This window comes from Buchnera aphidicola (Cinara cf. splendens/pseudotsugae 3390) (assembly GCF_900698845.1).
Lineage (GTDB): Bacteria > Pseudomonadota > Gammaproteobacteria > Enterobacterales > Enterobacteriaceae > Buchnera_F > Buchnera_F aphidicola_AM.
The window spans coordinates 115,344-230,686 of sequence record NZ_LR217692.1; the positions used below are offsets into that span (position 1 = coordinate 115,344).

The window sequence follows — 115,343 nt, forward strand, 5'->3', positions numbered from 1 at the left end:
TAAAATTTATATAATGTGGGTGCAGAGAAAATTTTCTACACCCTTAACATAAAATTAGATATATTTTAGTATATTTAATATATATGTAATTAAATTTTGTTAACAAAAATATTTATTTTTTTTTATTTTTTTTCTTTGTCTTTAATTTCTTCAAATTCAGCATCAACTACATTTTCGTTTTTTTGTATGTTGTCGTCTTGATTGGAAGTATTATTTGGAGTTGATTCTTTTTTTAATAACTCTGTTAATTTTAAACTTAGCTGTAAAACTGTCTGTATATTTTTATTTATTTCTTCCTTATTTTCCCCTTTTAGGGATAATTCTAACTCTTGAAGAGATTTTTCAATATTCGATTTTGTTTCGGGATCAATTTTTTCTTGACATTCAGATAGTTGTTTTTTTGTGCTGTGAGAAATTTGGTCACCTTGATTTTTAACTTTTATTAGTTCTTCAAATTGTAAGTCTTTTTCAGAATTTTCTTGTGCATCATTAATCATTTTTTTTATTTCATCTTGATTTAATCCAGATGAAGATTGTATAGTTATTTTTTGTTCTTTTCCTGTTTTTTTATCTTGTGCGGAAACATGTAAAATACCATCTGCATCAATATCAAAAGTTACTTCAATCTGAGGAATTCCTCTAGGAGCTGCTTGAATACCATCTAAGTTAAATTGTCCTAAAGATTTGTTATCCAAAGCACGTTTTCTTTCACCTTGTAATACGTGTATAGTTACTGCAGATTGGTTATCTTCAGCTGTTGAAAAAGTTTGGCTATGTTTAGTTGGTATAGTTGTATTTTTATTGATTAACGGGGTCATAATACCACCCATTGTTTCAATTCCTAATGACAATGGAGTCACATCAAGTAATAATACATCTTTTACTGCTCCGGATAAAACTCCACCTTGAACAGCAGCTCCAATAGCTACAGCTTCATCTGGATTTACATCTTTTCTTGGTTTTTTTCCAAAAAATTCCGCTACTTTTTTTTGTACTAACGGCATACGAGTTTGACCGCCAACTAAAATAATGTCATGAATGTCTGATATTTTTAATTTAGCATCTTTTAATGCAACTTTTAATGGTTTTATAGATCTAATAATTAAATCTTCTACTAATGACTCTAATTTTGCTCTAGTAATTTTAACATTTAAGTGTTTAGGTCCGGTGGAATTTGCTGTAATGTATGGTAAATTTACATCTGTTTGTTTAGCAGAAGATAGCTCTATTTTTGCTTTTTCAGCTGATTCTTTTAATCTCTGCATAGCTAAAGGATCATTACTTAAATCTATTCCATTATCTTTTTGAAATTCTGATACTAAAAAATGAATTAGTCGATTATCAAAATCTTCTCCACCTAAATGTGTATCTCCATTAGTTGATAGCACTTCGAATGTTTTTTCTTTATCAACTTCATCAATTTCAATAATTGATATATCGAAAGTTCCTCCACCTAAATCATATACTGCGATTGTTCTATTACCTTTGCTTTTGTCCAGACCATACGCTAAAGCAGCTGCTGTAGGTTCATTGATTATTCTTCTCACCTCTAATCCAGCTATTTTTCCTGCATCTTTAGTCGCCTGTCTCTGAGCATCATTAAAATATGCTGGCACAGTAATAACTGCTTCAGTAACTTTTCCTCCTAAGTAATCTTCAGCAGTTTTTTTCATTTTTTTTAAAATTTCAGCAGAAATTTGGGGAGGAGCTATTTTTTCTTCTTTTATTTTTATCCATGCATCACCATTTTTTGATTGAACAATATTATATGGCATAATTTTAATATCACGTTGTACTTCTTCATCCTGAAACTTTCTTCCCATTAATCTTTTTATTGCAAATAGTGTATTTTTAGGATTAGTAATCGATTGTCTCTTTGCAGGTTGACCAACTAAAACTTCTTTTTCGTTAGTATATGCAATTACAGATGGAGTAGTACGTTCTCCCTCAGTATTTTCCAATACTTTAGCTTTGTTGTTATCCATAATAGCTACACAAGAATTAGTAGTACCTAAATCTATTCCGATAATATGTCCCATTATAATGATCCTTTAATGTAAATTTTTTTATTTTTCTAAAAATAATTTTATTAATTATAAATTAATAACGTTTTTGTGATTATTAAAAATCTTATAAAATAGATAATATTAATTAAATGGGGTCAGTTTGTTCTTCATCAAGGGTAAAAAAAAAATATAATTATATTTATTGCAATAAACGTGTAAATAATCGTTATAATTACCTGGTTAAGTATTTATTAATTAAATTTAATATTATAAAATTATAACTTTTTTTATTTATAAAATGATACAATTGTTCTATTAACTCCTAAATATTAAATATAGAATGCAAAATAATGTATTTTGTTCTGTATTTATAATAGGTAATTATTATTAATTAAATTTTTTGAGTTTATAAATATTTATGAATATTAGTGATCAACATATAAGTTTTATATATTTCATAGTGTTTGGATTCCTAATGTGTATGTCAATGTTATTATTTGGATATGTATTAGGGGGTAGATCGTATTTTTATAAAATTCCGCATCCATTTGAATCAGGTATTATTTCAGTTGGTAGTGCTCGATTAAGGGTACCTATTAGGTTTTCTTTGCTTGCTATTTTATTTGTTTTATTTGATGCAGAAATATTATATTTATATACTTGGTCGGTTTGTGTACGAGATTTAGGGTGGATTGGTTTATTAAAAATTTGTTTTTTTATTAATACTTTATTTATGGCTTTATTTTATTTAGTAAAAAATAATATATTTGAATGGATAGTTTCAAAATAAAGTATATATGTCTTTACAGATAAACTGAAATTATAAAAATAATATGTTATATAAATATAAACGATTTTTAATATAAAAATATTAATTAAATATAATATTTTTAATAATTATAAAGGATTTCAATATATGAAATATACCTTAACGCGTGTTAATACAACTAATGATATATCTAAAAAATATCCATTAAATACGGTAAATACTGTATTTGATCCAATGATACAACAAGTAAAAAATAATGTTTTTTTTGGAAAAATTTCTAATTTTTTTCATAATGTTGTAAATTGGGGTCGAAAAAATTCTTTATGGCCATATAACTTCGGTTTATCATGTTGTTATGTGGAAATGGTCACCTCATTTACTTCTGTTCACGATGTTTCTCGATTTGGCGCAGAGGTATTACGTACATCACCAAGACAGGCTGATTTTATGGTAATTGCAGGAACGCCGTTTATTAAAATGGCTCCTGTTATACAACGATTGTATGATCAAATGTTAGAACCTAAATGGGTAATTTCTATGGGATCATGTGCAAATTCTGGGGGAATGTATGATGTATATTCTGTAGTACAAGGTGTTGATAAATTTCTTCCGGTAGATATTTACATACCTGGATGTCCTCCTAGACCAGAAGCATATATACATGCATTAACTTTGCTACAAAAATCTATTTCTAAAGAACGTCGTCCTTTGTCCTGGATGATTGGTGATCAAGGTATTTATAAGCCTAAAATGATATCTGAAAAAGAAAAAAAAAATAAAAATAGAATTGCAGTTACTAATGTTAAATGCGAAGATGTTGTATAGTAAATTTTAAAAATTATATGCATTATTAATTATTTATTAAACCAAATATATATGTATGTGATTTTATCAGCATACTATACAAAAATTAAATGTTTTTATAGAGATTAAATTATGTCTGATGTCTATTTTCAAAAAAATTTTTTTTTTGAATGTCAAAAATAAAAAAATCTGTGATGCAAATCCTGTTCTTATTTCGTTAATTAGTATGTTTGGAGATAAAAACTTTTTCATGCAACATACATGTTTTCCATGTCCAGTTGTATGGGTAAATAGTTCAATTTTAATATCGGTTATTAATTTTTTAAAAAAAAATACTATTTGTTCATATAACATGTTATTTGATTTACACGGTATCGATGAACGTTTAAGAAAAAATATTGATAATATACCCAATTCTGATTTTACAGTTTTTTATCATTTTCTATCAATTAATGATAATTGTGATATTGTTTTAAAAGTAGCTGTACTAAAAAAAAAATTGCGATTACCTTCTATTACTTCTATTTTTTTAAATGCAAATTGGTATGAGCGTGAAACATGGGAAATGTTTGGTATAGAATTTTCAGGACACCCTTTTCTTACTCGTATTTTAATGCCTCAGAACTGGGTTGGACATCCACTAAGAAAAGATTATCCATCACATGCAACAGAATTAGATAGTTTTTTTTTCACGAAACAGAAAGAAGATGCAGCAATGGATGCTCTACTTTTTCGTCCTGAGTTATGGGGACTACAACCTAGTAAATCAGATGGTTCAGAATATATGTTTTTGAATTTTGGTCCAAATCATCCTTCATCACATGGTGCTTTTCGCATTATACTTCAATTAAGTGGAGAAAAAATAGTAAATTGTGTTCCGGATATTGGTTATCACCATCGTGGTGCCGAAAAAATTGCTGAAAGACAATCTTGGCATAGCTACATCCCGTATACTGACCGCATAGAATATTTAGGTGGATGTATTAATGAAATGCCATATATCTTAGCTATAGAAAAATTAGCAGGTATTAAAGTTTCAGATCGTGTTCAAGTAATTAGAATTTTATTATCTGAATTATTTAGAATTAATAGCCATTTGTTATTTATTTCTACATTTATTCAAGATGTAGGCAGCATGAGTTCTGTTTTTTTAGCTTTTACTGATCGTCAAAAAATTTATGATATAATTGAATCTATTACAGGCGCTCGCATGCATCCTGCGTGGTTTCGTATTGGAGGAGTAGCTAAAGATCTACCAACTAATTGGCATTGTTTATTAAAAGAATTTTTAGAATGGATGCCGAAGAGATTAGATTTTTATATCGAAGTAGCTTTAAAAAATAGCATTTTGATTTCTCGATCTAGTGGTGTAGCATCGTATGACAAAAAAGAGGCTTTATCATGGGGAATAACAGGTTCTGGATTAAGAGCCACAGGGGTTGATTTTGATGTGAGAAAAAAAAGACCCTATTCAGGTTATCAAAATTTTGATTTTGAAATTCCTGTAGGAAATAAAATTAGTGATGCTTATACACGAGTATTACTTAAAGTGGAAGAAATTCGACAAAGTTTGAAAATACTACATCAATGTTTAACTAACATGCCGCATGGTTCGTATAAATCTGAACATCCGCTTACTACTCCGCCGATTAAAAATAAATCTTTGTTTCATATTGAAAGTATGATCACACATTTTTTGCAAATGTCGTGGGGACCTGTATTACCTATTAATGAAAGCTTTCAGATGATTGAAGCAACTAAAGGAATTAATAGTTACTACATAATTAGTGACGGTAGTTCAACAAGTTATCGAACTCGTATTCGTACTCCTAGCTTTGCTCATTTACAGCAAATTCCATCGGTTATACGTGGACATTTAATATCTGATTTAATTGTTTATCTTGGAAGTATTGATTTTGTTATGTCTGATGTAGATCGTTAAAATATATTTAATGTATGAAAAACAGGACAAAAATGTGTTTTACTTAAGTAAAGTTGAAATTTCTGAGATTTTATTGAAGAAAAAATGTTATATAGATTCACAAGCAGTGTGTATTGAAGCTTTAAAAATTGTTCAGAAATATAGAAAATGGATATGTATAGACGCAATTATAGATATTGCTAAAATTTTATCTATTCCAGTATGTGATGTAGAAGGTGTAGCAACTTTTTATTGCCATATTTTTCGAAAACCGGTAGGTCGTAATATAATCAGATACTGTGATAGTGTAGTTTGTTTTATTAATGGTTATAATAATATTGAAAATCAATTAATAAGCAGTTTAGGTATTCAACCAGGAGAGACTACTAGTAATTATCAATTTACTTTATTACCTACTTGTTGTTTAGGAGCCTGTGATAAAGGCCCTGTTATGTTGATAAATGAAAATTTATATACTAATCTTACTTCTAAAGTAGTATTGGATTTATTGGATAAATATAAATGAAACATATATTAAAAACACCGGAAACTCATCCATTGACATGGCGTTTAAAAGAACCATTTAAAACTATTTATATGGCTGAATATTGTAATACCGGGGGATATAAATCTTTAAAAACATCTTTAAAAAATTTTAGTTTTGAACAAATAACTACATTAGTTAAAAAATCTGGATTACAAGGGAGAGGAGGTGCTGGTTTTCTTACTGGTAACAAGTGGAGTTTAATGCCAAAAAGTTTAATTGGGGAAAATAGATATTTGATTTGTAATGCTGATGAAATGGAACCTGGAACTTATAAAGACAGATTTTTAATAGAATATTTTCCGCATCAATTAATTGAAGGAATTATTATAAGTGCTTTTGCCTTACAGGCTACTTGTGGATATATTTTTTTACGAGGCGATTATTATTTATCAGAGAAAATTTTAAACCAAGCAATTCTAGAAGCATATGAAATGGGATTTTTAGGGAAAAATATCTTAAGTAGCGAATTTACATTTGATTTATTTTTACATACAGGAGCTGGACGTTATATTTGCGGAGAAGAGACTGCTTTAATTAATTCATTAGAAGGTAAAAGAGCTAATCCTAGATATAAGCCACCCTTTCCTTCTGCTCATGGTCTTTGGGGTAAACCTACATGTATAAATAATGTTGAAACATTATCTAATATTCCAGCAATTATTTTACATGGATCGGATTGGTATTCAAATTTATCCCGAGGTACAGATCCCGGTACTAAAATTCTTGGTTTTTCAGGAAGAGTAAAAAAACCTGGTTTGTGGGAGTTACCTCTCGGCATTTCAGCTAGGGAAGTTTTAGAAGAGTATGCAGGAGGTATGCAAGAAAATTTAATGTTGAAAGCATGGCAACCAGGTGGAGCTGGAACTAGTTTGTTATCTTCTCGAGATATTGATATAAATATGGATTTTACTAGTTTACAAAAAATTGGTAGTCGATTAGGAACAGGTATTTCTATGGCAATAGATCATAAAATAAATATCGTATCCTTATTAAAAAATATTGAAACTTTTTTTTCTAGAGAATCATGTGGCTTCTGCACACCATGTAGAGAAGGATTGCCTTGGATAGTTAAAATACTACAAAATTTAGATAAAAAAAAAGGACATGAAGAAGACATTTCTCTTTTAGAGGAATTATGTGGGTATTTAGAACCGGGAAAAACTTTTTGCGCTCATGCTCCTGGAGCAATTTCACCGCTTAAAAGTGCAATGAAGTTGTTTCGTAATGAATTTGAACAAGGTATTAAAAAAAATAAGATTACTACAGAAAAAAAAAATATAAATATTATATCGTTAATTTAATAAAATATAAAATTAACTATATGCTTTTGTATATGTGGTATTTTGTTAATTTTATTTAACTTAAATTATTGTATATAGTATTATAGATAATATTTTAAAGTGAGTGTTCATAATGATTAAAATTTATATTGACGAAAAAGTTTTTTTTGTTAAATCATCGGACAATATGTTACAAACGTGTTTATCAGTAGGTATTAATCTTCCATTTTTTTGTTGGCATCCTGCTTTAGGTAGTATCGGTTCGTGTCGACAATGCGCTATTAAAATATACAATAATGATAATGATCAAACAGGATCTATTGTTATGGCGTGTATGTTAGAAGTTAAGGATGGTATGAGAATATCAATTACTCATCCTGATGTAAAAAAATTTCAAAAAAGTATTACTGAATTTATGATGTTAAATCATCCTCATGATTGTCCAGTTTGCGCAGAAGGAGGTAACTGTCATTTACAAGATATGACTGTATTAAATCAACATCATATTCGACGTTATAGATTTAAAAAACGTATTTTTAAGAATCAGTATTTAGGACCTTTTGTATCTCATTCTATGAACAGATGTATTACATGCTATAGGTGTGTTCGTTATTACAGGGATTATTCTGGTGGTAAGGATTTTGGAGTGTACGGTTCAAATAATAAAATTTATTTTGGTCGTTTTATAGAAGGTATGTTAGAGAGTGAATATTCTGGAAACTTGATTGACGTATGTCCAACAGGCGTTTTTACAGATAAAAGTAATATTTATAATTTTCATCGTAAATGGGATTTACAATACTCTCCGAGTATATGTCATAATTGTAGTATTGGATGCAATACTAGTTTAGGAGAACGTTTAGGTAAATTATGTCGTATTGATAATCGATATAATATACATATTAACAAATATTTTTTGTGTGATTTAGGTAGATTTGGTTGTAATTATGTAAATTTTAATACTGTTACAAAACCTTATAGAATCAAAAATGGTAATACTAAATTTTTAAATTATTCTACTGTAATTCAGTTAATTAATAATATTTTTAAAAAAAAACCAAATCGAATTTTAGGCATTGGTTCTGCAAGAGCTAGTATTGAAAGTAATATGGCTTTATCTAATTTAGTTGGATGTGAAAATTTTTCTAATGGTATGTTACCTGAATTAGATCAATGTGTTAGTTTAATTACGGATATTGTTAAGAAAGGTAACATACATATTCCTTCTATTTCAGAAATTGAAACATATGATACAATTTTAATAATAAGTGAAGATATCACACAAACTGCAGCGTTAGCAGCATTATCGGTAAGACAAGCAATGAAAGGTATATATTCTTCTATTGCAAAAAATTATAAAATTCCTATATGGCATATTAATGCTATAAAAAATATTGCTCAACATCAGAAGAATTCATTGTTTATTATTAACGGCAGTGAAACGAAATTAGACGACATTAGTGATATTTGTTATTACGGTTCTATACAAGAGCAGTTACAATTTAGCACATTGATATTACAGTATATTAATACTGATATAGATTCTATAGATATTAATAATAAAAAAATAAATATACAGGCTAGAAAAATTGCTAAAGCATTATGTAATTCAAAAAAACCATTGATTATTTCAGGTGCTTCATACAATAATGTGGATTTTATTAAATTATCATTTAATATTGCTCAAGCATTGCAAAAAAAGAGTTTATCAGTTGGTTTAGCTTTATTTCCTCCATCAGCTAATAGTATTGGAGTATCTTTAATTCCGAGTATTTCTTTAAAAAAAATATTAAATCAAGTTTATATAGAAAAAATTGATACTTTAATTGTTTTAGAAAATAATTTATATCGATTATATGAATCAAATTATATTGATGATGTTTTAAAACAAATTAACACAGTTATTGTTATTGATCATCAGCGTACCAAGATGGTGAAAAAATCTAGTATTTTTCTTCCATGTACTAATTTTTTTGAAAGTTCGGGAAATATTATTAATTATGAAGCTCGTGTACAACGATTTTTTCGTACACACGATCCTAATTTTTATAATAATAAAATATGTAAACTAGACAGTTGGAGATGGATATATGCTATTCAAAATAATATCTGTTCATTTTCTTTAATTAAGTTGTTTACAATTGATAAAATGATACAATTATGTTCTGAATGGAATACTATTTTTAAAAGATTATCACATTCTTCTTTGCCCTCTTCATTTAGATTACATGGTCAAAAAATTGCGAGATCACCTATACGTTTTAGTGGTCGATCTTCTATTACGGTTGATAAAAATGTACACGAACTAAAATCTCCAGAGGATGTAGACAGTATGTTTTCTTTTTCTATGGAAGGGGTTCAAAAAACAGAAAATAATTTTTCTCATATTCCTTTTGCATGGTCTCCGAATTGGAATTCTAATCAATCGTTATATAAGTCATCTATAGCCCTAAATAGTCAATCTGATTACCCATATAATGGTGTATTATTATTTAAAAAATATAGAAAAAATTTTTTTTTAAATTTTTTTGTTAAAAAATATTCTAAAATAGAACAAGTAAATCCATTACGTTTTAAAATTATTCCATATTATAAATTATTAGGTAGTGAAGAAACAAGTCATAATTATTTTTTAAAAATAATGAAAACAAATTTTATTCATGTTCTTCTTTGTCAAAAAGATGCCGATAGAATACAAGTTAATAATGGTGATATATTACAATTTCAGATCAACGATCTTGTTTTTAAATTTCCTGTACAGTTATCTAAAAAAATTAGCTTATTTCATATAGGTTTACCATTAGGGTATAAAAAATTACCAACTATTTTTTTTAAAAAATTTGCTATAAATTTAATAAAATATAATTAATAAAAGGTTTTGTTAAATTAGACAGGATATTATGAAAAATAAAATTTTTTTTGTTTTTAGCTTTCTTTTGTTTAGTGTTTTTAGTGCTAGTTTCTTGAGTTTAATTGAAAGAAAAATATTGGGTTTATTACAAAACCGATATGGTCCTAATCGAGTTGGTTGGGGAGGATGTATGCAAATATGTGCTGATGGTATTAAATTACTATTTAAAGAAGACTGGATTCCTCCTTTTAGTGATAAAGTATTGTTTGTTGTCGCTCCAGTTATTTCTTTTATGTCTTTGTTATGTGTATTATCTAGTATTCCTATTACTCCGGAGTACATGATTATTAATTTGGATATTGGTTTATTGTTTTTTTTTATGATGTCGTCATTATCGGTATACGGTGTTTTATTAGCTGGATGGTCTAGTAATAATAAATATGCTTTATTAGGAGCTATTAGGTCTGTGGCACAAATGTTGAGTTATGAAATATTTCTAGGTATATCTTCTTTAGGAACAGTTATTCAATGTGGATCGTTTAATTTAGTTGATATTGTATATTCACAAAAAAGAATATGGAATATAATTCCTCAATTTCTTGGCTTTATTATGTTTTTTATAGCCTGTGTTGCTGTTTGTCATAGACATCCTTTTGATCAACCGGAGTCTGAACAAGAACTAGCTGATGGATATCATATTGAATATTCAGGAATGAAATTTGGAATGTTTTTTATTGGCGAATATATTTCTATTATGACTGCATCTGCTTTATTGGTATGTTTATTTTTTGGTGGTTGGTTAGGGCCTTTTTTTTCTCCTATAATTTGGTTTTTATTAAAATTTTTGTTATTTGTTTTTTTATTTATCTTACTAAGAGCATCTTTGCCAAGACCACGATATGATCGTGTTATGATATTTGCGTGGAAAATTTGTTTTCCACTTTCTTTACTTAACTTAATATATACATCTTTTAAAATTTTATTATAATTATAAGGTTGTCATATTTATGAATGTAAAAAATATTTTTTTTAGTTTTTTTAGCCATATTCGCAGTATGTTTTTAGTTTTTAAGAATATTTTTTCATTGCGTGAAACACGATTGTATCCAGAACAACCATTAAATTTATCTTTGCGATATCGTGGTCGTATTGTTTTAACTCGTAATCCAGATGGTTCAGAACGATGTGTTGCATGTAATTTATGTTCTGCCGTTTGTCCTGTTAATTGTATTTCTTTAAAAAAAACAGAAAATATAGATGGTCGATGGTATTCTAAATTTTTTCGAATTAATTTATCACGTTGTATTTTTTGTGGGTTATGTGAAGAAGCGTGTCCTACAACAGCTATTCAATTGATTCCTGATATAGAATTAAGTGATTTTCAACGAAAAAAATTAATTTATGAAAAAAAAGATTTGTTAATTTCAGGTACTGGAAAATCTTCTAAATATAATTTTTATTCTGTCTCAGGTGTTATGAATAATAAAAAATTACAGAATATTGATTCAAAAAAAATATTGAATTGTGTGGATATAACTTCTTTATTACCGTAGGAATTTTTTATGTCTTTAGTATTTTATTTTTTAGGTTTTTTATCTGTTTTTTTTTCTTTTTTAATCATGATTAGTGTTCATCCGATTTATTCATTATTATATTTAATTCTTTTGATATGTGCTATTGCAGGTATTTTCTTCACTTTAGGAGCTAATTTTATAGGAGCTTTGTCAGTAGTGATGTATGCTGGAGCTATAATGGTACTGTTTGTTTTTGTAATAATGATGATAAAAAATCATATTCAAAATATATATATAAAACCAAATTGGTCAATGTATTTTTATGAAATTTTAGATTTTATATGTACTATGATAATTTTTTTTATTTTATGGATTCAAATAATTAATGAAAAAAACAAGATTTTATTTTTTAATACAGTATTTATGAAAAATATAGGCATTTGTTTGTTCAATAAATATTTTGTTCTAGTAGAATTCGTATCTTTATTTTTGTTAGCGTCATTGTTAGTAGTATGTTTTTTCTTAAAATAATAAAATTTTTGATATTTTTATGGTAAGGGAAATATATAAAATTATGTTCTTATTACATCATGGAATAATTATTTCTGTATTAATTTTTGTATTTGGAATTGTATCTTTATTGAAAAACAAGAATTTAATATTTATATTAATTGGTTTAGAATTACTGACTAGTTCTACATCATTAGCAATAATGTTAGTAGGACATTATTGGAACCAAATAGATGGTCAAATTATGTATATATTTATTATTACTGCTGCAGCTGCCGAAGTAAGCATTATATTAGCATTTTATTTAAAAATATACAAAAAATATAATACATTAGATATACTTAAGTTAAGTGAGATCAATAAATGAATTTAATTTATTACGTACTCTTAGTCCCTCTACTTAGTTGTTTGGTTTTAATATTTCTACAAAGATTTTTTTTAAAAAATTATGTTTCAATAATTAGTTTAGTTTCAATTTTTACATCTTTATTACTTTTTGTATGTATAGTACATAGTTATTGTAATTCATTTAATCAATCAAAAATTTTTTTTATTCCTTTAATACGATGGATGACAATAAATCAATATAATATTAATTTAAATTTTTTAATAGATGTATTTTCTTTGTCCATGTTAGCTGTTGTATTGATCATTGGTTTATGTGTGTTTAGTTTTTCCTGTTGGTATATGCAGAATTCTTCCATGTATGTAAAATATTTCATATATATGAATTTATTTATTTTATTTATGTTAGTTTTTTCGCTAACCACTAATTTAGTAACTATGTTTTGTGCTTGGGAATTAGTTAGTGTTTGTTCATATTTATTAATTGGTTTTTATTCTTATCATAAAAAAAATAGATATTTTGCTATTAAATCTTTTTTAATGACTCGTTTTAGTGATATATTTTTTTTGATTTCTATTTTTTTGATTTTCTTAAAGTTTAAAACATTAGATTTTGTAGTATTAAAATACTATATTTATGAAATTATTTTTTTGAATAACCATACGAATTATATATTTTTAATTACATTTTTTTTAACTATTGCAGCAATAGGAAAGTCCGCTCAAGTACCTCTACATACGTGGTTGATAGGAGCTATGGTTGGTCCTACTCCAGCTTCTGCTTTAATTCATGCAGCTACTATGATTATTATGGGTGTTTATTTGATTTTACGTGTATATATTTTATTTATATGTAATTCTTATATAATGGTTTTCTTGTCTTTAATTGGTTGCTTAACTATTATAATATCTGGTATTTCTGCTATTTTTGAAAATAATATCAAACGTATTTTAGCGTATTCTACTATGAGTCAAATTGGTTATATGTTTATAGCTTTGGGATCTAACAATATACATGGAGCTTTTATTCATTTAATTTGTCATGCATTTTTTAAATCTCTTTTATTTTTATCTGTTGGGTCTATTATTAAATGTGTTAATGGTGAACAAAATATTATTAAAATGGGTGGTTTATATAAAAAACTACCTTTAACATATATGACTTTTTTAATAGGAATTTCATCATTGATATCGTTACCATTTATCACTTCTAGCTCTTATAGTAAGAGTAGTATTTTACTACATTTAATATTTTATAAAAATTATTTTTTGTTTTTATGTAGTTTAATAGGAATATTTTTGACTGCCATTTATTCATGTAGAATGGTTTTTTTGATTTTTCATGGCATTGAAAAATCTAAATTTAGATATTTAAGAAAAAATTTTTTGCACAATTTTTCATTGTTGTTATTAAGTATAGGATGCACTTCTTTAACATGGTATATAATCTCGCATGTTTTTAATAAGACATACAATTTGTCATGTATTGAAGGTGTAAATGTTTTTTATATAGAGTTTATATCTGTTATTTGTTCTGGATTAGGTTTATTAGTATCGTATATATTTTGTATACGAAAAAATTTTTACTTTACAAATTATTACTTAAGTAAGATATTTTATCCTTTCTATGTATTAATTATTAATTATTGGTTTTTTGATGTTTTTTACTTCTATATATTTATACAGACGTACTGTAATATTTCGTATTATTTAAACAGAGTAAATTTACTATATATAGAGAATTTGTTTTTAAATCAGATTTTTTTAACAAAAAAAAGAGTATTTAATATTCCTTCTGTGAATATTATTTACCATGTTAGATGGTATATTTTTTGTTTAACTATAGTTCTATCTATGATTTTTATAATTAACAATAATTATATATAATTTAAATATTTTTTATTTCTTATGCATTTATTGTATTAATTATAGTAAGGATAATATCATTTTATGATACTTTTGATTTTTTTATTAGCACCACTTTTAGGTGCTGCGCTCACTTTGGCAACAAGTTTTATAGATAATCGAATTCCTCGTTATATAGCTATTTCTTCTACAGTTATTTGTTTATTAACGTCTTTATTTTGTTATTATAATTATAGTGTATTTCAAGGGAATTCTTCTACGAATACATTTATGGTTATATTTTATAAGTCTTGGTTTCAACAATATGGAATTTCCATTTATTTAGGTTTAGATAAATTATCATTACTGATGGTTTTTTTAACTTCTTTGATGGGTGTATGTTCTATATATTGTGAATGGAATACTTCTGAAAAAACAGGAGTATATTATTTTTTCTTATTATTAATTTTGTTAGGAATGTTCGGTGTTTTTTTGTCTGTAGATATGTTTTTATTTTTTGTGTTTTGGGAAATTATGTTAATTCCTATGTATTTTTTGATTATTTCTAGAAATGATTCGTTAACTGAACATCATGATGTTATTCGGGTTGCTCGAAAATTTTTTATATATTCACAAATTTCTGGTATGTGTTTGTTGTGGTTTATTTTAAATATAGTTTGCATGTATCATAGTAATTATGGTATTTGGACATTTAATTATTTTATTTTAAAGAAATTGCATATGTCTTTTTACACTGAATTTTTTTTAATATGTAGTTTGCTGTTATCTTTAATAATAAAAATGCCACTGTTTCCTTTTCATAGCTGGTTACCGGATACTCAGGAATTTATTTCTACTTCAGGATCTGTAGATTTAGTGGGAATTTTATTGAAACCAGCTATATATGGATTATTACGATTTTATTTAGTTTTTTTTCCACATACATCTCGTATTTTTTCCTTTTTTTGCATAGTTGCTGGTTTATTTTCTATGTTTTACGGTGCTGTGATGGCTTTTTCTCAAACGAATATAAAGCGGTTGCTAGCATACTCTTCTATTTCTAGCATGGGGGTTATTTTTGCAGCTTTAAATAGTCAGACTGTTTTTTTACAGAATGGTATTGTTTTGTATTTGTTTTCTTATATTATTTCTATGGCTGCATTGTTAATTATTACTGGAAAAATATTTGTTCATATTAAGACTCAAAATATTTTAAATATGCAAAGAATATGTTCTTGTATGAATTTCATACCTGTATTTTTTTTATTTTTTTCTTTTTCTTTATTAAATATACCTCTTACAGGAAATTTTAGTGGTGAATTTTTGATGTTATTTAGTATTTTTACATTTAATCCTTTTTTAGGTTGTTTGTTTATTTTTGGTTTGTTTTTTTCATCTATTTATTCGTTAAGGATGATGCAGTATGTATGTTATGGTTCTAAAAAGTTCTTTGTATTACCAAATGAATTAAATATTTTTGATTTTATCATATTAATATTGTATACGTTTTTGATACTCTTCACAGGTTTATTTCCTACACTTTTTCTAAAATTTATATATTTTATTTCATAGTATAGTGATTTTGATGATGTGCATTATATTAATAAATAGGTAACAAAATTATGATTAGATTACTTGATACCATTATTCCGATAATACCAATTTTATTGTTAATTTTTTCTACTATGGTAGTATTTTACGTTTCTTGTTATAGCAAAAGTATATATTCAGGATGTATAATTTCTGCAATCAGTATTTTTTGTGGTATGTTGATCGTTTTATATTCAAGAATATTTATGATAGAATATGTTTCTGAATTAATTAAAATTGATAAATATTCGTATTTTTTTATTTTTATGATATTGTTATCAAGTTTATATACCTGTATTTTTGTATATCCTTGGCTATTAAATAAAAATTTTTATAAAATAGAATTTTATTTATTTATTTTATTATCCTCTTTAGGAGGGATTTTAGTATCTATTTCATGTCATTTTGCTACTTTGTTTGTAGGAATAGAATTATTATTTTTTCCTATGTTGGGTATCTTGATGTTTTTTTCAAAACACAAAAATCATTTTTTCTCTATTTTAACATACTTAGTATTGTCAATTTTTTCTTCTGCAATATTATTATTAGGGTGTTCTTTTGTATACCTAGTTTCAGGTAGGTTATGTTTTTCTTTTTTTAAATATATATTTATATATTATCCTTCTATTATGTATAGTAGTATGATGTTGTATGGAATTAGTATGATTATGTTATCTATTTTTTTTAAATTGTCTTTATTTCCTTTACATACTTGGTCTCCTGATATATATCAATATACTAATTCATGTTCTTTACTGTATTTTTCTACTGTCACTAAAATTTCTATCTTGTCCTGTTTATTACGTCTATTCTATTATATTCCTTATATAGTAAAAATACAGTCACTATACTTAGCTTTATATTATATGGCTATTTTTTCTATTCTTCTAGGAAATATAGCATCTGTTTTTCAAAAAAAAGAGCAGAGATTAATTGGATATTTATCTATTTCTAATTTTGGTTTAATGTTAATGTTAATGTTAACGTATCCTTATCCTGAATATACATATATGATAAAACATATCTGTATATATATTTTTGGTTATTTATTAGGATTGATTGGTTTTTTTAGTGTTAAAAGTATTATAGATTTTAATATTATTGGCAATGATATTGATAATGTTCAAAATATTTCTTTAATAGGATTATCATTACACAATCCCCTTTTAGGAAGCGTGATGACAATAATTTTTTTGTCTTTATCTGGGTTTCCTTTAACCCTAGGATTTTGGGGAAAATTTTTTGTTTTAAAACATTTATTGTATAAACGTTTTTTTATGACAACTATTTTAATAATGTTAAGTAGTATAATGGGGATATATAGTTATTTAAACATAATTCATAGTTTATATTGTAAACCTATTTTTGTATCTAAAAAAGTTTTTTTGGTTCACATAAATATGACTATAATGCAGAAATTTTTAATCGTATTGATTGGAATCACTCTAATGGTTTTTGGATTGTTTCCACAGATATTTTTTAAAATATTTTAATATTATATATAGAAAAAATATTCTGTAATTTTTTATTAAAAATTTTTTAAATAACTTGAAAAACATGAAATATTTTCATGTAGATAAATTTTTATTATAAAAAAAATACTTATATAGCATTAATTTATTGTATTAATAAAGTTGAGGTATGAATTTTTTTTCTGAAATAATATAATGTTGGAATTTTTCCAACATTTTATTATTATCAATAGTATAATTTACTTTATATTTTTAAAAAATAATGTTGATATCAATAATTAGATATTTTATATAAAATATTAAAAAATTACTTTTTAATAAATAAACATTTCTGAAATTGATTCTTCTTTATTAATTCGTTGAATAGCTTCTGCTAGTATCGCAGATACTGTTATTATTTTTGTTTTTTTTAAATTTTTAATTTTTTTAGATACTGGAATAGTATCACATACTATAATTTTATCTATACATGAATTTATTATATTTTGAGTAGCTAAGCCCGAAAAAATAGGATGCGTAGCATATGCATAAATATTACGAGCACCATTTTTTTTAAGCGCTTGCGCAGCTTTACATAGAGTAATACCTGTATCTATTATGTCATCAATTAAGATGCAATCTCTATTTTTTATTTGTCCAATGATATTCATTACTTGAGAAACATTTACGTTCGGTCGACGTTTGTCAATAATTGCCATGTCAGAATCATTCAATAATTTAGCAATAGTACGTGTTCTAATAATTCCACCAATATCTGGCGACACAAATACTGGATTTAAAAAATTAATTTTTGATAATTCTTTTAATAACAACATACTGCTTAAAATATTATCTATTGGAACATCAAAAAATCCTTGAATTTGTTCAGCATGTAAATCAATCGTAAGAATGCGATCTACTCCGACATTTGATAAAAAATCAGCAATTACTTTAGCTGTGATGGGTACCCTAGATGATCGAATTCTTCTGTCTTGTCGAGCATATCCAAAGTATGGAATTACAGCAGTTATACGTCCAGCAGATGCACGTCTTAATGCATCTATCATGATAATTAATTCCATTACGTTGTCATTTGTAGGCGAACACGTTGACTGTATTAAAAAAACATCAGATCCTCTGATGTTTTCGTGAATTTGTATACTTATTTCTCCATCACTAAACTTACTTACAGTAGCTTCTCCTATTGTAGTATTTAAATTTTTAGCAATTTTTTTCGCTAAATGTGGAACTGAATTTCCAGAAAATAATTTGATTTTTTCCATGCGATCCTCTAACATTTTTTATAATGAATTTTTTATTAATACGCGTAGTACATATATATATTCTATATTACAGAATATTTTAAATATTAATTTAAAAATAAATCATTCTGTTAAATGAATTGTTCTTACAATATATCTTTAGTCATATTATAATATAACATATGCATATGTTTTATATTATTTCTATATTTTTATTATGGTGTATAAAATAGGTTTATTGTTATGAAAAAATCAATAATTTTAAAATTACAAAATGTAATAAAAAGATATTCTGAATTAGAATCTTTATTATCTTCTGATTATTCAGTATTTGATAAAAAAAAATTTTCTGTTTTATCAAAAGAACGAGCAGAATTATTTGAATTACGTGAATCATTTTTGTCATGGTTAAATATAAAATCAGATATAAAGAGCAATAAAGCATTATTACAAGATTCTGTTATTGGTAAATTAGCAGAAGAAGAGTTATGTATTTTATTAAAAAAAAAAAAGGAAATTGAAAAAAAAATAAAAAAATTATTAATTCCTACTGATCCATTTGATCAAAATAGTTGTTTTATTGAAATTAGAGCTGCTACAGGAGGATTAGAAGCTGCTATTTTTTCTGGAGAATTATGTAAAATGTATATGAGATATGCTGATTTAAAAGCTTGGAGAGTAAGCATTATTAATATGCATGCAGGAGAACAAGGTGGTTACAAAGTAATTGTTTTAAAAGTTACAGGAATTGGTGTTTGTAAATGTTTAAAGTTTGAATCTGGGGGTCATAGAGTTCAGAGAGTTCCACAAACAGAATCACAAGGTCGTATACATACTTCAACATGTACAGTGGCAATTATGCCCGAAGTTCCTAAATCAAAAGAAATTATATTAAATATTGCTGATTTAAAAATTGATACATTTCGTTCTTCAGGAGCAGGAGGGCAACATGTTAACACAACAGATTCTGCTGTTCGTATTACACATATTCCAACTGGTAATGTAGTTGAATGTCAAGATGAACGTTCTCAGCATAAAAATAAAGAAAAGGCTTTGTCAGTTTTATCTGCTAAAATTTATTCTGAAATTAATGCAAAAGAAGCATTAGAAAATTCATTAATGAGAAAAAATTTATTAGGTACAGGTTCTAGGTCGGATCGAAACAGAACATATAATTTTCCTCAAAATCGAGTAACTGATCATCGTATTAATTTAACATTATATCGTTTGAGTGAAATTTTATTAGGTAAATTAGATTTATTAATAGAACCTTTATTGCAAGAATATCAAGCAGATTTATTATTAATGATGGAATAGAATTAAGTTGGTATATATTATAATGAATATTAAAACGTGGTTGTGTATTTCTAAAAAAAAATTAATTAATAGTTTAACGCCTCAATTAGATTCAGAAATATTAATATGTTACGTATTAAAATATTCAAAAAAAAAACTATTTTTAAATTATAACACAATTATTAATTGTAATGATTTATTAATATTAAACCATTTACTGTATAGAAGAATATTAGGAGAACCCATTGCATATATTATTAATAAAAAAGAATTTTGGTCATTATCTTTATTTGTTTCTCCTTCTGTATTAATTCCTAGACCTGATACAGAATTGTTGATTGAATTAGTTATGTCGCATGTTTATCTAAGAAACGAATTTATTTTAGATTTAGGAACAGGTAGTGGATCTATTGCCTTAGCCCTAGCTTATGAATATCCTTTGTGTAAAATTATAGGTATTGATAATAGTTTAAGCGCCTTATCTATAGCGAAGTATAATGCGCGAAAATTAAACATTAATAACGTTTTTTTTATGTACAGTGACTGGTTTTCACATGTTCCTCTTAGAAAGTTTTATATAATTGTTTGTAATCCTCCTTATTTATCTAGAAAAGATTTTTATAAAACTACACAAGATTTGGTATTTGAACCATATAACTCTTTAGTTTCTGGAACATGTGGAATAGAATGTATACAGCATATTATAACCAATGCATATAGACATCTTACTTCTATAGGTTGGTTGTACATAGAACATTGTTATAAACAAACCAATGTAGTCAGAAAAATTTTTAAAAATAATTTTTTTATAAAAATATCTTCTGTGAAAGATTATTCTAATCGTAAAAGAGTTACTTTCGGTTGTTTACTCAAAAAGTAGTAATTTTTATAAAAATTTTATGTGTTTATTTTAATTTTAAAAACAATTATCTAGGATAGATATATGATAGATTTATATAATATTGATTTTTCTCAAATATCTTTATGTGAGATTATGATAAAAATTATGGCAGATATTCGTGATGATTTTTCTGAAGAAAAAACTATGAATATTTGTAAAGAAAAAATTCAAGAAGCTTTATTATTTATTCCTAACAAACTGACAGAAAAAAAAAAGATAGAAAAATTACTATTCTTATTTTATAAAATTTGGAAATTTGGTAGTTCTGTTGCAGTATATAAATTATCTGACATGATATGGTTAGATAAAGTAATATTATCTAATCAAGGTAGTTCTTTTTCTTTAGGAATAATATTGATATATATTGCTAGTCATTTGAATATACTGATTACTCCTATAATTTTTCCAACACAGTTAATTTTAAAATTTAAAAATCCAGAAAAAAAATTTTTTTATATTGATCCAATTAATGGAGATATAATAAATAAACATACTTTAAAAATATGGTTAAAAGGTAATATTAGTCCTTCTGCAGAATTAACAAATAATTATTTACAAGATTCTCAACCATTAACAGTAACTCAAAAAATTTTAGATATTTTAAAAGTTGCTTTACTAGAAGAAAAAAGTATTGAATTAGCTCTAAATGTAAGTAATATCTTGTTAAGATTGAAACCTAAGGACCCATATGAAATTCGAGATAGAGGATTAATTTTTTCTCAACTAAATTGTTATCATATAGCTATTTCAGATTTATTATATTTTATTGAAAAGTGTCCTGAGGACCCGATTAGTGATATAATAAAAATGCAAATTCATTCTATTGAGCAAAAAAAAATTACTTTCCATTAAATATAATTTTATTATATCATTAAAATATATTGTGTATTGTGTTTTTTTAAAGAAAGATATATTAAAGAAAGAGATATAGTATGAAAAAAAAATTAATTTTAGTGTTAAATTGCGGTAGTTCTTCTGTCAAATTTTCAGTCATTGATCCGATTTTAGAAATAAATTATCTAGATGGAATGGTAGATATTTTAAATTCTAAAATATCTTTAATAATTAAAAATTTAATTAAAAATACGACATTATTTAAAGAATTCGAAAAAATGGATTCATATGAAAAGTTAATTAAATTAATTTTTACTACATTATTATGTAAATATAAAAATTATTTAGATGATGTAGTAGGCATTGGACATCGAGTAGTACATGGAGGACCTTTTTTAAAAAAATCTATGATTATCAATTCTGATATTTTATTAAAAATTAAACAATCATCTATTTTTGCTCCTCTACACAATCCTTTTCACGTAGCTGCTATTAAAATAGCTCTAAAGATTATGCCAATATTACAATATAATAATGTAGTAGTATTCGATACTGCTTTTCATCAAACTATACCTAAGAAAGCATTTTTATACGCTATTCCTTATAAATTTTATAAGAATTATTCTATTCGTCGGTATGGTGCGCATGGAATTAATCATTTTTATGTTTTAAAGAAGAGTTCTTTGATATTAAAGAAACCTATAAATTGTTTAAATATTATTAGTTGTCATTTAGGAAGTGGATCCTCGATTACAGCTATAGTAAATGGTCAATCAGTAGACACTTCCATGGGTTTGACTCCTCTAGAAGGACTGGTTATGGGAACGCGCTGCGGAGATATTGATCCATATGTAATTTTTTATATGGTCAATGAATTAAATATTCCTGTTAAAGAAGTACAACAAATACTGACTAAAGAATCCGGAGTTTTAGGAATTAGCTCTATGACTAGTGATTTTAGAAAATTAGAAGAAAAATATTATACACATAAACAAGCAAAGTTATCTATTAATATTTTTTGTTATCGTATTTCTAAATATATTAGTGGATATTCTTCGTTAATGCAAGGAAGACTAGATGCAATTGTTTTTACTGGAGGTATTGGGGAAAATTCTAGCTTTATTCGTCAAAAAATTATACATAAATTGTCTTTATTGAATTTATTTATTGACGTAAAGAAAAATAAAAAAAATTACAAAAAAAATATATTTATAAATTCTATGAATAGTATACCTATACTTGTTATACCAGCAAATGAGAATCAAATTATTGCTCAAGAAACGTATGATTTAGTTGTATAGATATTGTATATTTATTTTTAACATTATATATAATGTATCAGTTTGAAAAATATATATATTTTATTCTAAATAGTGTGTTTTTTACGTAGATTATCTAGTATACTACTAAATTATTTTTTTAATTTTATTTATTATATTGATTAATATATTTATGAAAAATTATATAGAGAAATTTAAATTATTTCTACAAAAAAAAGCTAGCTCTAAGGTTAGAAAAATTGTTTTTCCTGAAGGTAATGATATAAAAATTATTGAAGCGGCTTCTATATGTAGTCAATTAAATATTTCGAAATGCATTTTGTTAGGAAATTATGACTATATTAATAATTTTGCTACAAAAAATAATTTTTTTTTAAATAAAAATATTAAAATTATTGATCCTGATGAAATTCGAAAAGATTACGTGCTGAATTTATTTCATTTGAGAAAAAATAAAGATATATGCAATGTAGAACAAGCTTCTAATTTATTATGTAATAATATAATATTATCATTAATGATGTTACATAATAGTGACGTAGATGGTGTTGTAGCAGGAATAACACATTCTACGGCTGATATTGTACGACCAACTTTTCAGTTAATACAAAATAATCATAAAAATTCATTTGTATCATCAGTTTTTTTGATGCTTTTTTCAAATAAAGTTTTAGTATATGGAGACTGTGCTATTAATAAATATCCAGATGAAAATGTATTAGCAAAAATAGCAATTCAATCTGCTAATACAGCGAGATCTGTTGGAATATTTCCAAAAATAGCAATGTTATCATATTCTACTGATACTTCAGGTTCAGGAAAATCTGTGGATAGGATTAGACAAGCAATCAGTATAGTAAAGAATATTCAGCCAGATTTATTAATTGACGGACCTATGCAATATGATACTGCTGTTTCGTCTGAAATAGCACAGAAAAAATTTCCTGATTCTTCAGTAGCTGGTCGAGCTACTGTTTTAATATTTCCTGATTTAAATTCTGGAAACATTACATACAAAGCTGTTCAACAATCTTCTGGGATTATATCAATTGGACCAATTTTACAAGGTTTACGAAAACCTGTAAATGATTTATCTCGAGGAGCAACTGTTCAGGATATTGTATATACTACTGCTATGACTGTTATTCAGTCTTTTTGATATTTTCAAAAAAATAAGGGTATATTTTTATACTTAATTCGTAAAATTACTATAATTATTTTTTTTAAGTAGTAATTTTATGATATTAAAGGAGTATAGGATAGTTTTTGTAACCCTACTACTTTTTCTTTTTTTGCAGTTCTAATCAAAATAACTCCCTGGGTATTTCTTTGTAAAGTTGCAATTTCAGACACTCTGGTTCTAACAAGAGTCCCTGCATTTGTGATCATCATGATTTGATTATAATTATCAACTTGTATAGCTCCTATAACAACTCCGTTTTTTGGGGTTACACGAATAGAAATAACACCTTTAGTAGCCCTTGATTTAACAGGAAAATGATTGATTTTAGTTCTTTTTCCATATCCATTTTCCGTTACAATTAGGATATCATCTTTTGTTTTAGGAACTAATAATGACACAACTCGATCGTTTTTAATGATTTTTATACCTTTTATACCTGCAGCAGTACGGCCCATTTTTCTAATTTTTGTTTCAGAAAAGCGAACGACTTTTCCTTTAGAAGTAAATAGTAGTATGTTATTTTTACCATTCGTTAAAGAAACACCGATTAATTCATCATTTTTTCGTAAATTAATTGCTATTATTCCAGAGTTTCTAGGTTTTTTAAACTGATCTAATGATGTTTTTTTTACAAAACCTAGAGCAGTAGCCATAAAAATATTTATTGATGATTTATACTCTGAAATAGGTAAAATTGTTGTTATTCTTTCTTTCTGTGTTAACGGTAGTAAATTAATAATAGGTCTTCCTCGAGCATGTCTACTAGTTTCAGGTAATTGATATACTTTCATCCAGTACAGTAGTCCTCTACTAGAAAAACATAAGATAGTATCATGAGAATTAGCTACTAATAAATTCTCTATATAGTCTTCATCAGTAGTTTTTGCAGCAGATTTTCCTTTTCCTCCTCTTTTTTGAGCGTTGTAGTCTGAAATTGGTTGATACTTTACGTATCCAGAATGTGATAACGTTACTACAACACTTTCTTGTATTATCATATCTTCCATGTTTATTTCAGAGGTTTTTTTTATAATTTTTGTTCTGCGTAAATCAGAAAACTGATTTTTTATTTTTAATAGTTCTTGTTTTATTATTTTTTTTAATTGATTAGAACTAGATAGGATTTTTTTTAATATTGATTTTTTTTTTAATAGACTTTTGTATTTTTGATAAATATTATTTGTTTCTAATGTAGTAAGTTTATTTAGCTTAATATTTAAAATAGCTTGTGTTTGTTTTTTGCTAAAATTAAAAGTTATTGCATTATTGCATATATTACGGTGTACATGTATAGTAGTGTTTTTTTTCCATTTTATTTTTTCTAGATTTTTCCTAGCATTTTTACTATTACGAGCTATTTTTATTACTTCAATAATTTTATCGATATTATTCAAAGCAATGTAAAATCCTTCTAATACATGGATTTTTTTTGTGTATTTATTTAATTTAAACAAGCACTTTCTAGTAATAATTTTTTTTCTATGTCTTATAAACTCTTTCAGTATTTTTTTTAGTCCCATTGTTTTAGGTTGACCAGAAGATAAAGCAACCATATTTATTCCAAAAGATGTTTGTAATGATGTTAATGTGTATAATTGATGTAGCACTACTTTGGCAATAAAATCTTTTTTGATTTCTATTACAATTCTCATTCCATCTTTGTCTGATTCATCACGAATAGCAGAAATTCCAAGAATTTTTTTTTCTTTTACTAATAAAGCAATTTTTTCAATTAATTTAGATTTATTAACTTGATATGGTAATTCGTAAATTATTAAAGACTCTTTTTTATTTTTTTCGCTATATTCTATTGAATGTTTTGATCTAATAGATATTTTTCCTTTTCCTGTGCGATAAGCTTCTTGAATACCATTTTTTCCGTGAATAATTCCAGCTGTTGGAAAATCAGGACCGGGAATGTATTTCATTAATTTTTTTAAAGAAATAAATGGATTTTTGAGGTATGCAATGCAACCATTTATTACTTCTTGAAGGTTATGTGGCGGAATGTTAGTGGCCATACCTACAGCAATACCTGAAGATCCGTTAATTAATAAATTAGGAATTTTTGTGGGTAAAATTTCCGGTATTTTTTCTGTTCCGTCATAATTTAAAACGAAATTAACTGTATTTTTTTCTAAATCGTTTAACATCTCATGAGCAATTTTAGACATACGGATTTCTGTGTATCTCATGGCTGCTGCAGAATCTCCATCAATGGATCCAAAATTTCCTTGTCCATCGATTAATGGATATCTTAAAGAAAATTGTTGAGCCATGCGTACAATTGCATCGTATACTGCAGAATCTCCGTGTGGATGATATTTACCTATTACATCACCTACTATTCTTGCTGATTTTTTGTAGGGTGTATTCCATTTATTATGCAATATATTCATGGCAAATAATATTCTTCTGTGTACGGGTTTTAGTCCATCTCTTACATCTGGTAAAGCTCGTCCAATAATTACAGACATAGCATAATCAAGATAAGATTTTTGCAATTCTTCTTCAATATTGACCTTTTTGATTTCTTTTGCAATATTATTCATTTTCTCATCTCTATGATATAATTTATTTTTAATATATTTTAACTAAAATGATGATTTTTTTTTATTAAATGAATACAAAAAATGAAATAAGAATATTATTTTACAAATTGAACGTATTATCAACAATATTATTATTAGTATAAAAATACTGTAATTTAAAAATGGTATTATATAGTATATTTATTGCTATATTTGTTTATTTAACAATAATTTTAATGTAGATATGTATTAATACATATCAATTCTATCAATGTTTTTATAAAAATTGATAGAAATATATTATTTTTATTAGATGAATTATATTTTTTTAAAATTTTTTGATAGATATTTTTTTACTCCTTCTGGAGTTGCTCGCATAGCATCTTTTTCTTTACTCCAATTAGCAGGACATACTTTTCCGTGTTTTTTATAAAATGTGAAAGCATCAATTATTCTGATAATCTCTAAGATATTTCTACCTATTGGTAAGTCATTAATAGATTGATGACGAACAATACCATCTTGATCGATTATAAATGAAGCTCGTAAAGCAACCGTTAATTCTGGGTGTTCAACTCCATAATATTTTTGTATATTTTTAGTAATGTCGGACACCATAGGAAATTTTATTGCTCCAATACCTCCTTTATTAGGTTTTATGTTTCTCCATGCATTATGTACATATACTGAATCTATAGATACTCCTATAATGCGTACATTTCTATTATTAAACTCAGAATATAAATTATTAAATGCTATTAACTCTGAAGGACATACAAATGTAAAATCCATAGGCCAAAAAAATAATACTGTTATTTTTCCAGAACTATATTCATATAAATTAAAATCATTCACGATCTCACCATTAGGTAATACTGCTGATGCAATAAAATTAGGAGCTTTTTTAGATACTAAAATCATTTTTCTTCCCTCTGATATCAAAATATGTATATGATGAAGTTTATACAATAAAATTATGATATACTATATCATAATTTTTATTTTTTCATATTATTTTAAAAAATTATTTTTAAACAAACGGCATATTTTTTATTATTTTATAATATTGGTGTACTTCATGGTTATTTCATCTAATTATTTATGGTCAAATTTTTTTTTTAGAGAAAAAAAAAAAAATATTTTATACATTTATGGAATACTTTACAAAATATACAAAAGAATACAAGAGTTTATCCTCCTAAAAAAGATATTTTTAATGCTTTTTTATTAACACCAATATCAGAAATTAAAGTAGTAATTATAGGTCAAGATCCATATTGTCGATTTGGACAAGCAAATGGTTTGTCTTTTTCAGTCTCTAAATGTACATCGCTCCCTGCTTCATTAAAAAATATATTTATAGAATTACAGCATAATTTTCCACAATTTAAAATTCGTACAAATGGATGTTTAAAATCTTGGTCACGACAAGGTGTATTTTTATTAAATTCTATATTAACTGTTTCGGATAGTTTACCAGGATCTCATAAAGGATTAGGTTGGGAAATATTTACTAATCAAGTTATTAAGTTTATTAGTGATATTCATGTAGGTATAATATTCGTACTATGGGGTTCTTTATCAAGTCAAAAATATCATTTGATAAATAAAGATATACATTTTATACTACGATCGTCGCATCCATCTCCTCTTTCATGTCATCGAGGTTTTTTTGGATGCAAACACTTTTTAAAAATAAATACAATTTTAATGCAACAAAATAAAAAACCAATTAATTGGTTTAGAGATACATAATTTTAAATTATGTTAATATACATTGATATTTATACGTTAAATTATATAACAACCACAGCTTTTTTGATTACATGATTTTTAAATGTATATCCGTTTTTTTTTATTTTTTTGATTTTTATGTTATCAGTATTTGTGTCTGTTTTTTTGTTTTTTTCTAAAATATGTATATTTGGATTGAATGGTATATTAACTTGATTGATTTTTTTTATGTGCCATGTTTTTAGATTTTTTTCTAATATATTGTGTGTTAACCGTATTCCTTCAACTACTGTTTTTGGTATGGAAATAGATTTTTTAGATATTTTTACTAAATTGTCAATTTGGTTGATAATAGATGATATATTTTTTATAAAACCTTTAAACTGATTTTTTTTAATTAATTTTACTTCTTGTATATTTTTTTTTGTCGCATTATCTATGTCAGCGAAGTGTCTTAACTTTACATTTTTTTTTTCTTGTTTTATACAAAAAATTTTTTGTTCAATTTTATATAGCTCGTCTATTTTGTTTGTTTTTTCTTTTTTTTGTGGAGAAATTTTATTTTTAATGGTTTTTTTTTCTTTCATGATTTTTCGATTATATTTATAGTAATTAATATGTTTATTGAAATTATTTAGTAAATGAATTTATGTAAATAATTTTTAGTGTAAATAATTAAAATACATTTTTAACATTTAATAACATATTTTTATATATATAATTTATATTAAATGTTTTATAAATAAAATATGTATATCGTTTTAATATAGTAAAGAAGTACTTTTTAGATTATATCTATCTATTACTATAATGTGTGTATCAGTATTTTATACTAATTGTTCTTATAGTGAAATATTTTAAAATTTATAACAAACAAAATATTCTTATGTTAGTATGGTTTATGTATTTTTTTTTAATAAGAAATATAATTATTGTTTTTATTATATTTATGAATACACGTTTTATATGAAAATAATTATTTTATTAATTTTTTTGTAAATTATTTAATTAGATGTTTATCTGAAATGTTTAAAAATTTTTGGAGCTGGCGGGATTTGAACCCGCGTCCAAAATAACTAATATTATTGTTCTACATGTTTAGTTTATTTAATTTTTTAAAATAAAACTTAATAAACAAAATTTTATTTTTTATCTTAATAAAATACAATCTTATTGTTTTAAGATTAACAATATAAGAATGTCTCTTTTTATATAACCTTTCTAATATATAACTTACCTAATAAAGAGAAGAAAATAGATCAGCGAGAAAGGGCTTTATCTAGTTTTTTAAGCTGCTAAAGCGTAGTTTTTTTGTTTTGCATTTAATAAAATTGGTTTTTTAACGAGGCAAACCAATCCTCGACATGCTGCAACAATTTTTGTATATTCTGTCAAATCCATAACAGCCCCATATATAAATTATATTATAATAGATATATTGGATTTAGACAATATTTATATATACAAATATTATTATTTATTTTTTCTAAAATTGTTCAAAAAGCATTTTTTTATATTGATCTTTATAGTACCATGAGTGTAATTTTTATTAGAAATACAATAATTTTTGTTATTGTATTTATCAAATAAAAAATTTATGAATTATATATTATTTTATTAACTTTATGAGTGATATTAATATGATAGATGCTATTAGAAAAATAAAAAAGCAATTAAAAAAAAATATTATTGTTCTTTATATGAAAGGTTCTCCTGAACATCCTAGTTGTGGTTTTTCTGCTCGAGCTGTTCAAGCTTTATCTTCTTGTACTTCAAATTTTTTTTATGTTGATATTTTAAAAGATACAGATATTCGTTTAGCTTTACCAAAATATTCAAAATGGCCAACCTTTCCTCAATTATGGATTAAAGAGCGTTTGATAGGTGGATGTGACATCATGTTAGAATTATTAAATAACGGAGAACTATTAAATTTAATTCAAAATTGTCAAAATAATACTCAATTGGATAAATCACAGTCTTAGATTTAGGATTATATAAATTATGCATTAAACATCTCATCTTGTTTTTTTCGATGAGATGTATTTGGAGGCCAACCTCCAAGTCTTTTCCATCGATTTACTAATTCGCAAAATAAGTGTGCTGTTTGTATGGTATCGTATAGAGCAGAATGTGCTTGAGTTGTATCAAAAGGAATACCAGCCATTTGACAAGCTTTCGCTAACACTGTTTGTCCAAAAATTAAACCGCTAAGTGCCGCTGTATCAAATGTAGTAAATGGATGAAAAGGATTTTTGATAACTCCTATTCTTTTGGCTGCTGCCATTAAAAAGTTATGGTCAAAGTTAGCATTATGAGCAACTAGTATTCCTTTCTTACAACAATTCAAGCTTATTTTCTTTTTTACTAGTTTAAAAATACTCGCTAATGCGCTTTTTTCACTAACAGCCCCTCTAAGAGGATTAAAAGGATCTATTTTATTAAAGGCAACTGATTCTGCTTGTATAATTGATCCTTTAAAAGGTTTAATGTGAAAATGTAAGGTATCATCTATTTGTAGCCATCCCAGTGTATTCATTTTTAAAGTTACAATTGCAATTTCTAACAAAGCATCTGTTTTTGCATGAAATCCTGCACTTTCTATATCTATAACAACGGGATAGAATCCTCTAAATCGATTTTTTATCATAAATCGTAAATTTTGTTTTATAGACATATGTATCTCAGTTTCATTATTTAGTATAATTTTAATTTATCTTTATGTATTTAATGATATAAAATTATAATCATCTTGTTCAAATAACTCAATATATTTAAATAAAAATAACGATTGTTTTTTTTATTATACTTTTTTTAAAAAATCATTTTTAATGAACATATTTTTTTAAAACATTATTTTTGTTAATGGTTAATAATATGTATGATAATGTGATTGTTTAAAAAATAAAATTTCTTTGTATTAGGATATATTATTAAATGTATTATTAAATATATTCAATAAATATACTGATTTTTAAAATAAAGAGAAATCTTTATTTTAAAAATATATAAAAATTTATTTTTAGAATATTTTTTTAAAAATACTTTTGAAGATATATACTTTTTTTATAATTTATAAAAAAATATTGTATATATGTAGTGTGATCGTTTAATAACATTTGTGTATAGTTTTTTATAAAAAAAATAATATATAATATGCAAACATATAAAGTTTAACTACCTAATATATAAGTACAAAATATATATATTATAGGTATATAAGATATAAGCATAGGATGGTTTCATTAGTAATTTTGTAAAATATGTATCATAATTTAATTATATTTAATTTAAAAGAAGGTATTTTGAAAACGATAAAAATGATTGTCGGTCTTGGAAATCCGCTAAATCAATATTATAATACACGACATAATGTAGGTTATTGGTTCATTAATATGTTATCTGATTTTCATAAAATTTCATTTAAATTCAAAAAAAGTTTTTTAGGATATATTGCGAATGTTACAGTAAATAATCATGTAATTTATTTATTGCGACCACATGTATTTATGAATGTTTCAGGTATTTCGGTTTATTCTGTTTCATCTTTTTATAAAATTGATTTATCCGATATTTTAATAGTACGAGATGAATTAGATTTATTTCCTGGAATAGTAAAAATAAAGTTTGGAAAAGGTCATAATGGTCATAATGGTGTTAAAAGTATTATCAATCATTTTCCCATGAAAAATGATTTTATGCAATTATGTATTGGAATTGGTCGTCCGATAAAAAAAAAGAATGTATCAACATTTGTGTTAAAAGCACCTGAAAAATTAGAAGGTAATACAATTAAAAAAGCAATTTTGGAATTTATTTTATTAACTAAAGATAATATATATAAAAAAAATTTTTTGAAAAATAAAAAAATTATTATCAATCAATAATGTTTTGTTGTGATTGTTGATTATTTTTTCTGTAAATTTGATGTTAAACTGAATAGGTATAAATTATTGTGGTATATAAATGTGGTATTGTAGGATTGCCTAATGTAGGAAAATCTGCTTTATTTAATACGATAACAAGATTAAATATTCCATCAAAAAATTTCCCTTTTTGTACTATTGAACCTAATATAGGGATAGTTTCTATTCCCGATAATAGGTTGAAAAAAATAGCTGTTTGTGTGTCAACTAAAAATATTATACATAGCTGTATTACTTTAATTGATATTGCTGGATTAGTAAAAGGTGCTTCTAAAGGAGAAGGTTTAGGAAATAAATTTTTAAAAAAAATTAGAGAATGCGATGCCATCTTGCATATTGTTCGTTGTTTTATAAACAATAAAATAACTCATATATACAATAATGTAAATCCACTACGTGATATTAATATTATTAATACGGAGTTATTGTTATCTGATCTTGATTTATGTGAAAAAATTTTTAAAAAAAAATCTATTCAAAAAAATGTGAATGATGTATATCATTCTATTTTTCTTAACTTAATAAAACGATGTATATCTCAATTACAATCTGGTTTTTTTTTGAAAGACTTAGTTTTTTTAGAAGAAGAATTAAAAATCTTACAACAATATCAATTTTTAACGTTAAAACCTATGATTTATATTTTTAATATGACAAAAGATATGTGTTGTAATATTGATATTAATGAATTATATAAAGATAAAAATGTTAATTTATCTACTGTCATTCCTGTGGTACTAGGTCATAAATATAGTATAAATAATAATCATTATGATGTTTTATCTATTCAAAAAAATCATTTGTTTTTTTTTGATGTAGATTTTAATAAGTTTATTAGGCATTTATGTAACTCTTTATTTTTAAAAACTTTTTTTACTGCTGGACCAAAAGAAGTGAAATCATGGATATTTAAAGCAGAAAAAACCGCTATTCAAGCTGCTAAGATAATTCATACTGATTTTTCTAAAGGTTTTATTAGAGCTCAAGTCATTTCATATGTTGATTTTGTTAGGTATTGTAATTTAATTAAAATTAAGCAATTAGGTAAAATGCGTAGTGAAGGAAAAAAATATATAGTTCAAGATGGAGATATTATAAATTTTTTATTCAATATATAAATTATATAATTTAGTTAGTAATAAATATTAATTTTGAATCAATTGTAATTTAGAGAGGGATTCTAGTTTTCCTCTCTAAATTATAAGATTTATTAAATTTTTGTTAGTAAAAAATTTTTTAATTTCAAAAAATCTGGTTTCATGTGATGTGAAAAATTTTTTAAATTTACTCGAGATTTTAAAGAATAGGGTAATTTTAATTTAATGTTTAATATTGATTCAACTGTATCTTGAAATTTAGACGGATGAGCAGTTCCTAAAAATAATCCAAAATCTGTTTTTTTCATATTTTTGACTAGTACTTTGTATGCTATAGCTGCATGAGGTTCAGATATATATCCTATTTTATATAGTTCTTGAAGAGTTTTGATGTTTTTTTTATCAGATATACTCTCAGATTTTAGAGTATGTAAATTCCAATTTTTTCTTCTAAATAATTCTTCTACTCTTGGCCAGTTATTAGGTTCACTGATATCCATAGCATTAGAAATTGTGGAGATAGTATTATTAGGTTTCCATACACCATTATTTAAAAAACGAGGTACTGTATCATTTGCGTTAGTAGCAGCAATAAAGGATTTTATAGGTAATCCTAATGATTTCGCGATTAATCCAGCGGTTAAATTACCAAAATTACCGCACGGTACAGATATTACAACATCATTATGATGTTTAGACGGTATTAATGCAAAAGCTTCAAAATAATAACAAATTTGAGCTAGTAATCTACTAATATTAATAGAATTAGCGGAATTTAAACCAATCTTTTCTTTTAATTTTTTGTCGTTAAATGATTGCTTTACTAAATATTGACAATCATCAAAACTTCCGTCAATTGCGATAGTGTGTATGTTTTTTCCTAACGTACAAAATAGTTTTTCTTGTAGTACACTAATTCTTCCTTTAGGGTACAGTATTACAACACGAATATTATTCATACAATAAAAAGCATGTGCAACTGCAGCTCCCGTATCACCTGAGGTTGCAGTTAGTATAGTCATACTAGAATTTTTATTTTTCCAATATGATAACATATTTGCCATAAACCTTGCTCCAAAATCTTTAAACGCTAAAGTTGGTCCATGAAACAATTCTAGGCAAGAAATATTTTTGGTAACCGGCACAATAATTGGTGGAGTAAAAGAAAAAGCAGATTTAATTTGTTTTTTTAAATCAGGCAATGATATTTCATCAGATATAAAGTGAGATAGTATATGCGTACTACGCGTAATAAAATCCATTTTTATTAACTTCTTTAAATCTTGAGAATTAAATTTTGGCAAATATTTTGGAAAAAATAATCCTTGTTTCTTTCCTAAACCAGATTGAATAGCATTTAAAAAATTTACCTCTTCTGTATGATCTTTCAAATTATATAGTTTCATTGTTGCAATCTCATTTTTCTTGCACCTAATTGATCAATTTTACAAATATAAACAAATCCCTTATTATTAGTGAGAAAGTTTTTTTCTAACCATTTTTTTACTTTATTTGCAATAGAAATATTTAAACATATTGAAAATAATGTAGGTCCAGAACCTGAAATGTTACATGTTAATGCTCCTAATTTCATTATGGATCTTTTTATATGTAAAAATTTTGGTATTAATGGAATTCTATAAGGTTCTGCTAAAGTATCTTTCATAAAACGAATAGCTAGTTCGGATTGTTTTGTGTGTAATGCGTGTATAAATGTAGATAAATTTCGACTATTTTGTATACATATATCTTTTTTATAATGTAAAGGAAGAATATTTCTGGCGACTGAAGTAGATAATGTTATACCAGGCCATGCAATTATCCATAGCCAATTTTTAAAAATAGGGAGTTTTTGTGTAACATAATTTTTATCGCCTGTGATTAATTGTAATCCTCCTAAATAACATGGAGCAACGTTATCATAGTGAATACCCCCAGAAATATCTCCTTCTAAAGAACCCATTAATTTAATTAATTCTGTTTTTGTGAGTTGTGTTTTATAAAACTGGTTAAACGCAAGAACACTAGCTACTATAGAAGAAGCGCTAGAACCTAGTCCAGATCCTATAGGCATATTTTTTTCTAATTTAATTGATATTGGTATTTTTTTATTGGTATAGTTATTAAACCAACGCCATGCTTTCCAAGTAATATTTTTTTTTATGTCCGTAGGTAAATTATCGGAAAAAGATCCGTGACACTTTAATTGAAATGTATCTGATGATTGTATTGATATACAATCTCCTAATAAAGTTCCATCTATGGGTGTAATAGCTGCTCCTAAAATATCAAAACCAACACCAACATTACCAATGGAAGCGGGAGCATAAATTTTTATCATTATCGTAAACTCGTAATGTTATAATATAACACGTAATAAATCAGAAAAAATACCTGATGCTGTTACTTTATTTCCAGCTCCGTAACCGCGTAGTATTAAAGGAATGGGTTTATAATATTTTGTATAAAAAACAAATATATTTTCTCCATTTTTAACGTAGTACAATGGATTTTTATTGTCTACAGATTTAATTTTTATACTGCATGATCCGTTTTTTTTTATTGTACCTATAAAACGCAATACTTTTTTTTTACTTTTTGCTTTATTAACTTTTTGAATAAATATATTATTTAATTGTTTTATTTGTGAAAAAAATTCTTTTTTATTTTTTAGTTTATTAAAAGAATCAGGTAATATTTTTTCTATAGTAATATTAGATAATTCTAATTGATACCCAAATTCTCTTGCTATAATTAATAATTTTCTAGCTACATCTATTCCAGAAAGATCGTCTTGAGGATTTGGTTCTGTAAATCCTAATTTTTGTGCTTTTTTGATAGCATCTGATAAGGTACTATTACCATCTAATTTTCCAAATATGTATGACATGGAACCTGATAAAATACCTTGAAATTTAATTAATTGATCTCCAGATTGTACTAAGTTTTTTAAATTATTAAGTATAGGTAATCCAGCACCTACATGTGTTTCATAAAAAAATTTTTTATTATATGTATGAGCTGTTTTACGAATTGATTTGTAATCAGAAAAGAGTGATGAATTGGATTTTTTATTAGCTGTAATTATATGAAATCCTTTTTTCATAATTATATTATATTTTTCAGCAATATCTTGACTAGCAGTACAATCTATTAAAATTGGATGTAAATATCCATTTTTTTTTGCCAAATTTAAAATTTTTTCCAAGAAAAATAATTTTTTAGATTTTTCAAATTTTTTTTTCCATTTATTTAAATTAATTTTTGTTTTATTTTTTATATAGGTAGTAGAATTTGCAATTACATTAACATTTAATTGAATAAAATTTTTTTTTAATTTTTTTTCTTGCATTAAAATAATATCTAGTAATTTTAATCCAACTCCACCTATACCAATCAAAAAAATATTTACGGGAATAGTTTTATAAAGAATTAAATCATGAATTTTTTTTGTGATATTAATGATATTTTTATCATATAAAACGATAGACAACGAAATATTAGAAGTATTATGTGATATTTCTAGTATTTTATTTTTAAAACTATTAATTACTAAACATATTTTTTTTAAAATATTAATATTATGTTTTTTTACGTTATAGCCAATAATAGAAATGATACTAAGTTTTTTGACGCATAAAATTGTTGTAGGTAATTTATTTTTTGTTTTTATACCAAGTATTTTTTTTAATTTTATTTTTATATTTAGTAATGGATGATCTTGTATATAAAAACTAATTGTATTATTTGATAATGATTGGTTTAATAAATATGTAATAATATTTTTTTTAGACAGATATTCGAATATTTTTTTTAAAAATTTTTCCTTATTTAATTCTTTTATATTGATTATTTTAACTAAAACTATTTTTTTTAAATATGTAATTCCTTTAATTACATCAATATTTTTATTATTTTCTGTGGTTAATAGAGTACCTGGAAAATTAGGTTTATTGGTATTTTTAATAATGCATGGAATGTTATGAGTTTGTAATGGTTTTACTGAAGCCGGATGAATGATTTTAGCGCCAAAATAAGATAATTCTAATGCTTCTTGATATGTGATTTCTGATATAAATTTAGCTGTAGATATAATATTAGGATCGCTTGTATATATTCCGTTTACATCTGTCCAAATTTCACAAGTATGAGAATTAGTACATATAGATAATATAGTAGCGGAATAATCAGATCCATTTCTTCCTAAGATTACTAATTCTTGGAATTTATTACCAGCAATAAAACCTGGCATAAGAATAATTTTTTTTTTAGTTATATTTAAGTTTTTGAAATTTTTTTTAGATTCACGTATGTCAGCAATAGCGCTAAGATAATTAGATGTAGCTAGTATTAGTTTTACAGGATTAATTATTAAAACTTGATATTCATATGAAATTAGTAATTCTTTCATTATTTTTACGGATAATATTTCGCCCATACTTATTATTTGAGCGTAAATTTTATCTGGACATTTTTTAAGTAGTTTTATTGAGGATAATAATTTTTTTAGTTTTTGGTACTGTATCTCTATTTTTTTTTGAATGTTATTTTTAGGATATTTTTTATTAATTATATATATATTTTTTGTCAAGTTTAAAAAAAATCTTTTTAAAGTAATTAATTCTTTAATAGGAATATTATTATCACGAATACATTTTTTAATGATTTTTTCTAGATGATTAGTTATAGTAGCCGGTGCGGATAATACCACTGATATTTGATTGATTTTTGTTTGATTAATAATAATTGAAGATACTTGTATGAATTTTTTTGCATTTGCAAGAGATGTACCTCCAAATTTTAACGTTTTCATAAATATAATCTCGTGTAAAAATCATTATTTAAGTTTGATTTATTTAAAATAGTGTTTTACTATATGTATAAATTTTAATTGTAATAAATATTGTTATATTGATAGTAGTATTTTGATTGTATTATTATGAATGATATGAAAAATTTAGAATATAAATATTTTTATTACTTTTATATATATACTGTTAATAGTCACATAAAATTTATTATGAGGTAATTAATAAATTGTATCATATTTTTTGTTTTTTTGCTTTTTAAAAATTAATTTATTAAAAATATTACAAACGAAAGAATCTTTATATTAAATATTTTTTTGATTATGTTAAAATATGAGAATTTTTCTATTTTAGAATTTTTTATTTTTAAATTAAAATATGTAATACTAATTGATTAATTGATAGAATTTTTTAATGAAGATTAATATATATATTATGTTTTCGTGAATTTTATTGAATAGTTTTTTTTATATAATACGTGATACACATTAATATTTTTTTTTAAAGAAAATGTTTTTTTTGTTCCATAGAAATAAAGTTTTTTTTAATTCGATTTTGTTTTCTATTCTAGAGCGAAGCGAAATAAGTTCTAGAGCTTGAAAAAAAATATTATTTTTCTTGGTTTCTTTGGTTTCATGGTTTTTTTTTTTTTCTATTTCTGTTTGTAAATTCCATATTTTTTCAATATTTATAAGGATATTTTTTGGAATTCCCAATAACAATGAATATTTTTTTAAAATATAATGAACAGAAACAGAATATGCTTTTAAATATTTTATGTTTTTTTTAATTAATAATATTTGTATTTTTTCCCTTAATGGGTACCAAAGTAGTGATGCAAATAAAAAAGAAGGACAGCGTATAGAGTGGTGTGAAGAATAAGAATCTACTTTTTTTAAACATGCAATAATGATATTTTGTAAAAATTTTGTGTTTTTTTTACTAAATTTATTTAATAAAAAAGGTAGTAATGGATAAATTAAAGAATATTTTTTTAATCGCATGTATGTTAAATAACCATAACCTAAACAAAATAATTTGATAGATTCATTAAACAAGCGAGCTCGAGGAATGTGTTTTAATAGTGCTGATAATTTAACTATTGGTGCTTCAGTTTCTCTATCAATATGCATGTGTAATTGTACAGAAAAACGAATTACTCTCAACATTCTTACTGGATCTTCTCTATAACGAGTTTCAGCATCACCTATAAGTCTGATTATTTTCATTTTTATATCTTTAATTCCACCAACGTAATCTCGAATACTAAAATCTTGAATATTATAATACAATGCATTAATAGTCAAATCTCTTCTATATACATCTTCTTCAATTTTTCCAAAAGTATTATCAACTAATAACATTCCGCTAGTAGATTTTTTCATATTAGGATATGGTTTTTTTTTATCAGTATTGTTGTTTTTCGTTCTGAATGTTGATACTTCAATAATTTCACTTTTAAATATTAAATGCGCAATAATAAAGCGACGTCCTATTAATCGACAGTTTTTGAATAGTTTTCTAATTTCGTTAGGTTTTGCGTTAGTAGCAATATCAAAATCTTTAGGCTTTTTGCCTAACAATAAATCTCGGACTCCACCGCCCACTAAATACGCTTCGTATCCTGATTTACTTAATCTATACAATACTTTTATAGAATTTTTACTAATTTTTCTTTGAGATATATTGTTATTCTTTTTTATAATTAGCTTCATATTTTAATATCGACGTTATTTTACGTTTATATATAGTTTTTTTTAAATTGATAGTATTAATGATACATTAAAAAAATTTTGTTTTTTATATTTTATATATTTAAATAAGATATACATAAAATATATTTTTATGAACTATAAAATTTTTTAATATCATCTTTATGTATAAAAATATATATAGTTAATCTTATTCAATACATACTTAATAAAAATATTTTTATAAAGTTAATATTAATAATATATTAACATAGAGTATATTTATACACATAATGTTTAATTTGTGATTTATAAAATTTTTAGATTTTAAAATTCATTATTAACAAGATTTGCTAATTGCGTTATATTTTTGCGCATAGGTATCAGGATTTTACTCATGAATGTATAAATAATCATTCTTTTGTATATAACTATATTGACATTTTATATATATTTAATGTAATTATATTACTTTAATAATCGCAGTAATTTTATATATAAGATATTTTTATAAATTACATACTTTATTAATATTTATTTTTATTGATATATAATAAATATTATTTTTGTATATTTCACAGAATATATTTTTGTCTGTAAAAATTTAATGGAATAAAGTATTTTATATAGAGTATAATAATTTTTGTGAATAATATTTTTATAAATTGACGTATACGAAATATATTCAATATGTAATCGCTTTTTATTTATCAACAAAAACTAAATAGTGTGATTGGGAAAAATAAATGAATTTTGCATTGGGGGTGGAATATGATGGGAGTATGTATTTTGGTTGGCAAAAACAAAAATCAGTATCGACTATACAGGGATGTATAGAACAAGCTTTATCTAAAATAGCTAATTGTAAAATAAATGTATTTTGTGCTGGTAGAACGGATAAAGGAGTGCATGCTATGATGCAAATTGCTCATTTTAGTACTTCTGTTATTCGAAGTACTTCTGTTTGGTTAAAGGGTGTAAATGCATTATTACCGCATAATATTACTGTGTTGTGGTTGCAAGAGATTAAGCTTGATTTTCATTCTAGGTTTTCAGCATTATCACGATCATATCGTTATATAATTTTAAATCGTAATACGCGATCAAGTTTTTTAACTAAATATTATTTTTGTGTAAAAAATTCTTTAGATGTTAAAAATATGCAGATTAGTTCTAGGTGTTTGTTAGGTTTACATGATTTTACCGCCTTTAAGAGTAGTGGTTGCCAATCTTTTTCTCCATATAAAAATATAACTTCTTTAGTAATATATCGGGTGCATGATTTTATAATTATTGATATTACTGCTAATTCTTTTTTATATCATATGGTTAGAAATATTGTTGGATCTTTAATTAAAGTAGGTTTATCAAAGCGTAACATTTTTTGGATCAAAAGGATTTTAACTAATAAAAATATAAATAAAATTTATTCTACTGTTTCTTCTTCTGGATTATATTTTTTGTCTGCTACATATCCAGATCATTATTTAATACCCAATAATCTTTATATGTATAAATATGAAGGTTTATTTCAACACCTTTTAAATAAGCGTTATTAATAATGTAATATTTTTATTAATTACAGTGTTTTAATATTTAAATATTACATTTTATTGTTATTAACAGTACTTAAATTGTATATACTATTTTGACAAAGTTAATTGATTAAAAAAATTTATATTTGTAAAAAACTTTTTATTGTTTATATCCATATATTTTATATATATGATATTATGGAAAACATTAAATTTTATTGTTTATTTTTCATGAAAATTTTTATTAATATTTTTTTTATTTTATCAATAATAATATACATGTAAATTTATAAATATTATTTTTATGCGTATTAATACATAATTTTTTTTGTTTAAATTGATTTTCTTGAATTTATAAAACACTGATAGTACATTGTGTTTGATTATAAATTAAACAATTTTGTTTATATAAATAGTGAATAAATATATTTATTTATGTTTATCAAATTTTAACATAATAAAATATGTTACATAATAATATTCATATACTATATTTTTAATTTTATAATATTTTATGAACTAATATTTTTATTAAATATTTATTAAACTGTATAAGATTTTTTACTTGTAGTTTTAGAGAAAATGAGATTTATGTATGTTAGGTAAAATAATTAATAATTTTTTTTTAAGTCGCAATGAACGTGTTTTAAAAAGTTTAAATGAACTTGTAGTTAAAATTAATATTCTAGAAAAAGATTTACTACAACTGAAAGATTATGATTTAAGAAAAAAAACAGATGAATTTAAATTACGATTAAAATATGGAGATACTCTTGATTCTTTACTTCCAGAAGCTTTTTCCGTAATTCGCGAAGCTAGTAAACGAGTTTTTGGAATGCGTCATTTTGATGTACAGATTTTGGGAGGAATTATTTTACATAGAAAAAGTATTGCTGAAATGCGTACAGGTGAAGGAAAAACATTAACTGCTACTTTACCGGCGTATTTAAATGCTTTATTAGGTCTTGGTGTTCATATTGTTACAATGAATGATTATCTTGCGAATAGAGATGCAAATAAAAATCGTGTTTTGTTTGAATTCTTAGGGTTAAGTGTTGGAATTAATGTTTCTGGTATGTCACAAGAAGATAAAAAAATAGCGTATTTAGCAGATATTACGTATGGTACTAATCATGAATATGGTTTTGACTATTTACGAGATAATATGGTTTTTTGTAATAAACAAAAAGTACAAAGAAAACTGTATTTTGCTTTAGTTGATGAAGTTGATTCCATTCTAATTGATGAAGCTCGTACACCTCTTGTAATTTCTGGCCCTATAGAAAACAGTGATTATTTATATAAAAAAATAAATTCTTTAGTTCCTTTTTTAATTCCTAAAAATAAAAAAAATTACAATGAAATTTGCAAAATAGGTGATTTTTATATAGATTATAAGCAACGTCAAATTCATTTAACTGAAACGGGATTGATTAAAATTGAGAAGTTATTAGTGAAACATAATCTTTTGCCTGAATCAGAATCATTATATTTATCTAAAAATATTTTTTTTATCCATCACATTCTTTTAGCTTTAAAAGCACATTATATTTTTTTAAAAAATGTAGATTACCTTGTACAAAACAATAAGATAATTATTGTAGACGAACATACAGGAAGAATTATGTCCGGGAGAAGATGGTCTGATGGGCTACACCAAGCAGTAGAAGCAAAAGAAAAAGTAGTGATACATCATGATAATCAAACTTTAGCATCCATTACATTACAGAATTATTTTCGATTATATTCTAAATTATCAGGTATGACGGGTACTGCTGCAACAGAAGCGTGTGAATTTAATTCGATTTATAGCCTGGACACTGTCGTTATTCCTACTAATAAACCTATGATTCGTAATGATATGTCTGATTTAATATACCTGTCTGAATCTGATAAAATTAACGCAATTATATCGGACATACAGAATTGCGTAAAACGTAAACAACCCGTATTAGTAGGTACTGTTTCCATCGAAAAATCTGAAAAAATTTCTAAAATATTAAAAAAAATTAATATTCAACATAATGTTTTAAATGCTAAAATGCATTCTAAAGAAGCAGTAATCATATCTCGTGCTGGAGAACCACAAGCTGTTACTATTGCAACTAACATGGCTGGTCGAGGTACTGATATTGTTTTAGGAGGAATGCAATGTGAAATAAGAAAAAAAAACCATATTGTAAATAAAAATAATGTATTGCAGGAATCTTGGAAGAAAAAAAATAATTTAGTTCTTAAATCTGGAGGTTTACATATTATTGGAACTGAAAGGCATGATTCGAGAAGGATAGACAATCAATTAAGAGGACGATCTGGTAGACAGGGAGATCCAGGTTCATCAAGATTTTATTTATCACTAGACGACAATTTGATTCGTTTATTTGCTTCTGACAATATTATTAGTTTTATTAAAACTATTGGCATGAAAAAAGGACAATCTATTGAACATCCTTGGTTAAATTCTGCAATTGAAAGAGCTCAGAAAAAAGTAGAAAATCAAAATTTTGATACAAGAAAACAATTATTAGAGTATGATAACGTTATTAATGAACAACGTGAAGTTATATATCAAGAAAGAAATAAATTAATTAATACGTCAAATATTCACGATCATATTTTGAATATCTTAAAAGATAGAATCAAATTTTGTATTAAACAATATATTTCTGGAAATACGGTTAATCAAGATAGTTTTATAGCCTTAGAAAAGGAGTTAAAAAATAATTTTTATTTTATTAAATCAATTAATAAATTTTTAGAACACGATACTACATTATATGATAATGTAGATAGATTAATTGATTTAATTGTAACTACAATACAGTTTAGTTATAGTAAAAATACTTCTTTAGTATCTAAAAAATGTTCTAACATGATTGAAAAATCAGTAATGCTACAAATACTAGATATTTTTTGGGTAGAACATTTAAACTCGGTAGATTTTTTGAGACAAAGTATTCATTTACGAGGGTATGCACAACAAGATCCTCAACAAGAATATAAAAGAGAATCATTTTTTATGTTTCAGTCAATGTTAGAATCAATAAAAAATAATGTAATAAAAAGTTTAGTGAATATTTTTTATGTAGATTTTGAACAAAAAAAAAATATATATATGCATGTGATTGGTTGTAAAGATTATAATGAATTTCATTTATTAATTATGAAATCTATTAAAATAACCTGATTATATGAAAATTTATACGTTATAATTATTTTATTTATACTATACATGTGTGCACTTTTTTTGTATTATTATTATTTTCAGTAATTTTTTTGATAATATATGTATAAAAGTATTTAATGTATTTAAACAAACATATAATTTATAAATAAAAATAAAAATTTTTATTTTTTAAATTTAGATGTTTTTGTTTTTTAAAATATTTTATATTTATGTATTTTATGCTGATAATTGTGTATATTTTGAATATGCATATTTATATAAATACATAAACTATAACATAATTATGTATAATAAATCTTTTTAATATACAAACATATTTTTACATAAATAAAAACTCTTATTTAAATAAAATATATTGTATGATAAATGAAATTTGTATTATTTTAAATATAAATGTTATTGAATATATACTATATTATATTTTATATTATAACAAATTAAATAGACAAAAAATTATTAAAATTATTTCAAATGATTAAATTATTATTATGTAGTTATTTTAAAGGTTTGTAAAAGTATGTCAAAAAATATTCTTAAAGATATCGATCCTATTGAAACATCTGAATGGATAGATTCTATTGAATCTGTATGCAAAAGATATGGTATAACACGAGTTCATTTTTTAATAAATAAAATTTTGAATTCACAAATGTTACAAAATACTAATATTCATAAAAATATTTTTTCTGATTTCATAAATACTATTCATGTTAATCAAGAACCAAAATATCCTGGAAATATTAAAATAGAAAAAAAAATTTGTTCAGTAGTGCGATGGAATGCAATTATGATGGTTTTGCGAGCTTCTAAGAAAAATTTAGATTTAGGGGGACATATTTCTTCTTTCCAATCATCTGCCATGATTTATGAAGTTTGTTTTAATCATTTTTTTCGTGCTTATAATGATTATGATAGTGGTGATTTAATTTATTTTCAAGGACATATATCTCCGGGTATTTATTCGCGGGCATTTTTGGAAAATAGGATAACAGAAGAACAATTAGATAATTTTAGACAAGAAACTAATGGAAAAGGATTGTCTTCGTATCCACATCCTAAACTAATGCCTGATTTTTGGCAATTTCCTACAGTTTCAATGGGTTTAAGTGCTGTTTCATCTATTTATCAAGCAAAATTTTTAAAATATTTATATAATAGAAATTTAAAAGATACTTCCAAACAAACCGTGTATGTTTTTTTGGGAGATGGTGAAATGGATGAGCCTGAATCTAAAGGAGCTATTACGATTGCTGCTCGAGAAAAATTAGATAATTTAATATTTGTTATTAATTGTAATTTACAAAGATTAGATGGACCTGTTTACGGCAATGGAAAAATTATCAATGAACTAAGTAATTTTTTTGTAGGTGCTGGATGGCATGTTATTAAAGTACTTTGGGGAAGCGGATGGGACAATTTATTAAAACAAGATGTATCAGGATGTTTAAAACAATTAATGAATGAAACGATAGATGGTGATTATCAAACTTTTAGATCTAAAAATGGCGCTTATATTCGAAAATATTTTTTTGGTAAATACGCAGAAACAAAAAAACTAGTTGATAATATGACCGATGATGATATTTGGAGATTAACATTAGGTGGTCATGATTTCAAAAAATTATATTCTGCTTTTCATGCAGCTAAATTAATAAAAGATAAACCGGTAGTTATATTAATTCATACAATTAAAGGTTATGGTTTAGGGAGTATTGCTGAAGGAAAAAATATTGCGCACCAAGTTAAAAGCTTAAATATTCAAGATATTCAACATCTGAAAAAACAATTAAAAATCAAAATAGATTCACAAGATCTACAAAAATTGCCATACGTGAAATTTTCTTCAGGTTCTGTAGAATATCGATATTTGCATGCTCAAAGAAAAAAATTACATGGCTATGTTCCTTTTCGATTAAAGAATTTTTCTAGAGATCTAATAATACCTTCATTAGAAGAGTTTCGTTACTTATTAAATAAACAAGATAGACCTATATCTACTACTGTTGCTTTTGTACGCATTCTAAATACACTTTTAAAAAATGCTTATATAAAAAATAGAATTGTACCTATTATAGCTGATGAAGCGCGTACTTTTGGTATGGAAGGTTTGTTTCGTCAGATTGGTATTTATAATTGTCAAGGACAAAAATATACACCCGCAGATAAAGATCAAATTTTTTATTACAGAGAAGATACTAATGGTCAAATTTTGCAAGAAGGTATTAATGAATTAGGAGCGGGTTCTTCATGGCTAGCTGCAGCAACTTCATATAGTACTAATAATTTTCCTATGATACCATTTTATATTTATTACTCTATGTTTGGTTTTCAAAGAATCGGAGATTTTTTGTGGTCATGTGGAGATCAACAAGCAAGAGGATTTTTAATTGGCGCAACATCTGGAAAAAGCACATTAAATGGAGAAGGCTTACAACATGCAGATGGACATAGTCATGTTTTATCTTCAACTATACCTAATTGTATTTCTTATGATCCTACTTATAGTTATGAATTAGCTGTTATTGTACAATCTGGTTTAGAGCGTATGTATGGAGAAAAACAAGAGAATATTTTTTATTATATTACCACTATAAATGAAAATTATGTTATGCCTAACATGTCTTATGATATGATAGAAGGGATTTGTAAAGGTATTTATAAACTGAAGACATATTCTGGAAATGCGGGTCATATACAATTACTAGGTTCTGGGGCTATTTTACGATGTGTTGAAAAAGCTGCTAAATTTTTATTATCTGAATATCAAATTGGTTCTGATATTTACAGTGTAACATCTTTTACAGAGTTAGCACGTGATGGTCAAGATTGTGTAAGATGGAATATGTTACATCCTTTAAAGAAAAAAAAAATACCATATATTACTTCAATAATGAATGAAGAACCTGTTGTCGCAGCTACTGATTATATGAAAATTTTTGCAGAACAGATTCGAGCGTATGTACCTTCAAAAATCTTTCACGTGTTAGGATCAGATGGATACGGTAGATCTGATAGTCGAAAAAATTTACGTGATTTTTTTGAAATTAGTACATCTTATATTATAAGTGCAGCTTTAGATGCATTAATTCAACAAGGAAAAATGGATACAGTAATATTAGTTGATGCTTTAAAGAAATTAAATATTATTTCCGATAAACCAAATCCTAGGCTCACATAAGAGGTGATATAGTGGACATAGAAGTATGTATGCCAGATATTGGAATGAAATGTGCAGAAGTAATTGAAATTTTAGTACAAGTAGGGGATAAGGTTATTAAAGAAGACGGACTAGTTTCTGTTGAAAGTCATAAATCTGTTTTAGAAATACCTTCCCCTGTTTCTGGAATTATTAAAAAAATTTATATTAAAATAGGAGATACGGTATCTGTAAATAAATTAATGATGACCATCGTAGAAAGTTGTTATAAAAATAATTTGATTAAAAATAATGAAATTAATAACAATTGTGTTGTTAATTCTAATGATCAATTAAATACTAATAACAGCATTAATTCTGATAATAATTATCAGGATAAGGAAATTTATGCATCTCCGATAGTGCGTCGTATGGCTAGGAAATTAAGTATCAACTTATTAGATGTTGAAGGAAGCGGAAGAAAAGAGCGCGTAACTAAAGAGGATATAGAAAAATACAATATTGCTCATAATGATATCAGTGTATATAATACTAAAGATGTTTTAGTAAAACAAGATAACTTAAACAATAAAAATGATGATCCAGAATATCAGTTATTAACCGGAATTCAGAAAATTTCTGGAAGTAGGTTATTAAATAATTGGAAAAATATTCCGCATGTTACTCAATTTGATGAAACAGATATCACTGAGTTAGAGGATTTTAGGAAATTATATAACTCTCGTAATTTAGCAAATAAAAATTTTCAAAAAATTTCACTGCTATCGTTTATAGTAAAATCTATTGTGCATGTTTTATTAAAATATCCTAGATTTAATAGTATCTTAGATGTTAATAAAAATAGTATTATTTTAAACAAAAATATTAATATCGGTATAGCTGTAGATACGCAAGATGGCTTGTTAGTCCCTGTTCTAAAAAATTTAAAATATAAAAATATTAGTGAAATATCATACGAGATATTTAATCTAGCTCATAAAGCAAAAAATAATCAGTTGAGCGTTTTGGAAATGCAAGGTGGTGGTTTTACTATTTCCAGTTTAGGAGGAATTGGAGGAACTGGCTTTACTCCTATTATTAACGCACCTGAATCTTGTATTCTCGGCATATCTAAAGCAACAATAAAACCTATTTGGATTAATAATAAATTTAGTCCTCGTTTGATGCTTCCTTTTTCTTTGTCATACGACCATCGTGTAATTGATGGAGCTGATGGAGCACGTTTTACAAATTTTTTAGGTCTTTTATTGTCTGACATTAGAAATTTATTAGTATAGTTATTAATACATGTGTAGTAGATTTTTGGTTATTAGTTGTATTAATTTAAATTAATATAAAATAATATTTATTAGTATTAATAAAAAGAGTATTTTATGAAAAATCATATTAATGTTAATGTAGCAGTCATTGGTGGTGGACCAGCAGGATATTCTGCTGCTTTTAGATGTTCTGATTTAGGTTTATCTACTATAATTATAGAAAAATATGGAGTTTTAGGTGGAACATGTTTAAATGTTGGTTGTATACCATCTAAATCATTGTTATATCTAGCTAATTTAATAAGAGAAATTCAAGAATTTTCTAAATATAATATAAATATTGGTAATTGTGACAACTTAAATATTTCTCAGATTATGGATTGGAAAAGTAATATTATAACTAAGTTAAATAACGGTTTATATAATTTAGCTAAATATAGAAAAGTTAAGATATTAAAAGGACTAGCTACTTTTTTAAATAAAAATACATTACAGGTAGTAAATAATGATATTGTTTATGATGTTCAGTTTAAACATGCTATTATTGCTTCTGGATCTACCCCAAAAACATTATCTAACATATCTGATGTAGACAGCCGTATCTGGTATTCTACTCAAGCATTAAGTTGTGTATCTATTCCTAAAAAATTACTAATTGTTGGAGCTGGTATTATTGGCTTAGAAATGGCGACTATATATAGTGCTTTAGGATCGCATGTAGATATTATAGACAGTTCTGAAAAATTTTTTCCATCTATCGATAAAGATATGAGTGATTTGTTTATTCAATATACTAAAAAATATTTTAGTATATATTTAAATACTTCAATTGATAATTTAGTATATACTCCTCAAGGAATTACAATAAAAACTAAATCATCTAGTGATTTTTTATGTAATAATTTATACGATAATATATTAATTTCTGTTGGTAGAATTGCTAATATTCATGATTTAAATGTGTCTGCTGCAGATATTCAGTTAAATTCTTCAGGCTTCATCCAAGTAGATAATCAAATGCGAACTAATGTATCAAATATTTTTGCTGTCGGCGATGTAATTGGTGCGCCGATGTTAGCGCATAAAGGAATACATGAAGCACATATAGCCGCAGAAGTAATTTATGGAAAAAAACATTTTTTTGAACCTAGAACTATCCCTTGTGTTGCATATTGTAATCCAGAAATTGCATGGACAGGTATTATGGAAGAACAAGCAAAATTAAAAGGTATTAAATGTCGAGCAGTTACTGTTCCTTGGAAATTTTCTGGAAAAGCAATCAGTTCTAATTGTGCAGATTGTGGTGTTACAAGATTAATTGTTGATACAGATAATAATAGAGTTATTGGAGGTATAATTATTGGTAAACATGCTGGAGAATTATTATCAGAGATTAATTTATCTATTGAAATGGGGTGTGATATAGAAGATTTAGCTCTTACGATTCACTCCCATCCCACCTTATCAGAATCAGTGAACATATCAGCACAACTGTTTCTTGGTACAGCGACAGATATGATGAATACAATATAGGTACTTATATACTGTTACATCAGAAAATTTATATAATTATGTATATTGATAGTTAAAAAATTTATATCTGTAAAATGGATGAAATGCTAATTTATTTCAAAAAAAATATCTTAATATTTTTATATAAATATTTTTTGTAAATATTACTGTATTAGTTGCTTTTTATAGTATCATTAACTTAACATTTAGATTAATATAAAATATTATTATGATTATATATAAAATATATTTTTTGTTGATCGAAGAATATTTTATGTATTTTAAATATAATTAACGAATCTTTATATATAATTGAAATGTTTTACAGAGCAGGTTATTCCCTGCTCTAAATAAAAATATAGTATATATATGTAACAAAAATGATAGAATTATTAAATATATAAACTGTATGTTTTTTATATTATTTATATTTTATTTATATTTGTATATAGTGTTATTTTATATATGATTATTTATATACTAAATGATAATCCACATCCACATGTTGTTTGAGCATTAGGATTACTAATGATAAATTTTGATCCTTCTAAATTTTCTATATAATCTATTTTTCCTCCGATTAAGTATTGAAAACTAATAGGGTCAATAATAATTGTTATACCGGATTTTTTTATATGAATATCATCTTTATTCATGATGTTATCTAATTTAAATCCATACTGAAAACCACTACAACCACCTCCTGTTATATATACACGTAATTTTAATTGTAAATTTTTTTTTATAAGTAAAAGTTTTTTTATCCTATTAATTGCTGTTATTGTAATCTTAAATGAATATATTGATGATTTCATATAAACTCTTTCTTTTAACAGTGTGATTATTTTTATTAGTTTAAAGAAAAATTTGATTTGTATTAAAATTAACAATATAGATATATAAAAATATTTTTATAAATTGCTTATATGTATGGTATTTTAATGGAGTTTTTACATGTAAATTTATTAAATTAGTATAAAATGATTAATATATATATATTGTATATATATAATAAAGTAATAATTGTTAATTACTATTTTTTCTTAAAAAAGCTGGAATATCTAAAAAATTTTTTTCATATTTTTGTGTGTTTTTAAAAGTATTATTAGTAGGTTTTTTAACATTATTTAAATTATTTACTACCCTATTTCTTCTTAATGATTGATTCCTATAGTCCACTAATAATTCTTTAGACGATTGATTTCTCATAAAAGAAATCTCAGGTCTTTTTTCCATACCAATTCCCGTTGCTACTACTGTTACTCTTAAAGAATGATCCATTTGTGGATCTAGTGAAGTGCCAATTACTACAGTTGCATTGTCAGATGAAAACGCTCGAATGGTGTTTCCTACAGTTTCAAATTCGTCTAGTCTTAAATCAAAACCAGCAGTGATATTTACTAAAACTCCTCTAGCTCCTGAAAGATCAATATCTTCTAATAAAGGGCTAGAGATAGCAATTTCAGAAGCTTCTTCTGCTCTATTTTCTCCTGAAGCTGATCCTGTACCCATCATAGCATAACCCATTTCTGACATTACCGTTCTTACATCTGCAAAATCAACGTTCATTAGTCCTGGTCGAGTAATCAGTTCTGCAATTCCTTGAACCGCCCCTTTAAGCACATCATTTGCAGCTCCAAACGCATCAAGTAACGATATTCCACGCGTTAAAACTTTTAATAATTTATCATTAGGTATAGTTATGAGGGAATCGACGTATTTAGATAATTCATTTAATCCTTGTTCAGCAAAATTCATTCTTTTTTTTCCCTCAAAACTAAAGGGTTTAGTTACTACAGCTACTGTTAGTATTCCGAGTTCTTTTGCTACTTCTGCTACTACAGGAGCAGCTCCCGTGCCAGTTCCTCCTCCCATTCCTGCTGCTATAAAAACCATATCTGCACCATCCAGTGCTGATTTTAATGTTTCTTTATCTTCTTCGGCAGAATTTTTTCCTACATCAGGATTTGCTCCAGCTCCTAAACCTTTTGTAATATTATTTCCTATCTGTATAGTTTGTCCTACAGCTATTTTTCTTAATGCTTGAGCGTCTGTGTTAATAGCAAAAAATTCTACACCTTCTATTTTTTCACGAACCATATGTTCAACAGCATTACTTCCACCTCCACCAACACCAATAACTTTAATAACTGCATCATTACTTAATTCAGAAGGTTCAAACATAAAATATACTCCATAACATTAGAATAATTAAAATTATTATACTTTTTGGATTGTAATTAATGTATTAACAAGTATTTTATTTGAGTAAATAAATATTTAAAAAATCCGCTATTTTTGTTTTTTAGTGAAATTGATTGTTGATAATTTTTTCCATATTGCAATAATCCAACAATGGTAGCATACTCAGGGTGTGCAAGATATTCAGGTATATCTGGAATATTACAAGGTTTTTTTATAATAATATTAGTTTGAAATACTTTATTTGCACATTTTAATAAATTTTTTATTTTAGAAGATCCTCCTGTCAACACTATATTAGAAATTTTAGGATATTTATTAGGATTAACATTACGACAATGAGTAAATGAGTATAAAATTTCTTTGTTTACTAGTTGTAATAATTCTGTATATCTTGGTTCAATGACTTCTACTAAAGATTGATAATGACAATTGATTACTTTTTCTCCTTTTTTGGTAATAATGTCTAAATTTTTACATGTTATTGAGATATCTTCTACAGCATATCCGTATTTTTTTTTTATAAATTCTGCATCGGAATAAGATAAAGAGAAAGCATATGCAATATCGCGTGTTACAGTGTTTCCTGCGTACGGTATAACTGCATTATGATGTAATGATCCATTTATATAGATACTAACATTCATTGTTTCTCCTCCTATGTCTACTAAACATACTCCTAAATCTTTTTCTTCTTCTGTTAGTACAGAAAGACTAGATGCTAAGCCAACAAATATGTTTTTTTTTACATGTATTCCACATTTTTGAATAGCTTTTATGATATTTTTATGAATATTTATATTTCCGGTAATTAAGTGAACATTAGCTTGTACTCGCATACCTGAAAGTCCTATAGGATTTTTTATACCAGATTGATTATCAACTAAGAATTCTTGAGGGATGATATGTAAAATTTTATGATTATATTTTATTTTGACAGATTTAGCTGTTTTGATAACTGTATCTACTTCTTGTTGCGTTACTTCGCTATTTTTAATAGGAGTAATTCCAATTTCATTTTGACAGCTAATTTCATTATGCGATATTGAGAGATATACAGAATGGATTTTACAATGAGCCATTTTTTCTGCAGTTTGAATGGACGTATTAATACAGTGTATTAATAGTTCTAAATTGTTAATTTTTCCTTTTTCTACGCCTTGAACTTTTTGTTTGCTAAAACCTATTATATTAATCATCCCACACTGAAGAATTTCCCCTATTAGTACAGTGATTTTTGTTGCTCCTATTTCTAGACCGGTAATAATATTTTTTTTTATTGAATAGTTCATATTTTTAATTAAATTAGATGATTGGTTTAATTTTTTATAAATTTAGTACAATATGTATATATTTCATATAAATATATAATAATAAATATTATATCAATATTTATACGTAAAAAACATTTTATAATTATTTTTAATAATAGTGTTTATAGTAATGTTTTAATATGATTTTTTTTATAAAATATCTGTAAAAAATCAAATGTATAAGTTTTTTAGTAACAATATATATTGTAATATAAATGTCACAACAATGATATTATTATACTTTTATTGAAGTTCAATAAATCATATATTTTATGAATATTAAATAATTTTTATGAATTTTAAAGATGATAATATTATTACTGATATGTAAATATTTTAATTTTTTAATAAATCAAATGTTGTCGATTTTATTTTTCATCAAAATATACAATATATTTTTTTTTAACATAAAATTTATATATATTTAATTTTTGTAATTAAAGAAAAACATACTACTTTTATTTTAAATATCACTACATACTGGTACTTTCTGGTATAGAAAGAGTAAAAATCTCATTTTCTAGAGATAATAAATAATGTGGTTTATTTTGATATGTAGATAAATATTTTGTATGTTATTTTTACAATGTAAAATATAATTTGAAATACTTTTAATATATTAATAATTAATTTTTAATTTTTTATAAATTTTTCTATATTTTATTATTTATATATTTATACTGCTATTTTTTGATATAATATTTATATATTTAATGATTTTTTTTACCTTTTTTTCTTGTTCTGATACTAATATTATATCATATTTATTAGTTTGAGAAAAAACAAATTGTATAGCCTGCTTTATATTATAAAATATAAAAAATTTATTTTTTTTATTACATTCATTTAATATATCGTGTAGAATTAATTTTTCTTGTTTATCTTGAGGATGAGTATTTATAAACACAATAAAATCAGAAAATTTTTCTATAATATTTCCTATAATTTTTCTGGTGCTAATGTTTGTTATCTCTTCATATCCTAAAATACACCAAATTTTTTTACAGTTATAATACGTCAAAGAATATAAAGCGCGATATAATATTTGTGGTAAATGAACGTTATTTATTACGAATAAAGGACTTTGATTGATTTGAATTTTTTCCATTTTTCTGCGTACAGGTTGTAAAAATTTACTACTTTGAATAAGTACATTTATTGAATATTTTAATAATAACATAGATGTCATAGCTAATAAAATGTTGGTAATATTAAAATTACCTAATAACAGGCTATATAATTTTCCTGAACCCCAAGATGAGTTAAAGAAAATTTTTGTACGTGAAGTACTGTAAATAATATTTATTACATTGATCCAAAATTTTGTGTGAAAAACATTATTTTTTTTAAATATAGTAACAGAAATAACGTTTTTATTTTTAAATTTGTGTATCCAATTACTTGTAATATTTTCATCTCCATTTAAGATAATGTTTTTAATTGCATTTTTTTTTAAAAAAGAAAATTTTATTTTTTCTTGTTGAAACATGTTTTTTTGGCCATCTATTAGATTAATAGTTAGATTTGTACATATTATTGATTCAAATTTTAAATTAGACATTTGTTTTTGCATTAAAACGTGATAAGACATTTCTATTATTGTAATATCTATTTTTTTTTTTACTAAATTGTATAGTTTTTTTTGAACAGAGTTTTTATAATTAATATTATCATCATTAGATTGTGTACATGTATTAACAGTATTTTCTAAATTTTTTATTATACCGACTTTTTTGTTAATAAGTTTTTCCCACTGTGCAATTAAATTAGCTACAGTAGTTTTTCCGTATGTTCCTATTACTCCGATTAATTTTATTTTTTTTTGGGGTTTATTAAAAAATCTTTCATATATTTGGTGAATATAGTAACTTAGTTTTTTAAAATAAATAATTAATGTATTAAATTGTGTAGATATACATAATCCGTGCTTGTTTTTTTCTGTTTCATATAAAATAACGTTAGCTTTATTTTTTAAAGCTTTTAAAATGTGATTTTTTTTTGTATTTTTTTTTTTATGTAACAAAATAAATAAATCACCACTTTTGATTTTAGAGCTGTATTGAGTAATATTACAAATTTTTTTTTGAGGAATATTATTAATCCATGGATTCAGTAATATTTGAATATTATTTATTTTTTTTATCATAATTTAAATATTATTTAATCGCTGTGAATAGAATTTATATATATTTCTATTTCAATATATGTGTTTAATATTTTATTTAGCATAATGTATAATGTACGTATATTGTTATATATTTCTTTTATTATATATATAAAAATATAATTATATATTTTTACAGACATATTAATAATAAAATATTTTTTTTATGGTGGTAAATCATTTTTTTTAAATTATTTGTATTTTATACAAACATATAAAAAATAAAATGATATAGTAATTTTTCTTGAAATAAATGAAATGTAGATTTTTTAAATATATTTATTTTTTATATATATAATCTTTATATAAGATACTGTATATATAGCTTTTTAATTTTATTAAAGTTATAACATTTCTGCAATTCTTAATAGCGCGCTACGTGCGCGTGGATTTTTTTTGATTTCATTAATATTAGGTTTTATTTTCTTGATAATTTTCATCTTTTTAAATGTACGTTGTTTAATTTGCTTCTCAGTTATAGGCAAACCTTTAGGGATTATTTGGCATTTACTATGTTTTTTAAAAAAATTTTTTACAATTCTACTTTCAATAGAATGAAAGCTAATAATGGCTATTCTTGCTCGAGTTTTTAAAATTTTTATTAAAATTTTTAATGTTTTTTTTAATGATTCTATTTCTTGATTAATATAAATACGTATCGCTTGAAAAGTTCGAGTAGCAGGATGTTTGAACGTATTTTTTTTGGGAATAACTCTTTTAATAATTTCTACTAAATCTAATGTTTGTAATATAGGTTTTTTTTTGTTTCTTTCTACAATGCAGTGAGAAATTTTTTTTGCATATCGTTCTTCTCCTAAATTTTTTAAAACATTTTCTATTTTTTTTTGGTTAGTTTTTTGCAACCATTGCCATGCAGGTATTCCGGTTGTATTATTCATACGCATATCTAAAGGTCCATTTTTCATAAATGAAAAACCTCTATTTGCTGTATCTATTTGTGTTGACGAAACACCTAAATCTAATAAGATTCCATCAATCTGTACATTATCAAGATAATATAAATCTTTTATTACTTTAAAAAAATTTCCTTTTTTAATAAAAAATCTGTTATCTTTTATTTTCTTTCCAAGAAGTACAGATTGTGGATCTTGATCTATTGCATATAATTTTCCTTTTTGTCCTATTTTTTTTAATATTTCTAATGAATGTCCACCTGAACCGAATGTTCCATCAACGTATATTCCGTTAGGTTTAATATTTAAAGCATTAATTGATTCTTTTAGTAATACTGGTACATGTGACATAATTTTTATAATTAATATTAAATTTATACATTCTCTAAGCATTATGTTTTAAAAATAAAATTTTTAAAATATTTAATAGAAAATGTATAAATGGTTAAAATGAATGATTATTATTAAATAATATAGTTTATTTGGTATTTTTTTAATTAAATATAGTTAATGACAATTAATACTGATTACCCCGGATCTAGATAATTCAATAATTTTAAAAGATTTTTTTATGATTTTTAAAAATGAATCAACAATATGGTTAGTACCTGATATTTGAATAATATATTTTTTTGAAGAACAATCAATTATAATTCCTTGATAAATGTCAAGTAATTGATTAACTTCATGAAGTTTTTTAAACTCATGTATTTTGATTCTTATTAATAAAATTTCTCTTTCTATATAACTTTTATTAGTAATTTCGATAACTTGATGTACATCAATTAATTTTTGTAGTTGTTTTTCAATTTGTTCGATTGTTTTTTTATTTCCAAAAGTTTGAATAGTTAATCGAGAAATCTTATTATTCTCTGTTGGAGCTACTGTAAGGCTGTCTATATTATATCCGCGTTGTGAAAATAGACCGATTACGCGAGATAGCGCTCCTGACTCATTTTCTAGTAAAATTGATAAAATACGACGCATAATTTAAAATTATCCTATTTTTGTAATAACATATCATTCATCCCACCATTTTTAATTTGCATAGGGTAAATATGTTCATCCGGTTCTATGTAGACATCTACAAATACTAATGATCCTAACTGAACTTTTTGTATAGCTATTTTTAATTTTTCAACAATTTCTGTAGGTTTTTTAATTTTTAATCCCACGTGTCCATACGACTTAGCTAGTTTTGTAAAATTTGGTAAAGATTGCATATACGAGTGAGAATGTCTTCCTTCGTATATTATATCTTGCCACTGTTTTACCATTCCCAACGATTGATTATTCAAATTAATTACTAGTATAGCAAGGCCATACTGTTTCGCTGTAGACAATTCTTGTATATTCATTTGTATACTACCATCTCCAGTAATACAAACTACAAGTTTTTTAGGAAATGCTATTTTTACCCCTAAAGCTGCCGGCAAACCAAATCCCATTGTTCCTAATCCTCCGGAATTAATCCAACGACGGGGTTTATCGAATATATAGTTTAATGCAGTAAACATTTGATGTTGTCCAACATCAGATGCTACATACGCATTTCCTTTTGTTAACTTATATAAAATTTTTATAAAATTTTGTGATTTAATGGTGGTATTAAATTTTTTATGATTGTTAATTTTTATTTTTTTCCATGAGTTAATTGTTTTCCACCACGCATGTAAGTAGTTTGTAGGTCTATTAAATGGATTTTTTTTAATAATATCTAACATGGTTAATAATATTTTTTTTGCATCTCCAATGATAGGAATATTTGCGGTAATAGTTTTTGAAATAGAAGTTGGATCAATATCAATGTGTATTATTTTTGCATTAGGGCAATATTTTTCTACATTATTTGTTGTTCTATCATCGAATCTAACTCCGATAGCTAATATCATATCAGAATGATGCATTGCCATGTTAGCTTGATAAGTTCCATGCATACCTAACATAGATAAACATTGAGGATTATTTCCAGGAAAAGCTCCTAAAGCCATAAGAGATAGTGTAACTGGAATATTTAAGAGAGTAGCTAATGAATATAATTCAGAATGACTATTAGAACTAATTATACCTCCTCCAACATAAATAATAGGTTTTTTAGATATTAAAATTTCATTTAATGCTTGTTTTATGTGTTTTTTTTTATTATTTTTTTTAAAGTGATAAGATTTAATTTTAACATTTTTAGGCCAAATATAATTTTTTTTTGTTTTTTGGTCTAAAATATTTTTAGGTAAATCAATCACAATAGGACCAGGTCTCCCTGTAGATGCTAGTAAATATGATCTTTTAAAAATTAATGGAATATCTTCAGATTTTTTTACTAAAAAACTATGTTTAACAATAGGTCTAGAAATACCAATCATATCACATTCTTGGAATGCATCAAATCCAATTAAATCAGAAGATACCTGTCCTGAAATAATGATTAATGGGATAGAATCCATATATGCTGTTGCAATTCCTGTGATTGCATTGGTTGCTCCAGGTCCAGATGTCACTAAAACTACTCCAATTTTCCCTGTACATCTAGCATAGCCGTCGGCCATATGTACAGCTCCTTGTTCATGTCGTACCAGTATATGTCGTATTTTTTTTTGACCTAAAGTATATAATGCATCGTATATATCTAATACTGCTCCTCCAGGATATCCAAATATTGTGTCTATTTTTAAATCTATTAATGATTTTACAACCATTTCAGCGCCTGATAACAATATCATTGATTACAAGTCCTTTTTAAAACTATTTTGATCATAAAAAAATATATAGTTATATGTATAACCATTGTTGTATAGTACATTTTATGTTTAGTAACTATTGTATATAACTAAACATGCAATAATATCCGCCTTTTTTTAGGCGGATATTTTTTAATAATAAAAGATTATTATTTAATAATATTCAATTAATTTTTAGTGCTACGCAGTAAGGTATTTAATTCTGTTTTTTTCAAGGTATTTTTATCAACTTTTTTAACTATTACTGCACAGTATAAATTTACATTATAGTGATTTTTAGAAGGTAAAGTACCCGAGACTACTACTGATCCCGATGGAACTCTTCCATAGAATATTTTTCCTGTTTCTCGTTCGTAGATTTTTGTACTTTGACCAATATATACGCCCATAGAAATTACTGAATTTTTTTCTATAATAACTCCCTCAACAATTTCAGATCGTGCTCCAATAAAACAATTATCTTCTATAATGGTAGGATTGTTTTGTAAAGGTTCTAATACACCACCGATACCTACTCCTCCAGATATATGTACATTATTACCAATTTGTGCACATGAACCTACGGTAGACCAAGTATCAATCATAGTATTTTTACCAATGTAGGCTCCAATATTAATAAAGCTAGGCATAAGCACTACATTTTTATCAATAAAAGCACCGAATCTTACTATTGAGTTCGGAATTATTCGTACAGAATCTTGAATAAATTGTAATTCATCATAATTTCTGTATTTTAGTGGTATTTTATCATAAAAAACATTGTTTGACGTTTTTATAATTTTGTTGCTTTTAGAGTAAAGGTATAATAATACACATTTTTTTATCCATTGATGTGTAATCCATTTTCCATGAATTTTTTCTGCAATTCTAATTATTCCGGAGTTTAACTGTGATATGGTTTGATAGATATACTTTTTTTCATGTTTAGTGATTTTGTAGTTACGCTCTTTTTTTTTTTTTTGAAAGATTTCTTCAATATAATGTTGTATTTTTGTCATCTGAATTATTGACCTGTTAGATTCACACAATTATTTTGCACTGTTTTTATATAGTAAATTTTAATATTATTTAAAATAATTGGATAATTTAATTTCTTTAAAGATAAAAATATTATTTTTTTTAAGTGTTAAGTAAATATTATGTATTTATAAAAATTTTAGGAATTTTTTCATTTTTTTGGTGTGTGATTATCTCACATCCAGTTTTAGTTACTAAAATTGTATGTTCATACTGTGCAGATAAACCGCCATCATTTGTTTTTATTGTCCAACCATCAGCCATACATTTTACATGTGGTAATTTTTCATTCACCATAGGTTCTATCGTAAATATCATCCCGGTTCGCATAATTATATAATCGTTATGACTGTAAAAATGTAAAATATGTGGAAATTCATGAAAATTTTTTCCTATTCCATGTCCACAATATTCTCTAACTACTGAAAAATTTTTTTTTTCTACATATTTTTGGATGATTTTTCCAATAGTATTTATTTTTACTCCATTTTTTATGCATTTTAAAGATAAATAAAGACTTTTTTTAGTAATTTGACATAAATATTTATTTTTTTTGCTAACAGATCCCACGAAAAACATTTTTGATGCATCAGTGTAGTAGTCATTTTTGATGACTGATACGTCTATATTAACAATGTCACCATTTTTTAATAATAATTTTTTGTCTGAAATTCCATGACAAACAACATCATTAATAGATATACATATGGATTTAGGGAAATTTTTGTACCCTAAACAAGCAGGTATAGCATGTTTAACTTGTGTTATATAATGATGACAAATTCTATTGATGTCTTCTGTAGAGACATCTGGCACTATATACGGCTTAATTATTTCTAATACATTTGCTGTGATTTTTCCAGATATTCGCATTTGTTGAATGTCGTATTTATTTTTTAAAGTATTTTTCATTTTTACGGGTTTGTTTTTTGGTTTATTTTATAAATCTTTATATAAAAAACAATAATTTATTTATATAAAAATATTTTTTTAAATAAATATTATGTATTTTTTTGGAAACACAAAAACGATATCAATAATTTTGTTATATTATGATATAATATATATATTACATATATCTTTATCTATAAGATATTTTCAAGATATTATTTGAAATTTATTCTTAAATTTATTAAATATATAATGATTTTTTTAAAATAAATATGAAATGTTTTGATAAAAATTAATTTATTTTGATATTAACTTGTATATTATTATATTAGCATATTTTTTTTTATTTTAAAAATTACAGGAGAATTGTTATGGATGTTCCTTTAATGAAGAATATGATTAAAGCCGGAGTTCATTTTGGACATCAAACACGATATTGGAATCCAAAAATGAAACCTTTTATTTTTGGTACTAAGAATAAAGTGCACATTATTAACTTGGAGAAAACATTACCGTTATTACAATCAGCTACTACAGCTCTTCAAAAAATTATTCAACGTAATGGTAAAATATTATTTGTAGGAACGAAAAAAGCAGCTAGCGTAGCGATTAAATTAATTGCATTATCATGTCATCAATTTTATGTAAATCATCGTTGGTTAGGAGGTATGCTAACAAATTGGAAAACAGTTAGACAATCTATAAATAAGTTAAAAGATTTAGAAAAGCAGTCAATTGATGGTACATTTGAAAAATTAACAAAGAAAGAAGTCCTATTAAGAAAACGTTCTTTAGAAAAGTTAGAAAAAAGTTTAGGTGGTATTAAAAATATGGGGGGTTTACCAGATGCAATTTTTGTTATCGATACTATGCATGAACATATAGCTATTCAAGAAGCTAATAATTTAGGAATATTAGTATTTGCTATAGTGGATACTAATTCTAGTCCAGAAGGTATTAATTATATTATACCTGGAAATGATGATGCAATTAGAGCCATTAATTTATATTTAAGTATACTATCTAAAGCATTATCAAAATGTTATAAAACAAAACAAGAATCTTTTCTTTTAAAAAAGAGATTAAAAGAATTATAACTTTAAAAATAGAATATAAATGATATTAATATCAGGTAATTAATATAATGGATATTTCAATACTACAGATAAAACAATTACGAGCACAAACCGGTTCTGGATTTATGGAATGTAAAAAAGCTTTACAGAAATCTAATGGAAATATTGAGAATGCTATTGACTACTTAAGAACACTAGGAGTATGTATTGCAGATAGAAATATTTCACACCAGACTAATTGCGGTCGTATATTTTTATATCAAGATAAAAATTTAGGGGCGTTATTGGAATTAAATTCAGAAACTGATTTTGTAGCTAATAATGATGAATTTAAAATGTTTGGACAAAAAATAGTAGATTATGTTGGCACAAATAAATTATTTAATTTACAGGATATACGTGATTTTTTTAATTCACAAAATATTGCTTTAATCGCTAAAGTACGAGAAAATATTGTTATTCGTAGAATTAAATATTTAGAAGGTAGTATTATGCACTCCTACCTTCATTTAGGAAAAATTGGAGTAGTAGTAAAAGGAAAAATTTTATCGGATATGAATGATTATAAATATCAATGTTTTAAACATGTTGCAATGCATATTGCTTCTTCTCGTCCATTATTTTTATTTGAAAAAGATATTCCTCAAGATGTTTTGGATCGAGAAACTCAAGTTCAACAAAATATTGCTAATAAAACTGGTAAAAATTCTTATGTAATACAATCTATTGTGAAAGGACGTTTAAAAAAGTTTATTAATAATATTACATTAATTTATCAAAAATTTATTATGGATCCTAAAATAACAGTTGGTGATTTTTTAAATAAAAATTCTATTTCTATACAAGACTTTATATGTTTTAAAGTAGGAGAATCTTTATAGTTCTATCATATAAATTAGTATGATTTTATTAAATATATTTAAATGTAATAAAAGAATTATATTCATTAATTTTCAAAATAAATATATTAAATAGGTTTTGATCTAAAATTATGAAAAAAAAAAATAAGTATAGTCGAATTTTATTAAAAATTAGTGGAGAATTTTTAAAAAGCGATTCTACACATAACGTAAATATTAATTTTATTCACAGTTTAACACAACAAGTACAGGTATTAATGCAATCTAATGTTCAAGTTGCTTTGGTTATCGGTGGAGGAAATTTATTTAGAGGATCTGAATTAGCAAAAATAGGTATACGAAGAACTGTATCAGACCAAATTGGCATGCTATCTACAGTTATGAATAGTTTATTAATTTACGAATTTTTTAAGAAAAGTAATATCAAGGTAAAACTTTTTTCATCTACATCTCTAGAAGGTCTATGTGATCGATACAGATTAGATACGGTTAATCATGCTCTCCAAAATGGGTATGCTACTATATTTTGTTTTGGACTTGGCATACCTTTTTTTACTACTGATTCGGCAGCATGTGTTTATGGGATTGATATAAAAGCAGATATTTTTTTAAAAGGAACAAAGGTTAATGGAATTTATTCATCTGATCCATTAATACATCCAAAAGCAAAGTTATATAACAAGTTAAGGTATCAAGAAGTTTTAAAAAAACAATTAAAAGTTATGGATTACGCATCATTAGTTTTAGCTTATGAACATAAATTACCTATTTTGGTTTTCAATATGTATAATCCAAAAATTTTACATGATATTTTTATGAGTACGAATCATATTGGAACTTTAATTTCTGAATAAATTACATTTTTGAGTTATATAATTATCAAGAGAAAAATTATGTTAACTACATTAAAAGAACATGTTTATATCCAAATGGATAAATGCTTTTTATTACTTAAAAAAGATTTAAACAAAGTTCGAACAAATCGTGTTTCTAGCACAATACTAGATAATATCTATATAGAATATTATGGTACTTCTACAGCTTTATCTAAATTATCTCACATAATTATAGAAAATAACAATACATTAAAAATAACTTTATTTGATATTTCAATAAAGAATATTGTAGAAAAAGCTATTCTTAATTCTAATCTAGGACTGAATCCTATTTCCACTGACTCTTGTATACGTGTTCCAATACCGAGTTTAACAGAATCTAGAAGAAAAGATTTAATCAAAGTAATTAAACACGATGCAGAAAATGCGCGAATATCTATTCGAAATGTTAGAAGAGAAGCGAACAGCCGAATAAAAATTTTATTAAAAAACAAAGAAATTAATAAAGATATAGAACAAGATATTAAACAAAATATTCAGAAAAATACTGATTTATTCATAAAAAAAATAAATGATATCGTTGAATCTAAAAAAAAAGAATTATTATTGATCTAATTATTTAAAATGTTATTTTTATAGAATTACTTATATATATTTATATATGTAAAATATATAAATATAATTGTATCATTTAAGTTTATTTTTATTTTTATTTTACAATATAATTGTGATATATAAAATATTCTTATAAATTAATGACTATATTTTTTAAAATATGCATATATTATAACAAATTTTTATTAAGTATAATAAATGCATGATTTACAATCATCAAACTCAATAAAGCTTATATAGGAATATGATGCAAATATGTTATATAAAAAGTTTTTTTTTATATGTTGTATGGTATTTTCTTTTTCTGTTTCGGCTTCTAAAGTACAGCATATAAAACGTGTTTCTATATGCGGTATTAAAAATATATCGAAAAATAGTATATTACGAACATTACAATCTAATTTTTTAAAAAAAAGAACTTTAATGGATGTTTCTAATGTAGTTTTATGTTTAAGAAATACTAATCGTTTTATTAAAGTAAATGCTACTAAATTTAATGATACTTTAATTTTATTAGCTCAAGAGTTTCCTGAAATAAATAAAATTAGTTATTTTGGTATTAATCATATTAAAACTAAAAACATAAATATTCTGTTAAAAAAATTTAATCTTATAGAAAAAGGATTTTTTTGTAGGGTTAATTGTAATAATTTTTTTTCTATTTTGAAAAAAAAATATGAATATCAGGGATATTTAAATGCTAAATTTAGATTAATTGTAATTCGCAACACTAATAATACAGTACAGCTAAAAATTATAGTTGACGAAGGAATTCCATCAATTATATCCAGAATTGATATGAACGATGAAGGAAATTTTTTTAAAAAAAAAATGTTTACAGATATTTCTATTTCCAAAACTAATCTTTTATGGAATTTTTTTTCTATTCATCAATATAATAGTATTAAGTTTAAAAATTTATTACGTGAGTTACATTTTTTTTATATACGTCATGGATACTTAGATTTTAAAATAAAATCAGTACAGAAGTATTGTTCTACAGACAAAAAAAATATTGTGATTAAAATTAATGTTTATACAGGATCACAGTATTATATTAAACATGTTTTATTACGCGAGTGTGATAAATTGTATAATTATTCTATTATAGATCAAGTTCAAAAAAAAATATCACATTCTCTTTATTCCGAGTCTACACTTAACCAGGCAAAAATGTATTTTAAACATATTTACTTGCCATTAGGTATATCAAATACTCGTCTTTTTTTTCATTCTGAAATCAACAAAAATAATCATTCGGTACGTTTGTATATTGGGGTAGATGTACTAAAACCATGCATTGTTAATAACGTGTATTTTTCTAGAAATTCTAATATAAGTAGTAAGTTTATAAACTGCTATACGCATCATAGTAAACACGATTTTTTTAACGAAAATTATATTATAAAATCTTGTAAAAATTTATTTCAAACCGGATTATTTAATAGGATTCAAGTGTATGCTGAAAAACATATAAATAATAGTGGTAAAATTGACATTTTTTATAGTTTTAAAGTATCTGCAAATACTAGAACATTTAATATATCCACTAACTATGGAAAAGATAGAGGTTTATTATTGCAATTACTGTTGTTAGATAAAAATTTAATTGGTACTGGAAGTGAATTGTATGTTAAAATTTTAAAAAATTTTGCTGATACTGATGTTAAAATTCATTTATTAAAGCCAGTAGGATTTTTAAAGAATTTTTTTTTAAAATCTGATATGTTTTATAATTTTGTTCATAAACGTTATTTTTTTGCGCATAAATATATTGATAGATTATTTGGTTTTAGTTCTTCATTATATACTTCAAATTTAAAACATAAAAAATTTTCTGTATCATTTGAATATGAAAAGATAAAAATCATATGCAAAACTCCATATATTACATTATATCAGTATTTTTCATCATTATCGGAAAAATTACGTTTAAAACCTAAAATCAGTGATTTTTTTGTTAATGATTTTTTTATTAAATATATTTTTGATTTTAATAACATTAAAGGAAAAGATTTTTTAAAAAAAGGATGTCATGCAAAATTTATAGGAAAATTTACACTGCCTTTTTCTGATAATTTTTATCATAAATTATTTTTCAATGTCAATCAATATGTTCCTTTAAAAAATATATATGATTCAATATTGCATAATTTTTTAGAATTTGGAACTGGTTTTACGTCGGGTAAATATGTTTTTCCTTTTTATGAAAATTATAAATTTTATAATAAAAAAACAAAAAGTGGATTTCAAGATAATTCGATTGGTCCTACGGCTGTATATTATGAACATCAAAATGATTTAGTTGATAGTCAAAAATATCAAAATTCATTAAATTTATTTCCCTCTACAAAACATATAGGTGGTAATATATTAGTTCATGCTAATACAGAGTTGTTGTTTCCGAATATTCACGTAATAAAAAAAATATTCAATATGTTTCAAGCAGGTCTATTTTTAGATGCTGTTAATATTTGGGATACCTCCGAAAACAATACTATTCCTTTATATTTAATAAGTAATGCAAATAATATTAAAAATTCTGATTCTGCACATATATCTGTAGGTGCTTTTATACGTTGGATATCTTGTTTTGGTCCTCTTACATTTTATGCTTCAGCTCCTTTACATCCATATAATACTTCTAATAATTGTTTAGATGAGTATGGTATGAATTTTTCTTAATGTTCGTGTAATGCTTATATTAATATTTATTTGAAATATAATAAGTATTATTTATAATATAAATAAGAGATGCGTTATGACAGATATAAAAAGCATTAAATATGTATTTAATTTAAATGATATTTTGCGAATTTTACCTCATCGATTTCCTTTTTTATTGATAGATCAAATATTAGAGTTTAAAAAAAAATTATATATTTGTGCATTGAAAAATATTACTGCAAATGATTTTTTTTTTTTGGTCATTTTCCTAAAAAATATATTTTTCCTGGTGTTCTAATAGTAGAATCAATTGCTCAATCCAGTGGATTTTTGCTCACGTACTCTAAAAAAAATACTACTATTAATAGTAAAATATGCGGGTTAACTGGAATATATGATACAAGTTTTATTAATCCAGTATACCCTGGTGATCAAATGATAATAAAATCTTATTTTAAAAAAAAGTTAAGTGGTATTTATGTATTTAGTGGTATTGTTATGGTCAAAAAAAATATTGTATGTAAATCCACTATATCTTTAGCTTTTTTATAAAATACTATATATAAAATTATTTTTTAAGTTAAAATTTTATATATATAGTTATAAAAAGTATAAAAAACTAGTTGTTTATCAAAATACTGCGTGTTGCTAGTAAATATTTTACTGAGTCTACATAAATGTAATTATTTTTAATATTAGATTTGTATGATATATTGGTTTTATATATAAAAAAAATATTTTATACATATGCCGTGTATTTAAAGTAATTACAGCAGTACAATATTTTTTTATCGGAGTATATTTTAATTAACTAATATAAGTAATTTTAGGTTATATATGTATTTAAAAAATTTCGTGCATCTTCGAGCACACAGTGATTATTCTATGATCGATGGTATAGTGAAACCAGAAAAGTTAGTACAACAAGCTAAATTGATGAATATGACATCTTTAGGTATTACCGATGTAAATAATTTACACGGTGTTATTAAGTTTTATTCCTCTGCACATAGAGAAGGTATCAAACCAATTATTGGTATTGATATAATGGTTCAATCAAATATTCTCAAAAATACTACATGTCGATTAACTGTATTAGCTGCTAATAATCATGGCTATAAAAATATAATTGAGTTGTTATCAGAATCATATAAATTAGGATATAACGATACTTCTGGATTAGTAATTTGTATGAAGCGTTTATTAAAGTTTAAAAAAGGTGTTTTAATTTTATCTGGAGGTATACAAGGAGATATTGCTAAATGCATATTTAAAAATGATATAAATTTATTGAATCACTGTATTATATTCTATAAAAAACATTTTCCGAATAAATATTATTTAGAAATTTCTAGAATTGGCTTACCTCGAGAAGAAGAATACATTGCATATATAAAACATATCTCTCATACATATTCTTTACCGATTATTGCTACTAACGAGGTATTATTTTTAAAAAAAAATGATTTTTATGTTCATCAAATTAAAGTAGCAATTTATAAAAAAAAAACTATTACTGATTTAAAATTTGTATACAAATATACTAAGAATCAGTTTTTAAAAAGTCAATATGATATAACTGAAATTTTCCATGACATTCCAGAATCAATAATTAATAGTATTGAGCTTGCGAAACGTTGTAATGTCATTATTCCGTCTGGTTCTTATTTTTTGCCTGTTTTTCCCACTCAGTCTATGGATCCTTACTGTTTTTTTGTACAAAAATCACGTATCGGTCTAGAATCACGTTTAATAAATTTATTTCCCGATATACACGACAGAAATATAAAAAAAAAAATATATTTTTCTAGATTAAAACATGAATTGTTAGTTATAAAAAAAATGGGTTTTGTTAGTTATTTTTTGATTGTTATGGATTTTATTCAATGGGCAAAAAATCATAACATACCAGTTGGTCCGGGTAGAGGCTCTGGTGCAGGATCTTTAGTGTCATTTTCTCTTAATATTACAGAAATAGATCCGTTACAATTTGATTTATTGTTTGAACGATTTTTAAATCCTGATCGTGTTTCTTTACCAGATTTTGACATTGATTTTTGCATGGAAAAAAGAGATTTAGTGATTGATCATGTAATAAAAAAATATGGTCGTAATTCTGTTTCACAAATTATCACTTTTGGTACTATGGCTGCTAAAGCAGTTATTCGGGATGTCGGTAGAGTTCTTGGTTATCCTTATGGCTTAATGAATAAAATTTCTAAGTTGGTACCTTTAGATCCTAAAATGACTTTAAAAAAAGCATTTTCTATACAAAAAGAATTAGTGGATTTATATAATCATAATCACGATATTAAAATATTGATTGATATAGCGAAAAAATTGGAAGGAGTTATTCGTAATATAGGTAAACATGCAGGGGGTATTGTTATTTCTCCAACTAAAATTTCTGATTTTGTACCTATATTATGTGATTTTCAAGGAAAGAATCAAGTAACACAATTTGATAAAAATGATATTGAATTTGTAGGTTTAGTAAAATTTGATTTTTTAGGTTTAAAAACTTTAACTATGATTGATATGATCGTTAACATGATAAATAAAAAACATGCACGTCAACAAAAAAAAATTTTTTTTATTAATAAAATTAATTTAAAAGATAAAAAAAGTTTTTTTTTATTAAAAAAAGCTGATACTATTTCTGTTTTTCAGTTAGAATCTTTGGGAATGAGAAATCTAATTAAACGTTTACAACCAGATTCTTTTGAAGACATTATTGCTCTAGTAGCTCTTTATAGGCCTGGACCACTACAATCAGGAATGGTAGATAATTTTATAAATCGTAAAAATGGTACAGAAAAAATCTCGTATCCTGATCATAGATGGCAGCATAAGTGTTTAAAACCTATTTTAAAATCAACATATGGAATTATTTTATATCAAGAACAAGTTATGCAAATTGCTCAAGTTTTGTCAAATTTTACTCCAAGTGAAGCAGATATTTTAAGACGAGCTATGGCAAAAAAAAATCCTAAAGAAATGATGCAACAAAGACAATTATTTCAATTAGGCGCTTCAAAAAATTCTATAAGTTTAAATTTATCGACCAAAATTTTTGATTTATTAGAGAAATTTTCTGCGTATGGTTTTAATAAATCACATTCTGCTACATATGCTTTATTAGCATATCAAACATTATGGTTAAAAGCTAATTATTCTGCCGAATTTATGGCATCTTCTATGACATTAGATATGATGAACACTACAAAGATAGTTAATCTAGTTCATGATGCGCGTCGTATGAACTTAAATATTATTTCTCCTAATATAAATTTTAGCAACTATTTTTTTTCTGTAAATAAATTTGGAAAAATAGTGTATGGTTTAGGAGCAATTAAAGGTTTAGGAAAATCTTCTATTGATATAATTTTAAAAGAAAGAAATAAACCTGTTGGTGTTTTTTCTGATTTTTTAGATTTATGTGTTCGTCTGCTTTTAAAAAAAATAACTCGTCATATTTTTGAAATATTAGTAATGTCTGGAGCATGTGATTGTTTTAATAAATGTCGTGTTCAATTATTTAGCAATATTGGAAAAATGATACAAATTGCTAAAAAAAAAATTTTATCAATGCAAACCAAACAGGATGATTTATTTCACTTTAAAGATTGTTTTTCCGAGAAAATATTTATTGAAAAAAACAGTAATTTACATACATCTTTTATACATACTGATGAAATAATTTCAAAGGTTTTAAAGTGGGAGCGTGAAATACTAGGTCTATATCTCACTAGTCATCCAATTAAAAATTTTTTAAAAGAAATACACTATTATACTAAAAATATAACCCTACATGATTGTTCTTTACTGAACAAGGCTAACCATGTTGTCCTTATAGGGATGATTTGGTCTATAAAAATAGCGTTTACTAAAAAAAAAAATAAATTTTATATTATTACTTTAGATGATTCATATAGTCGTTTGGATGTAATTTATTTTAATAATGTTAATAATATTATGGATCAATTTTTTTGTAAAAAAAATATCATTGTAGTGGTGACTGGAAAAGTATCACATGATTCTTTTACTAATCGATCACGCTTTTTAGTAAAAACAATTTGTAATATTGAACAATATAGAGAAAAAAAGCTGTATAAAATTAAAATAATTATAAATAATAACATTACTAAATGTAAAGATATTTTAGATAATCTATATAATTATTTATCAAATAATATTCTACCCGGACATGTTACATTGACTTTTATTTTATCAGTACGATTATGTATACAACATAAATTATTTAATCAAATTTATTATATATATCCTGATAATAATTTTTTAAATTATTTAAAGTTATTTACAGATTATATAACTATTAAATTAAATTTTTATAAATAATATATTTATTACATTAAAGTAATAGTTAATTTTAATAATAAATATTATTTTTTTTTAATTTAAATTAATTTATTATTAAAATATTGTTCTATATTTTTAGAAATTGTAAAAATTTATAAAATTTTTTTTATAAAATTAAATAGATGATTAATCGGAATTCTTTTTTTTAAGTTTTTTTTTCTAAAATAAAATTCAATTTCTTGAGCTCTTAATGTATTAGTACTAATAATTATTCCATAAGGAATACCAATTAAATTCATATCAGCAAACATTTTTCCCAAATGTTCTTGTCTATTATCTAATAATACATCAATTTTTTTATGTATTAATTTTTCATAAATATATTTTACTGTATCTTTAATTTTTTTATTTTTGTACATATTGATAGGAATAATAAATATTTGAAAAGGAGTGATACATTTAGGCCAAATAATTCCATTATCATCATGATTTTGTTCTATAACGGCAGATATAATTCGGTTGATTCCAATTCCATAACAACCCATGTGTAATGTTTTTTTTTTTTGTTTTTGATCAAAAAGCGAAAAATTTGTTTTTTTTGTATATTTTTTTCCAAGTTGAAAAATATGACCAATTTCAATACTATTTTTAGTATATACTTTTTCTCCTGGTAAAGGATAATAAGAATTTTTGTTAATATTAGTCATAGTAATAATTTTATTAAATATTATTTTTTTACTCCATAGTAAAGGAGACATCGTCTCGTTGAACCAATCTTTTTTTAAAATAAAATAAGGTATATTTTTTATTGAAGCATCTACTATTATGAATATATTTTTGTTAGTATAAAATTTTTTATCATTAGTTAATTTATATGATAAAATCATTTTTTTAGGTTTAATTAATTTTATTGGATATGCAAGAATTTTTATATTTTCTAGATCTTTTTTCTGAAGGGAATTATATTTACGCATTAATACAACAGCTATAGAATAACGTGATTGAGTAGATTTAGTTTGTATTAAATACATTTTTATTTGATTAGATGATGTGCGATATTTATCAGAATGTATTGCACAATTAGATTTTTTAGAAAAGATAATTTTATCTTCTCCAATATTAGCTATTGCATGAAATTCATGGGATGTCGATCCACCCATTGTTTTTGACTGGGTTTTGACAATTTTAAAATTAAGTTTAAATGCAGTAAATACTTGTATATAAATATTCTTTATGTTTTGATATGTTTCCTTTAAAGATTTTTTATTAATATGAAAAGAATATGCGTCTTTCATGAGAAATTCTATAGATCGAATAACTCCAAATCGAGGTCTAATCTCATCTCTAAATTTTCTTTGTATTTGATAAAAAACAATTGGTAATTGTTTATAAGAATGGATTTCTTGATGAAAAATATGAGTAATAACTTCTTCATGTGTGGGGCTTAATATATATTTTTTTTTTTTTCGATCCATTAAATGTATTAATTCTTCTCCATATAATTTGGTTCGTCCGCTTTGATCCCATAATTTCTTTGGTTGTATAATAGGAGCACAAATTTCCAAATATCCGTGTTTATTCATGATATTGGAGATAACATCTATAATTCTCCTCACTACCCTGTATCCAGTAGGTAACCATGTATATATTCCTGAAGATAACATTCGTATCATTCCAGATCGTAACATTAATTGGTGACTGATAGATTCTGTTTTTGTAGGTTTTTCTTTAATTGTAGCAAGTAAATATTTAGTAGTATACATAATTAATATCCTAAAAAATAAGTAGATGATTAAGTATGATTTATAATCATACATATCAATATTGTATAATATATTATATGCACAAAATAAATTTTTAGTCATTTTCAATAAATTTTAAAAAATGGTAATTACAATATGTAAATCACATTTTTGTATGCACAATACTGCACATTCATAGTTTATATATATAAATTATTTTATTATAAATAATATATAATAAATTTATTAACGTAAATATTTAAAAAAATATATTTCTAAATATATAGTGAATACTATATGTAGATTTTATATTTAAATTTTAATTTTATATTTACAAAACTGTGTATCATAAACATATTTTTTTTCAATAAAATTTAAGTAATTTAGTAATAAGGACATTAAAATGATTTATATAATAAATTTACTATAATAAATTACTTTTACTTAAAAATTGAATATATATTAGATAACATTAATAAAATATATATAAGGTATATATATATGAATTATAACGTAAATGAAGATAAAACTGAATCTGCTACTCCGCATAAAATCAAGCAATTTAAAAAACATGGAGAAATACCATATTTATTTGATCTAAATTCTTTTTTTATATTATCTTTTTTTTTTGTATTTTTGTATATAAATAAAAAATTTATTTTTTTTTTTCTTTTAAAATTATTTATTGTAAATTTAACTTTTGATCATAAAATTGTAAATTATACTAAATTGTGTGATTTGATAGCATTATCTAATTTTAAAAATTTTATTTTTCTTTTTTTAATTTTATTTATAGGAATGTTACTTATATTGATTTTTTCTCCTTTTATTCTTCAAGGAGATTTTATAAGAATGAAATTCTTTAAAATTAAAACGGATTCTTTACATATTATTAATAATCTTAAAAAAAAATTTTTTTTCAGTGTAATGATTGATTTTTTTTGTAGCATGTTAAAAATAATGACAATTATCATATTTTCGATTTTTTTTATATGGACGAATCGATTATCAGTGAATCAGTTTTTTTTTGATTCATTACTCAATGATATTTGTATTAGTTTTAATTGGTTTAATAAATACATTTTATTTATTATGGTAATTATTGGTATTATTGCAATAATAGATACTAGTATAAAATATATTCAATATTGTTATAAACTTAAAATGACTATTCAAGAAGTAAAAGATGAAACTAAAGAATTAGAAGGAAATCCTTTAATTAAACAAAGGGTGTATGCATTAATGCGGTATTCATCAAAGAAATCTTCTATATATTCTGTTATACAATCTAATGTAATTATTTTTAATGCAAAAAATTGTGCAGTAGCAATACATTATAATATGAAAATTATGTCTTCTCCTCAAGTTTTATTTAAAGGATTAGGTGATTTGTCTGTGCAAATTATACAAATAGCGCAGAAAAGTAATATTCCTATATTTATTTCAGATTCTATAGCAAAATATTTATACTATAACTCTCTTATTGGCCATGATATACCTATAATTTTATATCCATCGATTGCAAAAATTTTAGCATGGGCTCATCAGTTAGAACGCTGGAAAAAGTATGGCGGTACGTATCCACCTACTCCTATTATATTTTTTCATTAATAAAAAATTTTGAGAGGAATGCATCCTTGATAAGAAAAATGTTTATTTTATTAGATTTTATTAAAAAAATTAATCATGGAGAATTATATTCTTTATCTGCTCCTATATTAATTTTAGTAATTTTGTTTATGTTAATTTTACCACTACCATCTTTTTTACTAGATTTTTTATTTTCTTTTAATATTGTTATTTCAATTATTATTTTAGTTGTAGCTATGTTTACTACTGAAGTATTGGATTTTTCTTCTTTTCCTACTATATTACTATTTTCAACTTTATTACGATTGTCATTAAATATTGCTTCTACACGTATAATTCTATTAAAAGGACATACTGGTTCATTTTCTGCAGGGCATGTTATTGAATCATTTGGTTGTTTTTTAATTGGTGGAAATTTTTTTATTGGTTTGGTTATTTTTGTTATTTTAGTAATTATAAATTTTTTTGTTATTACTAAAGGTTCTGGAAGAATAGCAGAAGTAGGAGCTAGATTTATTTTAGATGCTATGCCAGGTAAACAAATGGCTATTGATGCTGATTTAAATACTGGCTTTATTTCTAAAAAAGAAGCAAAAATTAGACGTATGAATGTATATAAAGAAGCAGATTTTTACGGATCTATGGATGGAGCCAGTAAATTTATTAGAGGAGATGCTATCGCTGGTATTATAATAATGCTTGTAAATATTATAGGAGGTTTAATTGTAGGAATTTTTCAACATAATATGTTATTTGTACAAGCAGTAAAAATATACAGTATATTAACTGTTGGAGACGGATTAGTAGCTCAAATTCCTTCTTTGATTATATCAATAGCTTCGGGTGTAATTTTAACACGCGTGGGTTCTGAAAAAATTAGTATTGGCAAACAGATAATTAATCAGGTATTTAATAATCCTCAAGTTATATTTTTTAGCGGAATTATTTTTAGTATATTTGGTGTAATACCAGGAATGCCGAATTTTATTTTTTTGTTTTTTTCCGGGAGTTTATTTTTATTATCATGGTACTTATGTAATCAACAATATATAAGTAAAAATTTTTCTGCACAATCATCATCACAAAAAAATAAAAAACTTCATTTATCATGGAATGATATTCAATTTGAACGTTTAATAGTGCTACAGTTAAATTCTCGTTTTTTTCAGCCCTCATATAAGAATATGTATAATGATTTATTACATAAATTGCATGTTTTAAGGAAAAATATAGCCAAAAATTTTGGATTCTTGATTTCTGAAATTGATTGTATTCATGATTGCAAATTAGAAGATGGACAATATAAAATTTTTATAAAAGGAGTGGAAATTGAATCAGGATATGTTTTTTTTGACAAAATATTGGCAGTAAATACCGGAAAGAAAGTAATTAATATACCAGGTATAAAAGTAAAGGAGCCAGTTTTTGATCTGCCTGCATTTTGGGTAGATATAGCTTCTAAGGATCTGATTATAAAGAAAAAATTATTAGTAGTAGAGCCTAATTCTGTGATTGTTACACATCTTAATAAAATTATTAGATATAATTTACATGATTTTTTTGGTTTTCAGGAAACACAACAATTTTTAGATCGTGTTTCGCAAAATTTTCCAAAATTAGTTGATTATGTAGTACCGAAGATAATTTCAATAACTGTTTTACAAAAAATATTACAAAATTTACTATATGATCGAATATCAATTAAAGATATAAGAACGATCTTTGAAACATTAATAAAACATAGTGATACCATAAAAAATGATGTAAACAAGTCAACTAGCATTATTCGTATTTCTTTGCGAAAATTTATTACACAAAAGTTTTTTTGTAAATCTAATACTGTTTGTGCTATTGGTTTGAGCGCTAAAATAGAAAACATTTTGTTAAAGATTATTAGTAGTAAAAATAGTAAATTAGAACCTTTATTTACGGAAAAACTAATTAAAAAAACTAAATTATCAATTATTTTTCAAAAAAAAAATAATTTACCAACAGTATTATTAGTACATCCTAAAATTCGTGTTTTTTTGGCTAAATTATTTATTACAAGTATTCCCGAACTAACAGTTTTATCATTTTTAGAAATTTCTGAAGATCGAAAAATTAAAATTGTTTATACAATTGGTAAAGATACGTTTTAATTGTATTGACAAAATAATTGTATTTCTACATTTTTGATACAGTATTGATTCCTAATAAATATAAACCTTTTTTAATTATTCTAGCAGTTAACATAGATAGTTTTATTCGACTTAATTTGATGTGTATTTCTTGTACGAACAAGATAGAACAATTTTCATAAAATTTTGAAAATTTTCCAGAAAGATCGTATAAATAATTACACATCAAGTGTGGTGTTCCATTTTTTTCTATTTGAGATAGAGTTTCTTCAAATTGTAATATAGTTAATACTAATATTCGTTCATATGATGTGAAAATTTTAATGGGATATAGATGTAGGTTATCGCACGATTTATTTTTTTTAATGACTGATTGAATTCTTGTGTATGCATACTGTATATAAGGAGCAGTATTACCTTCTAAAGATAGCATTTGATTCCAGTTAAAAATATAATCAGATATTCTATTTTTTGATAAATCGAAATATTTTATAGCTCCAATTCCAATATTATAAGCAATTGATTTTATTTCACTATCGTGCATTTGTGGATTTTTTTTTTTAATTACTTTTTTTGCTCTATGAATACCTGTGTTTAATAAATCTAGTAATCGAATTACTTTTCCGTGACGTGTTTTAAAAGGTTTTTTATTTTTGTACAAAATCATTCCAAAAGAATGATGTTCTAAAACTGTACTAATATTTACATATTTTGCTTTTCTAGCTATTTCCCATATTTGTAAAAGATGTTGTGTTTGTCGTTTATCAACGTAATAAATAATTTTATGTGCTTTTAAGATATTACATCTATATTTCAAACAAGCGATATCTGTTGTGGCATACAAGAAAGCACCATTGGATTTTTGTATAACTACTCCCATATTTTGACCTGTACGATTTTTAAATTTTTGTAGAGGAACAATAACAGATCCTTCATAATGAACAGCAATTTTTTTTTTTTTTAAATCAGAAATTATATCAGGTAACATACTATTATAAAAACTTTCTCCTCGAACATCATTGTTAGTAAGAGAAACGTTTAATTTTTTATATACTTCATTATTTTTTTGTATAGTTGATTTTACTAAAATATTCCATATTTTTAAACAATTTTGATCTTTATTTTGTAATTTTACTACATTTTTTTGTGCTTTTTTTTTAAAAACTGGATTATTTTGATATTTTAAGTATGCTTTTTGATAAACTGATTCAATATCATGGTATGATTTATATGATTTTAATTGTAATTGAGTAATTAACATTCCAAATTGTGTACCCCAATCGCCAATATGATTTTGTCTAATTACAGTATGTCCTAAAAATTCCATGACTCGAGCAGTTACATCACCTAAAATAGTTGATCGTAAATGTCCTACATGCATCTCTTTAGCAATATTAGGTGAAGAATAATCAATTACAATAGTTTTTGATTTTTTTTTTGAAATATTGAAGTTTTTTGAATGATACATATTATTTATACATTCATTAAGCCATGTAGATTTTAAAGTAATATTAATAAATCCTGGCGGAAGAACAGAAATTTTTTTGTATATATTTAATTTTCTCATATGATTAGAGATATAAATAGCTAATTTGTATGGAGAAAATGCTGTTATTTTTTTAAATCTAATAATTCCATTGACTTGATAATCAACTTCATTATTTTTTATATTTTTTCGAATAATAGGATCTAAATTATTTGAAATTCCATATTTTTTATATATTTTTTTTATTTTTTTTTTTAAAAATTTTTGAATATTCATACAATCACCAAAATAAATTATAATTATAATACATGAATAAAACGTTTTTGATATTTTTAATATTATACATGATAATAATATTTAATTTTTATTTTTATAAAAATTAAAAACCTCATAAAAAAAAAAGTTTTTCTTTTTTAGGTAATGAACTCATTTTTATAAAAAATTTTTAATGATATATATTGCAATATATGTATATATTATATAATTTTTTACTTATATAAAATATAAATTTTTGCAAATGTCATATTTTATACAAATTAAAAATATATGTTGACTTTTTTAAAAAATAAGATAATATAGATCTTGTAAGAAAAAGCTCTTTAAAAAAATATTTCAGAAAATTTGTGTGGGCACATGAAAATTAAATGTTCAGATACAAATTATTCATTATTAATTTTAATGTAAAAAAAATTAGTTTTGTAATAAAAGTTACACGTAAATGAAGAGTTTGATCATGGCTCAGATTGAACGCTGGCGGCAAGCCTAACACATGCAAGTTGTGCGGCAACGTAAAAATATTTATATTTTTGACGGCGAGCGGCGAACGGGTGAGTAAAATCTGGGGATCTACCTACATGAGGGGGATAACTATTGGAAACGATAGCTAATACCGCATAATGTTAAATAACCAAAGTAGGGGATCTCTTAATAAGAGACCTTGCGCATGTAGATGAACCCAGACGAGATTAGCTTGATGGTAAGGTAATGGCTTACCATGGCTACGATCTCTAGCTGGTCTGAGAGGATGACCAGCCACACTGGAACTGAGACACGGTCCAGACTCCTACGGGAGGCAGCAGTGGGGAATATTGCACAATGGGCGAAAGCCTGATGCAGCTATGCCGCGTGTATGAAGAAGGCCTTCGGGTTGTAAAGTACTTTCGTCAGAGAAGAAAGTAATAACGCTAATATCGTTATTAATTGACGTTATCTGAAAAAGAAGCACCGGCTAACTCCGTGCCAGCAGCCGCGGTAATACGGAGGGTGCGAGCGTTAATCAGAATTACTGGGCGTAAAGAGCTCGTAGGTGGTTATTTAAGTCAGATGTGAAATCCCTGGGCTCAACCTAGGAACTGCATTTGAAACTGAGTAACTAGAGTTTCGTAGAGGGAGGTAGAATTCTAGGTGTAGCGGTGAAATGCGTAGATATCTGGAGGAATACCTGTGGCGAAAGCGACCTCCTGGACGAAAACTGACACTGAGGTGCGAAAGCATGGGGAGCAAACAGGATTAGATACCCTGGTAGTCCATGCTGTAAACGATGTCGACTTGGAGGCTGTATCCATAGAGAAATGGCTTCTGAAGCTAACGCATTAAGTCGACCGCCTGGGGAGTACGGTCGCAAGGCTAAAACTCAAATGAATTGACGGGGGCCCGCACAAGCGGTGGAGCATGTGGTTTAATTCGATGCAACGCGAAAAACCTTACCTGGTCTTGACATCCATAGAATTCTGTAGAAATACGGAAGTGCCTTAGGGAACTATGAGACAGGTGCTGCATGGCTGTCGTCAGCTCGTGTTGTGAAATGTTGGGTTAAGTCCCGCAACGAGCGCAACCCTTATCTTTTGTTACCATCGGTTAGGCCGGGGACTCAAGGGAGACTGCCGGTTATAAACCGGAGGAAGGTGGGGACGACGTCAAGTCATCATGGCCCTTACGACCAGGGCTACACACGTGCTACAATGGTACATACAAAGAGAAGCAACTCTGCAAAGATAAGCAAACCTCATAAAGTGTATCGTAGTCCGGACTGGAGTCTGCAACTCGACTCCACGAAGTCGGAATCGCTAGTAATCGTGTATCAGAATGTCACGGTGAATACGTTCCCGGGCCTTGTACACACCGCCCGTCACACCATGGAAGTGAGTTGCAAAAGAAGCAGGTTTCCTAACCAAATTTTGGAAGGCGCCTACCACTTTGTGGTTCATAACTGGGGTGAAGTCGTAACAAGGTAACCGTAGGGGAACCTGCGGTTGGATCACCTCCTTAAAATATAAAACATTTAATTGAAATGTGCTCACACAAATTTTCTGATTTATTAGTTAGCTATAAACAGGCTTGTAGCTCAGCCGGTTAGAGCACACCCCTGATAAGGGTGAGGTCGGTGGTTCAAGTCCACTCAGGCCTACCATAATAAAAAAAGGGGCTATAGCTCAGCTGGGAGAGCGCCTGCCTTGCACGCAGGAGGTCAGCGGTTCAATCCCGCTTAGCTCCAGTATAAATATAATTTTTTAAATTATGTCTTTTTAAGTTAAAATAAACACAATAATTAATATGAAATTGTTTTCTTTTTAAGAAATTTTTTTTATTGTTCATAACTACTAAAAATTTCATTTATTAATTCCGTATATATTTTTTTTGTAAACTTATAATATTTCAAGTATATTTATAATGAATTCCTTATATAATTCTAGACAAGTTATTCTCGATATAGAAACTACCGGTATGAATAAATCTGGTTGTTTATATCTTAATCATAAAATAATAGAAATTGGAATTATAGAAATTATTGATAGAAAATATACTGGTAAATATTTACATTATTATCTAAATCCCAAACGTATTATTGAAGAAGAAGCATACAAGATTCACGGTATTTCTAATAAATTTTTATCTGATAAACCATACTTTTCTGACGTTTATTTAAATATTATAAATTTCATAAAAAAATCAGAAATTATAGTCCATAATTCTGTTTTTGATATCAGCTTTTTAGATTATGAATTTAGTAAATTAAACCTTAATATTAGTAAGATATGTGAATTTAGCACAATCACAGATACTTTATTTATTGCAAGAAAATTATTTCCTGGAAAAAAAAATAGTTTAGATGCTTTATGTAGTAGATATAACATTAAAAATTCTAGAAGAAATTTTCATGGAGCTTTATTAGATTCTTGGATACTTTTTAAGTTATACCTATATATGACTAGTAAGCAACAAGAAATAAAGTTTCAATCTAGTAATATAAAAAAAACACTGTCACCATTAAATAGTGAATATAATCAAAATAAACCTTTAAAAATTTTATTTGCTTCTGTTTCAGAAAAAAAAAATCATCAAAAATATATAAATATGATTAATAAAAATTATATTTAAGTATATTTTTGATGATTTTTTCTTGACTGTTTAATAAACTAAATATAAAATCTATATTGTAATTTAGTATCTATATTAGGTGCGGTAGTTCAGCTGGTTAGAATATCGGCCTGTCACGCCGGGGGTCGCGGGTTCGAATCCCGTCCGCACCGTAAAATATTTTTTTAATTAAATTTCTATTTCATGTTTATCTTTATAATTTTAATTAAGTAATTATTATTAATAATAAAAAATATGTATTTCTTAGAAATTTTAATTGATATAAAAATGTTTTATATAAATATAATTAGGAAATATATTTATGAACAAAAATGATTTTTTACAAAATAAATCTGAAAAAGAAAAAAAAAGTACATTAGAATTTTATAAAAAATCCCTAGAAAAAAAAAAATTAAAATTATCAACTTTAAAAAAAGATCTTTTAAAAATATCTAATAATTATTCAGAAAAATTTTTACAAATTGAAAAAAGATTACAAAAAAAAGTTAACAATACTTATTATTTTTCTCTTGAAAAAAATATTTTATCTATGTTGCCTGTAATTGATAGTATAGATTCAACGGAAAATGTATTAAATAACTTCAACTATGAAAATTCAGATATTTATATATTTTTAAAAAAAATACAAAAAAATTTTTCATCTTTTTTTTTAAAATATAACATTTCGGTTATTAATTCTATTAATATACCTTTTGATCCTAATTTACATCAAGCTATATCTATTGATTTTTCTAAAAAATATAACAATAATTATATTTCTAATATTATACAAAAAGGATACTTATTAAGAAATAGGTTATTAAGACCAGCTTTAGTTTCAGTTTCTAAAATAAAATAAAATAAAATAATATTTGTGTACATGATTATTTTTTTGATTTATTTTATTTTAAATGAAATATTGTAATTCATTTAAAATAAAGGAATACATATTGAAATCTATACAAAAAAAAAAAACAAAAAAAAAGTTTTTATAAATAAAAAAGTTAAATATAATTTTTACATACAAAAAACGATTATATCAGGTATTGTTTTACAAGGATGGGAAGTTAAGTCTATTCGTGTGGGTCGTGTACAACTTTCTTCTGGATATATAAATATTCATAATAATGAAATATATTTAATTGGAGTACATATTCAACCCTTAAATACTGTTATAAATTCCTGTTCATGTAAGTCAGATCGTATTCGAAAATTATTATTACATAAAAAAGAGATAGAAGTAATAATTAATTATATACAAAAAAAAAGTTATACAGTTGTTCCCATAAAATTATTTTGGCATAAATCTTGGTGTAAAGTTCAAATAGGAATAGCAAAAGGTAAATCAAAGAGAGATAAGAGATTAGAAAAAAAAAATAATTCTTGGAAAATAGAGCAATCAACTATATTTAAAAGAATATCTTTGGACAAAAAAAATAATTGAGGTATTTTTTTAAAAAACAAATTTTTATGAATAAAATTAATATTGATAATTATTGGATGAAAAAAGCATTAAGACAAGCTTATCGAGCAAAGAAAGCAGGAGAAATACCTATTGGATCTGTTTTAGTTAAAGATAACAATCTTGTAAGTTCTTCGCGTAATTCTTGTGTTTCTCTTTATGATGTTAGCGCTCATGCAGAAATTTTAGTAATACGAAGAGGAGGTAATAAATTAAGAAATTATAGATTATACAATACCGTTTTGTATGTAACACACGAACCATGTTTAATGTGTTCTTCAGCTATTGTATCTTCCAGAATACGTAAAGTAGTTTATGGTTCTTATAGCTTTAAAAAATATAACTTTTCTTTTTTTATGGATTTACTATACATACATAATGTAAAACATCATGTGCAAGAAATTAAATCTGGCATTCTATTAAATGAATGCTCAAATTTATTAAAAGATTTTTTCAAAAAAAAAAGATAGTTCTTTTTTTAACTTTCTATTATAACAATAGATTGAGTATATTCTAATGAATCTGTAACACTTAAAAAGATATTTTTAACTTTTAATTTTTTTAGTTTTTTTTTTAAAAATCCGTACATACGAACAACTAATTTTCCATATGAATTATATATAATTTCACAATTTTTAAAAAACATATTTTTATAAATTCCTATATTTAAAGCTTTAGCTATTGCTTCTTTTGCAGAAAATCTTACAGATAAAAATTTTTCTTTATTATAAAATACATTGTAATCTATCAATTCTTTGTGTGATAAAATCTTATTAGGTATTGCAAGACCATAACAAAAAATTAATTTTTTAAAACGTATTACGCTCACTAGATCTATTCCAACACCAATGATTGCCATGATTTCCTCTAATATTAAAATGTTATACCAATAATTTATTTGATTTTTACTTGTGTATTTAAAAAAATATATTCCTTAAATAATTTTTCTAATTTATATCGTGATATACGACAGCACTGTCTTATTTTTTCTCCTTTAGATCCAATAATTATCTTTTTATGACGTATGTTTTTAACGAAAATTATACATTCAATGATGTATCTTTTTTTTTTATCTTGATACAAACGAGATATTGATACTATAAAAGAATATACTAATTCCTGATTTAAAAGATTTATTAATGTTTCTCTAATTATTTCCGCGGTTAAAAATTTTTTAGTACAAATTGTTTTTACATTATCTGAATATTTATGTTTTGATATTGGTAATTTTTTATTAATATAGGTCAATAACTTTTTTAGATACATTTTTTTTTTAGCTGAAATTAAAAAAATTTCATGATTTTTAGTTAACTGACTTATTTTAAAAATAAAGGGTAGTAATGATTTTTTATTTTTAATTTTATCAATTTTATTTATTACCACTATGTATGTTTTATTTTTTTTTTTAATGTATTCTAATAATTTTTTTTCTTGTGCAGTCCATACAAAACTAGTAATCATAAAAATAATAATGTTTGTTTCTTGAATCAAATTATAAGTATTACGTAGTTTTTTTTTATCTAAGTAGTTTTTATGACTAATTTGTATTCCTGGAGAATCAATTAATTCAAATTGTGTTATATTAGAAGTATAAATACCTGTTACATGTAATTGAGTAGTGTTAGGTTTACGTGATGTAATAGAAACATTAGATTTTATAAATTGATTTAATAAAGTAGACTTACCTACATTAGTTCGACCAACTATCAACACTTTACCAAAAAAAGTATCTTTTTTCATAAATATGTCATTCTACCTCCAATCGAATTAATGCATTTTGAGCAGCATCTTGTTCAGCTTTTCTTCGACTAGCTCCAATTCCAATTAGTATCTCTGATAATCCATTTACTTTGCAATAAATAGTAAAAATTTGGTTATGCGCTGCACCACATATCTGGCCTATATTGTATATGGGCAAAGGAAACCGTTTAGATTGCAAAAATTCTTGTAATCGAGTTTTAGGATCTTTTTTTGTTCCTACAGGATTCATTTTCATAAAACGATTTTTGTACCACTGTAATACTATTTTTTCTACAGTATAAATATTACTATCTAAAAATATACTAGCTATTACAGCTTCGATTGCATTTGCTAATATAGATTCTCTCTTAAATCCTCCGCTTTTTTTTTCTCCGTGTCCTAATTTTAAATAATTTCCTAAAGAAAATTCAGATGCAATTTCTGCTAATGTATTACCTCTTACTAAAGTTGCACGCATTCTACTCATACCTCCTTCATTTACTTTAGGAAAATGATGATATAGAGCTTTTGCTATAACAAAACTTAAAATAGAATCTCCTAAAAATTCTAATCTTTCGTTATGTTTTATACTGGCGCTTCTGTGTGTCAAAGCGTGCTGTAATAAAGATACATTAGTAAATGTATAACCAATAAATTGTTGTAATTTGTTCATTACTGTTTCATTCATATAACACCGGTTAAAAATAAAAATAATTGATATATTTTTAATAAAAATTGTTTTATTTAATTTAATATTTATGATGATTTTATTGAATTTTTTTAAAAATCCTATTAAAAAGTATTGTATTCCACCAATTTTTATTAGCGTAATGTACATTACACCACACATATTTTGCTTTTCCTATAATATTTTCTTTTGATATTAAACCCCAAGATCTACTATCTGAACTTTGATCTCTATTATCACCAATTACAAAGTATTTATTTTTAGGAATAATCCATGTCCATTTTTTTTTGTAATTATATGGTTTATATGGTTTATATGAAAAATTTTTTATTCCGTGCGTGATTATTATATCATGTGTATGATTACAAATTTTTTCTTGATACAATTCCCTTTGTAAACATCTATATGTACCTACATTTTTATCATTGTATTGAGAATAAATAAGATTTATTGTTTTATCTGCCTTAGTAAGGAGTTTATCGTGGAAAAAATTTGTATGTTTTATATTTCCATTGTTTACAATATATAATTTTTTTGTAAAAGGATGATATACGATTGTATCTCCCGGCATACCTATAATACGTTTAATATAATTTTTTTGTATATAATTTGGATATTGAAATACTATGACATCATTTCTAATAGGTTTATATTTTTTAAATTTAATTTTGTTATTATACATATTATTTTTAAAACAAGAAAATTTTTGCACAATGATACAATCACCCGTAAATAATGTTGGATACATGGAATTTGATGAAATAGTAAAAGGTTCGTAAAAAAACAACCTAGCGCTAATAATAAAAATTATTAATGGAAATATTTGACATAATTGGCTTAATAATTTATTTTTATGTAAGTTTTTATTTTTTTTTAAAAATATGTTATAAATAATATTTATATAATATGATATCCATAAAATGGACAATATTCCAGTTATAATAATAAATATATATTCATTTAAAAATTTCATATATTTTTCTTCCATATAATTTTTAATCTAATTGTAATATCGAAAAAAATATTTCATGAGGAATTTTAACATTCCCTATGATTTTCATTCTTTTTTTTCCTTTTTTTTGTTTTTGTAACAATTTCTTTTTTCTACTGATATCACCTCCATAACATTTAGATAATACATTTTTTCTAAGTTGAATAATATTAGTTCGTGAAATAACATTATTATTAATAGAAGCTTGAATTGGTACGTTAAACTGATGTCTAGGTATTATTTTTTTTATTTTTTCTATCATTTTTTTTGCAAAAAAAACAGAATTTTTTCTATGACATATAGATGATAATGCATCAATTTTAATAGAATTAATTAAAATATCAATTTTAACTAAATCACTTTTTTTAAAACCAATAGTATTATATTCTAATGAAGCATATCCACTGGATATAGATTTTAACTGATCAAAAAAATTTAAAATAACTTCAGATAATGGAATTTCATATTGAATGGTAGTTTGAGTACTATGATATATTAAATTTTTTTGTACACCTCTTTTTTTAATGCATAAATTAATAATTTCTCCTATGTATTTAACAGGTGTTAAAATGTTACAAAATGCTATTGGTTCTCTAATTTCATAAATACAATTAGAATTTGGAAATTTAACAGGATTATCTAAATAAACTTTTTTTTTATTTTTCAGAATAATTACTTCATATACCACTGTAGGCGCTGTTATAATTATTTTTATATTATATTCTCTCTCTAGACGAGATTGAACAATCTCCATATGCAACATTCCTAAAAAACCACATCTAAAACCAAAACCTAATGCTTGTGAATTTTCTGATTCATAAAATAAAGAAGAATCATTTAATTGGAGTTTTTTTAGAGCATCTTTAAACTGATTATACTGATTATTTTGTACAGGAAACAAACCTGCATATATTTTAGGTTTGATTTTTTTAAAACCTGAAAGTAATTTTTTAGTAGGATTTATTAATGACGTAATTGTTTCTCCTACTAATATAGATCGGATATCTTTAATACCACAAATCATCCAACCGACTTCTCCACATGATAATATTGATTTCAAAATTCTTTTTGGTGTAAATACACCTAATTGATCTACTTGATAAATTTGTTTAGTTCTTAGAATAAGAATTTTATCTTTTATTTTTATAACACCATTTTTTATACGTATCAAAGATACTACACCTAGATATTTATCAAACCAAGAATCAATTACCAATGCCTGTAAGGCATTATCACAACTTCCTTTAGGGGCTGGAATAACAGTTATAATCTTTTCTAACAATTCTGGTATTCCTAAACCTGTTTTTGCAGAACACAAAACAATATTTTTGGTAGAAATTCCAATTATATCTTCTATATCCTTACGCACTTTTTTTGGACAAGAATTAGGTAAATCAATTTTATTTAAAACAGGCAAAATAGATAATTTCATCTTTGAAGCGTTGTAACAATTTGCAACAGTTTGTGCCTGAACACCTTGTGCAGCATCTACTAATAATAAAGCACCTTCACATGCTGACAGTGCTCTTGAAACTTCATATGCAAAATTTACATGTCCTGGTGTATCAATAAAATTTAAACAAAAATTTTTTCCTTCTTTAGAAACATAATTAATTGTTACGCTTTGTGCTTTAATTGTAATACCACGTTCTCGTTCTAAATCCATAGTATCTAAAACTTGTTCTGACATTTCTCGCTTGGATAAACCACCACAAGTTTGTATTAATCGATCAGATAAAGTAGATTTTCCGTGATCTATGTGAGCAATAATAGAAAAATTTCTTATATATTTCATAATATAACCTATGTATTATCTATTATAATGTTAATGTTATCAATTATATATTCAAAATAAATATAATCATTTTAGCAATAATTTTAATCAAATATTTTTAATAAATTTCTTGTATATCATATATAATATAAAAACTATATAAAATATATATATTATATATAATATATAGGAAAATTTTATTTATTTACTGATTTTATTTAAATAGATTAAATTAATAAATTTTAATACAATATTTTTTGTATATAACAACTTTTATCTATATACACATATATTTTTAAATAAAACTAACGTGGTGTTATAATATTAAAATGAAAAAAAAAAAAGTTGTTTTAGCTATGTCGGGAGGGGTAGATTCTTCAGTTTCAGCATGGTTATTATTAAAAAAAGGATATTATGTAGAAGGTATATTTATGAAAAATTGGGAAGAAAATGATTCTAGTAATTATTGTTCTTCTAAGATTGATTTATCTGATGCTAAATCGGTATGTAAAAAATTAGGTGTTAAATTACATACTATTAATTTTTCTTTAGATTATTGGGAAAAAGTATTTCAAAAATTTATTATAGAATATAAAAAAGGTTACACCCCAAATCCCGATATTTTATGTAATAAAATAATAAAATTTGATATTTGCTTAAATTTTGCTCTAGAAAAACTAAAAGCTGATTATTTTGCAACAGGTCATTATGCTGCAATTAAAAAAAAAAAAAATAAATACTACTTATACAGAGCTAAAGATTTGGATAAAGATCAAAGTTATTTTTTATATACTATAAAATCAAATATTTTACCAAAAATTATTTTTCCTCTTGCAAATATAAAAAAAACAAAAATAAGAAAATTAGCAAAAAAAATAAAATTATGTGTATATCAAAAAAAAGATTCTACCGGAATTTGCTTTATTCAACCTAAAAAATTTAGATTATTTTTAAATCAATATATTCCTTATAAAAAAGGAAAAATATTAACAATGTCTGGAGAATTTTTAGGATTACATTACGGTTACGAATATTATACAATTGGTCAAAGAAAAGGATTAAAAATAGGAGGAAAAAAAAATAAAAATACATATCCTTGGTATGTAGTTAAAAAAAATATTAAATTAAATATTATTTTTGTTGTTCAAGGAGCAGGAAATCCTTATTTATTATCATATGGATTTTTAACAAAAAAAAATTATTGGATTAATTACAAATTATATACATTTAAATTACAATGTATGGTACAAATCAGACATCAAGGCTATCCAATAAATTGTGTGATTTATATTGATAAAAAAAATAAAAATACTTGTGTTATATTTACTAAACCCATAGCACGTATTACACCTGGACAATCAGCAGTATTTTATAACCATAATCAGTGTATAGGTGGAGCCATTATACATAAAAGAATAAAATATTTACCTTAAGTAGAATAATAATATTTTAATGAACTATTAAAATTAATTATTTTAAGATTATTAAATATATATTTAATTATATTATTAATGCTTATATATTATAAGAAATAAAAATTTAAAAAATATAATTTAGTTATAAATAATTTTTGTTATTTAAATTATATAAATATTTTTTTTTAATACAAAATTGATTAATTATATAAAATGTAAATATATAATTTTATTTTTTATTAATATCCAAAATATTTCATCATTAACAAAATAATAGGTATATCTAATATATGGCTTTTTTAAAAAATAAGAAAATTTTGATTTTTGGTATAAAAAATCACTTTTCTATTGCTTGGGGAATTGCAATTGCAATGTATAAACAAAAAGCTAAATTAGCTTTTACATATCATGATATAAAATCAAAAAAAAAGATTGAGTATTTAGCAAAAAAAGTTCATTCTAAAATAATTTTAGAATGTGATTTAAATTCAGATAAATCAATAAAGATACTATTTAAAAATTTATATAAAGTATGGAATACTTTCGATGGAGTTGTACATTCTATAGCATATGTACCTCGCATACAGTTAAACAAAAATTATGTTAAAATAATTAATCGAAAGGATTTTTTAGATGCACATGAACTTAATTCTTTTAGTTTAGTAGCAATAGTTAAAGAAGCTGAAATTTTTCTTAATAATAAATCAGTTATTTTAACATTATCATACATTGGTTCTATTAAATATATTCCGTATTATAATATAATGGGTATAGTAAAAGCTTCTTTAGAAGCAAACGTTAGATGCCTATCTGCATCTTTAGGGAGAAAAAATATACGGGTAAATGCAATTTCAGCAGGACCTATAAAAACTACTTCGAGTTATGGAATAAAAAATTTTCATAAAATTTTAGAAAATAACAGAAATAATTCTCCATTACGTGCGAATATAACTACACAAGAAATAGGAAATGTTGCAGCATTTTTGTGCTCCGATTTATCTAGCGGGATTACCGGGCAAATTATATATGTCGATCATGGAAATAATATTATGTAATTTAATGTTATTATATAGAAATATTTCTTATTTTTATTATTAAAATAATATAAATATACATTAGCATTAATTTAATTTCATTCTTTAAATAGTAATAAAATTATTAGGTTATAATATTATGTTTCAAAATAATCCTGTACTTATACAATTAAAAAATCAATTATATAAAAAAAAATTTCAAGTAAAAGGAATTGTAAAAAGTACATCTAAAGGTTTTGGTTTTTTAAGAGTAGATTCTAAAACAACATATTTTATTCCTCCCCAAAATATGAAAAAAGTTATTAATGGAGATAAGATAGTAGGATCAATCGAAACAATAAATAATAGAGAAATTGTTTTTCCTAAAAAATTAATAGAACCATTCTTAAAAAAATTTATAGGATTTGTACATAAACATAAAAATTCAATTTATATACAATCTAGATATCCATATATACAAAATGTAATGTTCTATAAGTATAGCACTACTATTAAAAGATCTTGGAAAAATGGTGATTGGGTTTCTGCAAAATTACAAAAACACAGCCTATGTGATAAAAATAACTGTTTTAGTATTAAAATAATAAAATTTATTTCTGAAAAAAAAAATCCATTATCACCTTGGCATGTTATTTTATCGAAGTATAATTTAGAAAAAAAATCACCTGAAGTAGATTTTTTAAATTTTTTTCCAAAAAATATTCCTGATAATAATCGTGTTGATTTAACAAATTTAGATTTTATTACTATTGATAATAATCATACTCAGGATATTGATGATGCCGTCTATATTGAAGAAACCAACTCAAGTCACTTGATCCTTACAGTAGCTATAGCTGATCCTACTGAGTATATATCAGTAAACACAGAAATAGATAATATAGCAAAAAAACGTGTTTTTACAAATTACTTGCCTGGATTAAATATATCAATGTTACCAAAAGAATTTTCTGAAAATCTTTGTTCTTTACAACCTTTTACCAAAAGACCAGCATTAGCGTGTAAAATACTAATTGATAATGACGGTACAATCATAACAAAAAAAACAAAATTTTTTTTAGCTTGGATTAAATCTCAAGGCAAGTTATCATATGATAATGTATCTGACTGGTTAGAAAAATCAGGAACATGGAAACCAAGTAACAAAAGAATTGAAAAGCAAATATTTTTATTAAATAAAGTATATATTATTCGAAATAAATGGAGAAAAAAACACGCTATTCTATTTAAGAATTATCCTGAATACACGTTTCATTTATCTAAAAAATGGGAAATATTAAATATTTCTGTAGATAAAAAAAGAATAGCTCATAGAATGATTGAGGAATCTATGATTTCTGCAAATATCTGTGCTGCTGATTTTTTAGATAAAGAATTAGGTTTTGGTTTATATCATGCACATTCTGGATTTAATTATTTTAATATTAAAAACGTCGTTAAATTTTTAAAAAAATATAATATATTATATACATCTGAAGAACTAATGACGATATCTGGTTTTTGTAGATTAAAAAGATCTTTAGATATATTATCTGATGAATATGTAAACTATAGAATATGTAAATTTCAATCTTTTGGAGAAATATGTGCATTTCCTAAACCTCATTTTTCTTTGGGGCTATCCTCGTATGCTACCTGGACATCTCCAATAAGAAAATACAGTGATATGATAAATCATCGATTAATTAAATCAGTAATTAAAGGGTGTAAAAACATATCTCCTCCGGATCACTCAGTAATATCACATATTGTTAAACGTAAAAGAAAGACACGCATGGCAGTTAGAAAAATAGAAGAGTGGTTATATACAAATTTTTTTCATTCAATGAATTATGATAAAAAAAATTATTATGCATGTATTATTGATGTTTCTAGAAGAGGAATGAGCGCTCGTTTACTAAAAAATGGAGCTTTTATATTTATTCCTATTACATATATTCATAATATTCATTATGAAGTAATATGTAAACCAGAATCAGGAGTTATATATATAAAAAATAAACTCCATTATAAAATATCAGATAATATTCTTGTACGTTTATTATCTATAAATCATATAACAAAAAAAATTATTGCAACTTTAGTAAAATAAAATGATATATGATATCATCATAATATTTCAAAATAACATAAATTACTCATAAATAAATTATAGTATTAAACTATTTATTAAAAATTAATGAATAATTATCAATATTAAAAGATAATATTATAATTATATAGAGGATTCTTCTATGAACTTTTTAAATACCAATATATATCTTTATTTAAATTTTTTAATTACTTTATTTATCTTAATTACCCCAATTAATGTAATATTAATGTTTTTATCTTCTTTCTATTTAAAAAATACTGAACAAACAAATCAAATAAATATATTAATGCATTTTAGTTTATCTATAATTTTATGTATTACTTTATTTTTAGGATCTGTTATTTTAAAATTTTTTAATACACCTTTAGCTTTTATAGGTATTACTGAAGGTATAATAATGTTATTTACTTCTTGGACATTTCTTAAAACTACTGTTAGTACTGTTTTTAATAAGAATTCAAAATATAACCATTTTATGGATACAAATACACAATTACCTCATCTTACTTTAATTACACCCTTCCTTTTAGGAATAGGTTCTATTAAAATGATTATTGAATGGAGTATACACAATAATAGTATTTATAATTTATTAGGTGGAACTTTTGTTATAATTTTATTTTCTATAATATGTTATTGTATATGTAAAATTAGCTTATATATTTCTAAATTTATAAATAATTCAATTATTTTAACAATAATACGTATTTTTGGTTTTTTTTTATTAACTGTTAGTATAAAATCCATTATCTATGGAATTTATAATATTTTTTATACACCTATAATATAAAAATTATAAAAAATATTCATTTAAATATAATTATTACGTTAAATTATTTTTAATTAATAGATATATAAGATTAAAACAATGAAAATTATTATACGACATTTAGGTTTATGTGATTGGTTATATACAGAAAAAAAAATGCATAAATTCACAACAAATAGAGATAGAAATACTATTGACGAATTATGGTTAGTTGAACATTATCCTGTTTTTACATATGGTATATCAGAAAAAAAATATAATGCTTCTTATATTCATGGAATACCAGTCTTTAAATCTATTAGAGGTGGAAAAATTACATATCATGGACCCGGTCAACTAATAGTGTATCTGTTAATTAATTTGCAAAGAAAAAAAATCAAATTTTATAAATTAGTACAAAAAATTGAAGTGGTAGTAGTTAAATTGCTAAAAGATTTACAAATATCTTCATATATAAATGAAAAATGGCCTGGAGTATATGTAAAAAAAAAAAAATTTGTTCTTTAGGTTTTAGGATTATAAAAGGTTGTTCTTTACATGGTTTATCTTTAAATGTAAATATGAATTTAACTCCATTTAAATATATTGATCCTTGTGGCAATAAACATATGTCAATGACACAAATAAAAAAATTCAATAAAAATATTTCTATAAAAATTATAAAAGATTTATTTATAAAAAATTTTTGTATTTTTTTTGATTATTTTGTAATAAATAATTGATTATTTACTTATATATTTAATAAAAATCAATATATATATAGTTTTATCTACTGATTTTTTTAAAAAACAAAATAAAATCATAGAAGAATAAATATGTTTCAAAAAAAAAAAATTAATGTACGTACAAAAAAAGAAAAAGATACGCATATTATATCTAATATATTGCCTAATAACTCTCAGTCACTGAACTTAAAAAAACCAAAATGGTTAAAAATTAGATTACCATCTAATTTAAAAAAAATTAATAAAATTAAAAATATATTAAAAAATTATAAATTGCATTCTGTATGTGAAGAAGCTAATTGTCCTAATTTATCTGAATGTTTTAATCAAGGAACTGCTACATTTATGATTTTAGGTTCTATATGCACGCGAAAGTGTCCTTTTTGCGCTGTAAATAAAGGAAGACCTTTAGAAATAGACCTCCATGAACCTAAAAAAATATTTAAGGTTGCTAATAAATTAAATTTGAAATATGTTGTACTAACATCAGTGTCTAGAGACGATTTGAAAGATGGTGGAGCTAATCATTTTGCTAAATGTATATATGAACTTAGAAAAAAAAAAAATATAAAAATAGAAATTTTAGTGCCTGATTTTCGTGGAAAAGAAAAAATAGCATTGAATATATTTAATAAATATCCTCCAGATGTATTTAATCATAATATAGAAAATGTTCCAAGATTATATACAGAAATTCGTCCTGGCGCTAATTACGTTAATTCTTTAAATTTATTACATAAATTTAAAGAAATATGTCCAAATGTGCCTACAAAATCTGGAATTATGTTAGGTTTAGGGGAAGAAAAAAAAGAGATAATATCTGTACTTAAAGATTTAAAATCTGTAGGTGTATCTATAGTTACAATTGGTCAATATATGCAACCCAGTAAATATCATTTATCTGTAAAAAAATATATTACGCTCCGTGAATTTAAAGAATTTGAAAAAATTTCTTTATCCTTAGGTTTTCTCAAAGTTTTTTGCGGCCCTTTGGTAAGATCATCATATCATGCTGACAAGCAATATATTTAAATATATAAACAATTTTTATATTCAGTAATAATTTTGAAAATATAATAATATTCCATATATATTTATTATGTTAATAAACATGAAACATGTATTTTTATAAAAATATTAAATATATAAATTATTTTATTAAATTGTATTAAAACACCAAAAAAAATTAATTTATTTTTATTGGTGTTTTAATAAATTTAAAAAATGTTACTATTAAACAGTATATTTATCAAAACAAACTGAATTTAATTTGTTAAATTTTATAACTTTACAGATATAATAAACTTTTTTATAAATAGATACAACTGTATCTATAGATTTTTTAGGTAAAAATGTTTGTAGAACACCATAAGATTTTTTTTTTAGTAATGTTTTTATTTTATGTTTAGCTATTTCATAAATAGTATAATTTTTAGTTGTCCATATAACATCAAAACTATTCAACTTTGCTAGTTTTGCTGCTTTATTAATAGCAAGATCTAGATCACCTATTTCATCTACCAATCCTATTCGTTTAGCATGTACTCCTAACCAAACTCTACCATTAGCAATTTTTTGTATATACTTCTTAGTTTTATTACGTGCATTCGCTACTATATTAATGAATTTTTTATACCCATAAGAAATATCTAGCAATACTCTTTTTCTCTCTTGAAGAGACATATTGGTAAATGAATCAAATGAATTATAACAATCAGTATGTACTCCACTGGAATGTATACCTATTAATGATAATGTTTTTTCTAAAGTCGGTATAATAGAAAAAATACCTATGGATCCAGTAAGTGTAGTAGGATGAGCTATAATATAATCACCAGCTGTAGAAATCCAATAACCGCCAGAGGCAGCCATATCTCCCATAGAAATTACTATTGGTTTTTTATATTTTTTTAACTTAAGTAATTTTTGTCTTATGAGTTCTGAATCTTCTGTATTACCACCAGGACTATTGATTCTCAAAACTATAGCTTTTATTTTATCGTTATATTGAGCGTGTTTAATTTCACTCAAAACATATGGAATATCCATAGCATCTGGTTCTTCAGAACTATCTCCAATTACACCATTTGCTATAATTACTGAAATTTTATTTGAATCTGAAGAAATTTTTTTTCCATAAAGAGGATATTGGTGAATATCAACAACAGGATAATCGTCGTCATTTGTATTTTTATAAAATTTTTTGATTAAATACTCCGTACAACTATTTTTTTCAGCAATATAGTCTATCAAATGATTATGCAAAGCATACTGTGCAAAATTATTTTTATTTTTGTCTAATTTTTTAATAAATTCATCAGTATTAGGACAAATCTCTTGCACAGGTATTTTTCTATTATGCGCTATCACATTTAAAAAATGTTTCCATTTACACTGTACTACGTTTTTATCTATTTTTTTATTTTCTTTGGAAGCGCTGTTTCTTAAAAAAGGTTCTACAGCTGATTTATATTTTCCTATTTTAAAAACATGTATATGTATTCTAAACATTTTTAAAAATTGCTTTAAAAACATTTTAGTATTAGAAATACCATTAAAATAAATAGATCCACCAGGTAATAAAAATATTTTGTCAGCAAAGCTAGCTAAGTAGTATTCACTTTGTGAATAACTACTTCCTATTGCAACAATTGGTTTTTTTGATTTTTTAAATTCGTGTAATTTTTTTCCAAAATATTCTAAAACTACTTGATCACTAGAAAAATTATTTTCTGCTTGTAGCACTATACCTAATATAGAAGGATCTGTTTCTGCCTGTTTAATTTTTTTAGTAATTTCAAAAACCGAGTTATCTGGATTATCAGAATCATGATTATTTGAAAAATAACGAAAAAATCCACGTTTAAATATACTTTTTAATGGTTTTTCTTCAAAAGAATCATATAACCGTATAATTAATACTTTAGGTTTTGTCTTTACAACATCAGTTTTTGGCTGATTTTTAATATCTTGAATAAACCAAATAAATATGCAAATCATTATTAATAACATTAAATTAAGTAGTACTTCTCGTACTATAGTTAATAATTTATATATACATTTAAATATTTTGATTATAAAACTAAATAACATGGTCATATAAATAATGATCCCCTTATAATAAGCTAATTTTTAAAAATAAAATGATATATAAAATTTGCAAAAAATTAATTTAACAAAATTATATATACATTACAGTTATTAATTATTCTAATATAAATATATATATTTTATATATTTTGCATATACATAATATAAATTTAAAAAAATTCAAATAAATGTATTAATACAATTTTATGTATAATAAATATTTTTTAATAACAGTGGTTATCTGTATAAAAAATTATTTTTATTATCTAAAATTTTTAATTTTAAATATAATTATTTTATCCTTACTAATATATATTAGTATATTTTGCAAAATTTTATTTATTTTATTTTAATTAACAGAAAGATTCTATAAAATAGAATTTTTTATTTTTATGCCGTGTTAATTGTAGATAATAATTTTGGTTTACCTTTTTCACTTATAGAAACATACACAAATGTAGCTGTTGTTGCACAATATGATATTCCATAAGAATTAGGATTCATTTTTTTGACCCATATTTCAATTTGAATAGTTATAGAGGTATTACCCATTTTTATACACTGAGCATAACAAGTTACTACATCTCCTACTGATATAGGTTTCAAAAAATTTATATCTTGAGCGCTCACAGTATACACTAGTCCCTTGGAAATTTCTTTTGCTAAAATTCCACCGCCCAGATCCATTTGAGCCATAATCCAGCCTCCAAATATCTTTCCATTGACATTTTTATGAGATGGCATAGCAAGTGTTTTTAACATTATATTATCAGCTTTAGCAATACTGTTATTTTTATATTTTGACATTTGATTCACTAATTGAATTTTAATATTTTTAAATTTTTTATAAAAATTATCTTTAATAATTATGTTAATTTTTAAATGTAAAAACTGTTATAAACAATTAACTTGTTAAATTATTAATATAAAATATATTTATTGTATTTATAAAATTTATTAATTAAATAATTATGATATAGTTTATATAATGTTTTTTTAAAGAAAACATATTTTGATGTATGAGCATACGGTCTAACAGACCATATTTTTATATTTAGAAAAATAATATAATCTAAATAAGTATATAATTATATAAGAAAAATACATATTTATTAATATGTTTAACAAAAAAATATTTATATAAATTGGAAATATATATAATAATTTTAATAACATTGAAATTAACCATCTAAATGTTAACCAAACTAAAATTTTGGGAATCATGAGATTGATGTTAAAAAATATGATTTTTACACCATTATGTAACGCATTAGCTATATCTTTTTTTTCAGACATATAGTAAATAAAAGATATGAAGAACATACTATGTAATAACATTTTCAAAATCGTAAAAAAACTAAATTTAATTTCTATTAATGAATATTGCAGACAAAGGATTAAAGAAAACAAAAAAAAAGATTTAAATATATATTTAATTATATAATAAAAATTTTTTATTAAAAATGATGAAATAAATGGTATTACACCAAATATTAATGTTAATAAAAATAAATTACTAATAACTGTACTAATAATTTTCATAAATATTATATAAAAAATTATTTTTTTTTGACTTGTATTCATATTATGTATTATTTGAAACGAAGATATTTTTTTAAAATAATCCATATTATATAAGCAAGATGCTTCATGTACAGTAACATTAAAAAAAAAGTGTATTAATAATTTTATAAGCGAGGTTATAGTAGAAAATATTAATATTTTCGTTATATTTTTATAAAAAAAATGATGTACATCTATCATTATCATATATATATTAAACAAGATATATCCTCCTGATATTAAATAAATAATATATGTCGATATTATAAATAATATAACTATAAAAATATATTTTATTGAAAATTTTTTTATATAAAAAAATTTGTTTTTTAGGTAAAAATATTTTTTGTCTCAGTCTTAAATCTAATCACTTGTTTTTTCATTTTTATTAACATATTTTCAACATCATAAATATTATCTTCTATAATTTTTACTATGCACGAACCACATACAATACCTTGTATACCAGTTTTTAAAATATCTTTAACTTGCATAGGTTTATTGATTCCAAATCCTTGTATAATAGGACAAGATTGATATTTTTTTAATTTTTTAATAGTTTGTACTAATAATCGATTAGAATATATTTTTTGAATACCAGTTACTCCAGGTCTAGACACGAGATACACGTAACCTTGGCTGTTATCAGCTATTTTTTTAACTAAATCAGCATTAGCGTCTGGAGGGCAAGCAAAAACTGATAGTACTTTATACATATTTGCTATTTTTTTAAATAAATAAGATTCTTCTATTGGTACATCTGCAATTAAAACAGAATCAACACCATATGAACTACAACATGAATAAAAATACTTTAATTTATGATATAAAATAAGATTAGCGTATGTTAATATTCCAATTGGAATTGTAGGATATTTACATCGTATATTTTGAATAGCACCAAAAAACTGCTTTACAGTAACATTATTTTTTAAAGCCCTATCATGCGCTTTTTGTATAATAATTCCATCTGATATTGGATCAGAAAATGGTATTCCTAATTCTAATGCATCAGCACCACTTTTAATTAAGATATTAATAAGCTCCAAAGAAACATCCATGGACGGATCTCCCAAAACTACAAAAGGAATAAAACAGTATTCTTTTTTAGAAGATAACTTTTTAAATAAAATTTTATATCGTGATTTCATGTTTATACTTATTTTGATTTATTGATAATATTATCAATAGTTGTAAGATCTTTGTCTCCTCGACCAGACAAATTCACAATTATTGTTTGTTTTTTTGTAGGATTCATATGCATTAATTTCAAAGCATATGCAATAGCATGTGATGACTCTAAAGCTGGAATTATACCTTCTAGTCTAGATAATTTTAAAAAAGCATTAATTGCTTGTTTATCAGTAATAGTTACGTATTTAACTCTTTGTATATTTTTTAACCATGCGTGTTCTGGTCCTATTGAAGGAAAATCTAAACCAGCTGAAATTGACCACGATTTTCTAATTTGTCCGTCATTATTTTGCATGAGATATGATTTCATACCAAAATAGATTCCTTTCTTACCTAAACTTAAAGCAGCTCCATGTTGATGCGTGTGTAATCCTAATCCAGCAGGTTCAACGCCAATTAATTTAACTGATTTATCTTTTAAGAAAGATGAAAATATTCCAATTGCATTAGATCCTCCGCCTACACAAGCAACAATAAAATCAGGGAGAATACTATTCTCTAACAAAATTTGTTTTTTAGTTTCTTGTCCAATTATTTTTTGATATTCTCGTACAATAGTAGGATAAGGGTGTGGACCTGCTACTGTTCCAATCATGTAATGAGTATCAGAATAACTGTTAGACCAATCTCTTAAAGCTGCATTACAAGCGTCTTTTAGAGTTCCTAATCCAGACGATACGGGAATCACTTCCGCTCCTAATAATTTCATTTTAAGAACATTTTGAGATTGTCTAGACATATCTGTAACCCCCATATATATTCGACACTTTAATTGTAATAAAGAACAAGCTATAGCAGAAGCTACTCCGTGTTGACCTGCTCCTGTTTCTGCAATAACGCATTTTTTTTTCATTTTTTTCGCCAACAAAGCTTGCCCTAATACTTGATTAGTTTTATGAGCTCCTCCATGCAATAAATCTTCTCTTTTTAAATAAATTTTAGTGTTTGTATTATTAGTAATATTTGTACATAATGTTAAAGGAGTAGGTCTACCTGCATAAGAACACAGCAAATCATGTAATTTTTTATTGAATTTTTTATTATTTTGTGTTTCAACAAAAATTTTTTCTAATTCATATAAAGCTGGCATTAAAATTTGTGGAACAAACATTCCTCCAAATTTTCCAAAATAGGGATTAAGTATAGTCATAATATTAACTGTTAATTTTTTTTTTAGGTAAATTCTTATTTTTTGAACATAATCGTAACATTGTAAATACTAATTTAATTTTATCAGGATCTTTGATTCCCGGACTTTTTTCTAGACCTGAATTTAAATCTAATCCAAGAAAACCTAATGTAGATGCTAAAAAAATATTTTTCATATTTAAACCTCCAGCTAACATCATATTAGATACATTAAATTTTTTTATTAATTTCCAATCAAAATTTTTTCCTGTACCACCCGTTTTATGATCTAATATATAACGATCAATATCTTCATTTTTATATATACTAGTATTTTTATTTACAGATACTGCTTTCCAAATGCGCACATTTTTAGGTAATAATTTCTTTAAAGTATTAATAAACTTATTGGTTTCTGTTCCATGTAGCTGTACAGCATGTAAATTTAATTTATAAACTTGTTTTAAAATATCTTGGTGTGTTTGATTACAAAAAACACCTACATATTTTAATAAAGTATTTTTTGTAATTTTTACTCCTTCTTGTGTAGTAATGCATCGTTCCGATGAAGGGATAAAAATTAAACCCCCATATACACAACCTACTTGTTCTGCTAATTGAGCATTTTCATAAATTGTTAAACCACAAATTTTATTATCACCGTATATTAATTTACGTACAGAAAATTCTAAGTTAGTTGAATGCATTAAATGTGTTCCAACTAGAAATCCATCAACTAATTTACTAAGTAAGCGAACATCTTTATAGTTGTTAATACCTGATTCACAAATAACAATTTTATTTTGAGGAATCAACGGGGCAAGTTTTTTGGTAGTTTCAAGATTTACAGAAAAATCATTTAAGTTTCTATTATTAATTCCAATTACTGTTGCTTTTAAAAATAAAGCACGTTTTAATTCATTTAAATTATGTACTTCAGTTAATATTCCTAGATTCATACTAATTGCAATTTTAGATAATTGTATATATGTTTCATTATCAAGAATAGATAGCATTAATAATATTGCATCTGCTTGATGATAACGAGCATAATATATTTGGTATGGATCAATAAAAAAATCTTTACATAGTAATGGTTTATCCGTTTGTTCACGTACTTGTAATAAATATTGAAAACTACCATGAAAAAATTTTTTTTCTGTAATCACCGAAATAACATCAGCATATTTATGATAAGTTGATATTATTTCTGAAATATTAAATTTTTCTCTAATAATTCCGTGTAAAGGAGAAGATTTTTTACACTCTAATATAAATGATGGACGATTTTTTTTTAATGTTTTTTCAAAGAAATAGTTTGTTTTCTTAATTTTTCCAGAAAAAGAATTTAAAGGTACACTTTGTTTCTTATGTTGAATCCATTTTTGTGTATATTTTAATATTTTAGAAATTATATTATTTTTCATAATTTTTCTTAAATAAATAATTTTTATAATGTAGATAACTTAGTAACAAAATCATAAACTTGACCAGTATTAATGAAATTAAAAATTTTTAATGTATTTTGTGAAATATTATCATTTCCTAAAGTTTTCATTAATAATGCTACGTTAATTGCAATTGTTTGTGCATACACTGGATTTCCTTTTCCTTGCAATAATTTTACAGTTTCTATATAATTTTCTTGCTCAGTTTTGTTAATAAGATATTTTTTATCACATTTTTCTAAACCAAAATCTCTTGGGTACATTTTATATTTAATGATTTTTTTATTATTTAATTCAACTATATGTGTTTTAGAATAAAGTGTAGCCTCATCCGTTCCTCCGCTATGCACAATAATAGCTCGTTTATATTGCAAATTAGATAATATTTTAGCATATAAAGACATTAATTCTTTTTTATATACCCCAATCAATGCATATTTAGGTTGAGCAGGGTTCAATAAAGGACCTAATATATTAAAGATAGTTCTAGTACATAGTGATTTACGAATATTTGAAATTTTCTCAAAATCATTAAAATAAGAATTAGCCAATAAAAAACAAATATTTTCATTATCTAGACATTTTCTAGATTTTTCAGGTGATAACTTAATATTTATATTTAATTTTTGTAATAAATTTGCAGATCCAAAATTTCCAGAAGAATTTATATTGCATATTTTTGCTATTTTAATACCATAGCATGCTGAGACAAGAGCGCTAACAGTAGATATATTAAAACTATTTTTTTGATCACCTCCTGTACCTACAATATCAGATACGACATAGCTAGGTTTAGGGAATAATTTTACTGATTGCATTAAAAATTTTCTAGCTCCAACAATTTCTTCGTATGTTTCTTTTCTATACGATAGAATCGATAGTATCGAGGATGTTTGCATGTCATTAATATTTTTATGAAAAATATTATAAAATAAAGTATAACTTTCCAATTCATTTAAATATTTTCCATTATATATTTTTTTTAAAATTTTTTTCATTTTTATATACAACCATAAACAATATTAAGTCAACAATAACCAAATATATTAATATTTCTTTATAACTCTATTTTAAAAATTGTTACAAATCATATCTATGTTGTAATATGATATTTTATATTAAATATTTTGTGAAAAAGAGAAAATTTATTATTTAATACATATTATGTTAATTAAAATTTTTTATAAATTATAAATATATTAATTTTAATTAAATTAATTTTTAAATATAGAAATTATATACAATATTTATATTTTCATAAATGAAAATTTTAATAAATACATTAGGATATTAAAATAAATTATGAATTATAATCAAGCAATAAAATATGATTATATTTAAAAAAATACGTAAAAATATATGAAATATTATAAATAAATATTTATGAATATTTTTTGTATAAAAAATTTTTTATTGAACTATTCATGTAATTTACGTGAATAATAGATATAGAACGCATGAACTAAAAAATAAATATATTATACAATAATAATTTTTATTGTATTAACATATTACATGTTATATGAAATATAAATATATTATTTATAAAAAATAATTTATGTATTAAAATGATTATTTAATTTAATAATAACACTCTTTTTTTATAAAAACAAAATATTTATTCTATTAAAAACGTTTTGATAAATAAATATTTTGTAAATATATTCAAAGAAATAATTTATATGTTTAAAAAAGAAGTTGTATAATTATTATTATAATAATTACATTAAATATAAAAAATATTGTATATAAAATTATTAATAGAATTTATTATAATTTATATATATAGGAACTATATTATGAAAGAAAGAATCCAAAAAATATTATCTAATTGTGGTTTAGGATCACGCCGTACTATTGAAAAAAAAATTCATCAGAAATTAATTAAAATAAATGGACAAATCGTTTCTTTAGGACAAAGTTTTTTAAAAAATGAAATTAGATACGTCGTAGTAGATAACAAAAAAATTTTTTTAAAAAAAAATGTAATAAAAGTCATTATTTATAATAAACCCGTTGGTGAAGTTTGTACTAAAAAAGATGAAAAAAAAAGAAATACTGTTTTTGATAAATTACCTAAATTATTATATTCTAAATGGATAAATGTAGGAAGATTAGATATTAATACATCAGGTTTATTGTTATTTACTAATTATGGAGAATTAGCATATAGACTCATGCATCCACGTTATATGATTAAACGAGAATATTTAGTTAAAATTTTTGGAAAAATATCAAAAAAAAAAATTTTAATTTTAAAAAATGGAATTAAAATTGGTTCATCAATTTCAAGATTTTATGAAATTTTTAGTATAAATAATCAAAAAAAAAATAAATGGTTTAAGGTATCTTTACTGCAAGGTAAAAATCGTGAAGTACGTTTACTATGGAATTCAATTGGTATACAAGTTAACAAATTAATTCGAATTAGTTATGGGTCTATACTTTTACCGAGAAATTTACAGAAAGGAAAATTTATAGAACTAAATTCTATTAATATAAAAAATATTTTTAATTCAGTCAATTTATAACGTTTAAAATTTTCATAATTAATAAAAAACAATTTTTAAAAATATTAATTATATATTTAACAAAAATAAATATAACACTATATTAGTAGACATTTATACCTATAGTGCAGACGTACTGTATATTTAATATTTTAAAATAAACACTTTATAAACATGTAATTTTTATTAAATTAGTTATTTATGTTTTTGATAAATTAATTTCTTGATATACTGTGCGTGTTTTTTTTAAAAAATATTTTAAAATATTAGCTTGTCCTATTAATATAACTTGACTTTTGATATAATCATGTCCACCGATAAAATCAGTCATTAACGCTCCTGACTCTCTAATCTGTAATTCTGCAAAATTTATATTTAATAATTTTTCGTTAAATCCAATATAAACGTTAATTTTTCCAGAAGATAAATATGCTAAATCTAAAATGGAACAACCAGAATGTCGAAAAGAAGTTGTTTCTCGGATAAGTTGTTGAATTAACGAAATATACAAATTAGTATTGTATTGATTTTTTTGTCTAAAATAAAAAGCTATAATTTTATCAAAATCATTATCGTACGCACAACATCTAGTACGAAAACCGTTTAATTGAGCACCTTGACCTTTAATAGCTGTAAATAAATCATTTTTAATGGGATCATATATCACTGACATATACATTTGATTTTTTTCTTTTATTAATATTGATAGACAAAAATGTGGAATTTTTTTAATAAAATTCATTGTTCCGCTTAAAGAATTAATCAACCATTGATTATTTTGTATTACAGATGTTTTTTTGGAATATATATCATGAATAGAATGTCGAGGATATGATTGATGTATAATAGAAAAAATTGAAGAAAAAATTCTTTTTCGTATTTTACGAAGATAATAAATTTTATTCAATGAATCTAATTCATTCCTAATATCTTTAGAATCATAATTTTGAGCAACAATTTTTCCACCGACTCGAATAGCTCTGACGGCAATATTTAACATAGGATTCATTTAATAATCTCTCATATATAATATTTTTTGTAAAATAACTATAAATAAATATTTTTTAATATTAAAATTCAGAATCTTTATCTAACCGAATGTTTATTATATACTTGTTTAAATAAATTTAAAAAATTTATTTTTGTTTTTAGGAAAAAATTATATCAATTAATATATTTTGGAAAAATAATGTTTAAAAAAAAATGTTTAGAAAATAAACCAAAAAAAAAAATCAATTTACTAAATTTTAATTTACAAAAAATGATAAATTTCGTATTACAATTAGGAGAAAAAAAATTTCGCGCTATACAAATAATGGAATGGATTTATAAAAAAAATTGTATTAAATTTGAAAACATGAATAATTTAAGTAATTCTTTACAAGAAAAATTAAAAAGAAAATCTATTATTCAACTACCTTACCGTATAAATGAATTAAAATCAACTGATGGTACAATAAAATGGAATTTTTTATTTGATACTGAACTTATTGAAACAATATATATTCCGGAAAAAAAACGTGCTACTTTATGTATTTCATCTCAAGCAGGATGCATGTTAAACTGCAAATTTTGTGCTACAGGTAAACTAGGATATACTCGTAATTTGTTAGTTTCAGAAATTATTGGTCAAATATGGTACGCTATAAATAGAATAAATCAACATGAAAAAAACACTTATATTTTACCTTCAATTAAAAATATTGTTATGATGGGTATGGGAGAACCTTTATTAAATTTAAAAAATATTATTATTGTAATTGATATTATTTTACATAAATATGGTTTTAATTTTTCTAAAAATAAAGTTACTTTATCAACAGCTGGTCTTGTTCCAGCTATAAATAAAATAGCAGGAAAAATAGATGTTTCATTAGCAATTTCATTACACGCATCTAATGATTGTATTCGTAATATGATTATGCCTATAAATAAACGTTATAATATTAAAATGTTATTGTCATCTGTTAAAAATTATTTAGATAAATCAACAGCAAATCGAGGTATAGTGACAATTGAATATGTTATGTTATTGCATATTAATGATTGTAAAAATCACGCAAAAGAATTAGCATGTTTATTAAAAAATATACCTTGTAAAATTAATTTAATTCCTTGGAATTCTATAAAAAATTCTTCTTATAAATGTAGTAGTTATGATAGAATCACTGCATTTTTTGAATATTTAAAAAAAAAAGGTTTTGTTGTTACAATTAGAAAAAATAGAGGATCTGATATCCAGGCTGCATGTGGACAATTAACGGGTACACAGGATTATTTTCGTAAACCAATAAATATCTTTAATTCATAAATTTCATTTTTTATATACCAAATTTTTAAAAATTAAATTTAATTAATAATTTTAATTCAGGAGATTTTATTTTATATGAATAAAAAATATCAATCAGTCAGAGGTATGCACGATATTCTTCCTGTAGAAACTTATTTTATACAAATAATTGAGAAAAAAATAAAAAAAATTTTAAACAGTTATTCATATTTTGAAATTCGCAGCCCAATAATTGAATATACTGAATTATTTGAAAAATCAATTGGTAATAATACTGATATTATTCACAAAGAAATGTATAATTTTAAAGATAAAAAAAAGAAAAAAATATCATTAAGACCAGAAGGTACTATCAGTTGTATTCGAGCTTGTATACAAAATAATGTATTTTACAATTCTAAAATTCAAAAATTGTGGTATTACGGTCCTATGTTTCGTTATGAACGACCGCAAAGAGGACGATTTAGACAATTCCAACAATTTGGGGTTGAATATTTTGGTATAAATAATATTTTTATTGATTATGATATTATAATGTTAACTGTAAATATTTGGAAAAAATTAAATCTATCAAAATATTTAATACTAGAAATAAATTCTCTTGGTACCGTAGAAGATAGAAAAGATTTTTCTTTAGATTTAAAAAAATTTTTTCAAAAATATATATCAAAACTGACTACATATGAAAAAAAATTATTATCCACCAATCCTATTCGTATTTTAGATAGTAAAAATACAAATATAATAAAATTATTAAGATTTGCACCCATGTTACATCATTATATAAGTTCACATTCATATAAACGTTTTAAAAAATTATGCAGTTTATTAACTCAATCTAAAATTAATTATATTATAAATCATCGATTAGTTAGAGGTTTAGATTACTATAACGATACTGTTTTTGAATGGACAGCAAAAAAATTAGGTTCACAAAACGCTGTTTGTGCGGGGGGTCGATACGATAATTTAGTAGAATATTTAGGTGGAATAAAAAATCCAGCTATTGGTTTTGCTATTGGTGTAGATAGAGTAATTATGTTAACAAAATTAATTAATCCAGAGTATTCTGAAAATTTTGTTATTGATATAAATATTATTTTTTTAGAATCTATATATTCAGTATTGTCGATATATATTGCTAATCAATTACACTTCATGTGGCCAAAATTAAAAATTAATACTTCTTTAAAAAAATTTAGAAAAAATAATTATCTAAAAAAATTAAAAAAAACAAAATCAAAGTTTTTATTAATTTTACAATCTAATTTATTGAATGTAAATAAAATTTTAGTTAAGAATATGTGTAAAAAAAAAAGCCAAATAATTCCAATAAATAGAATTTTCCAAAATCCATGTATTTTTATTAATTGATAATGTTATTATATGACATAATATCAAGATACAAAATTATTTAATCAATAAAATATTTTTTACATTTTTTAGATATTAAAAATAATTAATACTTTATTATAAGAAATAAAAATATGATAAATAAAAAACTACAAACAGCAGATAACGAAATCTGGAACTTAATCCAAAAAGAAAAAATAAGACAAGAATCATGCATTAATTTAATTGCATCAGAAAATTATGCAAGTCATTCTATATTAGAAGCTCAAGGTTCTTGTTTAACAAATAAATATGCAGAAGGATATATTGGAAATCGTTTTTATAATGGATGTAATATAATCGATAAAATTGAAAGTATTGCTATTAATAGAGCTAAAAAATTATTTAACGTCGAATATGCTAATGTACAACCTCATTCTGGATCACAAGCCAATTTTGCAATTTTTCAGGCATTACTAAAACCAAGAGATGTGATTTTAGGTATGAATTTAAATCATGGAGGACATTTAACACATGGATCTACTGTAAATTTTTCTGGAAAACTATATAAATCTTATACGTATGGTATTACTTCAAATGGTGAAATAGATTATAAAAATTTTCAATATTTGTCAATGTTACATCGACCTAAAATGATTATTGGTGGATTTTCTGCATATTCAGGAATTTGTGATTGGCAATATATGCGTAAAATTGCTGATAAAATTAATGCATACTTTTTTGTAGATATTTCACACATAGTAGGTTTAATTATAGCTGGATTATATCCTAATCCTATTAAATACGCTCATGTTGTTAGTACTACTACACATAAAATTTTAGGAGGACCGAGAGGAGGATTAATACTTTCAAATAATGGAAATAAAACATTATATTCTAAATTAAATGCTTCTGTTTTTCCCGGTAGTCAGGGTGGACCCTTAATGCATGTTATTGCAGCTAAAGCCGTTTCTTTCAAAGAAGCCTTAAGTTCAGAATTTTTATTGTTACAAAAAAATACAATAATTTTTGCAAAAAAAATGGTCGAAATATTTTTAGAAAAAAAATTTAGAATTATTTCGAGACACACAAAAAACCATTTGTTTTTAGTTGATGTGTCTACTAAAGGAATCACCGGAAAAGAAGCTAGTGATATATTGTCTACTGCTAGAATTATTGTAAATAAAAATACCATACCTAATGATTCTAAAACACCTTTTATTACATCAGGAATTCGTATTGGTACTCCAGCACTTGCTAAACGTAAATTTAAAATTAATGATGTTAGTCAAATTACTTATTGGATATGTGAAATTTTAAATAATCCATATGATTTATCTTATATTCAAAAAATAAAAAAAAGAACAAAAAAACTCTGTAAAAAATATCCTATTTATAATGTATAAAAATTATTTATAATTAATTACTCACATAATCAGTATATGTATTATTAAATTTATATTTTTTATATAAAATTTTAAATATAAAAGTATCTTACATACTATTTTTTTTATTCAATAATTAGTAAAAATATTTTATGTTACATGTATTATGTGTAACATAATTCTTATTAAGATAATAATCTTACATAAAACATATCAACATGAATAATGTTTAATTGATTAATTTGACTATATATTAATAAATTATTATATAATTTTTTATTAAATAATTATTTGTTGTATTCAAAATTAATAAATATTAATAAATATTAAAATTATATTATTCTATCAAAACCCATAAAGGATTTATTTCAGTAGATTGTGTAGTAATTTTAGACAAATAACCGTTATTATTATTAATATAATAAATTTTTATAGAATTAGATAATTCTCCAACAATTACTAATATATTGCCATCTTTACTAATATTAAATGATCGAGGTTGTGATAAGGTTCGATAAGTATGCATCCTTAACAATGTACCTTGTTTATTGTCAATATAAAAAAGAGAAATAATACTATTAGCTCGATCACAGGCATATAAATAATTTCCTGTAGGGTGAACATGGATATCTGAAGACCAAGAAGAACATATAGATGATTGTGACATTAATGAAATCGATTGTATTATCTGTAATTTAATTAATTTATCATTAATAAACCACACATCAATTGTGCCGCTTAATTCATTAATTGAATATAAGTATGGACGTAATGGATGAAAAGTAATATGTCTTGGACCACTATTGTAAGCAGTACTAATAATATTTTTTAAAATTACAGTCATTTTTTTATTTTTATTATGTTGTATTTTATAAATATAAATTTTGTTATCTTTAAGAGCTGATGCAAATAGTAAATTACTTTCGTAATGCATTCTTATAGAATGACATCCTCTTAAATTTTCTACTAAAGCAGCAGTACTACGAATTAGTCCGCATAAATTTAAAGAATAGACACTAAATCCATTTCCATGATATGAAGCACAAAACAACATTGTTTTTTTTTTATTTAATGAAATATAATTGGGTGTATTAAACACTTTAACTTCATGTATTTTTTTAAACTGATTATTTAAATTTTGTTTATAGGTAATAATTTTATTATTCCCTGTTTCTCCAGTATATAATAATTGATGTTTTTTATTGTATTTTAATGGTTGAGGTTTTCCAGAAGTAGTGGTAGTATTTACTTTTAATAAAGTCAAATTATTTTCTAAAATCCAATGTTCAATGCAATGACTTACTGAACAAGAAATAAATATATCTTTTTTCACGTTTATTTCCATTTAAAATTATTCTTAATTTAATAATTAATTTTTAATATTACATATATTGTATTAAATAAAAATTATTCTGATTTAATAACATTACTTAATTTATTTTTTAGGATATTAATTAAAAAATTTTTAATCCATAATAGAATATCTAATTCCTTATTAAATGACTGATAATAATATAACTTATTAGTAATTAATTTCCAATTATTCGGATCTTTAATAATTTTTTTACATATCCAGTTAATATTTAAAATATTTTGTTTTCTAAAAGAAAGACACACCTTTTTTTTAGAACATTGAATTTTTTTTATTCCTATTTCACCAGAAAGAATTTTTACTTTTTTTAATAAAAAAAAATTTTTTACACATCTCGGTAATGTTCCAAGTAAACTGTATAATTTTTTTTTAAGATTATGTAATTCTCCATTATTATTAATACGTGAAACCTTTTTATAAAAAAATAATCTAAGATTTACATCATTTATATAGTTTTCAGGAAAAATAGCTGATATATGTAATTGAATATCTACATTTTTATTACTAGAATTTAATTCATTAAGAGCAGTTTTATTTTTACTTTTTTTAATTTCATTAATAGCCTTACTTAAAAATTTTTTATATAATTTAATTCCAATGGTTTTAATATGTCCGCTTTGATTTTTTCCTAATAATTCACCTACTCCTCTAATCTCCGAATCATGTACTGATAATGTAAATCCAGAACCTAAATTTGTTAAAGATTGTATTAAGTTTAATCTTTCTTGTGCTTTTTTGCTAGGTTTTATATTATTTGACATGAAAAAAAATGCATACGCTTGTATTTCAGATCTACCAATACGACCCCTTAATTGATGTAATTGCGATAATCCAAATTTATCAGCATGTTCTATAATTATAGTATTAACATTACTAATATGAATTCCAGTATCTATTATTGTAGTACATATAAGAATATCAAAATCTTTATTTGAAAATTTACACATGATTTTATGTAAATCTTTTCGAGATATTTTTCCGTGACTTATTTGAATACGTGCTTCTGGAACTAATTTAGATAAATATTTTTTTTTTTCTTCTATATTTTTTATAATATTATATATATAATATATCTGACCTCCTCTTTTTAATTCTTTAATAATGGCTTTTCGTATAGTCTGACTATTAAAATATTGAACAATTGTTTTTATAGCTAATCTTTTTTTTGGAGGTGTTGATATAATTGATAAATCTCGTATTCCCAATGAAGACATATGTAAAGTTCTAGGAATTGGAGTAGCAGTTAACGTTAGAACATCTATATTTATATATAATCCTTTTATTTTTTCTTTATGATATACACCAAAACGATGTTCTTCATCAATAATTAACAATCCTAAATTTTTCCATATTAAAGATTTTGATAAAATTTTATGAGTACCTATCAGTACGTGAATATTACCTTGTTTTATTTTTTTTTGAATATCGCGTTCTTCTGATAAAGAAGTAAAACGAGAATATGTATTAATATTATATATATATTCAGAAAACCTATCTTTAAAAGTATGATAGTGTTGTTGCGCTAGTAATGTTGTAGGAACTAATAGAGCTACTTGTTTTTTGTTATTAAGAGCTATAAAAGCAGCTCTCATAGCTATCTCAGTTTTTCCAAAACCTACATCCCCACACAATAATCGATCCATTGGGATGGGTTTTTGCATATCATTTATAATTTCTTTAATAGATTTTTGTTGATCTTTTGTTATAAAATATGGACATGTATTACAAAAATCATGATATTCTTGAACATTTTTTTTAAAAGAAAATCCCTTTCTTAGTAATCGATGAGATTCATTGTCAATTAATTGAATAGCTACGTCATGGATTTTTTTCTTAATCTTTTTACATTCCAGTAACCATTTTTTATTGCCTAAAGTATGTAAAGGAATGTCTGATAGTGTTGTAAGGCCATATGATTTAATTAATTCAAGAGAAGTTATAGGAACATATAATTTAGCTCGATCTGCATACATAATAACACAATATTCTGCTACTATCCCTTTAGTATTTAAAGTACATAAACCAATATATCGACCTATACCATATTTAATATGAACCACTAATTGATTTTTTTTAAATGGTTGTTTTTTTAAAACAAATTCAGAAAAATTTTTTTTTATTATCTTTGTTTTTATATTTTGCGCCATACAATAAAATGTTCCAATATAAGATTAATAAAAAGAAAAATAATAACATTTTTATACATAATTTTACTAAAAAAATATGTATAATATATTTTCTACAATTGATTTATATATTTAAACTCTATAAATATAGAGCATAATATTATACTAAAGCAGTATAAATAAAAATAAAAATTTTAAAATATATATATTAACATTATTTAAACATTCCGCAAATATCACACATAATATTTTTAACTATATTAAATAAAATTTATAAATATTATAAGTTATATTTATTAATAATTTTAACATATAAATTTTATTAAAATTAAATATTTATATGTAATTATATACAAATTTTTGTGCTTTTAAAATCAAATAACACAGAGAATAATATTCTCTTATATTAAGATGATGTTTAATAAATTAAGTATTCCATACCATGATATTGAAAATGGTTAACAAATCATTTAAAATATAGTTAAATATAAAAAATTTATGTATAAAATGTTATTTATATTATAATTATAATACTAATTAATATTATCGTTATAATTTTTTATTTAAGTGAAATATTGCAATATCAAAAACAAAAAATTTTTTCTTACACTCATTCTAAATATGTATTATTTAAAAAAATAATATTTGACATACATATTTAAATTTATCGGTATTTAT

General features: G+C 24.1%; 85 protein-coding genes, 3 tRNA genes, 1 rRNA gene, 1 other RNA gene and 1 pseudogene. 54 read left to right on the plus strand and 37 right to left on the minus strand.

Going from position 1 to position 115,343, the window contains the following annotated elements; genetic code table 11:
- Nucleotides 1–122: 122 nt before the first annotated feature.
- The gene (dnaK, locus tag BUCISPPS3390_RS00525; protein ID WP_154060716.1) at nt 123–2,039 is read right to left on the minus strand and encodes a molecular chaperone DnaK; all 1,917 of its coding nucleotides are present in this window, start codon (nt 2,037–2,039) and stop codon (nt 123–125) included.
- 448 nt (nt 2,040–2,487) lie between these two features.
- On the opposite strand from dnaK, the gene ndhC reads away from it, so the two are divergent.
- The 13 genes from ndhC (at nt 2,488) to BUCISPPS3390_RS00590 (ending at nt 17,475) form a co-directional block, all read left to right on the plus strand.
- Complete coding sequence (gene ndhC, locus BUCISPPS3390_RS00530) at nt 2,488–2,796, plus strand: NADH-quinone oxidoreductase subunit A (protein WP_232036959.1); 309 nt, start codon at nt 2,488–2,490, stop codon at nt 2,794–2,796.
- A gap of 126 nt (nt 2,797–2,922) precedes the next feature.
- A complete protein-coding gene (locus tag BUCISPPS3390_RS00535) occupies nt 2,923–3,600 on the plus strand; it encodes a NuoB/complex I 20 kDa subunit family protein (protein ID WP_154060718.1) in 678 nt (225 codons plus the stop codon).
- Between the two features lie 118 nt (nt 3,601–3,718).
- Nucleotides 3,719–5,521: an NADH-quinone oxidoreductase subunit C/D gene (nuoC, locus tag BUCISPPS3390_RS00540; RefSeq protein WP_154060719.1), complete on the plus strand. Its 1,803-nt coding sequence runs from the start codon at nt 3,719–3,721 to the stop codon at nt 5,519–5,521.
- Nucleotides 5,522–5,531: 10 nt separating this feature from the next.
- Nucleotides 5,532–6,026, plus strand: coding sequence for an NADH-quinone oxidoreductase subunit NuoE (nuoE, locus tag BUCISPPS3390_RS00545; RefSeq protein ID WP_154060720.1), 495 nt, complete (start codon nt 5,532–5,534; stop codon nt 6,024–6,026).
- Entirely contained in the window at nt 6,023–7,348 is a 1,326-nt protein-coding gene (gene nuoF, locus BUCISPPS3390_RS00550; RefSeq protein ID WP_154060721.1) for an NADH-quinone oxidoreductase subunit NuoF, read from the plus strand. The genes nuoE and nuoF overlap by 4 nt, the downstream gene beginning before the upstream one ends.
- A 112-nt stretch (nt 7,349–7,460) precedes the next feature.
- The gene (gene nuoG, locus BUCISPPS3390_RS00555; RefSeq protein ID WP_154060722.1) at nt 7,461–10,196 is read left to right on the plus strand and encodes an NADH-quinone oxidoreductase subunit NuoG; all 2,736 of its coding nucleotides are present in this window, start codon (nt 7,461–7,463) and stop codon (nt 10,194–10,196) included.
- Between the two features lie 31 nt (nt 10,197–10,227).
- Nucleotides 10,228–11,166, plus strand: a complete 939-nt coding sequence (gene nuoH / locus BUCISPPS3390_RS00560) for an NADH-quinone oxidoreductase subunit NuoH (RefSeq protein WP_154060723.1) — start codon at nt 10,228–10,230, stop codon at nt 11,164–11,166.
- Between the two features lie 19 nt (nt 11,167–11,185).
- Complete coding sequence (nuoI, locus tag BUCISPPS3390_RS00565; protein ID WP_154060724.1) at nt 11,186–11,731, plus strand: NADH-quinone oxidoreductase subunit NuoI; 546 nt, start codon at nt 11,186–11,188, stop codon at nt 11,729–11,731.
- Nucleotides 11,732–11,740: 9 nt separating this feature from the next.
- Entirely contained in the window at nt 11,741–12,223 is a 483-nt protein-coding gene (locus BUCISPPS3390_RS00570) for an NADH-quinone oxidoreductase subunit J (protein ID WP_154060725.1), read from the plus strand.
- Nucleotides 12,224–12,266: 43 nt separating this feature from the next.
- Nucleotides 12,267–12,569: an NADH-quinone oxidoreductase subunit NuoK gene (nuoK, locus tag BUCISPPS3390_RS00575; protein ID WP_154060726.1), complete on the plus strand. Its 303-nt coding sequence runs from the start codon at nt 12,267–12,269 to the stop codon at nt 12,567–12,569.
- Nucleotides 12,566–14,434, plus strand: coding sequence for an NADH-quinone oxidoreductase subunit L (locus tag BUCISPPS3390_RS00580; RefSeq protein ID WP_154060727.1), 1,869 nt, complete (start codon nt 12,566–12,568; stop codon nt 14,432–14,434). The genes nuoK and BUCISPPS3390_RS00580 overlap by 4 nt, the downstream gene beginning before the upstream one ends.
- Nucleotides 14,435–14,497: 63 nt before the next feature.
- Complete coding sequence (locus BUCISPPS3390_RS00585) at nt 14,498–15,964, plus strand: complex I subunit 4 family protein (RefSeq protein WP_154060728.1); 1,467 nt, start codon at nt 14,498–14,500, stop codon at nt 15,962–15,964.
- A gap of 50 nt (nt 15,965–16,014) precedes the next feature.
- Nucleotides 16,015–17,475 carry an NADH-quinone oxidoreductase subunit N gene (locus tag BUCISPPS3390_RS00590; RefSeq protein ID WP_154060729.1) on the plus strand — a complete coding sequence of 487 codons (1,461 nt, stop codon included), beginning with the start codon at nt 16,015–16,017 and terminating at the stop codon, nt 17,473–17,475.
- A 293-nt stretch (nt 17,476–17,768) separates the two neighbouring features.
- Here the strand turns inward: BUCISPPS3390_RS00590 and BUCISPPS3390_RS00595 are convergent, their stop codons facing one another.
- Nucleotides 17,769–18,716: a ribose-phosphate pyrophosphokinase gene (locus BUCISPPS3390_RS00595; protein ID WP_154060730.1), complete on the minus strand. Its 948-nt coding sequence runs from the start codon at nt 18,714–18,716 to the stop codon at nt 17,769–17,771.
- Nucleotides 18,717–18,938: 222 nt separating this feature from the next.
- On the opposite strand from BUCISPPS3390_RS00595, the gene prfA reads away from it, so the two are divergent.
- The 5 genes from prfA (at nt 18,939) to pta (ending at nt 24,165) form a co-directional block, all read left to right on the plus strand.
- On the plus strand, nt 18,939–20,012 hold the full coding sequence (prfA, locus tag BUCISPPS3390_RS00600) for a peptide chain release factor 1 (protein ID WP_154060731.1): 1,074 nt from the start codon (nt 18,939–18,941) through the stop codon (nt 20,010–20,012).
- Nucleotides 20,013–20,034: 22 nt separating this feature from the next.
- Nucleotides 20,035–20,871 carry a peptide chain release factor N(5)-glutamine methyltransferase gene (gene prmC / locus BUCISPPS3390_RS00605; RefSeq protein WP_154060732.1) on the plus strand — a complete coding sequence of 279 codons (837 nt, stop codon included), beginning with the start codon at nt 20,035–20,037 and terminating at the stop codon, nt 20,869–20,871.
- A gap of 63 nt (nt 20,872–20,934) precedes the next feature.
- Nucleotides 20,935–21,744 carry a tetratricopeptide repeat protein gene (locus BUCISPPS3390_RS00610; protein ID WP_154060733.1) on the plus strand — a complete coding sequence of 270 codons (810 nt, stop codon included), beginning with the start codon at nt 20,935–20,937 and terminating at the stop codon, nt 21,742–21,744.
- An 80-nt stretch (nt 21,745–21,824) separates the two neighbouring features.
- Nucleotides 21,825–23,027: an acetate/propionate family kinase gene (locus tag BUCISPPS3390_RS00615; protein WP_154060734.1), complete on the plus strand. Its 1,203-nt coding sequence runs from the start codon at nt 21,825–21,827 to the stop codon at nt 23,025–23,027.
- Nucleotides 23,028–23,178: 151 nt separating this feature from the next.
- On the plus strand, nt 23,179–24,165 hold the full coding sequence (gene pta, locus BUCISPPS3390_RS00620; protein ID WP_154060735.1) for a phosphate acetyltransferase: 987 nt from the start codon (nt 23,179–23,181) through the stop codon (nt 24,163–24,165).
- A 77-nt stretch (nt 24,166–24,242) separates the two neighbouring features.
- Here pta and gyrA read toward each other — a convergent pair whose 3' ends face one another.
- The gene (gene gyrA, locus BUCISPPS3390_RS00625) at nt 24,243–26,741 is read right to left on the minus strand and encodes a DNA gyrase subunit A (protein ID WP_154060736.1); all 2,499 of its coding nucleotides are present in this window, start codon (nt 26,739–26,741) and stop codon (nt 24,243–24,245) included.
- Nucleotides 26,742–27,038: 297 nt separating this feature from the next.
- Entirely contained in the window at nt 27,039–27,641 is a 603-nt protein-coding gene (locus tag BUCISPPS3390_RS00630) for a peroxiredoxin (protein WP_154060737.1), read from the minus strand.
- A gap of 222 nt (nt 27,642–27,863) precedes the next feature.
- Here BUCISPPS3390_RS00630 and ung point away from each other — a divergent pair, with 222 nt between their 5' ends.
- Entirely contained in the window at nt 27,864–28,475 is a 612-nt protein-coding gene (gene ung, locus BUCISPPS3390_RS00635; protein WP_154060738.1) for a uracil-DNA glycosylase, read from the plus strand.
- Between the two features lie 41 nt (nt 28,476–28,516).
- Here the strand turns inward: ung and grpE are convergent, their stop codons facing one another.
- Nucleotides 28,517–29,041: a nucleotide exchange factor GrpE gene (gene grpE, locus BUCISPPS3390_RS00640; RefSeq protein WP_154060739.1), complete on the minus strand. Its 525-nt coding sequence runs from the start codon at nt 29,039–29,041 to the stop codon at nt 28,517–28,519.
- Nucleotides 29,042–29,493: 452 nt separating this feature from the next.
- Nucleotides 29,494–29,864, minus strand: a transfer-messenger RNA (tmRNA) gene (gene ssrA / locus BUCISPPS3390_RS00645).
- A gap of 233 nt (nt 29,865–30,097) precedes the next feature.
- Between ssrA and grxD the strand changes: the two genes are divergently transcribed.
- Nucleotides 30,098–30,439 carry a Grx4 family monothiol glutaredoxin gene (gene grxD, locus BUCISPPS3390_RS00650; RefSeq protein WP_269471941.1) on the plus strand — a complete coding sequence of 114 codons (342 nt, stop codon included), beginning with the start codon at nt 30,098–30,100 and terminating at the stop codon, nt 30,437–30,439.
- A gap of 17 nt (nt 30,440–30,456) precedes the next feature.
- On the opposite strand, the gene rnt is transcribed toward grxD, so the two are convergent.
- Nucleotides 30,457–31,131 (minus strand): ribonuclease T, encoded by a 675-nt coding sequence (rnt, locus tag BUCISPPS3390_RS00655; RefSeq protein WP_154060741.1) that lies wholly within the window; start codon nt 31,129–31,131, stop codon nt 30,457–30,459.
- 628 nt (nt 31,132–31,759) lie between these two features.
- On the opposite strand from rnt, the gene pth reads away from it, so the two are divergent.
- Complete coding sequence (gene pth / locus BUCISPPS3390_RS00660; RefSeq protein WP_154060742.1) at nt 31,760–32,341, plus strand: aminoacyl-tRNA hydrolase; 582 nt, start codon at nt 31,760–31,762, stop codon at nt 32,339–32,341.
- Between the two features lie 68 nt (nt 32,342–32,409).
- Nucleotides 32,410–33,498, plus strand: a complete 1,089-nt coding sequence (gene ychF / locus BUCISPPS3390_RS00665) for a redox-regulated ATPase YchF (RefSeq protein WP_154060743.1) — start codon at nt 32,410–32,412, stop codon at nt 33,496–33,498.
- Between the two features lie 92 nt (nt 33,499–33,590).
- On the opposite strand, the gene thrC is transcribed toward ychF, so the two are convergent.
- The 4 genes from thrC to pcnB form a co-directional block, all read right to left on the minus strand.
- Nucleotides 33,591–34,883 carry a threonine synthase gene (gene thrC / locus BUCISPPS3390_RS00670; protein ID WP_154060744.1) on the minus strand — a complete coding sequence of 431 codons (1,293 nt, stop codon included), beginning with the start codon at nt 34,881–34,883 and terminating at the stop codon, nt 33,591–33,593.
- Nucleotides 34,880–35,818, minus strand: a complete 939-nt coding sequence (gene thrB / locus BUCISPPS3390_RS00675; protein ID WP_154060745.1) for a homoserine kinase — start codon at nt 35,816–35,818, stop codon at nt 34,880–34,882. The genes thrC and thrB overlap by 4 nt, the downstream gene beginning before the upstream one ends.
- A gap of 18 nt (nt 35,819–35,836) precedes the next feature.
- Nucleotides 35,837–38,290, minus strand: a complete 2,454-nt coding sequence (gene thrA / locus BUCISPPS3390_RS00680; protein WP_154060746.1) for a bifunctional aspartate kinase/homoserine dehydrogenase I — start codon at nt 38,288–38,290, stop codon at nt 35,837–35,839.
- A 483-nt stretch (nt 38,291–38,773) separates the two neighbouring features.
- Nucleotides 38,774–40,000 (minus strand): polynucleotide adenylyltransferase PcnB, encoded by a 1,227-nt coding sequence (gene pcnB / locus BUCISPPS3390_RS00685; protein WP_154060747.1) that lies wholly within the window; start codon nt 39,998–40,000, stop codon nt 38,774–38,776.
- Nucleotides 40,001–40,722: 722 nt separating this feature from the next.
- On the opposite strand from pcnB, the gene truA reads away from it, so the two are divergent.
- The 5 genes from truA to lpdA all read left to right on the plus strand — a co-directional run bounded on the left by truA (nt 40,723) and on the right by lpdA (nt 50,647).
- Entirely contained in the window at nt 40,723–41,535 is an 813-nt protein-coding gene (truA, locus tag BUCISPPS3390_RS00690) for a tRNA pseudouridine(38-40) synthase TruA (RefSeq protein WP_154060748.1), read from the plus strand.
- 571 nt (nt 41,536–42,106) lie between these two features.
- A complete protein-coding gene (gene secA / locus BUCISPPS3390_RS00695; protein WP_154060749.1) occupies nt 42,107–44,698 on the plus strand; it encodes a preprotein translocase subunit SecA in 2,592 nt (863 codons plus the stop codon).
- A gap of 517 nt (nt 44,699–45,215) precedes the next feature.
- Nucleotides 45,216–47,876, plus strand: coding sequence for a pyruvate dehydrogenase (acetyl-transferring), homodimeric type (gene aceE, locus BUCISPPS3390_RS00700; RefSeq protein WP_154060750.1), 2,661 nt, complete (start codon nt 45,216–45,218; stop codon nt 47,874–47,876).
- A gap of 11 nt (nt 47,877–47,887) precedes the next feature.
- Nucleotides 47,888–49,132 (plus strand): 2-oxo acid dehydrogenase subunit E2, encoded by a 1,245-nt coding sequence (locus tag BUCISPPS3390_RS00705; RefSeq protein WP_154060751.1) that lies wholly within the window; start codon nt 47,888–47,890, stop codon nt 49,130–49,132.
- Between the two features lie 96 nt (nt 49,133–49,228).
- Nucleotides 49,229–50,647 carry a dihydrolipoyl dehydrogenase gene (gene lpdA / locus BUCISPPS3390_RS00710; protein ID WP_154060752.1) on the plus strand — a complete coding sequence of 473 codons (1,419 nt, stop codon included), beginning with the start codon at nt 49,229–49,231 and terminating at the stop codon, nt 50,645–50,647.
- Nucleotides 50,648–51,099: 452 nt separating this feature from the next.
- On the opposite strand, the gene erpA is transcribed toward lpdA, so the two are convergent.
- From erpA to map, 9 genes are all read right to left on the minus strand, one after another.
- Nucleotides 51,100–51,441, minus strand: coding sequence for an iron-sulfur cluster insertion protein ErpA (erpA, locus tag BUCISPPS3390_RS00715; protein ID WP_154060753.1), 342 nt, complete (start codon nt 51,439–51,441; stop codon nt 51,100–51,102).
- A gap of 211 nt (nt 51,442–51,652) precedes the next feature.
- Nucleotides 51,653–52,810, minus strand: a complete 1,158-nt coding sequence (ftsZ, locus tag BUCISPPS3390_RS00720) for a cell division protein FtsZ (protein WP_154060754.1) — start codon at nt 52,808–52,810, stop codon at nt 51,653–51,655.
- A gap of 56 nt (nt 52,811–52,866) precedes the next feature.
- Entirely contained in the window at nt 52,867–54,120 is a 1,254-nt protein-coding gene (gene ftsA, locus BUCISPPS3390_RS00725) for a cell division protein FtsA (protein ID WP_154060755.1), read from the minus strand.
- Nucleotides 54,121–54,808: 688 nt separating this feature from the next.
- Nucleotides 54,809–56,287 (minus strand): Mur ligase family protein, encoded by a 1,479-nt coding sequence (locus BUCISPPS3390_RS00730; RefSeq protein WP_154060756.1) that lies wholly within the window; start codon nt 56,285–56,287, stop codon nt 54,809–54,811.
- Between the two features lie 362 nt (nt 56,288–56,649).
- Nucleotides 56,650–57,570, minus strand: a complete 921-nt coding sequence (rsmH, locus tag BUCISPPS3390_RS00735) for a 16S rRNA (cytosine(1402)-N(4))-methyltransferase RsmH (RefSeq protein ID WP_154060757.1) — start codon at nt 57,568–57,570, stop codon at nt 56,650–56,652.
- A gap of 156 nt (nt 57,571–57,726) precedes the next feature.
- Entirely contained in the window at nt 57,727–58,206 is a 480-nt protein-coding gene (gene ilvN, locus BUCISPPS3390_RS00740; protein WP_154060758.1) for an acetolactate synthase small subunit, read from the minus strand.
- Between the two features lie 14 nt (nt 58,207–58,220).
- On the minus strand, nt 58,221–59,939 hold the full coding sequence (gene ilvB / locus BUCISPPS3390_RS00745) for a biosynthetic-type acetolactate synthase large subunit (RefSeq protein WP_154060759.1): 1,719 nt from the start codon (nt 59,937–59,939) through the stop codon (nt 58,221–58,223).
- A gap of 185 nt (nt 59,940–60,124) precedes the next feature.
- Nucleotides 60,125–60,955 (minus strand): 2,3,4,5-tetrahydropyridine-2,6-dicarboxylate N-succinyltransferase, encoded by an 831-nt coding sequence (gene dapD, locus BUCISPPS3390_RS00750; protein ID WP_154060760.1) that lies wholly within the window; start codon nt 60,953–60,955, stop codon nt 60,125–60,127.
- A gap of 139 nt (nt 60,956–61,094) precedes the next feature.
- Entirely contained in the window at nt 61,095–61,886 is a 792-nt protein-coding gene (gene map / locus BUCISPPS3390_RS00755) for a type I methionyl aminopeptidase (protein ID WP_154060761.1), read from the minus strand.
- A gap of 350 nt (nt 61,887–62,236) precedes the next feature.
- Here map and rpsB point away from each other — a divergent pair, with 350 nt between their 5' ends.
- The 7 genes from rpsB (at nt 62,237) to dnaE (ending at nt 72,278) form a co-directional block, all read left to right on the plus strand.
- Nucleotides 62,237–62,962 (plus strand): 30S ribosomal protein S2, encoded by a 726-nt coding sequence (rpsB, locus tag BUCISPPS3390_RS00760; protein ID WP_154060762.1) that lies wholly within the window; start codon nt 62,237–62,239, stop codon nt 62,960–62,962.
- A gap of 47 nt (nt 62,963–63,009) precedes the next feature.
- Entirely contained in the window at nt 63,010–63,822 is an 813-nt protein-coding gene (gene tsf, locus BUCISPPS3390_RS00765) for a translation elongation factor Ts (protein ID WP_154060763.1), read from the plus strand.
- Between the two features lie 110 nt (nt 63,823–63,932).
- Entirely contained in the window at nt 63,933–64,655 is a 723-nt protein-coding gene (gene pyrH, locus BUCISPPS3390_RS00770; RefSeq protein ID WP_154060764.1) for a UMP kinase, read from the plus strand.
- Nucleotides 64,656–64,694: 39 nt separating this feature from the next.
- Nucleotides 64,695–65,252, plus strand: coding sequence for a ribosome recycling factor (gene frr / locus BUCISPPS3390_RS00775; protein WP_154060765.1), 558 nt, complete (start codon nt 64,695–64,697; stop codon nt 65,250–65,252).
- 255 nt (nt 65,253–65,507) lie between these two features.
- A complete protein-coding gene (gene bamA, locus BUCISPPS3390_RS00780; RefSeq protein ID WP_154060766.1) occupies nt 65,508–67,937 on the plus strand; it encodes an outer membrane protein assembly factor BamA in 2,430 nt (809 codons plus the stop codon).
- A 279-nt stretch (nt 67,938–68,216) separates the two neighbouring features.
- Nucleotides 68,217–68,471: a hypothetical protein gene (locus tag BUCISPPS3390_RS02145; protein ID WP_331877454.1), complete on the plus strand. Its 255-nt coding sequence runs from the start codon at nt 68,217–68,219 to the stop codon at nt 68,469–68,471.
- A 285-nt stretch (nt 68,472–68,756) separates the two neighbouring features.
- Complete coding sequence (dnaE, locus tag BUCISPPS3390_RS00795) at nt 68,757–72,278, plus strand: DNA polymerase III subunit alpha (RefSeq protein ID WP_154060769.1); 3,522 nt, start codon at nt 68,757–68,759, stop codon at nt 72,276–72,278.
- Between the two features lie 113 nt (nt 72,279–72,391).
- Here dnaE and proS read toward each other — a convergent pair whose 3' ends face one another.
- Complete coding sequence (proS, locus tag BUCISPPS3390_RS00800) at nt 72,392–74,002, minus strand: proline--tRNA ligase (RefSeq protein ID WP_172599025.1); 1,611 nt, start codon at nt 74,000–74,002, stop codon at nt 72,392–72,394.
- A gap of 480 nt (nt 74,003–74,482) precedes the next feature.
- On the opposite strand from proS, the gene BUCISPPS3390_RS00805 reads away from it, so the two are divergent.
- Nucleotides 74,483–75,592: an EscU/YscU/HrcU family type III secretion system export apparatus switch protein gene (locus BUCISPPS3390_RS00805; protein ID WP_154060771.1), complete on the plus strand. Its 1,110-nt coding sequence runs from the start codon at nt 74,483–74,485 to the stop codon at nt 75,590–75,592.
- Nucleotides 75,593–75,630: 38 nt separating this feature from the next.
- A complete protein-coding gene (locus tag BUCISPPS3390_RS00810; protein WP_154060981.1) occupies nt 75,631–77,712 on the plus strand; it encodes a flagellar biosynthesis protein FlhA in 2,082 nt (693 codons plus the stop codon).
- A gap of 25 nt (nt 77,713–77,737) precedes the next feature.
- Here BUCISPPS3390_RS00810 and argS read toward each other — a convergent pair whose 3' ends face one another.
- Entirely contained in the window at nt 77,738–79,453 is a 1,716-nt protein-coding gene (gene argS / locus BUCISPPS3390_RS00815; protein WP_154060772.1) for an arginine--tRNA ligase, read from the minus strand.
- A 439-nt stretch (nt 79,454–79,892) separates the two neighbouring features.
- Here argS and BUCISPPS3390_RS00820 point away from each other — a divergent pair.
- The 8 genes from BUCISPPS3390_RS00820 (at nt 79,893) to tadA (ending at nt 84,466) form a co-directional block, all read left to right on the plus strand.
- A 16S ribosomal RNA gene (locus BUCISPPS3390_RS00820) occupies nt 79,893–81,445 on the plus strand.
- Between the two features lie 65 nt (nt 81,446–81,510).
- Nucleotides 81,511–81,587: transfer RNA gene (locus BUCISPPS3390_RS00825), tRNA-Ile, on the plus strand.
- An 11-nt stretch (nt 81,588–81,598) separates the two neighbouring features.
- Nucleotides 81,599–81,671: transfer RNA gene (locus BUCISPPS3390_RS00830), tRNA-Ala, on the plus strand.
- Nucleotides 81,672–81,847: 176 nt separating this feature from the next.
- A complete protein-coding gene (gene dnaQ, locus BUCISPPS3390_RS00835; protein WP_154060773.1) occupies nt 81,848–82,555 on the plus strand; it encodes a DNA polymerase III subunit epsilon in 708 nt (235 codons plus the stop codon).
- Nucleotides 82,556–82,633: 78 nt separating this feature from the next.
- Nucleotides 82,634–82,707, plus strand: a tRNA-Asp gene (locus BUCISPPS3390_RS00840).
- A 149-nt stretch (nt 82,708–82,856) separates the two neighbouring features.
- Nucleotides 82,857–83,393: a nucleotide exchange factor GrpE gene (locus tag BUCISPPS3390_RS00845; RefSeq protein WP_154060774.1), complete on the plus strand. Its 537-nt coding sequence runs from the start codon at nt 82,857–82,859 to the stop codon at nt 83,391–83,393.
- 96 nt (nt 83,394–83,489) lie between these two features.
- Nucleotides 83,490–83,978, plus strand: a complete 489-nt coding sequence (gene smpB, locus BUCISPPS3390_RS00850) for an SsrA-binding protein SmpB (protein ID WP_269471942.1) — start codon at nt 83,490–83,492, stop codon at nt 83,976–83,978.
- Nucleotides 83,979–84,004: 26 nt separating this feature from the next.
- Nucleotides 84,005–84,466: a tRNA adenosine(34) deaminase TadA gene (tadA, locus tag BUCISPPS3390_RS00855; protein ID WP_154060776.1), complete on the plus strand. Its 462-nt coding sequence runs from the start codon at nt 84,005–84,007 to the stop codon at nt 84,464–84,466.
- A gap of 8 nt (nt 84,467–84,474) precedes the next feature.
- Here the strand turns inward: tadA and acpS are convergent, their stop codons facing one another.
- From acpS to lepA, 5 genes are all read right to left on the minus strand, one after another.
- The gene (gene acpS / locus BUCISPPS3390_RS00860; RefSeq protein ID WP_154060777.1) at nt 84,475–84,855 is read right to left on the minus strand and encodes a holo-ACP synthase; all 381 of its coding nucleotides are present in this window, start codon (nt 84,853–84,855) and stop codon (nt 84,475–84,477) included.
- A 35-nt stretch (nt 84,856–84,890) separates the two neighbouring features.
- Nucleotides 84,891–85,736 (minus strand): GTPase Era, encoded by an 846-nt coding sequence (gene era / locus BUCISPPS3390_RS00865; protein WP_154060778.1) that lies wholly within the window; start codon nt 85,734–85,736, stop codon nt 84,891–84,893.
- 7 nt (nt 85,737–85,743) lie between these two features.
- Nucleotides 85,744–86,424, minus strand: coding sequence for a ribonuclease III (gene rnc / locus BUCISPPS3390_RS00870; protein ID WP_154060982.1), 681 nt, complete (start codon nt 86,422–86,424; stop codon nt 85,744–85,746).
- Between the two features lie 79 nt (nt 86,425–86,503).
- Nucleotides 86,504–87,397 carry a signal peptidase I gene (gene lepB / locus BUCISPPS3390_RS00875; RefSeq protein ID WP_172599026.1) on the minus strand — a complete coding sequence of 298 codons (894 nt, stop codon included), beginning with the start codon at nt 87,395–87,397 and terminating at the stop codon, nt 86,504–86,506.
- Between the two features lie 22 nt (nt 87,398–87,419).
- Nucleotides 87,420–89,210 carry a translation elongation factor 4 gene (gene lepA / locus BUCISPPS3390_RS00880; protein ID WP_154060780.1) on the minus strand — a complete coding sequence of 597 codons (1,791 nt, stop codon included), beginning with the start codon at nt 89,208–89,210 and terminating at the stop codon, nt 87,420–87,422.
- A 308-nt stretch (nt 89,211–89,518) separates the two neighbouring features.
- On the opposite strand from lepA, the gene mnmA reads away from it, so the two are divergent.
- The 6 genes and pseudogenes from mnmA to lipA all read left to right on the plus strand — a co-directional run bounded on the left by mnmA (nt 89,519) and on the right by lipA (nt 96,259).
- The gene (gene mnmA / locus BUCISPPS3390_RS00885; protein WP_154060781.1) at nt 89,519–90,622 is read left to right on the plus strand and encodes a tRNA 2-thiouridine(34) synthase MnmA; all 1,104 of its coding nucleotides are present in this window, start codon (nt 89,519–89,521) and stop codon (nt 90,620–90,622) included.
- 272 nt (nt 90,623–90,894) lie between these two features.
- Nucleotides 90,895–91,659, plus strand: a complete 765-nt coding sequence (locus tag BUCISPPS3390_RS00890; protein ID WP_154060782.1) for an enoyl-ACP reductase FabI — start codon at nt 90,895–90,897, stop codon at nt 91,657–91,659.
- Between the two features lie 118 nt (nt 91,660–91,777).
- A complete protein-coding gene (locus tag BUCISPPS3390_RS00895; RefSeq protein WP_154060783.1) occupies nt 91,778–93,730 on the plus strand; it encodes an exoribonuclease II in 1,953 nt (650 codons plus the stop codon).
- A 142-nt stretch (nt 93,731–93,872) separates the two neighbouring features.
- Nucleotides 93,873–94,523 (plus strand): MarC family protein, encoded by a 651-nt coding sequence (locus BUCISPPS3390_RS00900; RefSeq protein WP_154060784.1) that lies wholly within the window; start codon nt 93,873–93,875, stop codon nt 94,521–94,523.
- A 135-nt stretch (nt 94,524–94,658) separates the two neighbouring features.
- Nucleotides 94,659–95,224 (plus strand): annotated as a pseudogene (gene lipB / locus BUCISPPS3390_RS02165) (lipoyl(octanoyl) transferase LipB).
- Between the two features lie 93 nt (nt 95,225–95,317).
- Nucleotides 95,318–96,259: a lipoyl synthase gene (gene lipA / locus BUCISPPS3390_RS00910; RefSeq protein ID WP_154060785.1), complete on the plus strand. Its 942-nt coding sequence runs from the start codon at nt 95,318–95,320 to the stop codon at nt 96,257–96,259.
- A gap of 201 nt (nt 96,260–96,460) precedes the next feature.
- Here lipA and sppA read toward each other — a convergent pair whose 3' ends face one another.
- The 7 genes from sppA to trpD form a co-directional block, all read right to left on the minus strand.
- On the minus strand, nt 96,461–98,326 hold the full coding sequence (gene sppA / locus BUCISPPS3390_RS00915) for a signal peptide peptidase SppA (protein WP_154060786.1): 1,866 nt from the start codon (nt 98,324–98,326) through the stop codon (nt 96,461–96,463).
- Between the two features lie 381 nt (nt 98,327–98,707).
- Entirely contained in the window at nt 98,708–99,124 is a 417-nt protein-coding gene (yciA, locus tag BUCISPPS3390_RS00920; RefSeq protein ID WP_154060787.1) for an acyl-CoA thioester hydrolase YciA, read from the minus strand.
- Nucleotides 99,125–99,349: 225 nt separating this feature from the next.
- Complete coding sequence (locus BUCISPPS3390_RS02170; protein ID WP_420021831.1) at nt 99,350–100,087, minus strand: YciC family protein; 738 nt, start codon at nt 100,085–100,087, stop codon at nt 99,350–99,352.
- Nucleotides 100,088–100,209: 122 nt separating this feature from the next.
- Nucleotides 100,210–101,031, minus strand: a complete 822-nt coding sequence (trpA, locus tag BUCISPPS3390_RS00930) for a tryptophan synthase subunit alpha (protein WP_154060789.1) — start codon at nt 101,029–101,031, stop codon at nt 100,210–100,212.
- Between the two features lie 8 nt (nt 101,032–101,039).
- Nucleotides 101,040–102,224: a tryptophan synthase subunit beta gene (gene trpB, locus BUCISPPS3390_RS00935; RefSeq protein WP_154060790.1), complete on the minus strand. Its 1,185-nt coding sequence runs from the start codon at nt 102,222–102,224 to the stop codon at nt 101,040–101,042.
- Between the two features lie 4 nt (nt 102,225–102,228).
- Nucleotides 102,229–103,629, minus strand: coding sequence for a bifunctional indole-3-glycerol-phosphate synthase TrpC/phosphoribosylanthranilate isomerase TrpF (gene trpCF / locus BUCISPPS3390_RS00940; RefSeq protein WP_154060791.1), 1,401 nt, complete (start codon nt 103,627–103,629; stop codon nt 102,229–102,231).
- A gap of 23 nt (nt 103,630–103,652) precedes the next feature.
- Nucleotides 103,653–104,648 carry an anthranilate phosphoribosyltransferase gene (gene trpD / locus BUCISPPS3390_RS00945; protein ID WP_154060792.1) on the minus strand — a complete coding sequence of 332 codons (996 nt, stop codon included), beginning with the start codon at nt 104,646–104,648 and terminating at the stop codon, nt 103,653–103,655.
- 801 nt (nt 104,649–105,449) lie between these two features.
- On the opposite strand from trpD, the gene BUCISPPS3390_RS00950 reads away from it, so the two are divergent.
- Nucleotides 105,450–106,181 carry a pseudouridine synthase gene (locus tag BUCISPPS3390_RS00950; protein ID WP_154060793.1) on the plus strand — a complete coding sequence of 244 codons (732 nt, stop codon included), beginning with the start codon at nt 105,450–105,452 and terminating at the stop codon, nt 106,179–106,181.
- 178 nt (nt 106,182–106,359) lie between these two features.
- On the opposite strand, the gene BUCISPPS3390_RS00955 is transcribed toward BUCISPPS3390_RS00950, so the two are convergent.
- Nucleotides 106,360–107,169: an inositol monophosphatase family protein gene (locus BUCISPPS3390_RS00955; protein WP_154060794.1), complete on the minus strand. Its 810-nt coding sequence runs from the start codon at nt 107,167–107,169 to the stop codon at nt 106,360–106,362.
- A 180-nt stretch (nt 107,170–107,349) separates the two neighbouring features.
- On the opposite strand from BUCISPPS3390_RS00955, the gene rlmN reads away from it, so the two are divergent.
- From rlmN to glyA, 3 genes are all read left to right on the plus strand, one after another.
- Nucleotides 107,350–108,471, plus strand: a complete 1,122-nt coding sequence (rlmN, locus tag BUCISPPS3390_RS00960) for a 23S rRNA (adenine(2503)-C(2))-methyltransferase RlmN (protein WP_154060795.1) — start codon at nt 107,350–107,352, stop codon at nt 108,469–108,471.
- Between the two features lie 75 nt (nt 108,472–108,546).
- Entirely contained in the window at nt 108,547–109,824 is a 1,278-nt protein-coding gene (hisS, locus tag BUCISPPS3390_RS00965; RefSeq protein ID WP_154060796.1) for a histidine--tRNA ligase, read from the plus strand.
- A gap of 113 nt (nt 109,825–109,937) precedes the next feature.
- Nucleotides 109,938–111,188, plus strand: coding sequence for a serine hydroxymethyltransferase (gene glyA, locus BUCISPPS3390_RS00970; RefSeq protein ID WP_154060797.1), 1,251 nt, complete (start codon nt 109,938–109,940; stop codon nt 111,186–111,188).
- Between the two features lie 316 nt (nt 111,189–111,504).
- Here glyA and BUCISPPS3390_RS00975 read toward each other — a convergent pair whose 3' ends face one another.
- Nucleotides 111,505–112,500 (minus strand): beta-propeller fold lactonase family protein, encoded by a 996-nt coding sequence (locus BUCISPPS3390_RS00975; RefSeq protein ID WP_172599027.1) that lies wholly within the window; start codon nt 112,498–112,500, stop codon nt 111,505–111,507.
- A gap of 74 nt (nt 112,501–112,574) precedes the next feature.
- Nucleotides 112,575–114,686, minus strand: a complete 2,112-nt coding sequence (mfd, locus tag BUCISPPS3390_RS00980; RefSeq protein ID WP_154060799.1) for a transcription-repair coupling factor — start codon at nt 114,684–114,686, stop codon at nt 112,575–112,577.
- Between the last annotated feature and the right edge of the window lie 657 nt (nt 114,687–115,343).

Excerpts from the sequence above, each read along its gene's own strand:
- nuoH (WP_154060723.1), top strand. The coding sequence starts at position 10,228 with ATGAAAAATAAAATTTTTTTTGTTTTTAGCTTTCTTTTGTTTAGTGTT.
- BUCISPPS3390_RS00950 (WP_154060793.1), top strand. The coding sequence starts at position 105,450 with ATGAAAGAAAGAATCCAAAAAATATTATCTAATTGTGGTTTAGGATCA.
- dapD (WP_154060760.1), bottom strand. The coding sequence starts at position 60,955 with ATGACAAAAATACAACATTATATTGAAGAAATCTTTCAAAAAAAAAAA.
- BUCISPPS3390_RS00535 (WP_154060718.1), top strand. The coding sequence starts at position 2,923 with ATGAAATATACCTTAACGCGTGTTAATACAACTAATGATATATCTAAA.
- yciA (WP_154060787.1), bottom strand. The coding sequence starts at position 99,124 with ATGTCAAAATATAAAAATAACAGTATTGCTAAAGCTGATAATATAATG.
- grpE (WP_154060739.1), bottom strand. The coding sequence starts at position 29,041 with ATGAAAGAAAAAAAAACCATTAAAAATAAAATTTCTCCACAAAAAAAA.
- BUCISPPS3390_RS00955 (WP_154060794.1), bottom strand. The coding sequence starts at position 107,169 with ATGAATCCTATGTTAAATATTGCCGTCAGAGCTATTCGAGTCGGTGGA.
- BUCISPPS3390_RS00895 (WP_154060783.1), top strand. The coding sequence starts at position 91,778 with ATGTTTCAAAATAATCCTGTACTTATACAATTAAAAAATCAATTATAT.
- pta (WP_154060735.1), top strand. The coding sequence starts at position 23,179 with ATGAAAAATTATATAGAGAAATTTAAATTATTTCTACAAAAAAAAGCT.
- tadA (WP_154060776.1), top strand. The coding sequence starts at position 84,005 with ATGAATAAAATTAATATTGATAATTATTGGATGAAAAAAGCATTAAGA.
- BUCISPPS3390_RS00730 (WP_154060756.1), bottom strand. The coding sequence starts at position 56,287 with ATGATAAAAAAAATAAATAATATTCAAATATTACTGAATCCATGGATT.
- nuoF (WP_154060721.1), top strand. The coding sequence starts at position 6,023 with ATGAAACATATATTAAAAACACCGGAAACTCATCCATTGACATGGCGT.
- BUCISPPS3390_RS00615 (WP_154060734.1), top strand. The coding sequence starts at position 21,825 with ATGAAAAAAAAATTAATTTTAGTGTTAAATTGCGGTAGTTCTTCTGTC.
- mfd (WP_154060799.1), bottom strand. The coding sequence starts at position 114,686 with ATGGCGCAAAATATAAAAACAAAGATAATAAAAAAAAATTTTTCTGAA.
- nuoI (WP_154060724.1), top strand. The coding sequence starts at position 11,186 with ATGAATGTAAAAAATATTTTTTTTAGTTTTTTTAGCCATATTCGCAGT.
- thrB (WP_154060745.1), bottom strand. The coding sequence starts at position 35,818 with ATGATAAAAATTTATGCTCCCGCTTCCATTGGTAATGTTGGTGTTGGT.
- tsf (WP_154060763.1), top strand. The coding sequence starts at position 63,010 with ATGGATATTTCAATACTACAGATAAAACAATTACGAGCACAAACCGGT.
- mnmA (WP_154060781.1), top strand. The coding sequence starts at position 89,519 with ATGAAAAAAAAAAAAGTTGTTTTAGCTATGTCGGGAGGGGTAGATTCT.
- lepA (WP_154060780.1), bottom strand. The coding sequence starts at position 89,210 with ATGAAATATATAAGAAATTTTTCTATTATTGCTCACATAGATCACGGA.
- trpD (WP_154060792.1), bottom strand. The coding sequence starts at position 104,648 with ATGAAAAAAATTTTAAAAAAAATATATAATGGAAAATATTTAAATGAA.
- trpCF (WP_154060791.1), bottom strand. The coding sequence starts at position 103,629 with ATGAAAAATAATATAATTTCTAAAATATTAAAATATACACAAAAATGG.
- nuoE (WP_154060720.1), top strand. The coding sequence starts at position 5,532 with ATGTATGAAAAACAGGACAAAAATGTGTTTTACTTAAGTAAAGTTGAA.
- truA (WP_154060748.1), top strand. The coding sequence starts at position 40,723 with ATGAATTTTGCATTGGGGGTGGAATATGATGGGAGTATGTATTTTGGT.
- nuoG (WP_154060722.1), top strand. The coding sequence starts at position 7,461 with ATGATTAAAATTTATATTGACGAAAAAGTTTTTTTTGTTAAATCATCG.
- lpdA (WP_154060752.1), top strand. The coding sequence starts at position 49,229 with ATGAAAAATCATATTAATGTTAATGTAGCAGTCATTGGTGGTGGACCA.
- nuoC (WP_154060719.1), top strand. The coding sequence starts at position 3,719 with ATGTCTATTTTCAAAAAAATTTTTTTTTTGAATGTCAAAAATAAAAAA.
- BUCISPPS3390_RS00845 (WP_154060774.1), top strand. The coding sequence starts at position 82,857 with ATGAACAAAAATGATTTTTTACAAAATAAATCTGAAAAAGAAAAAAAA.
- prmC (WP_154060732.1), top strand. The coding sequence starts at position 20,035 with ATGAATATTAAAACGTGGTTGTGTATTTCTAAAAAAAAATTAATTAAT.
- ndhC (WP_232036959.1), top strand. The coding sequence starts at position 2,488 with ATGTCAATGTTATTATTTGGATATGTATTAGGGGGTAGATCGTATTTT.
- BUCISPPS3390_RS00900 (WP_154060784.1), top strand. The coding sequence starts at position 93,873 with ATGAACTTTTTAAATACCAATATATATCTTTATTTAAATTTTTTAATT.
- frr (WP_154060765.1), top strand. The coding sequence starts at position 64,695 with ATGTTAACTACATTAAAAGAACATGTTTATATCCAAATGGATAAATGC.
- ftsA (WP_154060755.1), bottom strand. The coding sequence starts at position 54,120 with ATGAACTATTCAATAAAAAAAAATATTATTACCGGTCTAGAAATAGGA.
- era (WP_154060778.1), bottom strand. The coding sequence starts at position 85,736 with ATGAAAAAAGATACTTTTTTTGGTAAAGTGTTGATAGTTGGTCGAACT.
- ilvN (WP_154060758.1), bottom strand. The coding sequence starts at position 58,206 with ATGCGTCGTATTTTATCAATTTTACTAGAAAATGAGTCAGGAGCGCTA.
- ftsZ (WP_154060754.1), bottom strand. The coding sequence starts at position 52,810 with ATGTTTGAACCTTCTGAATTAAGTAATGATGCAGTTATTAAAGTTATT.
- rsmH (WP_154060757.1), bottom strand. The coding sequence starts at position 57,570 with ATGTCACATGTACCAGTATTACTAAAAGAATCAATTAATGCTTTAAAT.
- proS (WP_172599025.1), bottom strand. The coding sequence starts at position 74,002 with ATGTATACTACTAAATATTTACTTGCTACAATTAAAGAAAAACCTACA.
- map (WP_154060761.1), bottom strand. The coding sequence starts at position 61,886 with ATGAAAAATACTTTAAAAAATAAATACGACATTCAACAAATGCGAATA.
- bamA (WP_154060766.1), top strand. The coding sequence starts at position 65,508 with ATGTTATATAAAAAGTTTTTTTTTATATGTTGTATGGTATTTTCTTTT.
- erpA (WP_154060753.1), bottom strand. The coding sequence starts at position 51,441 with ATGAAATCATCAATATATTCATTTAAGATTACAATAACAGCAATTAAT.
- dnaE (WP_154060769.1), top strand. The coding sequence starts at position 68,757 with ATGTATTTAAAAAATTTCGTGCATCTTCGAGCACACAGTGATTATTCT.
- trpB (WP_154060790.1), bottom strand. The coding sequence starts at position 102,224 with ATGACTATACTTAATCCCTATTTTGGAAAATTTGGAGGAATGTTTGTT.
- BUCISPPS3390_RS00810 (WP_154060981.1), top strand. The coding sequence starts at position 75,631 with ATGTTTATTTTATTAGATTTTATTAAAAAAATTAATCATGGAGAATTA.
- pyrH (WP_154060764.1), top strand. The coding sequence starts at position 63,933 with ATGAAAAAAAAAAATAAGTATAGTCGAATTTTATTAAAAATTAGTGGA.
- BUCISPPS3390_RS00630 (WP_154060737.1), bottom strand. The coding sequence starts at position 27,641 with ATGATTTTAGTATCTAAAAAAGCTCCTAATTTTATTGCATCAGCAGTA.
- BUCISPPS3390_RS00580 (WP_154060727.1), top strand. The coding sequence starts at position 12,566 with ATGAATTTAATTTATTACGTACTCTTAGTCCCTCTACTTAGTTGTTTG.
- BUCISPPS3390_RS00585 (WP_154060728.1), top strand. The coding sequence starts at position 14,498 with ATGATACTTTTGATTTTTTTATTAGCACCACTTTTAGGTGCTGCGCTC.
- argS (WP_154060772.1), bottom strand. The coding sequence starts at position 79,453 with ATGAATATTCAAAAATTTTTAAAAAAAAAAATAAAAAAAATATATAAA.
- thrA (WP_154060746.1), bottom strand. The coding sequence starts at position 38,290 with ATGAAAACGTTAAAATTTGGAGGTACATCTCTTGCAAATGCAAAAAAA.
- lepB (WP_172599026.1), bottom strand. The coding sequence starts at position 87,397 with ATGAAATTTTTAAATGAATATATATTTATTATTATAACTGGAATATTG.
- BUCISPPS3390_RS00590 (WP_154060729.1), top strand. The coding sequence starts at position 16,015 with ATGATTAGATTACTTGATACCATTATTCCGATAATACCAATTTTATTG.
- lipA (WP_154060785.1), top strand. The coding sequence starts at position 95,318 with ATGTTTCAAAAAAAAAAAATTAATGTACGTACAAAAAAAGAAAAAGAT.
- BUCISPPS3390_RS00595 (WP_154060730.1), bottom strand. The coding sequence starts at position 18,716 with ATGGAAAAAATCAAATTATTTTCTGGAAATTCAGTTCCACATTTAGCG.
- secA (WP_154060749.1), top strand. The coding sequence starts at position 42,107 with ATGTTAGGTAAAATAATTAATAATTTTTTTTTAAGTCGCAATGAACGT.
- BUCISPPS3390_RS02170 (WP_420021831.1), bottom strand. The coding sequence starts at position 100,087 with ATGATAATGATAGATGTACATCATTTTTTTTATAAAAATATAACGAAA.
- nuoK (WP_154060726.1), top strand. The coding sequence starts at position 12,267 with ATGTTCTTATTACATCATGGAATAATTATTTCTGTATTAATTTTTGTA.
- glyA (WP_154060797.1), top strand. The coding sequence starts at position 109,938 with ATGATAAATAAAAAACTACAAACAGCAGATAACGAAATCTGGAACTTA.
- sppA (WP_154060786.1), bottom strand. The coding sequence starts at position 98,326 with ATGACCATGTTATTTAGTTTTATAATCAAAATATTTAAATGTATATAT.
- BUCISPPS3390_RS00610 (WP_154060733.1), top strand. The coding sequence starts at position 20,935 with ATGATAGATTTATATAATATTGATTTTTCTCAAATATCTTTATGTGAG.
- aceE (WP_154060750.1), top strand. The coding sequence starts at position 45,216 with ATGTCAAAAAATATTCTTAAAGATATCGATCCTATTGAAACATCTGAA.
- ilvB (WP_154060759.1), bottom strand. The coding sequence starts at position 59,939 with ATGATATTGTTATCAGGCGCTGAAATGGTTGTAAAATCATTAATAGAT.
- acpS (WP_154060777.1), bottom strand. The coding sequence starts at position 84,855 with ATGGCAATCATTGGTGTTGGAATAGATCTAGTGAGCGTAATACGTTTT.
- hisS (WP_154060796.1), top strand. The coding sequence starts at position 108,547 with ATGAATAAAAAATATCAATCAGTCAGAGGTATGCACGATATTCTTCCT.
- rnc (WP_154060982.1), bottom strand. The coding sequence starts at position 86,424 with ATGAATGAAACAGTAATGAACAAATTACAACAATTTATTGGTTATACA.
- rnt (WP_154060741.1), bottom strand. The coding sequence starts at position 31,131 with ATGTCTATAAAACAAAATTTACGATTTATGATAAAAAATCGATTTAGA.
- thrC (WP_154060744.1), bottom strand. The coding sequence starts at position 34,883 with ATGAAACTATATAATTTGAAAGATCATACAGAAGAGGTAAATTTTTTA.
- prfA (WP_154060731.1), top strand. The coding sequence starts at position 18,939 with ATGAAAAAATCAATAATTTTAAAATTACAAAATGTAATAAAAAGATAT.
- pcnB (WP_154060747.1), bottom strand. The coding sequence starts at position 40,000 with ATGAAGCTAATTATAAAAAAGAATAACAATATATCTCAAAGAAAAATT.
- BUCISPPS3390_RS00805 (WP_154060771.1), top strand. The coding sequence starts at position 74,483 with ATGAATTATAACGTAAATGAAGATAAAACTGAATCTGCTACTCCGCAT.
- trpA (WP_154060789.1), bottom strand. The coding sequence starts at position 101,031 with ATGAAATCACGATATAAAATTTTATTTAAAAAGTTATCTTCTAAAAAA.
- gyrA (WP_154060736.1), bottom strand. The coding sequence starts at position 26,741 with ATGAATAATATTGCAAAAGAAATCAAAAAGGTCAATATTGAAGAAGAA.
- dnaK (WP_154060716.1), bottom strand. The coding sequence starts at position 2,039 with ATGGGACATATTATCGGAATAGATTTAGGTACTACTAATTCTTGTGTA.
- BUCISPPS3390_RS00570 (WP_154060725.1), top strand. The coding sequence starts at position 11,741 with ATGTCTTTAGTATTTTATTTTTTAGGTTTTTTATCTGTTTTTTTTTCT.
- rlmN (WP_154060795.1), top strand. The coding sequence starts at position 107,350 with ATGTTTAAAAAAAAATGTTTAGAAAATAAACCAAAAAAAAAAATCAAT.
- BUCISPPS3390_RS00890 (WP_154060782.1), top strand. The coding sequence starts at position 90,895 with ATGGCTTTTTTAAAAAATAAGAAAATTTTGATTTTTGGTATAAAAAAT.
- rpsB (WP_154060762.1), top strand. The coding sequence starts at position 62,237 with ATGGATGTTCCTTTAATGAAGAATATGATTAAAGCCGGAGTTCATTTT.
- dnaQ (WP_154060773.1), top strand. The coding sequence starts at position 81,848 with ATGAATTCCTTATATAATTCTAGACAAGTTATTCTCGATATAGAAACT.